99 protein-coding genes and 2 riboswitches (2 of these 101 cut by a window edge) are annotated in these 115,343 nt (G+C 67.6%); of the genes, 61 read left to right on the forward strand and 38 right to left on the reverse strand.

From position 1 onward, the window contains the following. On the reverse strand, positions 1-41 hold the start of the coding sequence (locus I4U41_RS07220; protein WP_206860481.1) for a pentapeptide repeat-containing protein. The gene continues 580 nt to the left of window position 1, outside the view; the window shows 41 of its 621 coding nt (coding positions 1-41); its start codon is at positions 39-41; its stop codon lies off the left edge, out of view. A gap of 87 nt (positions 42-128) precedes the next feature. Here I4U41_RS07220 and I4U41_RS07225 point away from each other — a divergent pair, with 87 nt between their 5' ends. Then, positions 129-572 carry an Rrf2 family transcriptional regulator gene (locus tag I4U41_RS07225; RefSeq protein WP_206860482.1) on the forward strand — a complete coding sequence of 148 codons (444 nt, stop codon included), beginning with the start codon at positions 129-131 and terminating at the stop codon, positions 570-572. Continuing rightward, positions 569-1,459 (forward strand): NAD(P)/FAD-dependent oxidoreductase, encoded by an 891-nt coding sequence (locus I4U41_RS07230; RefSeq protein ID WP_206860483.1) that lies wholly within the window; start codon positions 569-571, stop codon positions 1,457-1,459. The genes I4U41_RS07225 and I4U41_RS07230 overlap by 4 nt, the downstream gene beginning before the upstream one ends. 49 nt (positions 1,460-1,508) lie before the next feature. On the opposite strand, the gene I4U41_RS07235 is transcribed toward I4U41_RS07230, so the two are convergent. Together I4U41_RS07235 and I4U41_RS07240 are read right to left on the reverse strand one after the other, a co-directional pair. Beyond that, positions 1,509-1,931, reverse strand: a complete 423-nt coding sequence (locus I4U41_RS07235) for a universal stress protein (protein ID WP_206860484.1) — start codon at positions 1,929-1,931, stop codon at positions 1,509-1,511. Positions 1,932-2,091: 160 nt separating this feature from the next. Then, positions 2,092-3,048: an AraC family transcriptional regulator gene (locus I4U41_RS07240; protein WP_206860485.1), complete on the reverse strand. Its 957-nt coding sequence runs from the start codon at positions 3,046-3,048 to the stop codon at positions 2,092-2,094. A gap of 89 nt (positions 3,049-3,137) precedes the next feature. On the opposite strand from I4U41_RS07240, the gene I4U41_RS07245 reads away from it, so the two are divergent. The 12 genes from I4U41_RS07245 to I4U41_RS07300 all read left to right on the forward strand — a co-directional run bounded on the left by I4U41_RS07245 (position 3,138) and on the right by I4U41_RS07300 (position 19,608). Next, positions 3,138-3,971, forward strand: a complete 834-nt coding sequence (locus tag I4U41_RS07245) for an oxidoreductase (protein ID WP_206860486.1) — start codon at positions 3,138-3,140, stop codon at positions 3,969-3,971. Positions 3,972-4,246: 275 nt separating this feature from the next. Beyond that, positions 4,247-4,972 carry a TorF family putative porin gene (locus I4U41_RS07250; protein WP_242525093.1) on the forward strand — a complete coding sequence of 242 codons (726 nt, stop codon included), beginning with the start codon at positions 4,247-4,249 and terminating at the stop codon, positions 4,970-4,972. An 11-nt stretch (positions 4,973-4,983) separates the two neighbouring features. Then, positions 4,984-5,076 (forward strand): potassium-transporting ATPase subunit F, encoded by a 93-nt coding sequence (locus I4U41_RS07255; RefSeq protein ID WP_206860487.1) that lies wholly within the window; start codon positions 4,984-4,986, stop codon positions 5,074-5,076. A gap of 102 nt (positions 5,077-5,178) precedes the next feature. Then, a complete protein-coding gene (gene kdpA, locus I4U41_RS07260) occupies positions 5,179-6,927 on the forward strand; it encodes a potassium-transporting ATPase subunit KdpA (RefSeq protein ID WP_206860488.1) in 1,749 nt (582 codons plus the stop codon). 19 nt (positions 6,928-6,946) lie between these two features. Further along, positions 6,947-9,013 (forward strand): potassium-transporting ATPase subunit KdpB, encoded by a 2,067-nt coding sequence (gene kdpB, locus I4U41_RS07265; RefSeq protein ID WP_206861577.1) that lies wholly within the window; start codon positions 6,947-6,949, stop codon positions 9,011-9,013. A gap of 1 nt (position 9,014) precedes the next feature. Further along, positions 9,015-9,635 (forward strand): potassium-transporting ATPase subunit KdpC, encoded by a 621-nt coding sequence (gene kdpC / locus I4U41_RS07270; protein WP_206860489.1) that lies wholly within the window; start codon positions 9,015-9,017, stop codon positions 9,633-9,635. 124 nt (positions 9,636-9,759) lie between these two features. Continuing rightward, the gene (locus I4U41_RS07275; RefSeq protein ID WP_206860490.1) at positions 9,760-12,396 is read left to right on the forward strand and encodes a sensor histidine kinase; all 2,637 of its coding nucleotides are present in this window, start codon (positions 9,760-9,762) and stop codon (positions 12,394-12,396) included. Positions 12,397-12,407: 11 nt separating this feature from the next. After that, positions 12,408-13,136, forward strand: a complete 729-nt coding sequence (locus tag I4U41_RS07280) for a response regulator (protein WP_206860491.1) — start codon at positions 12,408-12,410, stop codon at positions 13,134-13,136. A 158-nt stretch (positions 13,137-13,294) separates the two neighbouring features. Then, positions 13,295-13,816 carry an RNA polymerase sigma factor gene (locus tag I4U41_RS07285; RefSeq protein ID WP_425492512.1) on the forward strand — a complete coding sequence of 174 codons (522 nt, stop codon included), beginning with the start codon at positions 13,295-13,297 and terminating at the stop codon, positions 13,814-13,816. 2 nt (positions 13,817-13,818) lie between these two features. Continuing rightward, positions 13,819-14,880 (forward strand): FecR family protein, encoded by a 1,062-nt coding sequence (locus tag I4U41_RS07290; protein WP_206861578.1) that lies wholly within the window; start codon positions 13,819-13,821, stop codon positions 14,878-14,880. A 184-nt stretch (positions 14,881-15,064) separates the two neighbouring features. Further along, complete coding sequence (locus I4U41_RS07295) at positions 15,065-18,109, forward strand: TonB-dependent receptor (RefSeq protein WP_206860493.1); 3,045 nt, start codon at positions 15,065-15,067, stop codon at positions 18,107-18,109. Between the two features lie 125 nt (positions 18,110-18,234). Then, a complete protein-coding gene (locus tag I4U41_RS07300; protein WP_206860494.1) occupies positions 18,235-19,608 on the forward strand; it encodes a CehA/McbA family metallohydrolase domain-containing protein in 1,374 nt (457 codons plus the stop codon). An 18-nt stretch (positions 19,609-19,626) separates the two neighbouring features. On the opposite strand, the gene I4U41_RS07305 is transcribed toward I4U41_RS07300, so the two are convergent. Next, entirely contained in the window at positions 19,627-19,971 is a 345-nt protein-coding gene (locus I4U41_RS07305) for a hypothetical protein (RefSeq protein ID WP_206860495.1), read from the reverse strand. Between the two features lie 217 nt (positions 19,972-20,188). Between I4U41_RS07305 and I4U41_RS07310 the strand changes: the two genes are divergently transcribed. The 13 genes from I4U41_RS07310 (at position 20,189) to I4U41_RS07370 (ending at position 44,433) form a co-directional block, all read left to right on the forward strand. Continuing rightward, a complete protein-coding gene (locus I4U41_RS07310) occupies positions 20,189-20,941 on the forward strand; it encodes a SapC family protein (protein ID WP_206860496.1) in 753 nt (250 codons plus the stop codon). Between the two features lie 331 nt (positions 20,942-21,272). Next, positions 21,273-21,929: an STN domain-containing protein gene (locus tag I4U41_RS07315; protein WP_206860497.1), complete on the forward strand. Its 657-nt coding sequence runs from the start codon at positions 21,273-21,275 to the stop codon at positions 21,927-21,929. After that, positions 21,926-22,426: an RNA polymerase sigma factor gene (locus I4U41_RS07320; RefSeq protein WP_206860498.1), complete on the forward strand. Its 501-nt coding sequence runs from the start codon at positions 21,926-21,928 to the stop codon at positions 22,424-22,426. Before I4U41_RS07315 ends, I4U41_RS07320 begins: the two co-directional genes overlap by 4 nt. 114 nt (positions 22,427-22,540) lie before the next feature. Beyond that, entirely contained in the window at positions 22,541-23,512 is a 972-nt protein-coding gene (locus tag I4U41_RS07325; RefSeq protein WP_206860499.1) for a FecR family protein, read from the forward strand. A 120-nt stretch (positions 23,513-23,632) separates the two neighbouring features. Beyond that, complete coding sequence (locus I4U41_RS07330) at positions 23,633-35,359, forward strand: filamentous haemagglutinin family protein (RefSeq protein ID WP_206860500.1); 11,727 nt, start codon at positions 23,633-23,635, stop codon at positions 35,357-35,359. After that, a complete protein-coding gene (locus tag I4U41_RS07335; protein ID WP_206860501.1) occupies positions 35,356-35,784 on the forward strand; it encodes an energy transducer TonB in 429 nt (142 codons plus the stop codon). Before I4U41_RS07330 ends, I4U41_RS07335 begins: the two co-directional genes overlap by 4 nt. A 112-nt stretch (positions 35,785-35,896) precedes the next feature. After that, positions 35,897-37,513, forward strand: coding sequence for a ShlB/FhaC/HecB family hemolysin secretion/activation protein (locus I4U41_RS07340; RefSeq protein ID WP_206860502.1), 1,617 nt, complete (start codon positions 35,897-35,899; stop codon positions 37,511-37,513). Positions 37,514-37,551: 38 nt separating this feature from the next. Beyond that, complete coding sequence (locus I4U41_RS07345; RefSeq protein WP_206860503.1) at positions 37,552-39,360, forward strand: DUF2341 domain-containing protein; 1,809 nt, start codon at positions 37,552-37,554, stop codon at positions 39,358-39,360. Positions 39,361-39,372: 12 nt separating this feature from the next. Then, positions 39,373-39,786: an ExbD/TolR family protein gene (locus I4U41_RS07350; protein ID WP_206860504.1), complete on the forward strand. Its 414-nt coding sequence runs from the start codon at positions 39,373-39,375 to the stop codon at positions 39,784-39,786. A gap of 3 nt (positions 39,787-39,789) precedes the next feature. Beyond that, positions 39,790-40,467, forward strand: coding sequence for a TonB family protein (locus I4U41_RS07355; protein ID WP_206860505.1), 678 nt, complete (start codon positions 39,790-39,792; stop codon positions 40,465-40,467). Positions 40,468-40,520: 53 nt separating this feature from the next. Next, a complete protein-coding gene (locus tag I4U41_RS07360) occupies positions 40,521-42,266 on the forward strand; it encodes a putative porin (protein WP_206860506.1) in 1,746 nt (581 codons plus the stop codon). Positions 42,267-42,501: 235 nt separating this feature from the next. Further along, positions 42,502-42,783 carry a type II toxin-antitoxin system Phd/YefM family antitoxin gene (locus I4U41_RS07365; protein ID WP_206860507.1) on the forward strand — a complete coding sequence of 94 codons (282 nt, stop codon included), beginning with the start codon at positions 42,502-42,504 and terminating at the stop codon, positions 42,781-42,783. 312 nt (positions 42,784-43,095) lie between these two features. Continuing rightward, positions 43,096-44,433 (forward strand): PstS family phosphate ABC transporter substrate-binding protein, encoded by a 1,338-nt coding sequence (locus I4U41_RS07370; protein WP_206860508.1) that lies wholly within the window; start codon positions 43,096-43,098, stop codon positions 44,431-44,433. Between the two features lie 94 nt (positions 44,434-44,527). Here I4U41_RS07370 and I4U41_RS07375 read toward each other — a convergent pair whose 3' ends face one another. Then, complete coding sequence (locus tag I4U41_RS07375) at positions 44,528-44,992, reverse strand: hypothetical protein (RefSeq protein WP_206860509.1); 465 nt, start codon at positions 44,990-44,992, stop codon at positions 44,528-44,530. 576 nt (positions 44,993-45,568) lie between these two features. Here I4U41_RS07375 and I4U41_RS07380 point away from each other — a divergent pair. Further along, entirely contained in the window at positions 45,569-46,381 is an 813-nt protein-coding gene (locus I4U41_RS07380) for an SDR family oxidoreductase (RefSeq protein WP_206860510.1), read from the forward strand. Positions 46,382-46,443: 62 nt separating this feature from the next. Here the strand turns inward: I4U41_RS07380 and I4U41_RS07385 are convergent, their stop codons facing one another. The 5 genes from I4U41_RS07385 to I4U41_RS07405 form a co-directional block, all read right to left on the reverse strand. After that, entirely contained in the window at positions 46,444-47,265 is an 822-nt protein-coding gene (locus tag I4U41_RS07385) for an alpha/beta fold hydrolase (protein ID WP_206860511.1), read from the reverse strand. A gap of 191 nt (positions 47,266-47,456) precedes the next feature. Then, positions 47,457-48,206, reverse strand: coding sequence for a glucose 1-dehydrogenase (locus I4U41_RS07390; protein ID WP_206860512.1), 750 nt, complete (start codon positions 48,204-48,206; stop codon positions 47,457-47,459). Positions 48,207-48,340: 134 nt separating this feature from the next. Beyond that, positions 48,341-49,237, reverse strand: coding sequence for a sigma-70 family RNA polymerase sigma factor (locus tag I4U41_RS07395; RefSeq protein ID WP_206860513.1), 897 nt, complete (start codon positions 49,235-49,237; stop codon positions 48,341-48,343). 27 nt (positions 49,238-49,264) lie between these two features. Beyond that, positions 49,265-49,684, reverse strand: coding sequence for a cupin domain-containing protein (locus I4U41_RS07400; RefSeq protein ID WP_206860514.1), 420 nt, complete (start codon positions 49,682-49,684; stop codon positions 49,265-49,267). 52 nt (positions 49,685-49,736) lie between these two features. Then, positions 49,737-50,216: a carboxymuconolactone decarboxylase family protein gene (locus I4U41_RS07405; RefSeq protein ID WP_206860515.1), complete on the reverse strand. Its 480-nt coding sequence runs from the start codon at positions 50,214-50,216 to the stop codon at positions 49,737-49,739. A gap of 164 nt (positions 50,217-50,380) precedes the next feature. Between I4U41_RS07405 and I4U41_RS07410 the strand changes: the two genes are divergently transcribed. The 4 genes from I4U41_RS07410 (at position 50,381) to I4U41_RS07425 (ending at position 53,717) form a co-directional block, all read left to right on the forward strand. Then, complete coding sequence (locus tag I4U41_RS07410; protein ID WP_206860516.1) at positions 50,381-50,638, forward strand: sigma factor-like helix-turn-helix DNA-binding protein; 258 nt, start codon at positions 50,381-50,383, stop codon at positions 50,636-50,638. Continuing rightward, a complete protein-coding gene (locus I4U41_RS07415; RefSeq protein WP_206860517.1) occupies positions 50,635-51,672 on the forward strand; it encodes a LysR family transcriptional regulator in 1,038 nt (345 codons plus the stop codon). The genes I4U41_RS07410 and I4U41_RS07415 overlap by 4 nt, the downstream gene beginning before the upstream one ends. Before the next feature lie 139 nt (positions 51,673-51,811). Continuing rightward, positions 51,812-52,582, forward strand: coding sequence for an SDR family oxidoreductase (locus I4U41_RS07420; protein WP_206860518.1), 771 nt, complete (start codon positions 51,812-51,814; stop codon positions 52,580-52,582). A gap of 127 nt (positions 52,583-52,709) precedes the next feature. Then, positions 52,710-53,717 carry a bestrophin family protein gene (locus I4U41_RS07425; protein WP_206860519.1) on the forward strand — a complete coding sequence of 336 codons (1,008 nt, stop codon included), beginning with the start codon at positions 52,710-52,712 and terminating at the stop codon, positions 53,715-53,717. A gap of 21 nt (positions 53,718-53,738) precedes the next feature. Here the strand turns inward: I4U41_RS07425 and I4U41_RS07430 are convergent, their stop codons facing one another. The 3 genes from I4U41_RS07430 to I4U41_RS07440 form a co-directional block, all read right to left on the reverse strand. Further along, positions 53,739-54,389 carry a hypothetical protein gene (locus I4U41_RS07430; RefSeq protein ID WP_206860520.1) on the reverse strand — a complete coding sequence of 217 codons (651 nt, stop codon included), beginning with the start codon at positions 54,387-54,389 and terminating at the stop codon, positions 53,739-53,741. A gap of 10 nt (positions 54,390-54,399) precedes the next feature. Further along, positions 54,400-54,660, reverse strand: coding sequence for a hypothetical protein (locus I4U41_RS07435; protein WP_206860521.1), 261 nt, complete (start codon positions 54,658-54,660; stop codon positions 54,400-54,402). Positions 54,661-54,917: 257 nt separating this feature from the next. After that, a complete protein-coding gene (locus tag I4U41_RS07440) occupies positions 54,918-55,349 on the reverse strand; it encodes a cupin domain-containing protein (protein ID WP_206860522.1) in 432 nt (143 codons plus the stop codon). Between the two features lie 555 nt (positions 55,350-55,904). On the opposite strand from I4U41_RS07440, the gene I4U41_RS07445 reads away from it, so the two are divergent. Continuing rightward, a complete protein-coding gene (locus tag I4U41_RS07445; protein WP_206860523.1) occupies positions 55,905-56,420 on the forward strand; it encodes an OsmC family protein in 516 nt (171 codons plus the stop codon). 8 nt (positions 56,421-56,428) lie between these two features. Next, complete coding sequence (locus tag I4U41_RS07450; protein WP_425492513.1) at positions 56,429-57,724, forward strand: cytochrome b; 1,296 nt, start codon at positions 56,429-56,431, stop codon at positions 57,722-57,724. Positions 57,725-57,733: 9 nt separating this feature from the next. Here I4U41_RS07450 and I4U41_RS07455 read toward each other — a convergent pair whose 3' ends face one another. Both I4U41_RS07455 and I4U41_RS07460 read right to left on the reverse strand, forming a co-directional pair. After that, entirely contained in the window at positions 57,734-58,777 is a 1,044-nt protein-coding gene (locus I4U41_RS07455) for a LysR family transcriptional regulator (RefSeq protein ID WP_206860524.1), read from the reverse strand. Between the two features lie 71 nt (positions 58,778-58,848). Next, positions 58,849-59,244 carry a hypothetical protein gene (locus I4U41_RS07460; protein WP_206860525.1) on the reverse strand — a complete coding sequence of 132 codons (396 nt, stop codon included), beginning with the start codon at positions 59,242-59,244 and terminating at the stop codon, positions 58,849-58,851. A gap of 127 nt (positions 59,245-59,371) precedes the next feature. Here I4U41_RS07460 and I4U41_RS07465 point away from each other — a divergent pair, with 127 nt between their 5' ends. Together I4U41_RS07465 and I4U41_RS07470 are read left to right on the forward strand one after the other, a co-directional pair. Beyond that, on the forward strand, positions 59,372-62,410 hold the full coding sequence (locus I4U41_RS07465; RefSeq protein ID WP_206860526.1) for a sensor histidine kinase: 3,039 nt from the start codon (positions 59,372-59,374) through the stop codon (positions 62,408-62,410). Further along, positions 62,403-63,029 (forward strand): response regulator transcription factor, encoded by a 627-nt coding sequence (locus tag I4U41_RS07470; RefSeq protein WP_206860527.1) that lies wholly within the window; start codon positions 62,403-62,405, stop codon positions 63,027-63,029. The genes I4U41_RS07465 and I4U41_RS07470 overlap by 8 nt, the downstream gene beginning before the upstream one ends. Here I4U41_RS07470 and I4U41_RS07475 read toward each other — a convergent pair. The 5 genes from I4U41_RS07475 to I4U41_RS07495 form a co-directional block, all read right to left on the reverse strand. Next, entirely contained in the window at positions 63,016-64,545 is a 1,530-nt protein-coding gene (locus I4U41_RS07475; RefSeq protein ID WP_206860528.1) for an esterase/lipase family protein, read from the reverse strand. The two genes, I4U41_RS07470 and I4U41_RS07475, sit on opposite strands and share 14 nt — an antisense overlap. A gap of 108 nt (positions 64,546-64,653) precedes the next feature. Further along, positions 64,654-66,210 (reverse strand): phospholipase D family protein, encoded by a 1,557-nt coding sequence (locus I4U41_RS07480; protein WP_320415155.1) that lies wholly within the window; start codon positions 66,208-66,210, stop codon positions 64,654-64,656. 38 nt (positions 66,211-66,248) lie between these two features. Continuing rightward, positions 66,249-67,463, reverse strand: a complete 1,215-nt coding sequence (locus tag I4U41_RS07485; protein ID WP_206860530.1) for an acyl-CoA dehydrogenase family protein — start codon at positions 67,461-67,463, stop codon at positions 66,249-66,251. Positions 67,464-67,565: 102 nt separating this feature from the next. Continuing rightward, positions 67,566-68,807, reverse strand: a complete 1,242-nt coding sequence (locus I4U41_RS18565; RefSeq protein ID WP_206860531.1) for a TetR/AcrR family transcriptional regulator C-terminal domain-containing protein — start codon at positions 68,805-68,807, stop codon at positions 67,566-67,568. 7 nt (positions 68,808-68,814) lie between these two features. Further along, the gene (locus I4U41_RS07495) at positions 68,815-69,465 is read right to left on the reverse strand and encodes a TetR/AcrR family transcriptional regulator C-terminal domain-containing protein (protein ID WP_206860532.1); all 651 of its coding nucleotides are present in this window, start codon (positions 69,463-69,465) and stop codon (positions 68,815-68,817) included. A gap of 247 nt (positions 69,466-69,712) precedes the next feature. On the opposite strand from I4U41_RS07495, the gene I4U41_RS07500 reads away from it, so the two are divergent. From I4U41_RS07500 to I4U41_RS07510, 3 genes are read left to right on the forward strand one after another with little or no spacing between them, the layout of a single operon-like run. Beyond that, entirely contained in the window at positions 69,713-70,774 is a 1,062-nt protein-coding gene (locus I4U41_RS07500; protein WP_206860533.1) for an HlyD family secretion protein, read from the forward strand. Further along, positions 70,764-71,819 (forward strand): DUF2955 domain-containing protein, encoded by a 1,056-nt coding sequence (locus tag I4U41_RS07505; RefSeq protein WP_206860534.1) that lies wholly within the window; start codon positions 70,764-70,766, stop codon positions 71,817-71,819. The genes I4U41_RS07500 and I4U41_RS07505 overlap by 11 nt, the downstream gene beginning before the upstream one ends. Positions 71,820-71,855: 36 nt before the next feature. Beyond that, positions 71,856-72,503 carry an alternative oxidase gene (locus tag I4U41_RS07510; RefSeq protein WP_206860535.1) on the forward strand — a complete coding sequence of 216 codons (648 nt, stop codon included), beginning with the start codon at positions 71,856-71,858 and terminating at the stop codon, positions 72,501-72,503. Positions 72,504-72,533: 30 nt separating this feature from the next. Here the strand turns inward: I4U41_RS07510 and I4U41_RS07515 are convergent, their stop codons facing one another. Then, positions 72,534-73,181, reverse strand: a complete 648-nt coding sequence (locus tag I4U41_RS07515; RefSeq protein WP_206860536.1) for a TetR/AcrR family transcriptional regulator C-terminal domain-containing protein — start codon at positions 73,179-73,181, stop codon at positions 72,534-72,536. A gap of 162 nt (positions 73,182-73,343) precedes the next feature. Between I4U41_RS07515 and I4U41_RS07520 the strand changes: the two genes are divergently transcribed. Beyond that, a complete protein-coding gene (locus tag I4U41_RS07520) occupies positions 73,344-74,297 on the forward strand; it encodes a LysR family transcriptional regulator (RefSeq protein WP_206860537.1) in 954 nt (317 codons plus the stop codon). A 797-nt stretch (positions 74,298-75,094) separates the two neighbouring features. After that, positions 75,095-75,364: a hypothetical protein gene (locus tag I4U41_RS07525; RefSeq protein WP_206860538.1), complete on the forward strand. Its 270-nt coding sequence runs from the start codon at positions 75,095-75,097 to the stop codon at positions 75,362-75,364. Between the two features lie 93 nt (positions 75,365-75,457). On the opposite strand, the gene I4U41_RS07530 is transcribed toward I4U41_RS07525, so the two are convergent. After that, positions 75,458-76,666: a hypothetical protein gene (locus tag I4U41_RS07530; protein ID WP_206860539.1), complete on the reverse strand. Its 1,209-nt coding sequence runs from the start codon at positions 76,664-76,666 to the stop codon at positions 75,458-75,460. Between the two features lie 868 nt (positions 76,667-77,534). On the opposite strand from I4U41_RS07530, the gene I4U41_RS07535 reads away from it, so the two are divergent. The 5 genes from I4U41_RS07535 (at position 77,535) to I4U41_RS07550 (ending at position 81,492) form a co-directional block, all read left to right on the forward strand. Beyond that, on the forward strand, positions 77,535-78,281 hold the full coding sequence (locus I4U41_RS07535; protein ID WP_206860540.1) for an abortive infection system antitoxin AbiGi family protein: 747 nt from the start codon (positions 77,535-77,537) through the stop codon (positions 78,279-78,281). Positions 78,282-78,412: 131 nt separating this feature from the next. After that, entirely contained in the window at positions 78,413-78,847 is a 435-nt protein-coding gene (locus tag I4U41_RS18625; RefSeq protein WP_425492566.1) for a DUF6869 domain-containing protein, read from the forward strand. Between the two features lie 138 nt (positions 78,848-78,985). After that, complete coding sequence (locus I4U41_RS07540) at positions 78,986-79,264, forward strand: hypothetical protein (protein WP_206860541.1); 279 nt, start codon at positions 78,986-78,988, stop codon at positions 79,262-79,264. Between the two features lie 94 nt (positions 79,265-79,358). Further along, the gene (locus I4U41_RS18330; protein WP_242525095.1) at positions 79,359-79,550 is read left to right on the forward strand and encodes a hypothetical protein; all 192 of its coding nucleotides are present in this window, start codon (positions 79,359-79,361) and stop codon (positions 79,548-79,550) included. Between the two features lie 535 nt (positions 79,551-80,085). Next, entirely contained in the window at positions 80,086-81,492 is a 1,407-nt protein-coding gene (locus I4U41_RS07550) for a choice-of-anchor Q domain-containing protein (protein WP_206860542.1), read from the forward strand. Between the two features lie 464 nt (positions 81,493-81,956). Here I4U41_RS07550 and I4U41_RS07555 read toward each other — a convergent pair whose 3' ends face one another. Together I4U41_RS07555 and I4U41_RS07560 are read right to left on the reverse strand one after the other, a co-directional pair. Next, the gene (locus I4U41_RS07555; RefSeq protein WP_206860543.1) at positions 81,957-82,190 is read right to left on the reverse strand and encodes a hypothetical protein; all 234 of its coding nucleotides are present in this window, start codon (positions 82,188-82,190) and stop codon (positions 81,957-81,959) included. Positions 82,191-82,202: 12 nt separating this feature from the next. Continuing rightward, a complete protein-coding gene (locus tag I4U41_RS07560) occupies positions 82,203-82,544 on the reverse strand; it encodes a YkgJ family cysteine cluster protein (RefSeq protein ID WP_206861580.1) in 342 nt (113 codons plus the stop codon). A 709-nt stretch (positions 82,545-83,253) separates the two neighbouring features. On the opposite strand from I4U41_RS07560, the gene I4U41_RS07565 reads away from it, so the two are divergent. Together I4U41_RS07565 and I4U41_RS07570 are read left to right on the forward strand one after the other, a co-directional pair. Beyond that, on the forward strand, positions 83,254-84,882 hold the full coding sequence (locus I4U41_RS07565) for a bifunctional AfsR/SARP family transcriptional regulator/alpha/beta hydrolase (protein WP_206860544.1): 1,629 nt from the start codon (positions 83,254-83,256) through the stop codon (positions 84,880-84,882). 33 nt (positions 84,883-84,915) lie between these two features. Continuing rightward, positions 84,916-85,773, forward strand: a complete 858-nt coding sequence (locus I4U41_RS07570; RefSeq protein ID WP_206860545.1) for an alpha/beta fold hydrolase — start codon at positions 84,916-84,918, stop codon at positions 85,771-85,773. Between the two features lie 130 nt (positions 85,774-85,903). On the opposite strand, the gene I4U41_RS07575 is transcribed toward I4U41_RS07570, so the two are convergent. Then, positions 85,904-86,659, reverse strand: coding sequence for an anti-sigma factor family protein (locus I4U41_RS07575; RefSeq protein WP_206860546.1), 756 nt, complete (start codon positions 86,657-86,659; stop codon positions 85,904-85,906). Next, positions 86,656-87,171 carry an RNA polymerase sigma factor gene (locus I4U41_RS07580; RefSeq protein ID WP_206860547.1) on the reverse strand — a complete coding sequence of 172 codons (516 nt, stop codon included), beginning with the start codon at positions 87,169-87,171 and terminating at the stop codon, positions 86,656-86,658. The genes I4U41_RS07575 and I4U41_RS07580 overlap by 4 nt, the downstream gene beginning before the upstream one ends. Positions 87,172-87,288: 117 nt before the next feature. Between I4U41_RS07580 and I4U41_RS07585 the strand changes: the two genes are divergently transcribed. Both I4U41_RS07585 and I4U41_RS07590 read left to right on the forward strand, forming a co-directional pair. Beyond that, positions 87,289-88,371, forward strand: a complete 1,083-nt coding sequence (locus I4U41_RS07585) for a catalase family peroxidase (protein WP_206860548.1) — start codon at positions 87,289-87,291, stop codon at positions 88,369-88,371. Beyond that, a complete protein-coding gene (locus tag I4U41_RS07590) occupies positions 88,368-88,895 on the forward strand; it encodes a cytochrome b (RefSeq protein WP_206860549.1) in 528 nt (175 codons plus the stop codon). The genes I4U41_RS07585 and I4U41_RS07590 overlap by 4 nt, the downstream gene beginning before the upstream one ends. Before the next feature lie 303 nt (positions 88,896-89,198). Here I4U41_RS07590 and I4U41_RS07595 read toward each other — a convergent pair whose 3' ends face one another. The 5 genes from I4U41_RS07595 to I4U41_RS07615 all read right to left on the reverse strand — a co-directional run bounded on the left by I4U41_RS07595 (position 89,199) and on the right by I4U41_RS07615 (position 92,361). Beyond that, the gene (locus I4U41_RS07595; RefSeq protein WP_206860550.1) at positions 89,199-89,972 is read right to left on the reverse strand and encodes an HvfC/BufC N-terminal domain-containing protein; all 774 of its coding nucleotides are present in this window, start codon (positions 89,970-89,972) and stop codon (positions 89,199-89,201) included. After that, complete coding sequence (bufB, locus tag I4U41_RS07600) at positions 89,969-90,799, reverse strand: MNIO family bufferin maturase (protein ID WP_206860551.1); 831 nt, start codon at positions 90,797-90,799, stop codon at positions 89,969-89,971. The genes I4U41_RS07595 and bufB overlap by 4 nt, the downstream gene beginning before the upstream one ends. A 52-nt stretch (positions 90,800-90,851) precedes the next feature. Beyond that, positions 90,852-91,118: a BufA2 family periplasmic bufferin-type metallophore gene (gene bufA2, locus I4U41_RS07605; RefSeq protein ID WP_206860552.1), complete on the reverse strand. Its 267-nt coding sequence runs from the start codon at positions 91,116-91,118 to the stop codon at positions 90,852-90,854. 65 nt (positions 91,119-91,183) lie between these two features. After that, positions 91,184-91,831 carry a DUF1109 domain-containing protein gene (locus tag I4U41_RS07610; protein WP_206860553.1) on the reverse strand — a complete coding sequence of 216 codons (648 nt, stop codon included), beginning with the start codon at positions 91,829-91,831 and terminating at the stop codon, positions 91,184-91,186. After that, positions 91,828-92,361, reverse strand: coding sequence for a sigma-70 family RNA polymerase sigma factor (locus I4U41_RS07615; RefSeq protein WP_206860554.1), 534 nt, complete (start codon positions 92,359-92,361; stop codon positions 91,828-91,830). Before I4U41_RS07615 ends, I4U41_RS07610 begins: the two co-directional genes overlap by 4 nt. 161 nt (positions 92,362-92,522) lie before the next feature. Here I4U41_RS07615 and I4U41_RS07620 point away from each other — a divergent pair, with 161 nt between their 5' ends. From I4U41_RS07620 to I4U41_RS07635, 4 genes are all read left to right on the forward strand, one after another. Then, a complete protein-coding gene (locus I4U41_RS07620; protein ID WP_206860555.1) occupies positions 92,523-92,798 on the forward strand; it encodes a BufA1 family periplasmic bufferin-type metallophore in 276 nt (91 codons plus the stop codon). A 58-nt stretch (positions 92,799-92,856) separates the two neighbouring features. Further along, positions 92,857-93,321 carry a DoxX family protein gene (locus I4U41_RS07625; RefSeq protein WP_206860556.1) on the forward strand — a complete coding sequence of 155 codons (465 nt, stop codon included), beginning with the start codon at positions 92,857-92,859 and terminating at the stop codon, positions 93,319-93,321. After that, a complete protein-coding gene (locus I4U41_RS07630) occupies positions 93,322-93,825 on the forward strand; it encodes a DoxX family protein (RefSeq protein WP_242525096.1) in 504 nt (167 codons plus the stop codon). 160 nt (positions 93,826-93,985) lie between these two features. Then, a complete protein-coding gene (locus I4U41_RS07635; RefSeq protein ID WP_206860557.1) occupies positions 93,986-94,774 on the forward strand; it encodes a nucleotidyltransferase domain-containing protein in 789 nt (262 codons plus the stop codon). A gap of 141 nt (positions 94,775-94,915) precedes the next feature. On the opposite strand, the gene I4U41_RS07640 is transcribed toward I4U41_RS07635, so the two are convergent. The 4 genes from I4U41_RS07640 to I4U41_RS07655 are packed head-to-tail and all read right to left on the reverse strand — an operon-like array spanning position 94,916 to position 97,619. Further along, a complete protein-coding gene (locus I4U41_RS07640; RefSeq protein ID WP_206860558.1) occupies positions 94,916-95,338 on the reverse strand; it encodes a DoxX family protein in 423 nt (140 codons plus the stop codon). Between the two features lie 46 nt (positions 95,339-95,384). Next, positions 95,385-95,873, reverse strand: a complete 489-nt coding sequence (locus I4U41_RS07645) for a DUF1097 domain-containing protein (protein ID WP_206860559.1) — start codon at positions 95,871-95,873, stop codon at positions 95,385-95,387. Continuing rightward, positions 95,863-96,801: an SDR family NAD(P)-dependent oxidoreductase gene (locus tag I4U41_RS07650; RefSeq protein ID WP_206860560.1), complete on the reverse strand. Its 939-nt coding sequence runs from the start codon at positions 96,799-96,801 to the stop codon at positions 95,863-95,865. The genes I4U41_RS07645 and I4U41_RS07650 overlap by 11 nt, the downstream gene beginning before the upstream one ends. Positions 96,802-96,842: 41 nt before the next feature. After that, positions 96,843-97,619, reverse strand: coding sequence for an SDR family oxidoreductase (locus tag I4U41_RS07655; RefSeq protein WP_206860561.1), 777 nt, complete (start codon positions 97,617-97,619; stop codon positions 96,843-96,845). A 123-nt stretch (positions 97,620-97,742) separates the two neighbouring features. Here I4U41_RS07655 and I4U41_RS07660 point away from each other — a divergent pair, with 123 nt between their 5' ends. Further along, positions 97,743-98,669, forward strand: coding sequence for a LysR family transcriptional regulator (locus tag I4U41_RS07660; RefSeq protein WP_206860562.1), 927 nt, complete (start codon positions 97,743-97,745; stop codon positions 98,667-98,669). Positions 98,670-99,115: 446 nt separating this feature from the next. On the opposite strand, the gene I4U41_RS07665 is transcribed toward I4U41_RS07660, so the two are convergent. Further along, positions 99,116-100,048 carry a DNA-binding protein gene (locus tag I4U41_RS07665; protein WP_206860563.1) on the reverse strand — a complete coding sequence of 311 codons (933 nt, stop codon included), beginning with the start codon at positions 100,046-100,048 and terminating at the stop codon, positions 99,116-99,118. A 388-nt stretch (positions 100,049-100,436) separates the two neighbouring features. On the opposite strand from I4U41_RS07665, the gene I4U41_RS18630 reads away from it, so the two are divergent. From I4U41_RS18630 to I4U41_RS07695, 6 genes are all read left to right on the forward strand, one after another. Continuing rightward, complete coding sequence (locus I4U41_RS18630; RefSeq protein WP_425492515.1) at positions 100,437-100,757, forward strand: helix-turn-helix domain-containing protein; 321 nt, start codon at positions 100,437-100,439, stop codon at positions 100,755-100,757. A gap of 893 nt (positions 100,758-101,650) precedes the next feature. Continuing rightward, positions 101,651-101,751, forward strand: a riboswitch (glycine riboswitch). A 1-nt stretch (position 101,752) separates the two neighbouring features. Then, positions 101,753-101,874: riboswitch (glycine riboswitch) on the forward strand. Positions 101,875-101,938: 64 nt separating this feature from the next. After that, complete coding sequence (gene gcvP / locus I4U41_RS07675) at positions 101,939-104,833, forward strand: aminomethyl-transferring glycine dehydrogenase (protein ID WP_206860565.1); 2,895 nt, start codon at positions 101,939-101,941, stop codon at positions 104,831-104,833. A gap of 183 nt (positions 104,834-105,016) precedes the next feature. Next, positions 105,017-105,340, forward strand: a complete 324-nt coding sequence (locus I4U41_RS18635) for a helix-turn-helix domain-containing protein (RefSeq protein ID WP_206860566.1) — start codon at positions 105,017-105,019, stop codon at positions 105,338-105,340. A gap of 75 nt (positions 105,341-105,415) precedes the next feature. Then, entirely contained in the window at positions 105,416-106,981 is a 1,566-nt protein-coding gene (locus I4U41_RS07685; protein ID WP_255542022.1) for a recombinase family protein, read from the forward strand. 14 nt (positions 106,982-106,995) lie between these two features. After that, entirely contained in the window at positions 106,996-107,868 is an 873-nt protein-coding gene (locus I4U41_RS07690; RefSeq protein WP_206860568.1) for a plasmid partitioning protein RepB C-terminal domain-containing protein, read from the forward strand. A 104-nt stretch (positions 107,869-107,972) separates the two neighbouring features. Next, complete coding sequence (locus I4U41_RS07695) at positions 107,973-108,791, forward strand: plasmid partitioning protein RepB C-terminal domain-containing protein (RefSeq protein ID WP_484502683.1); 819 nt, start codon at positions 107,973-107,975, stop codon at positions 108,789-108,791. Positions 108,792-109,472: 681 nt separating this feature from the next. On the opposite strand, the gene I4U41_RS07700 is transcribed toward I4U41_RS07695, so the two are convergent. Together I4U41_RS07700 and I4U41_RS18510 are read right to left on the reverse strand one after the other, a co-directional pair. Beyond that, positions 109,473-109,691: a hypothetical protein gene (locus I4U41_RS07700; RefSeq protein WP_206860570.1), complete on the reverse strand. Its 219-nt coding sequence runs from the start codon at positions 109,689-109,691 to the stop codon at positions 109,473-109,475. A gap of 634 nt (positions 109,692-110,325) precedes the next feature. After that, positions 110,326-115,343: the 3' end of an autotransporter-associated beta strand repeat-containing protein gene (locus I4U41_RS18510; protein ID WP_206860571.1), read on the reverse strand. It continues 6,484 nt past the right edge of the window; 5,018 of the gene's 11,502 nt are visible here — the last part of the coding sequence; its start codon lies off the right edge, out of view; its stop codon occupies positions 110,326-110,328.

Genomic DNA, 115,343 nt, shown 5'->3' on the forward strand with positions numbered 1-115,343 from the left:
TGCGTGCCGGCGGCCGGCTCTCCATACCTGCGTTCGGCCATCGGCGTGTCCGAGTGTTTGAGGGTCCGCATTGTAGGGCGCGATCCGTTCGGTTGACGCGCCGCTTTTTATGTAACATTATTTGTTACATGAAAAGAGACAGCCGACTTTCCGCCGTCCTCCACGCGCTGCTGCACATGAACGAGCGCGGCGCACCGATGACGTCCGAAGCACTCGCGCAGTGCCTCGGCACCAACCCCGTCGTGGTCAGGCGCACGATGGGGCTGTTGCGCGAAACGGGCCTGGTGGCCGCCGATCGCGGCCATTCGGGCGGTTGGCGGATCGTCGCCGACCTGTCCTCGGTCAACCTGCGGCAACTGCACGAAGCGCTCGGCGAGCCCGCGCTGTTCGCCATCGGCAACCGCAACGAACATCCCGAGTGCCTGGTCGAGCAGGCGGTCAACGCCGCGCTCGACGATGCCTTCGAGCAGGCCGAGGCGCTGCTCCTGGAGAAATTCGAATCCGTCACGCTGGCCGAACTGGCCGCCGATTTCGCGCGCAGGCGCAACCGCTCATTCCGGAGGAAGGCATGAAGCACGACGTCATCGTCATTGGAGGCAGCTACGCGGGCATGGCCGCGGCGTTGCAACTGGTCCGGGCGCGCCGCAGCGTCCTGGTGGTCGACGGCGGGCGACGGCGCAATCGCGCGGCGTCGCATTCGCACGGTTTCCTCGGGCAGGACGGCGTGGATCCCGCGCAGATCGCCCGCACCGCACGCACCCAGCTGGAAGCCTATCCGACGCTGTCCTGGCACGACGGCGACGTGATCGAGGCGTCGGGCGAGAAGGATGCGTTCTCCGTGACACTCGGCGATGGCGCGCAGTACCACGCGCGACGGTTGCTGCTCGCCACCGGCGTGTCCGACACGTTGCCCGACATCGAGGGCCTGTCCGAGCGCTGGGGCACGAGCGCGTTCCACTGCCCGTATTGCCATGGATACGAAATGCAGCGCGGCGAGGTCGGCGTCATCGCGTCGGGGCCGATGTCGATCCACCAGGCGCAGATGCTGCCGGAGTGGGGAAAGGTGACGTTCCTCCTCAACGGAATGCTGGAACTGGACGCCGACATGGCGAACGATCTGGCAAGCCGTGGCGTCCGCGTCGAGTCGACGGCCATCGCGCGCATCGAAGGACACGCCGACGTGGTGCTCGCCGATGACCGGCGGTTGTCCTTCGCCGGATTGTTCACCACGCCGCGCAACGCACCGGCCTCGCCGATCGGCGAACAGCTCGGTTGCGCGCTGGCGGAAACGCCGATGGGCATCCAGATCGGCACCGCCGACACGAAGGAAAGCAGCGTGCCCGGCGTGTTCGCCTGCGGCGACGTGGCGCGCATGCCGCATTCGGTGTCGCTCGCCGTCGGCGATGGTGCGTGGGCCGGCGCGCAGCTGCACCGGTCGCTGATCCTGCCGGCGATCTGATTCCGGCGCGGTGGCCCGCGCTCGCGCATTTCCGCGAGCGCGACGCCGGTCAACGCACGATCGTCACCGGCAGCGTGCCGCGCGCGATGACCTTGGTCGACACCGAACCCAGGAACATCCCGCGCAGCGGGCCGTCGCCGTGCGAACCCATCACGATCTGGTCCACGCGTCGCTTCTTCGCGATCTCCAGGATCGTGGAGGCGACATCGCCCACGCGCAGTTCCTCGTCGAACGCGAGCTTGGCGCGCGCGAGCGTGCGCCTGGCATCGCGCGTCATGATCTTCGCGTTCTCGGCGTGGAACTGCTCCACCGCCCTGGCGCCCATGGTCACCGCGACGCGCTGCAGCAGCGGCAGGTCGACGTTCACCAGCACGATGCGCGGCGGCCTGGCGAGCTGTCGCGCGAGGTTCACCACGTACTTCACGGCACGCGAGCTGACGTCGCTGCCGTCCACCGCCAACAGGATGTGCATGGTCGGGGCTCCTTGAACTATGGCCGGGCGGATGTGCGCTTCAGATGTCGCGGACCTTTGCATTCGGCGGGGTTATCTGATCGAAGAAACGTGAAGGGAACGTGAGAAGGAGACGACAGACGCCCCGTCACTCGCAGCGGAATTCCAGCGAACGCGCGAATCAGTGCGACGAAACGTACCGCGCATCCGCCGGTCGCGGCGGCATGGCGAAGCTCTCGCGCATGCGTCGCGCCTCGCGTGCGGGCGTGAGTCCGAACAGTCGCTTGAACTCGCGGTTGAACTGCGACGTGCTCTCGAACCCCACCGCATGGCACGCCGCGGCGGCCGTCATTCCTTCCTGGGTCATGAGCAGGCGCGCCTGGTGGAGGCGCGTGGATTTGAGGTACTGCATGGGCGAGGTGCAGGTCACGGCCTTGAAGTGGCTGTGGAACGACGGCGCGCTCATGCCGGCTTCGGCGGCCAGTTGCGCGACGCTCAACGGCTGGTCGTACGCGGCATGGATGCGTTGCAGCGCCCTGGCGATGTTTCCGAAGCGCCCTTCCATGGCCAGTGCCGCGCGAAGATTCGGGCCTTGCGGCCCCGTCAGGATGCGGTAGTACACCTCGCGCAGGAGTTGCGGCCCGAGGATTCCGGCTTCGACGGGATCGGCCAGGCTTTGCAGCAGGCGCAGCACCGACAGATGCATCGCGTCGTCCATCGGACTGGACATCATGCTGCGCGGCTCGGCTTCGTTCGCGCGCCGGCCGTGCCGGTCGATAGACAGCGCGAGTTCGGCCGCCAGCGGGAATTCCAGATGCAGGTACAGCGCGAGCAGCGGCTCCTGCTCGGTGGCATCGGTCTCCATGGTGAAGGGCACGGGAACGGACACGGCGAGGTACTGGTTCGCGTCGTACACGAAGGTGCGCTGGCCGAAGTATCCGCGCTTGCGGCCCTGGCACACGATCACGATGCCGGGGTCGTAGAGGACGGGCGTGCGGGCGAGGGGACGATTGGATCGCAGCAGTCGCAGGCTCGGGAGCGCCGTCAGGTTGTAGCCCTCGTCCGGCGCCAGTGCGAGGACCCGCGGCGCAAGGGGGGCGAGCCCGGACGGTCGGGCGGGGCGGTGGGGGCGGTTCATAGGAATGGGCAATCACGGAAGGCTTTCGCGCCTTATCCGGGCGGGCTGGCCTGCGTATTGTGCACCCGACCCTTCAACGGAGCCGGACGATGGCGAATCCGAAACACCTCCTCATCACCGGCGTCAGCAGCGGCTTCGGCCGCGCACTCGCGCGCGAAGCGCTGGCGACCGGCCACCACGTGGTGGGAACCGTGCGCGATGCGGCATCGGCCGAAGCGTTCCAGGCGCTGGTGCCCGGGCGGGCGCACGCGCGACTGCTCGACGTCACCGATCATGACGCCATCGAGCCGCTGGTGCGCGGGATTGAAGCAACGATCGGTCCGATCGACGTGCTGGTGAACAACGCCGGCTACGGCCACGAAGGCGTGATGGAGGAATCGCCGCTGCCGCAGATGCGCCGGCAGTTCGACGTCAACGTGTTCGGCGCGGCGGCGATGATGAAGGCGGTGCTGCCGCACATGCGCGCGCGGCGTTCCGGCCGCATCCTCAACATCACCTCGATGGGCGGCTTCATCACGATGCCGGGCATCGCCTATTACTGCGGAAGCAAGTTCGCGCTCGAAGGCATCAGCGAGGCGCTCGGCAAGGAGGTGCGGCATCTGGGCATCCACGTGACCGCCGTGGCCCCCGGCTCTTTCCGCACGGACTGGGCGGGGCGCTCGATGGTGCGCAGCCCGCGTTCGATCGGCGATTACGACGTGGTGTTCGATCCGGTTCGTCAACGACGGATGGAGGTCAGCGGGAAGCAGCTGGGCAATCCGGAAAAGGCGGCGAAGGCGATGCTCGAGATCATCGAAAGCGACGATCCGCCATCGCATCTGGTGCTGGGCAGCGATGCGCTGGCGTTGATCCGGACGAAGATCGCGGATCTGCAGGAGGAGTTGTCCCGGTGGGAAGCCCTGACGCGATCGACGGATGGCTGAAGGAGCCTCCGGGAAACAACGGAAAGACGCGTTTGTAGCCCGGGTAAGCGAAGCGCACCCGGGGGCTTTTCGCGTGAGGGACGCCGGGCGCTCCCCGGGTGCGGCCTTCGGCCTTACCCGGGCTACAAGGGCAGCTACACATGCAGCGCGGGAAGCCCGCGATTATTTATGCAGAATTTACGCATACCCCGCATAACGAAATAGAGGTTTTACCTCGACGAGTCCGAGAATTTCGCCGTGGCCGGAGATGGCCTCGTCGACTCAGGCAGGGGTACATGAAACACACGATTTTCCGTGCGCGCGAGGTGCGCACGTATCTTCCCTTCGGCGTGCTGGCGATGGTCGGCCTGCTTTCGCTGGGCGGTCATGCGGGTGCGGCGGAGTTGAGCGGAAGCGCCGCGCTGACCAGCGACTACGTCTGGCGCGGCACCACGCAGACGCAGGGCGACGCGGCGGTGCAGGCCGGTTTCAAGCTGGCGGGCGACTTCGGATTCTACGGTTCGGTGTGGGGCTCGAACGTGGAGTTCGCCCCGGACATCCACGCAAGCAGCGAACTCGACTTCACCGTCGGCTGGGCGGGGAACCTCGCCGAACACTGGGCGCTGGACGTCAACGTGCTGCGCTACCAGTACCCGTCCACGACGGTCGATCTCGACTGGGCCGAACTCAACGGCACGCTCACCTACGCAGGCAACTACTGGCTGTCGCTGGGTTATTCGCCCGAAGCGCTGGGAAGCGACGACGCCGGCGTCTACACGCAGATCGGCGCGCGCTTTCCGGTGAACGACGCGTTCCGCATCGAAGCCGCCGCCGGCCACTACTGGCTGGATGAGGTGTACGACCGGAGCTATTCGCATGCGCAACTGAGCGCGGTGTGGGCCGTGGCTGCGCCGCTGGAACTGCGGCTCACCGCGCATGCCACCGATTCCAACGCCGAAACGATCTTCGGCGACGACTTCGCCGGCGACCGCATCGAGGCGGCCGTGCAGGCGTCCTTCTGAGGAGCGACGAAATGCCTGGCTGGCTTGCCCTGGTGTGCGCCGTCGCGGTGATCCTCGCCGCGGCCTACCTGCTGTACGTGGTTCTTCGTCCCGAAGATTTCTGAGGCAACGGCCGTCATGCCGCGCGGCGGGCATCGGCGTCCTCCGGAAGCCCGGACGACGCCCGTTCCCGTGCGCCATGGCATTGACGGCGAGAGAGCACAACCATGACTGAAATCCTTCTCGTATACGCCCTCGCCATCGTGTTGGGCTGGCCGCTCGGACGGTATCTCGCGCGCGTGATGCGCGGCGATCGCAGTCGGCTGGACGCCGTGTTCGGCCCGGTCGAGCGCGTCATCTACAAAGCCATCGGCACCGATCCGCAGCGCCGCATGACCTGGCGCGGTTACGCCAGGGCGTTCGCGCTGAGCAACCTCGTGGTGGGCCTGGTGGTCTGGGTGCAGTTCATGATCCAGGCCTGGCTGCCGCTCAATCCCGACGACATCCCGAACATGCGCTGGGACACCGCGCTGCACACGATGGTGTCGTTCCTCACCAACACCAACCAGCAGCATTACTCCGGACAGGCGCAGCTGAGTTACCTGTCGCAGATGGTCGGCATCGTCGGCCTGCAGGTGGTCACGCCGATCATGGGCCTGGCGATGGTGGTGGCTACCTTGCGCGGCCTGTTCGGCGGTCGCGAGGAAATCGAACAGCGTGGTGCGAAGCCGACCGCGAACGGCCATGCGGCCTCGCGCGAGGGCGATCGCGATCTGGGCAACTACTGGGTCGACGTCACCCGTGCAGCGCTGCGATTCATGCTGCCGCTCTGCCTCGCATGGTCGCTGCTGCTGACCTGGCAGGGCGTGCCCTCGACGCTGGAAGCCGGCCCGACCATCGCGCCCGTCGATGCGTCGGTGGAGATGAAGGCGCAGAAGATCCCGCTGGGCCCGGTCGCGCCGATGGTCGCGGTCAAGCAGCTCGGTTCCAACGGTGGCGGCTGGTACGGTCCGAACAGCTCCGTGGCGCTGGAGAACCCGACGCCCTTGTCGAACCTGATCGAGGTGCTCGGCATCGTGCTGATTCCGGTCGCGATCACCTTCATGGTCGGCCCGTTCGTGCGGCGCCGGCGCCTTACCGCGATGGTGTTCGGCACGATGCTGCTGATGTCGGTCGTGTCGACCGGACTGTCGATGTGGTCGGAGGTGTACTCGCCCACGGCCAGCGATCCCGCGCTGATGGAGGGCAAGGAAGTCCGCCTGGGCGCGACGTCGTCGGCGCTATGGTCGGCGTTGACCACGCAGGTGAACAACGGGTCGGTCAATTCGATGCACGACTCGCTGGCGCCGCTCACCGGCGGCATGTCGATGGTCAACATGCTGATCAACGCGATCTGGGGCGGCATCGGCTGCGGCCTGCAGCAGTTCCTCGTGTACCTGCTGCTGAGCGTGTTCCTCGCCGGCCTCATGACCGGACGCACCCCTGAACTGTTCGGCCGCAAGATCGAAGCGCCGGAAGTGCGGCTGCTGGCCCTGCTGATCCTGCTGCAGCCCGTCGTGCTGCTGGGCTTCACCGCGGTGACGCTGGCGATTCCGTCGATCACCGGCAACTCCAATCCCGGCTTCCATGGCATCAGCCAGGTGTTCTACGAGTACGCGTCGGCCTTCGCCAACAACGGGTCCGGTTTCGAAGGCCTGGGCGATGCGACGTACTGGTGGAACCTGAGTTGTGCGGCGGTGCTGGCGCTGGGCCGCTTCCCCGCACTGATCGTGCCGCTCGCCGTGGCCGGCCTGATGGCGCGCAAGCGCGTGGCGCCGGAGAGCGGCGGCACGCTGCACGTGGAGACGCCGACTTTCGCCGTGACGCTGGTGGCCGTGGTCGTGATCCTGACCGTGCTGCAGTTCATGCCGGCGCTGGTCATGGGACCGATCGCCGATCACCTGACTTTCTACAGCGCCGCTGCGGCGGCGCCGTGAGGTAGCAAACGTGACTGACATTACACAGACCCATCTGGGCTACGCCCGCCGCCAGGCCGTGGCCGGGCTCGATGCGACGGCACTGCGTGCCGCGCTGGTCGACGCCTTCCGCAAGCTGTCGCCGCGCCAGGCGTTGAAGAGCCCCGTGATCGCCATCGTGCTGCTCGGCACGCTGCTGTCGGCGCTGATCACCGTCGCGGTGCCCGGCAACGTCGCCTTCGGTGCGGCGGTGACCGCGATCCTGTTCGTGACCGTGCTGTTCGCGAACTTCGCCGAGGCCATCGCGGAAGCGCGCGGCCGTGGACAGGCGGCTTCGCTGCGCGCCGCGCGACGCGACCTGGTGGCGCGCCGGCTCGGAGGCCGCACCCGCGTCGCCGGGGAAACCCGCGTCGCGGCGGCGAGCCTGCGGCCGGGCGACCACGTCATCGTCTCGGCCGGCGAGTTCGTGCCCGCCGACGGCGAGATCGTCGAAGGCGTGGCGACCATCAACGAGGCGGCCGTCACCGGCGAATCGGCGCCGGTGCTGCGCGAGGCCGGTACCGATCGTTCCGGCGTGATCGGCGGCACCAAGGTGCTGTCCGACGAGATCATCGTGCAGGTCAGCGCCGAGCCCGGGCACAGCTTCCTCGATCGCATGATCGCGCTGGTGGAAGGCGCGAACCGGCAGAAGACGCCGAACGAGATCGCGCTGACCATGCTGCTGGCGGCGATGACGCTGACGTTCCTCGTCGTCTGCGCGACGCTGCCGGCGCTGGCCGGCTTCGTCGGCGCGAAGCTTGATCCGCTGTTGCTGATCGCGTTGCTGGTGTGCCTGATCCCCACGACCATCGGCGGCCTGCTGCCCGCCATCGGCATCGCCGGCATGAACCGCGCGTTGGCCGCCAACGTGCTGGCGAAGTCGGGCAAGGCCGTGGAAATCGCCGGCGACGTCGATGTGCTGTTGCTGGACAAGACCGGCACCATCACCCACGGCGATCGCCAGGCGACGGCGTTCCATCCGCTCGCCGGCATCGACATGTCGCGACTGCGCGAAGCCGCGCTGCTGTCGTCGCTGGCCGATCCGACGCCGGAAGGCAAGTCGATCGTGAAGCTGGCGCGCGAGCAGGGCACGGCGTTGCAGGATCCGGAGGGCGCGCACTACGTGCAGTTCAGTGCGCAGACGCGCATGTCCGGCGTCGACCTGCGTGGTGCCGACGTGGACGGCGGCGTGCGCTCGATCCGCAAGGGCGCGGGCGACGCGATCGAGCGGCACGTGGCCGCACAGGGCGGGCTCGTGCCTGCGGAACTGAATGCGCGCGTCGAGCAGGTCGCGCGCGCCGGCGCCACGCCGCTGGTGGTCAGCGAAGGACGGCACGTGCTCGGTGTCATCGAACTCAGCGACGTGGTCAAGCACGGCGTCAAGGAGCGCTTCGCACGGTTGCGCGCCATGGGCATCAAGACCGTGATGATCACCGGCGACAACCCGCTGACCGCCGCCGCGATCGCCGCGGAAGCGGGCGTGGACGACTACATCGCGCAAGCGCGCCCGGAGGACAAGCTGGCGCGCATCCGCGCCGAGCAGGCCGGTGGCCGCCTGATCGCGATGGTCGGCGACGGAACCAACGACGCTCCCGCGCTGGCGCAGGCGGACGTCGGACTCGCGATGAATTCGGGCACGCAGGCCGCCAAGGAAGCCGGGAACATGGTCGATCTCGACAGCGATCCGGCGAAGCTGCTGGCGGTCGTCGAGGTCGGCAAGCAGCAGCTGATCACGCGCGGTGCGCTCACCACGTTCTCGCTCGCCAACGACGTGTCCAAGTACTTCGCGATCCTGCCGGCGCTGTTCGCCGCCGCGATTCCGCAGATGGCCGCGCTCGACGTCATGCATCTGTCGAGCCCGCGCAATGCGGTGCTCGCGGCGCTGGTCTTCAACGCGCTGATCATTCCCGCGCTGATCCCGCTCGCGTTGAAGGGCGTGCGCTTCAGGCCCGCCAGCTCGGTCGCGCTGCTGCGCCGGAACATGCTGGTGTATGGCGTCGGCGGCGTGCTGCTGCCTTTCGTCGGCATCAAGCTGATCGACCTCGTCCTCGTTGCCCTGGGTGTCTGACATGAACGTTTCCGCATTGCACACGAACGCCACGGCACCGGCCGTCGAGCTGGAGGACCGGACCACGCTGCGCGCGAGCCTGGTGTTGACGGTGGTGGTCCTGGCCGGCTTCGGCTTCCTGTACTCGCTGGGCGCCGCCGCGCTGGGACGCGTGGTGTTCCCGCACCAGGCCACCGGCAGCCTGGTGGTCGTCGACGGCCGGGCACGCGGCTCGGAATGGGTACCGCAGCCGTTCGCCGATGCGCGCTATTTCCATTCGCGCCCGTCGGCCGCGAACTACGATCCGATGGCGGCGGCCGGCAGCAATCTGGCGCGCAGCAATCCGGACCTGCGCACGCGCATGGACGAACTGCGGCAGGAGGTCGCGCGGCGCGAAGGCATCGCACCGGCACGGGTGCCGGCCGAACTGGTCACGCAGTCCGGCGGCGGCATGGACCCGCACCTGTCGCCGGCGGGCGTGCAGGTGCAGGTCGCCCGTGTGGCCGGAGCGCGCGGCCTCGACGTCGCGGCGGTGGAGCGACTGGTGAGCGCCAACACGGAAGAGCCGCAGTTCGGCGTCCTGGGCGCGCCGCGCGTGAATGTGCTCAAGCTCAACCTGGCGCTGGATGCGCTGGAGGAGTAGGCGAGGGCACATGGCGTTTCCAGCCCCTGCGCCGCTTCCGCCGACGGTCGTCTAAAGTGGGCGGCCGGCCTTTCGTCGTACGTTCGGGCGCCACGCGCATGCGTGGCGCCTTCCAGGTGAAGACATGACCAATCGCAGCGCCGCGCAACGTGGGGAGCAGGCCGACGCCCTGATCGGCGAACTGCAACGCCAGGGCGCGGGGCGGCTCACCATTTTCCTCGGCGCCGCGCCGGGCGTGGGCAAGACCTACACGATGCTCAGTCGCGCGCGGGAATTGCAACGGCGGGGCCTCGACGTGGTGGTCGGCATCGCCGAAACGCATGGCCGCAGCGAGACCGCCGCGCTGCTGGATGGACTCGAAGTGCTTCCGCGCCGGCGCATCGAGTACCACGGCCGATCGTTGGACGAACTGGATCTCGACGCGCTGCTGGAACGCAGACCGAAGCTGGCGCTCGTCGACGAACTCGCGCACCGCAACGTGCCCGGCAGTCGCCACGAGCGCCGGTGGCAGGACGTGATCGAGCTGCTCGATGCCGGCATCGACGTCTACTCGACCATCAACATCCAGCACCTGGAGAGCCTCAACGACGTCGTGCACCGGATCACCGGCATCCGCGTCAACGAGACCGTGCCCGACGCGGTGTTCGACCGCCTGCGCGACATCGTCCTCGTGGATCTTCCGCCGCGCGAACTGATCGAGCGGCTGCAGCAGGGCAAGGTCTATGTGCCCGAACAGGCGGCGCACGCGTTGCAGGCGTTCTTCTCGCCCAGCAACCTGACCGCGCTGCGCGAACTGGCGATGCAGACGGCGGCCGATCGCGTCGACAGCGACCTTCGCGAGGCGCAGGCGGCGCGCGGCCTGCCGGGCGTCCCGCTGCGGCGCAGGGTCATGGTCGCGATCGACGGCATGGGGCAGTCGGAATACCTGGTGCGCGTCGCGCGCCGCCTGGCGGAGCGTCGCGACGCACCGTGGAGCGTGGTCACCGTCCAGTCCGCGATCCCGACCGAGGCGCAGCAACTCGAGCTCGAACGCGCCTTCGCGTTGGCGCGGCGCCTCGGCGGCGATGCGCTGGTGCTGCATGGGAACAGCATCGTGGACGCGCTGCTCGACCAGGCCGCGCGGGCCGGCGTTAGCACCATCGTGCTCGGCCGCACGCGCGAGCGGCCCTTCGCGCGCATGTTCAACCGCACGCTGACGCAGCAGCTGCTGCAACGCGGCGCGCATTACGAGCTCACCATCATCAGCACGCCGGAAGCGCGTGCGCGATCGCGGCGTTCGTGGCGCACGCTGAAGGGGCACCTCAGCCGGAACGACGCGCTGCTCGCGTTCGCATCGGCGACCCTTGCCACGGCCATCGCCTGGCTGGCGGAGCGGTGGCTGGACCTGGACGACCTCTCGCTGATCTTCATCGTGGCGGTCGTCCTGGTGGCGGCACGCACGCGGATGGCGGCAGCCGTCATCGCCGCCGCGCTGTGCTTCCTGGCCTACAACTTCTTCTTCATCGAACCGCGCTTCACGTTGATGATCGGCGCCCGCCAGGGCGTGACGACCGTGATCCTGTTCCTCGTCGCGGCGCTGGTGGCGGGACGGCTTGCGTCGAAGCTGCGCATGCAGGTCGTGGCGCTTCGCGCGGCCAACGCGCAGGCGACCGCCTTGCAGACCCTGGGAAGGCAGCTGTCCGCCGCGGCGGATCTCGGCCAGGTGTTGCAGGCGGGCCGCGCCGCGCTGCGTCGCGCGTTCGACGTCGAGGTGATGCTGCAGGTCGGCGAGCAGACCGAACATGCCTCCGGCCTCGGCGAGAAGGATCGCGCCGCCGCGGATTGGGCGATGCGTCATCGGCAGCCGTCGGGCCGCTTCACCGACACGCTGGCCGGCGCGGACTGGTGGTTCATGCCGCTGGCGCTGGGCGAACGGCAGGCCGGTGTGATGGGCCTGCGTTTCCCGCCGCAGGTGCACCGCCTCGGTGCGGAGCAGCGACGACTCGCCGAAGCCATGGCCGACGACATCGCGCAGGCGGCGGTCCGCGCGCGACTGGTCGCGGATCTCGAGAACGCGCGCGTGAGCAACGAGACCGAGCGCCTGCGTTCGGCGCTGCTGTCGTCGGTCTCGCACGACCTGCGTTCGCCGCTGGCGTCGATCATCGGTTCCGCGAGCAGCCTGGATCATTACGGCGACGCGATGCCCGCGCGGGATCGCCACGAGCTCCTCGAAACCATCCGCATCGAAGGAGAACGGCTGGACCGCTACATCCAGAACCTGCTGGACATGACGCGCCTGGGCCATGGCGGCCTGACGCTCAAGCGCGACTGGATCGGCGTGGACGAACTGATCGGTTCCGCGGTGACGCGCCTGCAACGTTACGAACCGCAGGCGGGTTTCAGGATATCGGTCGAGCCGGACATGCCGCCGATCTGGGTGCATCCGGCGCTCGTCGAGCAGGCGCTGTTCAACGTGCTGGAGAACGCGGGGAAGTTCTCGCCACCCGGCGTGCCCATCGAGGTGGACGCGCGAACGGTCGACGGCAACCTGCGGCTCGACGTGCGCGATCGCGGCCCCGGGATCCCCGACGACGAACGCCGCCGCATCTTCGACATGTTCTACAGCGTCGAGAACGGCGATCGCGGGCGCAAGGGCACGGGCTTGGGGCTGGCGATCACGCAGGGTATGGTGGGCGCGCACGGGGGAGGGGTGGAAGCCTTGCCCGGCCCCGACGGACGCGGGACGACGATCCGCATCACCCTGCCTCGACTCGAACCCTGACCACGCGCGCCATGCGGAACTCCAGCGCAGCTCCCCGCATCCTCGTCATCGACGACGAGCCGCAGATCCGCCGGTTCCTGGACATCAGCCTGCGCGCGCAGGGCTACGAGGTGATCGCCGCCGGCACCGGCCAGTCGGGGCTGGAAGCCCTGGCGACGCAGGGCGCGGATCTGGTGATCCTCGACCTCGGGCTGCCGGATCGCGATGGCCAGGACGTGCTGCGCGACCTCCGGGAATGGTCGTCCGTGCCGGTGATCCTGCTCACGGTGCGATCGGACGAGACCGCGAAAGTCGCCGGACTCGACGGGGGCGCCAACGATTACGTGACCAAGCCCTTCGGCGCGCAGGAACTGATGGCGCGCGTGCGCGCCCTGCTGCGCACGCACGCGGTGAACATGGAATCGCCCGCGCCGGTGTACGACGACGGGTTCCTGCATGTCGACCTGGTGCGGCGCGAAGTCCATGTCGAGGGGCGGGCGGTGGTGCTCACGAGGAAGGAATTCGCGCTGCTGTCGCTGCTGCTGCGCCATGCCGACCGCGTGGTGACGCAGCCCCACATCCTGCGCGAACTCTGGGGCCCGACCCACGAGGAGGACACGCATTACCTCCGCATCCTGGTCGGCAAGCTGCGCGGCAAGCTGCATGAGGATGCGGCGCACGTCAGGTACATCGCGACCGATCCCGGCGTGGGCTACAAGTTCATCGGGCAAGTCTCGGGCACCGCTCCGGGCGACGGCTGAGAAAGCCCGCCGTTCTCGCACTCGCAACAGCCGAGGTAGTCCAGCGCGATCGAAAGCGCCAGCACGAACCCCTGCGCGCCGTAGCCACCTTTCGCGCGTAACCGGCGCGTCACACACCCCGCGTACGCTCGGCGCCCTCCAGGGGGCGGGGCAGCACATTGGCCGAGCAGGGGAAACGAGGGTTGGCGCACATGTTCGCCGAACAGGCGCCGGTCCTGCGCGGCTTCTTCGTGCGCCGGGGCGCGAACGACGAAGCGGAGGACCTCGTGCAGGAAACGTATCTGCGCCTGCTGCGCGCGCACCAGGCACAGGGCGAGGCGATCGGCAATCCCGAGGCGTACCTGTTCACCGTCGCGCTCAACCTCGCGCGCGAACAGGCCGTGCGCCGGCAGCGGCCGGTGCATTCGCTGGAGGAGATGGACCACATGACGGCGCTGCTCGCCGCGGAGGACTGCGTCGAGGACGCCGCCGACCGCACGCAACGCCGCCACCGGTTGCAGGCACTGCTGGGCACGCTGCCCGAACGCACGCGCGCGGTGCTGGTCATGCAGTACCGCGACGGACTGAGCTACCGGCAGATCGCCGAACGGCTCGGCGTTTCGTCGCACATGGTGAAGAAGCACGTGGTTCGCGGGCTGTCGATCTGCCGCCAGGCGATGGCGGCCGAACGCGGGGAATGAGCATGGAACGCACCGACACGGACGCACGCATCGCGCAGGAAGCGCTGGAATGGCACGCATTGCAGCGCCAGGGCGGCCTGGACGCCGCCGGGCAGGCGCGCTTCATGGAATGGCTGGTGACCTCGCCCGGCCATCTGCGCGAATACCTCGCCGTCGGCCGCCTCGCCGCCGAACTGGCCGATGCCATGCGCGCATGGCCGCTCGACGACGAGACATCGCGCGAGCCGCCCGCCCCGGCGAAGCGGGGCAACGTCGTGACGCTTCCGCTTCCCGCATCGCGACAGGCGCGCACGCTTGCGCAGCCAGCACGCACACGGACGCCGCGCTTCGTGAGGGCGGCGGCGGTCGCGGTGATCGCCACCGTCGCGATCGGCGTCGGCCTGCGCATGGCATGGCCGCAGTCGGCCTACTACGCGAGCGCGCACGGCGAGCCGCGCCGCATCGCGCTTCCCGACGGCACCGTCGCGCACCTCAATGCCGAAAGCGCGCTGCGCGTGCGCTTCGGGCTGCTGCGTCGGCGGATCGAACTCGAACGCGGGCAGGCGAGCTTCGTGGTCGCGCAGGACCGTCGTCCGCTGTCGGTGCACGCCGCCGGTTTGCAGGTGCAGGACATCGGCACCACGTTCGACGTGGCGCTGCAACGCGAACAGGCACGCATCGGCGTGGTGGAAGGACGCGTGGTGGTCGTCGGCGACGATGGCAACGGCCGCGAACTGGCCGATCTGGGCGCGGGGCAGAGCGCGCGCGTGAGCTACCGCGACCAGACGGTGAGCGTGAGCCAGGAGGACGCCGACACGATGACCGCGTGGTGGACGCGCCGCATCGTGTTCCGGAACGAAGCGCTGCGCGATGTCGCCGACCAGTTCAATCGTCTCAACGGAACGCGCCTGGCCGTCGACGAGGACGCGGGCGCGCTGCGGCTCACCGGCAACCTGCGCGCGGACGACGTGGCGTCGATGCGCGCGTTCCTCGACCAGCAGCCCACGCTGGTGACGCACGTGTCGGCTAATGCGATCCGCGTCAGTTCGCGCGTCGCGTCGCAGGAAAACGCCGCGCGCCACTGATGCGCGACGCCATGCGCGGCGGGCGTCGCGCGATCGCACTTGGCGCAATCCCAACGTTGCAACAAAAAATTCATCGAATAAATGGTGCCCGAATCGCGCCCGGCGCCGTCGTAGTCCAGGCATGCGCATCCGGTCGCCTCCGATCGGAACGCGGATCGAATCCAACCCCACTGGACTTTTCAAGATGCGTCGAATCCTGTTCCTCTCGATCGCCCTGGCCCTGCAGACCGCGCCCGTCGTCGCGCAGGAAACCCGGGTCGCCGTCGAGGCCATCCCCGCACAACCGCTCGACCGCGCGCTCAACTCGCTGTCGCGCCAGACCGGCCTGCAGTTCATCTACCACGCGCAGACCGCCGGCGACCTGCGCACGCCGGCCATTCCCGCCGGCCTCGCACCGGAGCAGGCGCTGCGCCAGATGCTCGCGGGCACCGGCCTGCGCCATCGCTATCTCAACGATGCGACGGTGACGATCGAAGCCGACGCCGCATCCGGCGCTACGCCCGCCGCGGCACCGTCCGCGCCGTCGAACACGACCGCACCGGCGACGCCGGCGCCGCCGCAGGCAGAATCGCAGGTGATGGAACTGGAAGGCATCGAAGTCGTCGGCACCTACAGTCGCAGCCTGGAGGAGGCGGTGGACCTGAAGCGCTGGAACATCGGCTTCTCCGATTCCATCGTCGCCACCGACGTGGCCGACTTTCCCGAGCAGAACCTCGCCGAGGCGCTGCAGCGCATGCCCGGCGTGAGCATCGAACGCAACAAGGGCCTGGGCACCCGCGTCAGTGTGCGCGGCCTGCCGGCGGACTACACGCAGGTGTCGATCAACGACCTGGCGACGGCGTCGGGCAGCGGCGGGCGTGACGTCGAGTTCGACATCTTCGCGTCCGAGATCATCCAGCAGGTCACGGTGCAGAAGTCCCCGACCGCCGCCGACGAGGAGGGCGGCATCGCCGGCAACGTTGAGATCTCCACCGCGCGTCCGTTCGACTACAGCGACCGTCGCCTGGTGCTTTCGGCCGAGGGCGCGCACAACTCCATTTCCGAGGAAATCGACCCGAAGTTCGCCTTCCTCGCCAGCGACACGTGGGGCGACTGGGGCGCGCTGGTCTCCTTCGCGAAGGCCAAGCGCACCAACCGCACCGACGCGACCTCGGGCATCAACTTCCGTCCGATGTCGCGCTTTCTCGGCGCATCCGGCACCCGCGGCGAGCAGGCGGAGGAAGTGATCGAGCGCGATACCGGCCGCATCATCGGCGATCGCGCTGACACCGACGAATCGAACCTGATCGTGTTCCAGGACAAGGTCGGCGATCGCGTCTACGTGAACGAGCAGGACAAGTGGGGCGCGACGGCTTCGCTGCAGTATCGCCCGAGCAACCGCTTCAGCCTGACGTTCGATGCGATGCTCGGCGGCTACGACACCACCGAGGACGAGTACGACGCCGCCGCGTATTCGGCGTCCAGCCGCAGCACGCTGGACACCATCCACGAGTACGACGCCGACACGCTTTCGCGCTACGGCATGCTGGTGCTGCGCGACGTGTCGTACACGGCGACGCAGCACGAGTTCCTGAGCAAGGAACGCATCAACGAAACCGACTACCAGCAGTACAGCGTCGACCTGGACTGGTCCGGCGACACCTGGCGCCTGGACGCGATGGCCGGCTACTCCGGCGCGGAGAAGACGCTCGACTACGCCAACCTCAAGCACGTCGCCTACGCGCCTTCGCGCACGCGCTGGACCGGCCGCAGCGGCGAGACCATTCCGAGCGCGGCATCCGGCAGCTTCGACATGTACGACTCGCCGGAAAGCTACCTGTTCGAGGCGTACGAGACCACGCTGGAGAAGATCACCGACGACAAGTACGCCGCGCAGGTCGACTACAACAAGACGCTCGATCTCGCCTTCGCCCCGGCGCTGCGCAGCGTGCAGTTCGGCGCGCGTTACACCGACAAATCGAAGGAACGCAGCTACGGCGAGCTGAAGATCACCGGCCCGGAAGCCGGCAGCACCGAGTGGGTGAACACGCGCACGCTCGCCGACAGCCCGCTGCAGTGGATCGGCGACATCGTGCCGGGCGGCGGCTACAGCGTGAAGGACCTGGCGTGGCAGCAGGTCTCCAACGAGTACGCACGCGACACGTTCCGCTACGCCGGCTTCAGCACGCCGTTCGACGACGGTCAGTATTACCGCGTGGACGAGGAAGTCACCGCGCTCTACGCGATGGCCGACTTCGCGTTCGACATCGGCCACGTGCCGGTGAACATCAACGCCGGCGCGCGCTACGTCGACACCTCGGTGCTGTCCTTCGGCTACCACCCGGTGCAGAACGCCGACGGCAGCACCGGCTACACCGACACGCCGGTCTCGCAGAAGGGCAGCTACGACGACGTGCTGCCGAGCTTCAACCTGACCGCCGAACTGACGCAGGACCTGCTGCTGCGCGCCGCCGCGTCGGAAACGATGATGCGTCCGGCGCTCACCGACGTGGCGTACAAGCGCACCGCGAGCTGGAGCTCGTTCCGCTTCACCGACGGCAATCCGAACCTGCAGCCGACCTACGCGAAGCAGTGGGAAATCGGCCTGGAGAAGTACTTCGACAACGGCGGCCTGCTGGCCGGTTCGTACTTCCGCAAGAAGATCGACGGCGTGGTGATCAACGCCTTCACCGGCATCGTGCCGGACGTCGCGGTGTACAACGCCAACGGCACGCTCAACGGCATCTACGATTTCGACGTGTACCAGCCGGTCAACGCCGATGGTTCGTACGAGGTGGACGGCGTGGAGCTGAACGCGCAGGTGCCGTTCAGCGCGGTCCATCCGTCGCTCGAAGGCTTCGGCGTGGCGGCGAACTACACCTGGCTGGACAGCTCGCTGGCGGGCGAATCGAGCCTTGGCATCCTCACCCCGATGCCCGGCCTGGCGGAGAAGACGTACAACGTGACCTTCTACTACGACAACGACCGCTTCGACGCGCGCGTGTCGTACAACCACAAGGGCGAGTACGTCGAGTCGATCGGCTACGACATGTACCCGATCTGGCGCGATGCCTACGGCCAGGTGGATTTCTCCATCGGCTACCGCATCAACGACCACCTGAAGATCAGCCTCAAGGGCATCAACATGACCAACGAGGCGACAACGGGTTACACGATGGATCCGTCGTTCCCGACGATGTACGAGATGTCCGGCCGCCGCATCAGCCTGGGCCTTCGCGCGGACTTCTGACCGGCGCCGCATGCGGGCGGCGTGCGGCGCCGCCCGCGATTCAGGCGCGCCGGTGGCGTAATGTCACCGGCGACGCCGTCCTTCCCACGATCCGCTCCGGCGGATCCACCGACACCGGACCTGCCATGCGTCTTTCCTGCCTGCTGCCCGTCGCGGCGCTGCTGTGCGTTTCATCTGTTGCCCACGCGGACGACGACGGACGCATGTGGCTTGCCGGCGATCACCACGTCCACAGCGAATGGAGCGTGGACTGGGACCGTTCGACCACGCCGCCGACGCCGATCCGCGGCGGCGATTCGAAGTACACGCGCACGCGCAACGCGCAGGTCGCGTACGCGAACGGCCTGCGCTGGATGGTGCATACCGATCACGGCGGGCCGGGGCATTCGCGCGTGACGCGCGACCTCGCATGGCCCGCGCTGGAAGAGGCCCGGCGCGACGTGCCGGGATTGATCCAGTTCCACGGCATGGAGTTCGACGTGCCCGGAGGCGAGCATGCGTCGTTGATCGTCGCGCCCGGCGCGGGCGAGCGCGAGCAGCAGTTCGGGATCGAGCGCGACTACAGCCGCAACGAACCGCTGGAAGACGGTACGCGCGACAGCGGCGCGGTGATGCTCGACGCGCTCGCGCACATGCGCGCGATGTCGCCGCTGCCGCTCATGTTCATCAACCATCCCTCGCGTACGGCGAAGGGCGTGGGTCGATGGGGCAAGGTCGAACCGGCCGAACTGCGCGCGTGGCACGACGCCGCGCCGCGCGTTCTGGTCGGCATGGAAGGCGCGCCCGGACACCAGGCCACGCCGGTGAATCGCGGCCTGTACCGCAATGCCGGCGCGCCGACGTTCGGCGGCTTCGACCAGATGACCGCGCAGGTCGGCGGCGTGTGGGATTCGCTGCTGGCGAGCGGGCGCCGGTTCTGGATCACCGCCACCTCCGACTCGCACGTGAACCTGCGCGACGGTGGCCGCGATTTCGATCCAGGCGAGTACAGCAGGACCTATGTCCGGGCGCGGCCGGAATCCGCCGACATCCTCGACGGGCTGCGCGAAGGCCGCGTGTTCGCGGTGACGGGCGACCTGATCGACGCGCTCGAGTTCGGCGTGAGTGCGGTGGACGATCCGGAAAACATGTCAACGATGGGCGGCACGCTGAAGACCAGGCCCGGCGCGCCGTTGCGCGTGGAAGTGCGCGTACGCCAGCCGGAGCACGCCAGTGCGAAGCGTCAGCCGCCGCCGCTGCACCACGTCGACGTCATCGTCGGCGAAGCCGCTGGCGACGGCGCACCGCGCATGACCGTGCGGCGTTTCGAATCCGGCGAATGGAAGCTCGACGGTCGCTGGATGACGATGCGATGGGAGTTTCCCGCGCCGGCGAACGGCGGCTTCGTGCGCGTGCGCGGCAGCAACACCGCCGAAGCCACGCCGTCCGCCGACGTCGATGGCGAGGACCCGTGGCGGGACCTGTGGTTCTACGGCAATCCGGTGTTCCTCGCGCGGTAACGCTTCGTTCCCCGGCGCTCACGGGCGCGGCGGAATCACCGGCGGCTTCTCCGGTGGTCGCTGCGGATGCACCGACGTGCCGAACGTGTTGCCCATGCGTTGGCGCGTCGCTTCCTGGTTGAACAGGAACAGCTGGTTCGATGGCCGGCGCGCGATGTCTTCGGAAGGCATCGTCGTCGCAGGCGGGCGAGCGTCCGGTTTTGCCGGCGTCATCAGGCGGGACAGGCAGTCGTAGTCGCGAACGCGTTCGCCATTGACCTCGACGTCGATGCACGGCGATGGCGCGTCGGCCGTTGCGTCTGTCTGCGCGAACGCCGGCAGCGTGGCGATGAAGAGGAGCGATGGAAGCAGGGCGGTGCGCATGCGGCGATCCTCCGTGCGTGCGAGTTTCGCACGAAGCGCGTGACGGTCAGCGAACGTCCGGATGCACGCGCACGTTGCGGTGTTCGCCCGCGGCATGCGTCTGTCCAGCGAGGTCCGATCAGCAACCTCCGCACGCGGCACACGGCTGACATGGTCCTGCGGCATTCTGGCCGGCCACGCCATTCCACTCATCCACGATCACACGGACCCACCCGCAATGACTTCCCAAACCACCGACCCCGCACGCGACGCTTCCGGCCTGGACAGCGGGCGCTCGTGGCCGCTGTTCTATCGCGACCCGAAGGTGCTTTCCTCGGTCGAACACGCCGCCTGGCGCGTGCGTCCTTCCGGCGTGGCGTTCGCCCGGACGAGCAACTCGGTGCCGGTGATGGTGGGTGAGTTCGCGTCCGCCGCGCGCTCGTATCCGCTGGTGTTCGCCGGTGCGGACCACACGCCGCTCGCGGTGCTGGGCCTGGAACAGGGCCGCAACCGCTTCATCGACGGCGACGCCTGGCGCGAGGACGCCTACGTGCCGGCCTACGTGCGCCGCTATCCGTTCGTGTTCGTGCAGACGACGAATCCGGACGGCTACGTGCTCGCGATCGACGCCGGTGCCGACATGGTGGTCGAGTTGGGCGAGGAGGGCGCGCCGCTGTTCGAGGACGGCAAGCCGAGCGCGTTGACCCGACAGGCGCTGCAGTTCTGCGATGCCTTCACCCGTGAGGATCGCGCCACGCGGCAGTTCGGCGCCGCGCTCGCCGAGCACGAGCTGCTGGTCGAGCGCACCGCCAGCATCGCCTTTCCGGACGGGCGCAAGGCCAACATCGAGGGCTTCCGGATCGTGGACGCGGAGAAGTTCGCCGCACTTCCCGAAGCCGTCGTCGTCGAATGGCATCGCAAGGGCTGGCTCGCGCTGGTGCATTTCCACATGGCGTCGATGGGGCGCTTCACCGACCTGCTGGCGCCCTGACGCACGCGGTCGGAACGAGCGCGCGGCCCGGCGCGACGCGGGCCGCGCCAGCGGCCTGCGGCGGCCTTCCAGTGCGGGCGCCGGCTGTAATCGCCCGATCACGCATGGTCCGGGCGGCATTGGTGTCACCTGATTGACACACGCCCTCCACAAGATCTGGGAGGCAGGGCACGCGCCCGGCGGACCGGTGTCTCCACGAAGGCAGGCTGCAATGAGCGCATCAGGACGCGCCCGCTCGTGGCTGTGCTGGGCGGTCGCCGCTCTTGCGGTGGCGAAGGGGGCGCCGGCGATCGCCGCGTCGCCGGCATCTCATCCGACATCGGACGCAGCCATGGCCACAGGGATCGGACAATCGCGGGTTGCGCAGTCTCCGGCGATCGCGCGCACCGGGCCGGAGACGGTCGCGTTCGACATTCCCGCGCAGCCGCTCGACGCCGCGCTGGATGCGTACGCGAGTTCGACCGGGCAGTCCGTCCTCTATGACAGCCACCTCACCGAAGGCCGCACGTCGAAGCCGCTGCACGGCGCGTACACGCCGCTGGCCGCGCTGGCCGCGATGCTCGAAGGCTCCGGCCTGAAGGTGCGTTACACCTCGGCGCGCGCACTGGTGCTGGTGCGCGACGCCGCGCCGTCCCCGGCGCCGGTCGATGCGGCTTCGTTGCAGCGGTATCGCGGGCTGCTGCAGTCGCGCGTGGGCGATGCGTTCTGCGCCGATCCGCTGCTCGCCGCCGGCGATCGCCGCATCGCGCTGCGCGTGTGGATCGCCCCGCGCGGTGCGATCGAACGCGCCGACCTGCTCGACACCACCGGCGACGACGACGTGGATGCGGCGGTGATCGCCGCGCTCGAAGGCCTGTCGCTGGGCGAAGCGCTTCCGGCCGGCGCGGCGCAGCCGTTCACCCTGTTGATCATGCCGCGCTCCTCCGGCCAGTCCTGGCGTTGCCCGGAGCCGGTCGCGCACCGCACGCAAGGAAGGAACCCGACATGAGCACGAGCGCGACGCTGGGCCTGCTGGAACTGTTGACGCTGCGCTACGACGATCTGCGGCGGCGCCTGACGCGACGCCTCGGAAACGCCGAGCTCGCCAGCGACGCGTTGCAGGACACCTGGCTGCGCCTGCAGGGCAAGCAGATCGAGGGCGCGGAAAGTCCGGGGGCCTACCTGTTCCGCATGGCGTTCAACGTGGCCATCGACCGGCAGCGCTCGGAAAGCCGCTACCTCACCGGGGCCGAAGTCGAGGACCTGCTCGGCATGGCCGACCCCGCGCCGGGCCCGGCCGATACGGCGCAGAGCCGCTCCGAACTGGAGTTGCTGATCGAGGCGATGGAGGAACTGCCCGAGCGCCGCCGCGCGATCCTGCTGGCCGTCCGCGTCGAAGGCCTGACCCAGCCGGAAACCGCGCGTCGCTTCGGCGTGTCGCTGCGTCTGGTGGAACTGGAACTCCAGCGCGCCCAGGAATTCTGCGCCGCCCGACTCGGACGCTGATCACCGCGCGCGCTTTGCGCGAGTGTTTGCGGGATTGCCCCGCCGGCTCCGTCCAAGCCATGGAGGGCCGCATAATCGGCGGCCTTCGCCCGCGTTCATTCGAGCCTGCCCGCCATGGCGCCATCCCAGCACGACACGCCACCCGACGAGGTCGCGCGCCAGGCCCACGCCTGGGTGCGCCGGCTCGCCTCGGGCCAGGCGACCGTCGCCGATGCGCAGGCGCTGCGCCGCTGGTGCGAGGCCGATCCGGCGCATGCCGCCGCGTTCGCGCGTGCGCGCAAGCTGTGGCGCGACTTCGATCCGGCCGGACGCGAAGTGCTGCAACGCGGACGCGTGCCGACGATGGCGCGGCGTCGCATCAACCGTCGCGCGTTCCTCGGCGGCGCGCTCACCGCGACCGCGGCGGTCGCGGCCGTCGCCGCGCTGCATCCGCCGCTGGGCCTGTGGGCGCCGGCTTCGCAATGGGGCGCCGATTTCCGCACCGCGACCGGCGAACAGAAGCGCGTGCGCGTGTCCGACGATGTGTGGCTCGCACTGAACACGCAGACCCGCGTCGCGCTGCAATCCGGCACGCAACCGGGCATCCGCCTGCTGGCCGGCGAAGCGGAAGTCGAACGGCGCGCCGTCGCGGGCCTGCCGCTGAGCGTGATCGCCGGCGACGGCCGCACGCTCGCGCGCGGACAGGCGCGTTTCGACGTGCGCAACGACGACGGCGAAGTCTGCGTGACGTGCCTGGCCGGCGAAGTCGAAGTGGAGCAGGGCGCGCGACGGCAGGTGCTGCATCGCAACGAGCGCGTGATCTACGACGCGAACGGGCTGCGTGCGCCGCTCGCGGTCGACCCGTCGACGGTGTCGGCCTGGCGCGAGGGCGCGGTGGTGTTCCGGCGCACGCCGCTGTCGGACGCGGTGGCCGAGATCAACCGGTACCGGCCCGGCCGCGTGGTGCTGCTGGATCGCGAACTCGGCCGCAACGTCGTCAGCGGGCGTTTCCGCATCGGCGACATGGACCAGGTCATCGCGCAGATCCGCGCGGCGTTCGGCGTGCGCGTGCGGCATCTGCCGGGGAACGTGGTGCTGCTGGGCTGACCGGCGCGGCAGGCGCGCCTCGCGCGTGCGATTGCGGGGTCCTCCGGGCCACGACGTCTAAGGGGTAACGGGCGCCGAACGGCGCCATCGCAACCCTTTGCCGCGTCCAAGAGAACCGTCATGCCGAGCCGCACGACCGCGCACGTCCCCACGCCCGACACACGCGACCTGCGCGCGAGAACCGGCATCGCGCGCCATCCGCTGGCGCATGCGGTGGCGATGCTGCTGCTGGCGACCAACGCGCAGGCGCAGCAGGCCTTCAGTCCGGCGTGGTTCGCCAACAAGGGCGCGGTGCAGAACGCGGCGGCGGCGACCGGCCAGCTGCCGAACGGCGTGCCGGCGGCATCGCTGACAGGGCCGAGGCAGCAATCGCAGGCGGCGCGCGAACGGCTGAAGCAGTCGATCGACAACCTCGCCACGTCCGCGCAGGCCATCGCCGCGCAGCAGGCGCTGCAACGCAATGCGCGCGCGGCGGCGGCCGGAAGCGGCGTGCCGGACGGCCTGGGCGAAGGCGGCCTGGAGGTTGACGACAACGCGCTCACGCGCGGCTGGCTCAATGCGCGCGCGCCGACGCAGGGCATCGCCAACGGCACGACCACCGTCACCATCGAGCAGACCGGCGCGAAGGCCGTCCTCAACTGGGAAACCTTCAACGTCGGGCGCAACACCCTCGTCGATTTCAACCAGCAGGCCGACTGGGCGGCGCTCAACCGCGTCAACGATCCGCTCGCCCGGCCGTCGCAGATCCACGGCCGGATCAGCGCTGAAGGCACGGTGCTGATCGTCAACCGCAACGGCGTGATGTTCGGCGGCACCAGCCAGGTCAACACGCGCAACCTCGTCGCCGCGGCGGCGGAATTCAGTGACGAACAGTTCCTCCAGCGCGGCCTGTATTCGGCACCGCAGAACACCGCGCCGGCCGCGAGCTTCACCGACGCCGCGGGCAAGGTGATCGTCGAAGCCGGTGCGCGCATCGAAACCGCCGCATCGAACGACGTGCGCCAGGGCGGCGGCTACGTGCTGCTGCTTGGGTCGGAAGTGCACAACGCGGGCAACATCACGACCTCGCGCGGGCAGACGCTGCTCGCCGCCGGCGACGACTTCGTCATCCGCAAGGGCGTGGGCACCGAGGCGAACACGTTCTCGACCACGCGCGGCAACGAAGTGCTCGCGCGCCGCGACGAGGACAGCGCCGCCGGCGAGGTGCGCAACACCGGCCTGATCACCGCGCGCGAAGGCGACATCACGCTCACCGGCCATCGCGTGCGGCAGGACGGCGTCGCCGTGTCCACGACCACGGTGAACCAGCGCGGCACGATCCACCTATCGACCCCTGCGAGCGATGCGGAAGGCGAAGTCGTCCTCGGCGCGGATGCGGTGACCGCCGTGCTGATCGAGGACGACGGAAGGACCACCGCGCTCGACAGCCAGCGCGACGCGCTGATCGCCGAGTCGCAGAAGCAGGATGCATTGCGCTTCGTCGCCGGCCAGGCGGGCATGGGCGGGTTCGACAACCTGTCCTCGCTGTCCGACCGGCGCGACCAGTCGCGTGTCGAGATCGTCAGCGGCGGAGACGTGCGTTTCGAGGCGGATTCGCTGACGGTGGCCACCGGAGGGCAGATCGCCGTCAGCGCCAAGGACCGCGTCTTCGCCGCCGACAAGGCCACGCTGGACGTCGCCGGAGCGGTCGGCGTGCAGGTCGCGATGGAATCCAACAACGTGCAGGTGAACGTGCAGGGCAACGAGCTGCGCGATTCGCCGGTCAATCGCGACAGCGGCGACCTGTTCAACCAGAACGTGTGGATCGACCGGCGCGACCTGGTCCACGTTCCCGCCGGCACCGGCGGTTACGACGGCGACCGCTGGTACGCGGCCGGCGGCCTGCTCGAAGTGGGCGGCTGGCTCAGCAACCAGGGCCACGGCATCGGCGAATGGGCGGCGCAGGGCGGGAGCATCGTGCTGGGCGGCAACGAAGTCGTCACCCAGCGTGGTTCGTCGATCAACCTGTCCGGCGGCGCGCTCGACGTGCAGACCGGCCACGCGTACCAGACCTGGCTGCGCGGCGCGGACGGCCGCCTGTACAGCCTCGACGACGCCTCGGCCAACATGCGCTTCGCCGGCGTCTACAACGGCTTCGAGGACACGCACGAGCGCTGGGGCGAAAACCTCACCGGCTATTACTACAACCCGCTGATCGCACCGCAGCGCCGGCTCGAGAACGGCTACACCGTGGGGCGCGACGCGGGCCGGCTGACGGTCTCCGCGCCGACCGCTGTACTGGAAGGCGGGATCGTCGCGACGGTCTTCGACGGCGAGCAGCAGGGCCGCGTGCGCGACGACATCGCCGACGGCTACCGCCAGGCGCAGACCGCCGTGGCGAAGGCGGGCACGCTCGTCTACGGGCGCGCGAACGCGGTGGGCACCGGCGCGTTCGACACGCACGTGTCCATCGGCGAGGTCGCCAACATCGCCGACGCATGGACGGGCGCGGAAGACCTCATTCCCGAAGAACGCATCGGCACGCTGCACCTCGACGCCGCGCGCCTGGGCGGGGCCGAACTCGGCGGACTGGACATCACCACCTCGGCCAACATCGTCATCGACGGCGCGCTGCGCCTGGCCGACGGCGGCGAACTCCGCCTGAACGCCGCGGACACACGCATCGACGCCGACGTGACCGCGCGCGGCGGCGCGATCAGGATCGGAAACACCGCGCCGGTGCGCACCGTGACCGGCGGCGCGCTCGAAGACCACATCCTGCTGGATGGCGACGGCACCGCGTCGTTCGCGCTGGGCGAAGGCGCGACGCTCGATCTGCGCGGCATCTGGACCAACGACGTGCCCGACGCCAATCCGTGGGCGTCCACGGCGCACGTCGATGGCGGCGACCTGACCGTGCGGATGTTCCAGGGCTCGATCGCGCTCGCATCGGGCAGCGTGGTCGATGTGTCGTCGGGTGCGACGCTCGCGGCGAGCGGCGATCTCCTCGGCGGACGCGGCGGCGACGTGCGCCTGCTGGCCGGCATGGAACGCTCGACGCTGCTGCGCAATCCCGACGGCGTGCGCCTGCAACTCGACGGCGAACTGCGCGCGCAGGGCGTGCTCGGCGGCGGAACGCTGGAACTGCAGTCGCCGCAGGACATCGCGTTCGGCCACGCGACGCCGGACGACGACAGCACGGCGATGCAACTCGACGCGGCACTGCTGCGCAGCGGCTTCTCGGCGTATTCGATCACCAGCCTCGGCAAGGTGAGCGTCGCCGGCACGGAGCTGCGCGCGGACATGCCGGTGCTGCACCTGCCCGCCAACGCGACGCCGCCGGAGACCGGCGCCGATCCGCGCGTCGCGCTGGAAAGCTGGACGCCGCCGCTGTACCAGGAGGATCCGGTAAACGCCCGCATGTCGCAGCGCGAAGGCGCGAGCGTGACGCTGCGCGGTGCGGCGATCGAGGTGGATGCCGACAGCCGCATCGAAGTCGATCCCGGCCAGCGCGTACGCCTGGCCGCGTCGGGCCAGATCACGGTCGATGGCGACATCGCCGCGCCCGGCGGCGACATCGCCATCCTCAGCGAGCCGGTGGGTTTCGACGTGCCCGAGATGACCGGCACGTCGTTGTGGATCGGCGCCGACGCCGTGCTCGATGCGGCGGGCCGCGCGCAGGTCGCGCTCGACCAGAACGGCCGCCGCTACGGCGTCGTGCAGGACGGCGGCTCGATCCGCATCGGCCTGGAAGGCTACGACCGTCGCACCAACGACAGGCTCGACGCGACCAACGCGTTCGTGGTGATCCGCGAAGGCGCGAAGCTCGATGCGTCGGGTGCGGCGGCGGATCTCGACGTGTACGCGGGGCAGGGACCGTTCCATGCGTCGCGCGTGGTGAACGTTGCGGGAGACGGCGGCCTGATCCGGCTGGGCTCCACGCGCGGCATCCTCAACGACGGCGACCTGCGCGCCGCCGCCGGTGGCGCCGGTGCATCGGGCGGCGAGCTCGGCGTCGTGCTGGAGAACGCGCCGGGCCTGGACGGGCCCATGAACACGTTGACCGTCACCCAGCAGCGCGTGGCCAGCGGCCTGGCGGCCGGGCTCGAAGCGGGCGTAAGCGATCCGACGCTGGCGGACAGCCAGGCGCGCATCAGCGCCGGTGAAATCGCCGCCGGCGGCTTCGACACGCTCGACCTGTGGAGCCGCGACGTCATCGCGTTCGACGGCGACGTGAACCTGCAACTCGGCCGGGCGCTGCACCTGCGGCGCGCCGCGATCGGCGTGGCCGACGGCGATCCGGACGCGCGGGTCCGCCTGTCCGCGCCGTACGTGCTGCTCGAAGGCAAGAGCAACGTGCCGCTCACGTCCTCCGGCCTCTTCACGCCGTCCGGCATGCTGGTGCCGAGCAACGGCAATGCGTTCGAGATGCTCGCCACGGCCAGCCGCAACACCGGTTCGCTGGACATCGACGCCGACCTGATCGACGTGCGCGACTTCGTCAGCTTCGGCGCCAGCGGCACGGTCTACGAAACGCAGGCCACCTCGTCCGCGCGGCCGGTCGAACTGATCGGCTTCGACAGCATCGACCTCACCAGCCGTGGCGACATGCGCTTCCTCGGCGCCCGCGTCGCCGGCAGCAACCGCGACCTCGGCAGCCGCCTCAACACCGGCGGCGACATGACGATCACCGCCGCGCAGCTGTATCCGGGCACGCATGCGTCCGGCACGGTCCAGGTCGGACGCAAGCCCGACGGCACCTACGACATGGAGCGCACGCTCACCATCCGCGGCTACGGAAGCACGCCCGCGATGCCGCAGTCGGTGTTCGGCGCGCTCACGCTGGCGGCGCCGAACATCGACCAGGGCGGCGTCGTGCGCGCGCCGCTGGGCCGCATCACCTTCAACCAGCAGCCCTTCATCGACGGCTTCCGCCAGGAAGAGGTGTACGACGTCACGCTGCGCGCGGGCAGCATCACCTCGACCAGCGCCGCCGGCCTGACCATGCCCTACGGCGGCACCGTCGATGGCTTGCGTTACCTGTACGACGGCCAGGAAGTGACGTTCCGCGAACAGGCCGACATCGCCGGCGGCGACCTGCAGGACGGCATCGTCTTCGGCCATGCGCGGCTGACGGCCGAATCGGGTGCGCTGATCGACGTTTCCGGCGGCGGCGAACTGCTCGGCGCGGGGTTCGTCAGCGGTCGCGGCGGTTCGGTCGACGTGTTGCGCACGCCGCTCGCCAACGCCAATCCGGCGAACGCGTTCAGTTCCGCCGACGCGCAGGTGTACGCGATCGTGCCCGGCATGCACAACGCACCGGCGCCGGTGTCGCCCGACGCGGGCGCGGGCCAGCCGGGCATCGGCCGGCAGATCACGCTGACCGAAGCGGTGGGCGATCTCGCGCCCGGCACCTACACGCTGATGCCATCGAACTACGCGCTGTTGCCCGGCGCGTACCGGGTCGAACTGGGTTCGACGATGTCCGGCCTCGTGCCGCCGGCCGTCGGCCTGCCGGCGGGTTCGATCAGCGCCAGCGGTTATCTGGGCGTCGCGAACACCGATATCCGCGACGCGCTGCCGACGTCGATCACGCTGACCAGCGGCGAGGCCGTCCGCAGCCATTCGCAGTACAACGAAACCCGCTACGCGAAGTTCGCCATCGACGACGCCAAGCGCTTCGGCGCGCTGCGCCCGCGCCTGGAACGCGACGCGCAGTCGGTGCAGATCGACTTCGGCAAGGCGACCGGCGACGTGCTCGACTTCGAGGGCCTCGCGAACCTGCAGGGCGCCGAAGGCGGGTTGTCGGGCAACCTGTTCGTGACGGGCGGGCAGGACATCGAGATCAAGGCGCGCGGCGCGCAGGCCACCGACGGCATGGCCTCGTTCGATGCGGAGGATCTGTCCGCGTTCGGCGCCGGCGCGATGGTGGTCGGCGGCCTCTTCGGCCTCGTGCAGGGCCAGGACCCGGACGACGGCAACGCGCCGAACGGACCGCGCATCCTGTTCCGCGCCGATCCCAACGACATCGTGGTGCGCGACGGCGCCACGCTGAAGGCGGGCCAGCTGTTCCTGACCGGCAAGGACGTCGTCGTGCAGTCCGGCGCCGTGCTCGACACGACCGCGCACGCTGCCGACAGCGTCATCGATTCCTCGCTCGGCCTGCTGTTCCATGCCACCCGCGACGATCGGACGTCGAGGACCGGCGCGATCCTCGCCGTGTCCGACGGCTTCCTCGATTTCGCCGCGCCGCTGCGCGATGCCGCGCGTCCGAACTCGATCACCGTCGAGGACGGCGCCACGCTGCGCACCGACGGCACGATCGCCTTCGCGTCCGGCGGCGAGGTGACGGTCGGCGAAGCGGACCTGGTCGCGCGCGACCTGCAGCTGGCCGCGCCGCGGGTGAACATCGGCACCACGGAATCCTTCGCGGCGGCCGATGCGGCGAGCGCGATAGGCGCGGGCGTGCGCCTGAGCCAGTCGACGCTGGAGCGCCTGCTCGGCGCCAGCGAACCGGGCTCGATCGCGATCGAACGCCTGCGCCTGACGGTCGGCGAATCGCTGAACTTCTTCGGCAACGTCGATTTCAACCTGCGCGAGGCCGGCGGCGATGCCGGCGCGCAGCTGGTGCTCAACAGCCCGGCGATCTACGGCTGGGGCGGCGCCGACGACGTCGCGCGCATCACCGCCGACACGCTGGTGTGGAGCGGCCTGGGGCGCGGGCGCGGTACCGCCGGATCGCCGTACGAGAACACGCCGCCCGGCGCGGTGATGCCCGGTGGCGCCGGCACCGGTGCGGGCAGGCTGGAAGTGGACGCGCGCGAGATCGTGTTCGGCTACGACGAACTCGCGCGCCCGCAGGACCAGGTCGAACTCGACCGCCTCGCGCTCGGCTTCGCCAGCGTCGATCTCAACGCCAGCGAGCGCATCGCCGCCAACCAGCGCGGCAGCCTGTCGGTCTATCGCAGCGGCACCGACGAAGCCTCGTACACGGGCGGCGCGCTGAACCTGTCCACGCCGTTGCTCACCGGCGACGCGGGCTCGTCCATGCGCTACGCGACCGGCGGCGCACTCACGGTATCGTCGCCGACCAGCGCCGCCATCGACACGCGCGCCACCGACGCGCTCGGCGCGGAAGTCCGCCTCGACGGCGCGACCGTCTCGGTGGACACGGCCGTCGTATTGCCCAGCGGTCGCCTCGTCGTCGACGCCGACGACGGCATCGTGCTCGGCGACCGCGCGAACCTCGACCTGTCCGGCCGCACGCTGCGCTTCTTCGACGTCACGCGCACCAGCTGGGGCGGCGACGTGGTGATGGAAACGGCGAACGGCGCGATCGTGCAGGACGCCGGCTCGCGCATCGACGTGTCGGCGACCGGCAACGACGCCGGTTCGATCCAGGCCACCGCGACCGGCGCCGGCGGCGACGTCGCGTTCGGCGGCACACTGCTGGGCCGCGCGGACGCGGGCTTCGACAGCGGCGCGTTCGACGTCCGCGCGACGCGACTGGACGACTTCGCCGGCCTCAACGCGAAGCTCGATGCCGGCGGTTTCTTCCACGCGCGCGGCTTCGTCATCAAGACCGGCGACCTGGTCGTACGCGACGACGTCCGCGCGAACGAGGTGAGCATCTCGATCGACGGCGGCTCGCTCACGGTCGACGGCACCATCGACGCGAGCGGCGCGGAGGTTGGTCGCATCCGGCTGGCCGCGCGCGACACGCTCGCGCTCACCGGCAACGCGGTGCTCGACGTGCACGGCACGCAGCTTGTCACCGACGCGTACGGCCAGGCGATCGATGCGTCGAACCGCGGCGCGATCGAACTGACCTCGCGCGACGGCAACGTCTCGCTCGCATCAAGCGCGCGGCTGGACCTGCGTTCGGCCGACGGCGTGGCGCGCGGGCACGTGGACATCAACGCGCCGCGCATCGGCGGCAACGACGTCGCGGTGGACGCCGCGAACGGCATCGCGATCGACGGCGCGGCGAGCATCGCGGTGAACGCGTTCGCGCGCTACACGCCGGCCGACGGCATCGTGAGCCAGACCTGGCTCGACGCGATCCACCTCGACAGCGTCGCGTTCATCGACGCCGCCGGTGCGAACGCGGCGGTCGATGCGCGCCTGTCCGGGCTCAAGAGCTACGGCGCCGCGTTCCACCTGCGGCCGGGCGTGGAGATCGTCAGCGATGGGGACCTCACCGTGCGCGCCGACCTCGATCTGTCCGGCTACCGCTACGGACCGGACGCCGACGGTGCCGTGCCCGGTTCCGGCGAACCGGGTGTGCTGACGATCCGCGCCGGTGGCGATCTCGACATCAACGGCAGCATCAGCGACGGCTTCGCGCCGCCGCCGGCGACGCCCGACGACAACGCCTGGCAGGTCCGTACCGAGCTGCTCAACGGCCAGGCCGCGCCCGCCGGGATGGTCTTCGACATTCCGTTCAATCCGGAGTGGGGCGACCAGTTCTACGCGTTCCCGAACCTCGCCGAAGTGCAGGTGGTGTCGGGTTCGGTCACCGACTGGTTCGGCAGCTATTTCCCCGGCGACATCATCCCGGGCCTGCTGTACGGGCAGGTGATCATCGAGGCCGGCACGGTGCTGACCTCGGCCAATCCGTCCGACGCGGACATCGTGATCTCCACGCCGCGTCCGGAACCGGGACGCTTGTGGGCGGCGGCGCCGATGCTCGATCCGGGCATGCAGTCGTGGTCGATGCGACTGGTCGGCGGTGCCGACACGCAGTCCGCCGACAGTCGCTCGCTCGCGGCGGCGTCGCGATTGAACGGTTCCGGCAACGTCGTGCTGAAGGACGAACACAAGATGGGACCGGACGCGGATCGCGTCGGCCTGTCGGTGGTGCGCACCGGCACCGGCAGCCTCGAGGTGCTGGCCGGCGGCGACTATCGCCAGGAAACGCTTTACGGCGTCTACACCGCCGGCACGCAGGTGGCCGACGGCGCCAAGTGGAACGCGCCGCGCGCCACGCGCGCCGACGGCACGGTGCTCGGCGCGGAGAACGCCGGGTACGAAGCCTCGCTCGGCGCGCAGCGCATGTTCTTCGCCGACGGCGGCGGCGATCTCCTGCTGGCCGCGCAGGGCGACGTGCGCGGCCTCAACGAGTCGTTCGGCGGCAACGCCGCGACCGACGACATCGGCCGCTGGCTGTGGCGCCAGGGCGGCGACGAACTCGACCAGCGCACCGCGTGGGGCATCAATTTCGGCCAGTACCGCTGGTGGGAGGAACGCGGCACCGTCGAACTCGTCGGCTTCAGCGGCATCGGCACGCTCGGCGGCGGCAACGTGACGGTGCGCGCGGGCGGCGATGCCGGTGCGTCGGTGCGGACCGACATCTCCACGCTCACCAACCAGTACACCGTCGACACGCTCAATCTCGTGGTCGCCGGCAGCGGCCGGGTCGATGCCGACGGACGCCTCGTGCAGACCGGCGGCGGCTCGCTCGACGTCGACGTCGGCGGTCGCATGAACACGCGACTGAACGACACCGACACCGGCAACGACCGGCCGAACGGCGGCCTCGTGCTCAACCTGCGCGGCGACATCGACGTGCGCGCCGGCAGCATCGGCCGGACGATGGAGAGCGGCTATGGTCTGATCGCGGCGGATGACCCGCGCGCGAGCGACCTGCGCGAGCCGCTCAACCGCATCGCGTACTCGCCGCTGGACGTGGTGGTCGGCGATGGCGTCGCGTCGCTGCGCAGTCGCGGCGACCTGAACATCGGCAGCGGCACCGACGCGGGCCGTGTCACGGTGAACGGCGGCGCGACGCAGGCCGAGGCCGGCGGTCTTTCGGGCAGCGCGATCGCCTCGTTCTCGCTGTGGACCGACCGCAGCGCGATCGACCTGTTCGCCACCGGTGGCGACGTCCACCAGACGCCGAAGCCCGGCAGCGGCCTGTTCGCGGTGTACGACCCGGCGCGCTTCACCGCCGTGGCGGCCAACGGTTCGATCGTGCTCGACGGCCTCACGCTGGCGCCGTCGGCGAGCGGCGACCTGCAGCTGTTCGCGCGCGACCACGTGCTCGGCAGCGCGTCGATGTCGGGCGCCACGCCGACGTCCACCAACGCGCCGCTGCGCGTGTTCTGGGGCCTGGCCGAAACGCCGGAAAGCGAGACGTTCCTCGCCAGCAACGCGATCCTGGTGGGCGACACGTACTTCCGCAGCGAAGGCGCGGGACTGTTCACGTTCGGGCTCGACACCGCGTCGAACCTGCACGCCGGCGCGGGTCAGCCGGCGCGCATCTACGCGCTGGAAGGCGACGTGCGCGCCCGCACCGGCGGCGTGGGCACCGCCACGGTCAATGGCGACGAAACGCGCCCGGTGTACCTGGGCGCGACCTCGATGGCGATCCGCGCCGGACGCGACGTCCTCGCCAGCGGCCTGATCGTCAACAACGATGCCGACGACGTCTCCGTCGTGCAGGCCGGCCGCGACATCCTCAACACCTCGATCGACGTCGCCGGCCCGGGCCTGCTGGAAGTCACCGCCGGCCGCAACGTCTACCAGGCGCTCGACGGCACCACCGACGGCACCGACAGCGCGATCAACAGCCTCGGCGCGATCGTGGCCGGCGACACGCGCCCCGGCGCGGGCATCGTGCTCAGCGCGGGCATGGGGCAGGGCGGTCCGGACTACGCGGCGTTCGCGGCGCTGTACCTGGATCCGGCCAACCTAGCCGATCCGGAACAGCGCCTCGCCGACCAGCCGGGCAAGGTCGCGAAGACCTACGAGAAGGAACTGGCCGACTGGCTCGCCGAACGTTTCGCTTACGCCGGCGACCACGCGCTCGCGTACTTCGACACGCTGCCGACGACGCAGCAGGGCGTGTTCCTGCGCGAGGTCTACTTCGCCGAACTGCGCCTGAGCGGACGCGAGTTCAACGATCCCGACAGCCGCCGCTTCGAAAGCTACCTGCGCGGGCGCAACGCGATCGCCGCGCTGTTCCCGGAGAAGGACGCGAACGGCAACGTCATCGCGCGCGAAGGGTCGATCTCGTTCCAGGGCGCGGCCGGGGTGCACACGCGCTTCGGCGGCGACCTGCAGGTGCTGGCGCCGGGCGGCGCGCTCACGCTGGGCGTGGACGGCGTCGCGCCGCCGCCGGGCACCGGCCTGGTCACGCTGGGCGAAGGCGACATCGACATCTTCACCGGGGACGACGTGCTGCTCGGCCTGTCGCGCATCATGACCACGCTGGGCGGCGGCATCACCGCGTGGTCGGTGGAAGGCGACATCAACGCCGGTCGCGGTTCCAAGACCGCGCTGGTCTACACCCCGCCGCGCATGGTGTACGACGATGTCGGCAACCTGTCGCTGTCGCCGAACGTGCCGTCCACCGGCGCGGGCATCGCGACGCTCGATCCGATTCCAGGCACGGAGCCGGGCGACGTCGATCTGATCGCGCCGCTGGGCACGATCGACGTGGGCGAGGCGGGCATCCGCGTGTCGGGCAACGTCAACTTCGCCGCGCTGCAGGTGGTCAACGCCGCCAACGTGCAGGTGAAGGGCGAGGCGACCGGCCTGCCGCCGACGACCGTGGTGAACACCGCCGCGCTCACCTCGGCCAGCGCCGCCGCCAACAGCGCCACGCAGGCCGTGCAGGACATGACGCGCCAGCAGCAGGACGCCGCGCGCCGCGCGCAGCCGTCGATCATCAGCGTGCAGGTGCTGGGCTTCGGTCCGGAAAGCAGCCGCGTCGATGCGCCGCAATCGGGCACCCTCCGGGCCGCGCGACCGGCCGGCTACGACGCGTCCAGCGCGTTCCAGGTGCTCGGCAACGGCGAGCTCACCGCCGAGCAGCAGTCGCGCCTGACCACCGCCGAACGCCGCCGCCTGCAGGAGCCGGAATGAGCCCGCGTTCGCGATGGTTCGGCGCCGCCCTCGCATTGCTGGGCGCGGGCCAGGCGATGGCCGCGCCGCCCGTGCCGCAGCACTGGCTCGATTACGCCGGTGCCGCCGGTGCGCAGTTCCAGGCGCGTTTGCGCGACGGCGCGAACGAACGCGCACAACGCCTGCACGCATGGCTGGAGCAACGCGAAACGAACGACCGGCTGATGGGCGTGTCGGCGCTGGTGGTCGTGCAGGTGTGGATCGCACCCGATGGCGCCGTGCGGCGGCTTGAATTCGCCTCGCTCGGGCAACCCCAGGCCGACGAGGACCTGCGCGCGGTGCTGTCCGCGCGCCTGCCCGCGCCGCCGACGGACATGCGCCAGCCTCTGGTGCTGGGCGTGTCGCTGGATCCGGTGCGCCCGGATGCGACCGGCGACACCTTGTGACCGCGCGGTAACGAATTCTTCTTGCGGGATCGAACACCGGCAAGCGTCACAAGGAAAGGGACGGCAAGACGCACGCGCGGGCCGCCAACGACTTCAGGGAACGGGTTCGACCATGCTCGATTTCGACACGATGCGCTCGCCGCGACGACGATGTGCGTTGCTGCTGGCCATCCTCGCCGCCGTCGCACCGCCGGCCGCGCTGGCGCAGGCGCCGGGCGACGACGACGCCACGGACGGGCGACGCGTCGACGTCAACGAATACATCGTGCGCGGCAACACCGTGCTGGACACGCGGGCGATCGAACGCGCGGTGACGCCGTTCCTTGGCCCGGACCGCACGATGAAGGACATCGAGGCCGCGCGCGACGCGCTGCAGGCCGCATACCAGAAGCAGGGTTTCCAGTCGGTCTACGTCGACCTGCCGGCGCAGCAGGTAACCGGCGGCATCGTGTTCCTGCAGGTGAACGAGACGAAAGTCGGCACGCTTCGCGTGGTCGGCGCGCAGCACAACTCGCCCGAGGTCCTGCGCGAGCAGGTGCCCGCGTTGCGCGAGGGCGCCGTACCCGATTTCAACCGCGCGCAGGCACAGCTGACCGAGCTCAATCGCACCGGCAAACGGCAGGTCGTGCCGCTGGTGCGTGAAGGCGAACAGCCCGGCACGATGGACGTGGACCTGAAGGTCGACGACCAGTCGCCGTGGCGCTTCAGCGCCGCGCTCAACAACGACCACAGCGCCGACACCGAGGACCTGCGCGCGACGCTGAGCGTCGGTCACGACAACCTGTGGCAGAAGGGCCACAGCGCGACGCTGACCTTCTTCGGCGCGCCGCAGGACCTGGACCAGGCGAGCGTGTGGTCGGCGTCCTACGTCGCGCCGTTCCGCGGCACGCCGTGGAGCCTGGAAGGCAACGCGTACACCTCCGACAGCAACGTCGTCACCACCGGCGACACCAACGTGCTCGGCAAGGGCCACGCCGTCGGGCTCAAGCTCAACTACACCGTGCCGGACAGCGGCGCGTGGTTCCACGTGTTCTCGTTCGGCGTGGACTTCAAGGATTCCGACGAAGCGCTGACGTTGAACGGGCAGGGCGATTCGGTGCCGCTGGAATACGCGCCGCTGACGCTGTCCTACACCGGCTTCCGCCAGGGCGAGCGCGACCAGTTCGCCGTCAACGCCAGCGCGGTGGTCGGCGTGAGCAGCTTCCTCGGCTACGGCAGCGACTGGAGCGACTTCGACCGCAAGCGCTACCAGGCCAGCCCGGGCTTCCTCGTGCTGAAGGCCGACGCCAACCACACCCACACCTTCGACAACGGCTGGCAGTGGTACGCGCGCCTGGCCGGGCAGACCTCCGATTCGCCGCTGGTGTCGGGCGAGCAGTTCGCCGCCGGCGGCATGTACAGCGTGCGCGGTTACCTGTCGGCGGAGGCCATCGGCGATGCGGGCGTGCTCGGCACGCTGGAATGGCGCACCGCGCCGCTGCCGTGGTGGTCGGGCGTGCTGCGCGACTGGCGCTGGTACGCGTTCGTCGACGCCGCGCGCCTTGGCCTGCGCGAACCGCTGCCCGAACAGGACGACCGCTTCTCGCTGGCCTCGGTCGGCATCGGCAGCAACGTGAAGTTCGGCGAGCACGTGTTCCTGCGCCTGGACTACGCGCTGCCGCTGAAGGAAGGCCCCAACACCGACAACGACGCGCCGAACCTGCACTTCAACCTTGGCGCGAGCTTCTGATGTCCCTCATTCGATACGCCTTCGCGGAGATCCGAAACATGCATCGCTTCCTACTGCTGGCGCTCGTGTGGCTGAGCGCGTTCTCCGGCACGGCGCAGGCCGCCTCGTGGTGGCAGCCCGAATGGGCCTACCGCAAGCCGATCACGCTCGATGCCAGCCCGCAGGGCGGCAACGTCGGCGGCGAGATCGGCCGCGCGCCGGTGCTGGTGCGCCTGCATTCGGGCGCCTTCGGTTTCGATGGCGTCAAGCCGGACGGCTCGGACCTGCGCTTCGTCGCCGCCGACGACAGGACCGTGCTGAACCACCAGATCGAACGCTTCGATCCGCAGTCGGGCATCGCGCTGGTGTGGGTCGACGTGCCGGGGCTGAGCGGCACATCGCCGCCGACCACGATCTGGATGTACTACGGCAATCCGAAGGCGCCGGCATCGGGCAACGGGCAGCTGACCTTCGATCCGGATTACACGCTGGTCTACCACTTCGCCGAGAACGCGACGCCCCCGCGCGACACCACCGCGTACGGCAACCACGCGCAGGCCACGGTCACGTCGCTGGACGGCACGGTCATCGGCAAGGGCGCGCAGTTCAACGGCACCGCGCTGACGCTGCCGGCGACGCCGTCGCTGGCGGTGCAGGCCGGCGGCGCGCAGACGGTGTCGATGTGGGTGCGTCCGGACCGCTTCGCGCCGCGGCAGATCGTGTATGCGCGTCGCGATGGCGCGGGCAGCGTGCTGCTCGGGCTGGACGAAGGCGTTCCGTTCGTCGAGATCGACGGCCAGCGCACCCCGCCCGCGCAGCCGGTGCAGGCGGGGCAGTGGTCGCATCTCGCCTTCGCCGCCGACGCCGGCAACGTCACGCTGTACGTGAACGGCCGCGCCGCCGGCACCCTCGCTGTGACGCTGCCCGCGCTCGACACGCCGGCGAACGTCGGCGCGGATGTCGCCACCGACGCGAGTGCGAACGCGAACACGGCCTTCATCGGCGCCATCGACGAACTGCGCATCTCGCGCCTGGCGCGACCGGCGCCGGCGCTGCTCGCCGACACCGTCGCGCAGGGCGCCGATTCGCGCCTCACCGCGTTCGGCCCCGACGAACAACAGGCCGGCAAGAGCCATTTCGGCTTCATCCTCGATTCGATGCCGGTGGATGCGTGGGTCGTGGTGTCGCTGCTGGGCCTGATGTTCATCGGCTCGTGGCTGATCATGATCGGCAAGGGCCGCTACTTCGGCCGCGTGTCGCGCGCGAACGCGGCCTTCGCCGAACAGTTCCACAAGGTGGCCGGCAAGCCGCTGGGCACGCTGGCCGATCTCGACCGCCAGCGCCTGATCGAGCCCGACATCAAGGAGAACTCCACCTTGTGGCGCCTGTACCAGGTGGCCATCGAGGAAATGCGCCAGCGCCACACGCGCGACGGCCACGGCTACCTGTCGGCGGCGACGATCGGCGCGATCCGCGCGTCGATGGACGGCGCCGCCGTGCGCGAGAACGAGCGCATGGGCAGGCAGATGAACTGGCTGTCGACCACGATCGAAGGCGCGCCGTACGTGGGCCTGTTCGGCACCGTCATCGGCATCATGCTGGTGTTCGCGGTGGCGGCGATGGCCGGCGCGGTGGACATCAACTCGGTCGCGCCGGGCATGGCCGCCGCGCTGCTGTGCACGGCGGCGGGCCTCGGCGTCGCGATCCCCGCGCTGTTCGGCTACAACTGGCTGGCCGCGCGTTCGGAAGCGATCAGCGCCGACATGACGGTGTTCGTCGACGAGTTCGCCGCGCGCCTGGCCGAAGAGCACGACAACCTGGCCGAGCCGCTCCTGGCTTCCGTCGCCGCTTCCGCGCAGCACGCATAAGGGACGGCGACCATGGCCAAGGCCGCATCCTTCGGAAGCAAGAAACGCGTGGGCGGCATCAATATCACGCCGTTCGTCGACGTGCTGCTGGTGGTGCTGGTGATCTTCATCCTGACCAGCAACGCCAGCATTCCCGGCATCCAGGTCAACCTGCCCAAGGCCAGCTCGACGGTCGCGCTGGAGAAGCCGCAGACCAAGGCCATCACCGTCGACAACAACGGCCAGGTGTTCCTCGACGCGTATCCGGTGAGCCTGGCCGAGCTGGAGGAACGGCTGCGCGCGCAGAAGGCGCTGACCCCGGACTTTCCGGTGATCGTGCGCGGCGATGCGCAGGTGCAGTACGCGAAGGTCGTGGAGGTGCTCGACCTGCTGCGTCGCATCGAGCTCAACCAGATCGGCCTGGTCACCGGCAAGGCGCAGGGCTGACCGATGACACGCCCGCCTTCCGGACATCGCCCGGGATTCCTGCGCAGGCACGGCGGCACGCTGGTCGCGATCGCCGCGGTGCTGGCCGCGCTCGCGGCGCTGTTCTGGTACCTGGTGAGCGACACCGCGAGCACGAAGCGGCCCGTCGCCGACGTGCCGATGATCATGCTGCCGCCGCCGCCGCCTCCGCCGCCGGAACCGGAAAAAACGCCGGAGCCCGAGGAGCCGGAGGAAGTCGTCCAGGAGCCCGAGCCGATCGAGCCGCTCAAACCCACCGAGGCGCCGGCGCCGGACACCAGCGACCCGGTGACGATGGACGCCGACGGCCAGGCCGGCAACGACAGCTTCGGCATCCAGGCGGGGCGGGGCGGCGGCATGTCGGGCGTCGGTGCGGCGGGCGGCAACGCGTCGTACGGGCGCTATCTGGGCTACGTGCTGCAACAGGCGATCGCGCGCGACGAGAAGGCGCGACGCCTCGCATTCCGCATGCAGGTCGACATCTGGCTGAGCCCGGCGGGCGAGATCGACCGCGTCGAACTGGTGCGCGGCAGCGGCAACGACGAAGCCGACGACGCCGTGCTGGCGGCGCTGCGCGCGGTCGGCCGCATCGACGAAAAGCCGCCGGGTTCGCTCGAATTCCCGGCGCGCGTGCTGATCCAGGGACGCCGGCCTTCGGGCTGAGCGTCGCCTTCGGGATTGCCCAAACCCTCTTCAAACCCCGCGAGCAACGACCCATGAACCACGCTTCCCTTCATCGCCGACGGTCCTGCAAGGCGCGCCGGCTCGCACTCGCCTCGGCGGTCGCGCTGCTGCTCGCCGCCGGTGCCGCCAATGCGCAGCAGCCGCAGGAAACCACGATGATCAAGCTGATCCGCGGCCTGATGGACAGCGGCGCGCTGAAGCCGGACGTGGGCGAGGCGCTGCTCGCGCAGGCCCGCGCCGAAGCGATGGCGGCCGATGCCGCGCAATCGACGGCACCGCGCGCGACCGCGCAGGCCGCGCAGCCGCAACTGCAGCCGGGCGACGTGCGCGTGCCGTACATCCCCGAAACCGTGCGCGACCAGATCCGCGAGGACGTCAGCAACGACGTGATGGCGCGCGCGCAGGCCGAACGCTGGGCCACGCCGTACGAAGTGCCGGAATGGACGCAGCGGCTCAAGCTGTACGGCGACGTGCGCGTGCGCAACGAGTCGCGCATGTTCGCCGGCGACAACAGCGACATCGAGGTCGACTGGGCCGCGATCAACGAAGGCGACGGCTTCGACGTCAATCCGAACACGAACCTCAGCCTGCCGCCGCTGCGCAACACGCGCCAGGATCGCAGGAACTCCTGGCGCATCCGCGCGCGGCTGGGCGTGCTCGCCGAGATTTCCGAGCAGGCGCAGGCGGGCATCCGCCTGGCGACCGGCAACGACGACAATCCGGTGTCGATGACGACCACGCTCGGCGGCGGCATGGAGAAGAAGGACCTGTGGCTCGACCAGGCCTGGCTTTCGTACCGGTTCGGCACGTGGTTCCAGGCCACCGGCGGCCGTTTCGCCAATCCGTACTGGTCGACCGAAACGCTGTTCTCGAACGATCTTTCCTTCGACGGCCTCGCGTTCGATTACCGCCAGCCGTTCGAAGGCGACTGGACGCTGTTCGCCACGCTGGGGTTGAGCCCGATCGAATATTCCTCCGACAGCTTCCCCAGCAACAGCCAGCAGAAGGAAAAGAGCCACGACAAGTGGCTCAACGGCCTGCAGGTCGGCTCGTCGTGGCGCTTCGCCAGCGACAACGAACTGCGCGGCGCGCTGGGGTATTACGACTTCCGCAACATCAACGGCGCGCTCTCGGAACCGTGCGAGCTCTACGCCGGCGCCGAAGCGTGCAGCACCGACTGGTCGCGCCCCGCGTTCATGCAGAAGGGCAACACGCTGATGCTGCTGCGCGATATCGCGCTGAACCCGCTGGACCCGGCGAACACGCCGATGCCGCAGTACGTCGGGCTTGCGTCCGAATTCGAAGTGCTCGACGTGAACCTGCGCTGGGACACGCGGGTCGCCGGACGCTACGGCCTGCGCCTGGAAGCCGACTACCTGCGCAATCTCGCCTACGACGAGAACAAAATGTGGACGCGTGCCGAAGGCGGCATCGTCAACAACTTCGGCGACGGCGGCACGACCGACCAGGCGAACTTCGAAAGCGGCGATACCGCGTACCAGGTGCAGGCGACGCTGGGCAACTTCGACCTGAAGGCGCCGGGCCAGTGGAACATGCTGCTGGGCTATCGCCGCGTCGAACCAGACGCCGTGCCCGATGCCTTCAACGACAGCGATTTCCACCTTGGCGGCACCAATGCGCGGGGCTACTTCGTCGAAGGCTCGTACGCGTTCGCGCGAAACACCTTCCTGACCGCCCGTTGGTTCGCGGCGAAGGAAGTGTTCGGCCCGCCGCTGTCGATCGACGTGCTGCAGCTGGAAGTCAACGCGGGGTTCTGAGGCGCACCGCGTGCGGCTCGACGACGCTTCGCGGAAACACCGGTACGCATCCGGACAGGAGGTCTTGCATGCATACGACACACCCGGTTTCCAACCCTCGCAGCGGCCTGCACCGCCCCGGGAGGCGAGGGCGACGCAGGACGTTTCGCGGCTGCACGTCGGCCGTTCGAACCCAGGCCGGATGCGTCGTCGCGCACGACGTCCCGCGGGCTTGTGAAACACTGCGAGGTGATGCGTGAGCGAGCCTTTCGTCAACATCCACGATTTCCGCAAGAAGCTCGAGGAGTACCTGCTCTACGCGGAACAGCCCGTGGTGATCACGCGGCGCCAGATGCCGGTGGGCTACTTCATTCCCGCCAAGGTCTGGTACGGACGCGGCAACGCGGAGCAACTGCGGCGCCTCGTCTCGGTGACGCTGGAAGCCGCCGGCTACAGCGAGCAGGACGTGGATGAGTCCATCGAGGAATTCATCCAGGTGAGCGCGGAAAACATCCGCAAGCGGCTCGAACACGACTGAACGCCCGCGCCGCGGTGCGCCTGCGCTGACGGCCGACGGATGCCGATCCCGCAACGCGCACGCCGCGAACTGCGTGCGCGATCACGTCGTGTTGCGGACTTCTCAAGCGTCTGCGCGTTGCAACACGCACGAAACGCGGCGTCGCATCGATCCGGATGCACGCGTGTTGGATTGATGACACCCGCATAAGAAAAGCGACTCGAAACCTTCCCGGAAAGTGCATACAACGCGCGCATCGTGAAGCGGCGTCGAAAGGAGTTTCGGCGCTTCGTTCGCATCACATGTCATCCCAACCTCGTGAGGAGATACATCGTGTATAGCAAGCTCATCGTGCGCTCCCTCGCCGCTGCCGCCGTCATGATGACGGCCGGCTCGGCCATGGCCGTCGACCTGTACGGCGGCGGCGCGACGTTCCCCGCCGTTCCGTACGTCGGCGATTCCTACCTCGATCCGGCGACCGACGCGCGTCTGTCGACCAACGCCGCCAACAGCCTGCTGGCCGCTCCGGCCGGCGTGTATCCGGCCGGTCATCCGTCCGCCGGTGCGGCGGCTTCGTGGGCCGGCCTGGGCGAATCCTCCCCCGGCCTGAACTCGGTGTTCCTGGGCTATTCCAACGCGTCGGGCAACAAGGTGTCGTACTGCCAGACCGGCAGCGGCTTCGGCAAGCAGATGCTCAACAGCAACGGTGCGGGCGGCAGCTGCCTGGACTTCAGCGCGTCGCCGGCGGGCCTCAGCGGCGCGTCGACCACGCCGGACTTCATCGGCACCGATTCGCCGTACAGCACCGGCGACTACAACACCTTCCTCGGCGGCCCGAACGCCGCGGCGAAGCAGGGCATCACCCAGCTTCCGACGATGGTCGGCGCCATCGCCCTGACCTATGACGGCAACGGCACCGCGCTGCTGCCGCTGACCACCGCGCAGGTCTGCCAGATCTACGCCGGCCAGATCACCAACTGGGCGAACATCCCGGGCAGCGGCCTGAGCGGCCCGATCAAGATCGTCTACCGCAGCGACAACAGCGGCACGACGTTCGCCTTCACCAGCTTCCTCGCCAGCAAGTGCGGTGGCGTGGTCGCGGTGACGCCGAACCAGGGCTTCGTCGCCGCCTTCGGTGGCAGCCTGCCGGCTTACGCCGCCACGGCCGCGGTCAGCGGCAACAACAACGTGGTGAACACCGCCAAGGCCGCCGGTGGCCTGGGCCTGGGCTACGCCGACTTCGGCGAAGTCGCCAACCAGGGCTCGAAGTTCGCGCGCGTCGACACCTTCAGCCCGGCCGCCTTCGGCGACACCAACGCCGACGGCGTCACCGACCGCATCTCGCTGGCCGGTACGGACCTGGTGCGCGGCCAGGTGCTGAACGGCGCGACGCTGGCCGCCGTGCCGACGGTGCCGACGGCGATCGCGAACTGCACCTTCGTGGTGCGCCCAACGGCGACGATCTCCAACCGCTACCCGATCGCCGCGGTGACCTACGTGGCGACCTACGCGCGCGGCAATGCGCAGTCGGCGGCGGTGAAGGGCCTGCTCAACGCGTTCCTGGCGCATCCGAACCTGCCGGTCGGCTTCGCCTACATGGACGGCAACGCCACGCACTTCACGCTGATCAACAACGCCGTGAACGGCACCACCAACAACTGCGTGCAGTAATCGCGGACCGGGTTGGTCGAACCCGTTTCGTCGCGGAAAAAAAAATCCCCCGGCCTCGCCGGGGGATTCTTCGTTGGGGCAGGGGCGGCTTCGATCAGTCGCAGAAGCAGGTGGCGTTGGCGACGGTCTTGCCGGCGCCGGCACTGAGCGCCAGCAGCGAGCATTCGTTCTCCACCACGTTGCCCTGGCCGACCTGCGCGCTGGCTTCGGACTGGCACACGCCGGCGCCGACGCCGTGCTTGTTGGCAAGCGTCGTGTCGCAGCTGGCGACGGCGACGTCGTTGCTCTGCGTCCGGCCGGTGGCGCCGGCCGCCACGACCGTGCCCGCCTGGCCCACGCCGGCACCGAAGACTTCCACCTTCGTCGCGCGGCTCGGACACGCGCTCACGGCCGAGCAAAGCGCTTCGTCGCCTTCGCCCTGCACGGTGGCGAACAGCTGCACGACGCCCGGGAAATGCTGCACGGTCTTGCAACTGCCGGCCTGCGCCGCGCTGGGCAGCAGCGCGGAGGAGGCGAGCAGGGCGGCGACCGCGATGGTCCTGATCGTATTGCTGGGCATGACGTCTCTCCTTGGTTGGGTTCGCGCGAACGCGCGCGGCGGAGGAGTGCCGGCATCCCGGCGATGCACGTCCCGGAACGACCGACGTCGGGCACCTGCGGTGCATCCGGTTCGACGCCTGCATCGCGGCATTCCCCGAACGTGTTCTACCGGCGGCGCGTGTCGCGACGGCGAACCGGGGGAAACGTGTTGGTCACAAACCAACGCGATATGTCCAGAATGGCGCCGCCCCAGGTCTCTCATCGCCGCGCTGCTGTGCGCGCTCACCGCATTGGCGATCTTCATCCGCATGGGCAGACCGAAGGGCGCCGCCACGCCGCCGCCGACGCGAGGATGCGCGCGCGAGAGAAGGCGGCCAGCGATGTGCACGACACGCTGCTGCAGCGCGTCAAGGTCTGCTTGTGCCGACAGCGACACCGTGAGCGCGCCGTCGGTTGGAGGCGGGTCGCCATGCTGCCTGGTCGAGGCGTACCGGTCGATTGTTGCCGCGCAGGCAACGCCGGGTATCCGGGCAGGTCCTTTCCGCGTTTCCGGCGCGCTTCCATGATGTGCGCAGGCTTGCGTCGGACAGCACTCATGAAGATCGTCGTGGCGGGTGGAAGCGGGCTGGTCGGAACCCGGCTCATCGAGCGCCTGCGGACGGCAGGTCACGAAGCCGTGTCCGCATCGCGTCGATCGGGCGTCGATACGCTCACCGGCGAGGGACTGGACGACGCGTTGCGCGGCGCGCACACGGTGATCGACGTGACCAATGCGCCGTCGTTCGATCCGCCCGGCGTCGGCGAGTTCTTCGCGCGTTCCACCGCCAACCTGCTGACCGCCGGCGAACGGGCAGGCGTGTCGCACCACATCGCGCTGTCGGTGGTGGGCACGCCGCACCTGCGCAGCAGCGCGTACTTCGAGGCCAAGCAGCGGCAGGAAACGCTGGTGGCCGCCACGCGCGTACCGCACACGCTGGTGCGCGCGACGCAGTTCTACGAGTTCATGGCGAACGTGATCCCGCCCGGCAGCGGCACGGGGCCCGTGCACCTGCCGCCGGCGCGCGTGCAGCCGGCGTCGGCGGACGACGTGGCCGCCGAACTCGCCGCGCTGGTCGACGTGGCGCCGTCGGATGACGTCGTCGAAATCGCCGGTCCGGAAACCCATCGCCTGTGCGAGCTCGTGCAATGGGTGATGTACGCCTACCTCGACGATCGCGCCGTCATCGCCGATCCGCAGGCCGAGTACTACGGCGCGGTGCTCGACGACCGCACGCTGGTGCCCGAAGGCGAAGCGCGCCTGACCACCACGCGTTTCGGCGACTGGCTGCAGGAACGCGTGACGGCCGGGCGCGAGATCCCGCACGTGCACCATCCCGATCCGCTGGTGCGTTCGCGCGCGCGGGCCTGACCGCGCATTCCCCTTGGACAACCGCATGCGCCGACGGCCTCGCCGCCGGCGCACGCGTCGCGTCATCCGCGGATGAACTCGAGCAGGTCGCGGTTGATGACGTCGGCATGGGTCGTGCACATGCCGTGCGGGTAGCCCGGATACACCTTCAGCGTCGCGTTGCGCAGCAGCCTGGCCGACAGGCGTGCGGCTTCGTCGACCGGCACGATCTGGTCGTCGTCGCCGTGCAGCACCAGCGTGGGCACCTCGATGCGCTTGAGATCGTCGGTGAAGTCGGTTTCCGACAACGCCGCGATGCAGTCGTACTGCGGCTTCGCGCCGCCCATCATCGCCTGGCGCCACCAGTTCTGGCGCACGGCTTCCGACAGCGTCGCGCCGTCGCGGTTGTAGCCGTAGAACGGGATCGGGAAGGTCCAGTAGAAGCCGGCGCGATCGGCCGCCAGGTCGCGGCGCAGCCCGTCGAACACGTCCTTCGGAATGCCCGCCGCGTGGGCGGCCGTCTTGACCAGCAGCGGCGGCACCGCGCCGATCAGCACCAGCTTCGCCACGCGGCCCTTGCCGTGGTTGGCCACGTAGCGCGCCGCTTCGCCGCCGCCGGTGGAATGCCCGATGTGGATCGCATCGCGCAGGTCCAGGTGCGCGACGAGCGTGGCGACGTCGGCGGCGTAGGTGTCCATCCCGTTGCCGGTGGCGGTCTGCGTCGAACGGCCGTGGCCGCGTCGATCGTGCGCGATCACGCGATAGCCCTGTTCGAGGAAGAACAGCATCTGCGCGTCCCAGTCGTCGCTGGACAGCGGCCAGCCGTGGTGGAACACGATCGGCTGCCCGGTGCCCCAATCCTTGTAGAAGATCCGGGTGCCATCGGAGGTGGTGATGTGGTTCATGGGAAGGTCTCGCTCAACGGTGGGGGGAAGGTCCGGGGCCGGCGCTTTCGCGCGCGCGACGGGACAGGGGAGAGCACGCCCGCCGCGAGCCTGCGACGCGTGCGGAGGAGGGCGTCTCCGTCGCGGACAGGGGGAGGGGAGCGGGCGTTCGACGACGGGCGAGCTCGTAACGGAAGTGGCGGGCGCGCGCGTCACAGCAGCGACATGCCGCCGTCCACGCGCAGGTTGATGCCGGTGATGAAACTGCTCGCGTCCGACGCGAGGAACAACGCCGCGTCGCCCAGTTCGCCGGGTTCGCCGAGGCGGCCCAGCGGAATCGCTCCGGCCACGTTCTTCTCCAGCAACGCGCGGCTTTCCGCCGACAGGCCGAGCTTGTCGAGGATCGGCGTATCGACCGGGCCGGGACTGAGCACGTTGACGCGGATGCGGCGGCCCTTCAGCTCGATCGCCCAACTGCGCGCGAACGCGAGCAGCGCCGCCTTCGTGCCGGCGTAGACGGCGTGGCCGTCCATGTAGCGATCGCTCGCGATCGATCCGGTCAGGACCACCGACGCGCCCTCGCGCAGGATCGGCGCGATGCGCTGCATCCCGAAGAACACGCCGCGCGTGTTGATCGCGAACTGCTCGTCGAATTCCTGTTCGGTCACCTGCGCCGAATGCGTGATCGTGTTGACGCCGGCGTTGGCCATGTAGATGTCCAGCCCGCCGAAGGCCTGCGTCAGCGCGTGCGCGACCTCCTCGTGGTGCGCGATCCGCGCGACGTCGCCGACCATGCCGATCGCGCCGTTGCCGATGTGCGCCAGCGCCTCGTCGACGACGGCCTTGCGTCGTCCGGTGATCACCACCTGTGCGCCTTCGTCGGCGAAACGCTTCGCGGCCGCCAGGCCGATGCCGCTGCTGCCGCCGGTGACCAGCGCCACCTTGCCCGATAGATCGTCCACGTATGCATTCTCCTGTCGGCGCTCGACGGTGTGCGCCGCGTGGCAGGCACAGTAGGTGGACGCTCCCGCGCGCGGTAGACACGCGCGGGTGTGCACGGCGTTGACCGCGCGGAATCAATGCGCGTTGCGTGGGGTTACCGCAGGTGCGCGACGCGACGCCGCGCGATGCGTTGCAGTTTCGCGGGATTGAGCTGCACGTGGACGCGCTGGATGCGGTCGCCGTCGATGTCGAACGATTGCGCCGATTCCAGGCGTCCACCGACGAAACGCAGCAGGCCTGGCTTTGCGTTGAGCATCGCCAGTTCCAGGCGCAGGTCGTGCTTGTAGCGCAGCGTGGCGGCGAACAGCAGCGCCGCGATGCGGTCGCCGCCGTGCATCGGTTCGGGCACGCTGGTGACGACGCCACCGCCGTCGCCGAGCAGCGTCGCCGATTCGGACATCAGCGCCTTCATGCCTTCCAGGTCGCCGCGCGCGAGGCGGTCGACGAAGCCCTGCAGGATATGGCGATGCGCCTCGCCGGACACCGCGTACACCGGTCGCGGTTCGCGCAGCTGCTTCTTCGCGCGATGGACGATCTGTCGCGTCGCGGCTTCCGACTTGCCCAGCACGTCCGCGATCTGCGGATACCCAGCTTCCAGGACCTCATGCAGCAGGAACGCGGCGCGCGCGTCGGGCGATAGGCGTTCGAGCACGGTGAGGAAGGCGATGGACAGGTCGCCGGCGGCTTCGTGCAACTGCTCGGGCGTGGAAGGCGCGTCGGCGCCGTCGGTGAGCACGGGCTCGGGAAGCCAGATGCCGACGTATTCCTCGCGCGCGCGACGCGCCAGGCGCAGGTGGTCGATCGCGCAACGCATCGTCGCCGAGACCAGCCAGGCCTCGGCGTTGTCCACCTTGCCCACGTCGGTATCGTGCCACCGCAACCAGACGTCCTGCACGACGTCCTCGGCTTCGCTGAGCGAGCCGAGCATGCGGTAGGCCATGCCCAGCATGCGCGGCTGGAGGCGGACGAAGATGGCGGAAGCGTCTTCCATCCGGCGTCGCGACCGAGGCGCTGGATCTTATGTCCCCGGCGGCAGAAGCGCCGGCGTGCCGACGTCCTTCAGCAGGAACACGACGAACCTCGCCGGTTCCGTGCTGCTGGTGTTGCGGCCGACGGTGTGGATGTCGTCCGGGCCTTCGTGGAAGGCCTCGCCGGGCTTGAGCGTCACTTCCTTGCCGCCCTTCACGCCCATCACGATGCTGCCTTCCAGCACGTACACGACGCCGTGCGCATCATGGCGATGCACCGGATCAGCGCCGCCCGGCGGGTATTCGACTTCCAGCACCAGCACCTCCTTGCCCGGGTAATCAGGCAGCGCCCTGGTCATCACCGGCTTCACGATCGGCTCGGGTGCCTTGGCCTGCGGCCCGGCGGCGGACGCGATGCCGGCGGCCACCAGGCCCGCGAGCAGCAACGATGGAACGAATGCCTTGCGCATGACGAACTCCTGTCGGTCGGGTGGGACGCGCCCGATGTGTCGGGCGCGCGGCTCAGCCGAGGTTGGCCTTGTCCAGGCCCCAGGCCTTGTCGAGCGATCCGGGCAGCGACTGGAACGCCACGTTGATGCGGTTCCAGCCGTTGATCGCCATGATCGAATACGTCAGCTCGGTGATTTCCTTCTCCGACAGCTGCGTGCGCACGCGCTCGTAGACGTCGTCCGGAACGCCGTGCGGCGGAAGCTGGGTCAGCACTTCGGTCCACGCCAGCGCCGCGCGCTCGCGCGGCGAGAACAGCGGCGATTCGCGCCACGCGGCCAGATGGTGCAGGCGCAGCGGACGTTCGCCGTGGATGGTCGCCTGCTTGACGTGCATGTCCACGCAGAACGCGCAGCCGTTGATCTGCGAGGCGCGGACCGACACCAGGTCCACGATGGCTTCCTCGATCGCGCCCTTCTTCAACGACATATTGAACTCGACGAACTTCTTGAACAGTTCGGGCGATTGCTGCTGGTAATCCAGGCGCTGCGTCATCTCATGGGTCCTTGTCGTGGGGATATCGGCGATGGCCGCCGTCGCGACGAAGGCTAGGTCGCGTCTGACGGCCGGGGAAGCCATCGGCCGGGACGCACGGTGTTGCGCGTCGCGCACCAATGTCGGCGCGTCACAGGCGCGCCCGCCCAAACGTCTACAGGGGTATGAAAGACGAGAACCCGCCGCCGCCCGGCGCGCCCCTGCCCACGCCGCCGGAGCGCGTGTGGTCGCAGTTCCAGGCGTTCCTGGACGAACTGCCCGGCCCGATGCGGGCCGCGTTCCTGCTGCACGACGTGTTCGGTGTGCCCCATGTGGACATCGCCTTCGTGCTGGGCATCCCGCAGGAGGAGTGCCGCGTCCACGTCGAACGCGCGCGCGAACACGCCCGGGCGCGACGCCTCGATTTCGGAGGGTCATCATGAACGCGCCGGTCGAAACCGCGCCGGCGGTGCGCGACGCGCTGGGCGAGTGCTTCTCGGCGAGCTATCCCGGCGTGGTCGCCTTCATCGCCGTGGCGAACGAAGGCAGCTTCGCGCGTGCCGCCGACCGGCTCGGGATCGGGCGGTCGGCCGTCAGCCGCAGCGTGCAGAAGCTGGAGAAACAGCTCGGCGCGCGGCTGTTCTCGCGCACCACGCGTGCCACCTCGCTCACCAGCGAAGGCCGGTTGTTCTACCAAGCGTGCCGCCCCGGCGTGGAGCGCATCACCCAGGCGCTTGAGGAAATGCGCGACCTGCGCGAAGGGCCGCCGCGCGGGGAGCTTCGCATCGTCGCGGGCCACGCGTTCGGCCGCAAGGTTGTCGCACCGCTGCTCAGCGGCTTCCGCGCCTGCCATCCCGACGTCGCGGTGGAGCTGCTGCTTGACGATGGCGTTCCCGACCTGGCCGCCGACCGCATCGACGTCGCCTTCCGCGAGGGCGCGCTGGAGGACAGCGACGTCATCGCGCGCCAGCTGGTCCCGATGCGGCTGCTGGTCTGCGCGTCGCCCGATTACGTGCGTCGACAGGGCCTGCCGCACGACGTCGACGCGCTCGCCTCGCATGCCTGCATCGCATTGCGCCTGCCCAACGGTCGGCTGCGCGCGTGGGATTTCCGCGTCGATGGCCAATCGCGCAGCCTCGTGCCCGCGTCGGCGCTGATCTTCAGCGACGCCGAGCTGGCCTTGCAGGCGGCGCAGGACGGCCACGGGCTGGTGCAGCTGCCCGAGTACCTGGTGCGCGATGCGCTGCGTTCCGGCGCGCTGGTCGATTGCCTGCGTGGCCGCGCGCCGGGCGATCGCGGCCATTACCTGTGCTACCTGAGCCGGCGCCACCAGCCCAAGCGCATCCGCGCCTTCATCGACTACATAACCACGCACATCCGCGGCCTGGACCTGGACGTCACCGGCCACTGGGCGAAGACCGCGCAGGCGGCGAATGCCGGGGAGCACGCGCACGGCGCGGTTCCCGTCGCGGCGTGATCGCCATTGGTGCGCGCAGGGCAACAACCTGCGTCCGTGCGAAGGGCTACTGCGCCCGCGCCGGCGTTCCTAGCATCGCAGTCCCAGTCCTTCGCCGCGCAACGCCATCGCGAAGGCAGTCCCCCCAGGAGATTCGCACATGAAGATCGTCGTCATCGGTGGTACCGGACTTATCGGCAGCAAGGTCGTCGAACGACTGCGCGCCGCGGGTCATGAAGCGATCGCCGCGGCGCCGGCCACCGGCGTGGACATCCTGAGCGGCGCGGGACTCGACGAGGCGATGGCCGGCACGTCGGTGGTGGTGGACCTCGCCAACTCGCCCGCGTTCGATGCGAAGACCGCGCTGGAGTTCTTCGAAACCGCCGGCCGCAACGTGCTGGGTGCCGAGGCGCGCGCGGGCGTGGGCCACCACGTCGCGTTGTCGGTGGTCGGCACCGAGAAGCTGTCGGCCAGCGGCTACTTCGTCGGCAAGGCGGCGCAGGAAAAGCTGATCCGCGAATCGGGCATCCCGTACACCATCGTGCATTCCACGCAGTTCCTCGAATTCCTGCCCGGCATCATCCAGTCGGGTACCGAAGGCGACACGGTGCGGCTGCCGACCGCGCTCGTGCAGCCGATCGCCGCCGACAACGTGGCCGAAGCGGTCGCGCGCCACGCGCTCGGCGCGCCGGCCAACGCGGTGGTCGACATCGCCGGCCCCGAACGCGACTCCATGGCGGCGTTCGCCCAGCGCTACATGAGCGCGACGGGCGACGGGCGCGCCGTCGTCGGCGACGTGCACGCGCGCTACTTCGGCGTCGAACTGGCTTCCGACGCGCTCGTGCCCGCCGGCGCGGCGTGGCAGGGCGACATCGGCCTGGATCGCTGGCTGGAGGAATCGGCCACCGCGCGGCAGCCCGCGCGCGCCTGACTGCCGACGGACGCGGCCCACGCATCGCGCACGCACGGCGCGATGACGCGGCCGGCGTCGTGCGCATGCATCGCGCCACCGCGCGAGCCGCGTCCGCAATCCCATCCGCCACTGCCGGAGAGCCCCCATGCATACCGGAAAATCCTATCGATTGCCGGAGTTCATCAACTGGACCCGACGTTCGATCTACATACTGCTCGTGTTGTGCACCGTTCCCGTCGTGCTGTACCAGGTGGTGGGATGGCACTGGCTCGCGATTCCGTGGGGCGTGGTGTTCCTGCTCGGCGCCACGGTGGCGCTGTCGTCGGGATTCAAGAACGTGCAGACCTACAACCGGCTGCAGCAGGCGCAGCAGGTGTGGGCGTCGATCGGCAGCAGCAGCCGGATCTGGGGCGCGATGTGCCGCGACCTGGTCGCATCGCCGGAGCAGGGCCGCGTGCTCGCGTACCGGCACCTGGCGTGGCTCACGGCGCTGCGTTACGAGATGCGCCGTGCGATGCCGTGGGAGACGGCCGACAAGTCGTACAACGCCGAATACCGCCGCGACTACGCCATTCCCGAACGCGAGGAACGGCTGGAGCGCGAGCTGCTCAAGTACCTGCCGCCGGGCGAGGTCTCGCAGGTGCTCGCATCGGGCAACCGCGCCTTGCAGGTCATGTCGCTGCAGGGCAGGGCGACCGCATCGCTCCTCGCCGCGGGCGGCCTGACCATGGGCGCCTTCAACGACATGCAGAAGCTGATCCGCGACCTGCAGGTCCTGCAGTGCGGCAGCGAGCAGATCAAGAACTTCCCGTTCCCGCGGCAGTACGCGTTCATCAACTCGCTGTTCGTGTGGATCATGTGCGTGCTGTTGCCGTTCGGCATGATCAGCGAGTTCGAACAGCTCGGCGCCCGGCTCGGAACCGCGGGCGGGATCGACACGGTCTGGCTGGCGGTGCCGCTCAGCCTGCTCATCGGCTGGATGTACCTGGCGCTCAACCAGGTGGTGGAAGCCAGCGAGAATCCGTTCGAGGGCGGCGCGAACGACGTCCCGATCTCGCGCATCTGCCAGGACATCGAGTTCGACCTGCGCGAGATGCTCGGGGAAGCCGACGTGCCTTCGCCGGCGCGCCAGGCGAGCGACATCGCGCTTTGACCTTCCCGTGCGCCTGGGCGCCTACCGCTCCCAGGCCACCATCTTGAAGCGCTCCCGCTCGATGCCGAAGTAGTCGCACTTCCACGCGCTCTGCGCCTCGAAGTCGAGGTCGATCCATTCCTCGCGCCGGGCCAGCACGCCTTTCGCGCGTTCGTCCCAGTCCACAGACATGAACAGTCGCGAATACCGGTCGACGCGCGCCTGGATCTCCTCGCAGGCGAACGCGTCGTACTCGAAGTGCAGGATCTCGAGGACGTTGCCGTCGCGGTCGGCATAGTCCATCGAGAAATCCAGGCCCCATTTCGGCCGGAGCTTCACCAGCTTGTAGAGGAGCGGATTGACGCGCGCCCATCGGTGCAACTGTTCGAGCGCCTCGCCGGCGAAGCCTTTGCGCTCGAGCAGCAGGGCATGGTTGAGGACCGCGCCTTCGTTCTTCGATGGCGGCGACGCGAGCCAGGTCGTGCGGATCGCGTGGCGATGCTCGCGATGCGCACCGAAGCGCTGGCGATTGGCCGCCGCGTAGCGTTTTTCCAGCGGACTGAGGTCGTATCCGGCCTGGTCGAACAGGGCGACGTCCTCCGGGCCGGGAACGCGATCGCCGACGTCCGCGATCGGGTCGCGGTAGAACGGGTTCGGATCCAGCCGGCTGGCGACGAGCGTGAGATCGTTCATCGGCGATGGGCTAGTCCATGCTGTCGCCGGTCAGCCGCAGGTCGCGCAGGATGGCGCCCAGTTCGCTGTTGACCGATTCCAGCAGATCCGGTGGCGAGCGCGACACGATGTCGCGGGCCAGCCCGGCGAACGTTTCGACCACCTGCGCGGTGCCGGGCGTTTCCTGCAGCATCCGTTCGACGGTTCCGCGCAATGCGTCGAGTTGCGCCTGCAGTTCGGGCCATCCCGGCTCGGGCGGTGCCGACGGATGCGGATCTGGATCGTTCGACATGGCGGTTCTCGTGTGATGGTTGCCTGCCGGCGAGGTTCGCGCGCGCACGTCCGTGGCCCATCGCCCGAAGCGTAGCGCCGCACGGTGCCGGTCGGAAGGCGTACGGGCATCGACCGGTCGAGGCCCGCGACGCACGGCTCTTCACATTGCTGCATGGGCCGGCGGATTGCTTCTGCTTCGTCGCCTGGCCTGGCCGGCGCAGCTGATCGGGATCCGGCTCGTCGCGAAGGCATGACGCCTCGCGCCGTTGGCGCTGCTCATTCGCCCGGGATCACCGCGGGCTTGCCGGCATCCTTGAGGAAGAACACGACGAACTTCGCCGGCGCGGTCTGGCTGGCGTTGCGGCCGACCGTGTGGATGTCCTGCGGGCCTTCGTACCAGCTGTCGCCGGGCGAGAGGTTCACCTCCGGGCTGCCCTTGAGCCCCATCACCAGCGCGCCTTCGAGCACGTGGACGAACACGTGCGCATCGTGGTGGTGCAGCTGCGCGACGGCGCCGGGCGGGTACTCGATGATCGCCATCTGCGCTTCCTTGCCGGGGAACTCCGGCAGCGTTTTCGTCATGACCGGCGTCGCGATCGGCGTTGGGGGCTTCTGCGTCGGGGCGGCGGCCTGCGCATGCGAGGCCTGTGCGCAGAGGTTGCCCGACCACATCGCGGCGGCCAGGGCGAGGACGAGGGTGATGCGCATCGTGACGACTCCTGCTGGCGATGGGCCAGCATTCACGCGGCATCGTGGGCATGCGGGTCCGCATCGGGTAGGCGTTCGCGCGGCAACAGCCTGTTGACCGTGGCGATGCTGCTTCGTCGCGTGCTCGTGACGCAACGACTCGCGCCATCCACGCGACACCCCACGACACCACACCGGCATTGTTGCGCGAGGGGCAACGCGCGGTATCCCTGCGCACGGCTTCCGATGCACCGGGCGCGCTCCTATCGTGCTGCCGGAGAGGAAGGGAACGGCGCGGTCGAAGGCTGTCGTCGTTCCGGCCTCGTGCGGTGCGCAACGGATCGCGTCGAATGCTTCCTGTCCGCTGTGACGGAGATGACGGATGTCAGCTTGTCGAGGATGCTGTAACGGGGCGCGCACTTTCCATCCGTTCGTGCACGGGACGAACCCACGTCGGCGCGGCGTCTCCGCGAAGGCCGATCAGCGACACGACGGGACGACGGACAGGAAGCACCGCCACGGGTGGCCGGCACGCGCGGACGCCACCGGCACATTCCATCGACAGGACGCCATGCCATGGGCTCGCTGAAACCTCCTTCGGCCGCATGGCTCGACCGCTACACCGGTCGCGACGAGCAGGCGATGTACACCGGACGCGTTCGTGTCACCGGCGGCGAGGCGCAGCACGGGCGCGCGTCCGGCGTCGTGCGTTCGGACGACGGTTCGCTTGCGATCGACCTGCGCCTGCCGGAACCGCTGGGAGGCGAGGGCGGCGGCAGCAATCCCGAGCAGCTGCTGGCTGCGGCCTACGCCTCCTGTTTCCACGGTGCGATGACGCTGCTCGCGTTGCGCGCCGGCGTGACGCTGGTGGATGCGCAGCTCGACGTGGCGGTGACCTTCTCGCGCGATCCGGTCGACGGGCTGTTCCTGCTGTCGGCGCGCATCGAAGTGCAGCTGCCCGGGATCGACCGCGCGTTCGCGGCCGAACTCATCCGCAACACCGAGCGCATCTGCCCCTACGCGAAGATGTTCCGCCAGGGGATCGACCACGTGGTGACGCTCGCGGCAGAACCGCTGCCCGCCAGCGACTGAGGACTCCCATGGCACTCAAGATCGTCCGCGTGCATCCGAAGAACCGCGTGCTGGCGTGGATCGAGGATCGCCTGCCGGTGATGTCGTTCCTGTCGGCGCACACGGTCACCTACTACGCGCCGAAGAACTTCAACTTCTGGTACTACTTCGGCGTGCTGGCCTCGGTGGTGCTGGTCAACCAGCTGGTCACCGGGATCTTCCTGGCGATGCACTTCAAGCCGTCCGCGGCCGAGGCGTTCTCCTCCGTCGAATACATCATGCGCGACGTGGAGTGGGGCTGGCTGATCCGCTACATGCACTCCACCGGTGCATCGCTGTTCTTCGTGGTCATCTACTTCCACATGTTCCGCGCGCTCCTGTACGGATCGTTCAAGCGCCCGCGCGAACTGGTGTGGGTGCTGGGCATGCTGATCTACCTCACGCTGATGGCCGAAGCCTTCATGGGCTACGTGCTGCCGTGGGGCCAGATGTCGTTCTGGGGCGCGAAGGTGATCATCTCGCTGTTCGGCGCGGTGCCGGTGATCGGCAACGGGCTGACCGAATGGATCATGGGCGACTACCTGCCGGGCGATGCCACGCTCAACCGCTTCTTCGCGCTGCACGTGATCGCGCTGCCGCTGGTGCTCCTGCTGCTGGTCACCCTGCACATCCTGGCGCTGCACGAAGTCGGTTCGAACAACCCCGACGGCGTGGAGATCTCCGAGCGCCCCGACCGCGACGGGAACCCCGTCGACGGCATTCCGTTCCATCCGTACTACACGGTGGAGGACACGCTGAGCACGGTCGTGTTCCTGCTGGTGGCGGCGTTCCTGGTGTTCTTCACGCCGACCGTGGGCGGGTTGTTCCTCGAACACGACAACTTCGTCGAAGCCGATCCGCTGGTCACGCCCGAGCACATCCGGCCGGTGTGGTACTTCACGCCGTTCTACGCGATGTTGCGCGTGATCCCGCACAAGCTCAGCGGCGTGATCGTCATGTTCGCGGCGATCGGCGCGCTGTTCCTGCTGCCGTGGCTGGATCGCGGCAAGGTGCGCTCGATCCGCTATCGTGGCCTGGGTTACCGCATCGCGCTGTTTGCGTTCGCGACGGCATTCATCGTGCTCGGCTTCGTCGGCATGGGCACGACCACGTCGCTGATCGAAGGCGTCGTCGGCGAGGACGGCAACGTCAACGCGATCGACAACTGGATCGGCCGCGCGATGGTCGCGGTCTACTTCGGCTTCTTCGCCTTCCTGTGGATCTACACCTTCTTCGGGCTGGAGCGCACGCGACCGGTGCCGGAACGCGTGACCTCGCACGGTTGACCGGAAGGATCAGGCGATCGCGTCCGAACGCGCATCCGCGCCGGAGGCATGCGCGTAGGCGTCGCCGGCCTTCAGGCCCACCATCGTGCAATCGATGTCCATGGCGCGGATGCGATCGCTCATGAAGTCGATGAACACCCGGATGCGCTTGGGCAACTGATGGCGGCTCAGGTAGCACAGGTAGTGGCCGCGATCGTCGGGCGCCAGCGTGTTGAGGCAGCTCACCAGGCGCCCCGCGTGCAGGTCCTCGCAGACCTGGTACGCCGCCAGCTGCGCGATGCCCTGGCCGTCGAGCACGGCCTGCATCGCCAGCGAAGGATCGTTGACGACGATGTCGCCTGCCGGCGTGAGGACGTGGCGCTGTCCGTCGACGCGGAATTCCCACGCGAGCAGGCGGCCGTTGGGCAGGCGCTGGTTGATGCAGTCGTGGGCGTCCAGTTCGACGATCGAGGTCGGCAGGCCGCGGCGACGCGCATAGTCCGGCGAGGCGCACACGAGCATCTGCATCGGGATCAGCCGCTTGGCGACGACCTGGCTGTCTTCCAGCCGGCCGTCGCGGAAGGCGACGTCGATGCGTTCGGCGGCCAGGTCGACCATGCGGTCCTCCAGCGACAGTTCCAGGCCGACCGCGGGATAGGCTTCGCGGAAATGCGCGAGCAGCGGCGCGACGACCTTGCGGCCGAAGCCGAGCGAGGCGCTGATCTTCAACATGCCCTGCGGCGGACCGTCGCGCAGGTCGCGCATGTCTTCCAGCGCCTGCAGCAGCTTTTCCACGCCGGGACGGCAGTTCTCGTAGAACTGCTCGCCTTCGCGGGTCGTCGTGGTGCTGCGCGTCGTGCGCGAGAGCAGGCGTGCGCCGAGTTGCGCTTCGAGCTTCTGCACGCTGCGGCTCACCGCGGACCGGCCGATGCCCAGGCGTTCCGCGGCGCGCGAGAAGCTGCCTTCGTTGGCGACGGTGAGGAAGGCGACCACGCCCGCGTAGCTCGCCGAAAGGCTGGATGCGAGCGAGTCGCGATGGTCGGACGAGGAGTGGTGCAGCGAAACGTGCGACATGGCGCTTCCTCCGGACCGGGTTCATCCTTGAGCGTGCCAGCGGCACGCGGCGCGCGACATCCCCGGACAGGTCAATCCGTGCCCCCCCGATCCGGGGGGCGGGTCTGCAGGTGGATGACGCGGTGGCCGTGGCGGCGGGCATCGAGCGAGTAGGCGCCGGCCCCCAGCATCGCCATCGCGGCGCAGCCGCCGACGTGCGCGGCGAGCAGCGCCTGCTGGATCGGGGCGGAGAAGGGCAGCATCGCAAGGATCGCCGCGCCCAGCACGAGTGCCGCCACGCGCGTGGCGAAGCCGCTCAGCAGCAGCACCGCGACCACGCCGGCGAGAAGGCGCAGCACGGTCGTTCCGATCGTCAACGGCGGCAGTATCGCGGCGATGCCGAAGGGAACCGGCGCGTAGCACGCGCGAAGCACGAGCAAACCAAGTCCCGCAGCGCCATCGGGAAAGCGGCATAGGTAATTGGTCATGCCCCGACGGTATCGCCGATCCGGCGCTACGCTAGGCTCGACCGGGGGCCTTTTCGATCCCCTGATCGGGGGTAATATCGAACGCCAAAGCCGGCACCCATGGACGATGCCCCACACGGGAACGGCCATGCGGCTACTCGGGATCCTCCTGTTCGCCCTCCTGGCGGCCACGTCGCACGCGATGTCCGCGGCCGGGTCCCGTCCGCTTGAGCGCTACGTCCACCAGCGCTGGATCGAGGGAAGCGAAGTCCCGGTGCCGGTCGTCGCGATGGCGCAGGGCCACTACGGATTCCTGTGGCTCGCGACCGGCGACGGACTGTTCCGTTTCGACGGACTGCGTTTCGAGCCCATCACGGCCGAACCCGACGACCGCAAGCACGAATCGCCCAGCGCGCTGCTGGTGACGGCGAAGGGCGAGGTCTGGACCAGTTTCGAAAGTTCGCGGCAGTTCGCGGTGTACCGCGACGGCGCATTGCGCATCCTCGCCGGCGCGCCCGCGCCGAGCCGCATCGTGCAGATGGTCGAAGGCACGGACGGCTCGATCTGGGCGCTCACGGCCGACTACAACGCGGAAGTGCTGCGCTATCGCAACGGCGACTGGCGAACCTACGACGCCGCCGACGGCCTGCCGAAGAGCAACGCGGCGAACCTGCTCGTCGCGCGCGATGGCGCGCTGTGGGTCGCCTGCACCACGGGCATCGCGCGCCTGGCGCCGGGCGCGTCGCGGTTCGAAATCGTGCGGCCTGCCGTGCGGGCGAAGCTCTCGCAGGACGAACTCGGCCGGATCTGGCTCTTCGACGCCGGCGGCATGCGCGCGATCACGGGCGCGGGCGGACGTGGCGAGCCGCCGGCACCGCATGCGTCGGGCAATGCGCGCGAACTTCCGGCGCGCGGCACGCCGCTGTTCGACCGCGGCGGGAACATCTGGATCGCCACGCGCTACGACGGCGTGCAACGCATCGCGGCGCCGATCGGCGCGCCGGGCGATGCGGCGGTCGAATCGTTCACGGCACGCGACGGCTTGTCTTCCGACGTGACCAACCAGGTCCTGGAAGATCGCGAAGGCAACGTGTGGATCGGCACGCAGGGCGGCCTGGATCGCTTCCGGCCCGCGACGCTGATCGCGCAGCCCGGGCTGTCGTCGCCCGCCGCGTACGGCGACAAGCTGTTGGCCGCGTCCGACGGCAGCGTCTACATCGGACAGGCGCAGACGCTGTATCGCGCGCGACCACACGGAGCGCCCGAACCGGTGCTTCGCGACATGCCCGAGCCCGAAAGCCTCTGTGAAGCGCCCGATGGCGCGATCTGGATCGGGACGCGGACGCACATCCTGGTCTGGGCGGACGGGCGGATCGCGCGGCGGATCGAACGACCCGACCGCCAGGCCGCGCACAACGTCATCTACGACTGCGCGTTCGACGCGCAGGGCGACTACTGGATCTCGGCGGCGGGCAGCGGCGTGCATCGACTGCGGCGAGGGGAGTGGACGACGCAACTCCAGCCCGGCACGCGCATCGACTTCTATCCGACGACGATGGAGCGTTCGCCTTCGGGTGGCGTGGTCGTGCAGGTGGGCGACCGGCTCGCATGGTTCGGCGGGCCGGAGGTGAAGTACAGCCCGCTGGACTTCGGCGGCGGCGACATCAAGGTGCTGACGCTGTACACGGCCGGGCGCGACGTCTACACCGCCGGAGCGTTCGGCCTCTCCCGCCATCGCAATGGCAAGGTCGAAACCGCGCGCGCTCCCGGGATGTCGCCGCGCAGCCGCATCAACGGCGTCGTGCGTACGCCGGAGGGCGACACATGGCTCGCGTATCCGCGATCGCTGGTGCGGCTGACGCAGCGCGAGCTGGACGCGGCACTCGCGAAGGGCGAACTGCCGGGGCAGGCGCTCTCGCTCGGTCCGGGCGATGGACTGGGCAGCCGCGCGCATTCGCATTCGCAACGTTCGCTGGTGCTCGGCGGCGACGGCCGGCTGTGGCTCGCCACGGAAACCGGCACGCTGTCCATGGATCCCGCGCGGATCCTCTCCAACCGCGTGCCGCCAGGGGTGTTCATCCGTTCGATCGACGTGGACGGCCGGGCGTATCGCGATCCGCGCAGCGTCAGGCTGCACACCGGCGCGTCGAAGATCCAGATCGATTTCGCCATCCTGAGCTTCGCCGACCAGCAGCGCGTGCACGTGCGATACAAGCTCGAAGGTTTCGATCGGGAATGGGTCGATCCCGGCCTGCGGCGCCAGGCGTTCTACACGAACCTGCCGCCGGGCCATTACACGTTCCGCGTCATCGCCGCGAACAACGACGGCGTGTGGAACCGCACTGGCGCGACGCTCGATTTCGAGATACCGCCAACGTTCGTGCAGTCGGTCTGGTTCCCGGTCCTGTGCGCGGGCGTGGCGCTGGTGCTGCTCATCGCGCTGTACCGGCTGCGCATCGCGCAGGTCGCCGCGCGCATCCGGGCGCGGCTGGAGGAACGCACGGAAGAGCGCGAACGCATCGCGCGCGAGTTGCACGACACGCTGCTGCAGGGCGTGCAGGGCCTGATCCTGCGCTTCCAGGCCGTCGCCGACCGCATCGCGCCGGACGACGGGTCGAAGTCGCAGCTCGATTCGGCGCTGGCGGCGGCGGACGACGTGGTGGCCGACGCACGCAACCGCGTCCGCGACCTTCGCGGTACCGGCGATGCGGGCGACCTGACGCGCGTGATCGAACACCTGGTCGAGGACACGCCGTTCGATCCGCCCGTCCCGGTGCGCATCGTGATCGAGGGCCGGCCGGTGCCGGTGCATCCGCTGGTCGTGGCGGAAGTCAGCAAGATCCTGCGCGAGGCGCTGCTCAACGTGTCGCATCACGCGCAGGCGTCGTCGGTGGAGATCGGCATCGGCTACGACAGCCGCCAACTGGCCGTGCGCGTTCGCGACGACGGCGTGGGCATTCCCTCGCACGTGGTGTTGAACGGCCACAAGGAAGGCCATTACGGCATGCTTGGCATGCGCGAGCGCGCGGAGAAGATCGGCGGCAAGCTCACCGTGACGAGCATTCACCACGGCGGCTCGGAAGTTACACTTTCCCTTCCGGGCCGGCTGGCGTTCGCGCGGCGTGCATCGCACAGGCGCCACCGGTGGCTGTCGCGGCTGTTCGGCATGAGGTCCGCAGATGAATGATCCCAAGATCCGCGTCCTGGTCGTCGACGACCACCCGGTGCTGCGCGACGGCGTGGCCGCGCTGCTGGCGAACCATACCGACATGATGCTGGTCGGGGAGGCGAACAACGGCAGCGAAGCGCTGCAGCGCTACCTCGAACTGCGCCCGGACGTAACGCTGATGGACCTGCAGATGCCCGGGATGAACGGCGTCGAGGCGATCGGCGCGATCCACGCCGAGAATCCGCACGCGCGCATCGTCGTGCTGACCACCTACGCCGGCGATGCGCAGGCGGTGCGCGCCCTGCGCGCGGGCGCGGCGGGCTACCTGCTCAAGAGCAGCCTGCGCACCGAGCTGGTCGACGCGATCCGCGACGTGCATCGCGGCCAGCGCCACGTGCATCGCGACGTGGCGGGCGAGATCGCCAAGCATGTCGCCGACGAGCCTTTGAGCGAACGCGAGGTCGCGATCCTGCGGCTGGTGTCGGTCGGCCATGCGAACAAGCAGATCGCCGCGCGGTTGCGCCTGTCGGAAGAAACCGTGAAGGGACACCTGAAGAGCATTTTCGCCAAGCTCGACGTCGCCGACCGCACGCATGCCGTCACGGTCGCGGCACGGCGCGGCATCATCGAACTGTGAGCGGCTCCTGCCGTGCGTGCTCGCGCAGGATGCGCACGATTTCCGCCACCGCGGCCGGGCGCTCGTGCACGCGGTGGCCGGATTCGACGACCAGCGACGAGGCGGCGCCCGGCAGCATCGCGCTTTCCAGCGGCACGACGCCGTCGGATGGCCGATGACGTCCCGGCTGCACGCCGGCGATCGTGTGGTAGGGAAAACCCGGAGGCGGCATCAGCGATTCAGCCGCGCGACGCACGGGTTGTTCGGATCGCAGCGTGGTGATGCTGTTGATCCAGCCTTCGAGGAACACCGGCAGCAGTTCGGGACGGATCGCGTGCGGATTGCGCCCGGCGATGCGACGCAGGGCGTGTACCTCGTTCGTGCGGCGGCCGACGACGTCGCCGGTGAGACGCCCCAGTACGCCCGCCGCGCTCGGGCTGCCCCGGTGCGGTGCCGCGAGGAAGATGGCGCGCGCGATACCCGCGTAGGGCACGAAGTGGAAGATGCGGTCGATGAGTGCCCGGTCCTCGTCGTCGGCATCGAGCATCGCCGACGGAACGAGGAACGCCGCGTTCCACAGCGCGTCGCCGCTGTCCGCGCATAACAGCCGCGCGACGACACCGCCGAGGCTGTGGCCGAGCAGCACGGTTCGCGAGGACGCCCTGGCATCGCCATCGGGATCGAGCAGGGCCCATGCATCGTCGAGGTAACGCTGCACGTGCAGTCGCGCGACCAGCAACGGCACGTCGGTCCGGTAGACGACCTGCCAGACCTGGAAGCGCTCGCGCAGGTCCGTTTCGCCCCACACGGCATTGGACACGCGCGACCAGATCAGCGGATTGCTGCCGAGCCCGTGGATCATCACCAGCGGGCATTTGCGCGCGTCGTAGTCTTCGAGCAGGTACAGGCCGGCGCGGCGTCCGATCTCCTTTCCGCCCACCAGCCCCCACAGTCCACGACGTTCGAGTTTCGATACCTCCATCGCCCACGCATACGCGGCGGAAGTGTCGCGGGCGAGCGGCAGGCGGTGCGCTCCGATGACGACCTCGTCCAGCGGCCCGGGATCGGCCAGCACCAGCGTCGGCGTCGTGTCCTGCGATTGCGCATCCGGCTCGATCCAGGCGGTGAGGTTCCGGAAGGCGCCGGAATGCGGCAGCAATCGCGACGCCGTCGAAGCCGCGTTCAACGACGCCAGCGCCGCCAGCGCGACGCCGAACCCGGGCCGGCTGTAGCGGCGGCCGTCGAAGGCGTCCATCGGAACGTCGCGGGCGAGCCGCATGCGCAGGGGAGGGGGCAAGGTCGTCGACACATTGCGGAACTCGACCTGCACGTCGACGCCGTCCATATGCAGCCGGCCGACGCACCAGCCGCCGGCATGCCGGCGCAGCAACAGGGCGATCGCCTCGTTCGCGGCGCGGTTCGCCAATGCGACGGTGGCCTCGACGTCATCGCCGCGGCCGATGGCGAGGGCGCGCCAGGCCTCGACCGCGCAGTGCAGCCACGCGCGCAACGGCTCGTCGGCTCCGGGTGCCTGCATCGCCCATGCACGGGCGGAATCCAGCGCGTGGGCGGACGCGGGCTGCGGCGTCGATGCGCCTTTCGAGTCCCCGGATCGCGGCGGCGTGGTCACGGCATGCGAGGCCGACTACAGGTGCGGCTCGACCGGCAACCAGCCGACCATCCGAACCACCGCGCGCGGCCAGGGGCCCACGTCGGGTTCGTGCGTCATCACCACCGGTGGCGTGTGCGTGCCATCCAGCCAGCGGAGCGCGCCGTCCTTGTTCCGGTAGACCCGGTAGCTGAGCGAGGGCGTCGTCAGGCGCAGATACTCCGAGCGCAGTTGCGCGGCGAGCACCGGATCGTCGAACAGCACGCCCATTTCCGTGTTGAGGTCCTTCGACCGCGGATCGACGTTGAACGAGCCGACGAAGCCGCGCGTGTCGTCCAGCACGAAGGCCTTGGTGTGGAGGCTCGCGCCTTCGCGATGCGTCTGCGCGCCCGGTTTCGTCATCGCGTACGGACGCAGCTCGTGCAGCCGCACACCGTGTTCGAGCAGGCGAGGCCGGTACTTCGCGTATCCGCTGTGGACCGCATGCACATCGGTGGCGGCAAGCGAGTTGGTGACCACGCCGACGTGGACGCCGCGCCGCGTCAGTTCGGCGAGCCGTGCGGTGCCGTCCTCGCCGGGAATGAAGTAGGGGGAGATCACCAGCGCCTTCGTGCGCGCGCCGGAGATCATCGGCGCCAGGCGCCCGACCAGCCACTGCCGGCGATCGCCGCTCCATTTGAGCGGTGGATCGGCGACGACCTCGATGCGCGGCGTCCAGTGCGGGGCGATCGCGTCGCGGTAGTAGTTGCCGATCAGCTGCGACGCGGCGACACGGTCGAGGTAGGCCCTGGCCGGCTCGCCCCTGGCGTCGTCGCGCACGCGTGCCAGCACCGCGCGCAGCGCGTCCGGCGCCCGCTTGCCGAGGAAGGAGATCGGCACTGCCGCGTCGCTGTTCCAATAGCGATCGAACACGCCGCTGGCCTGCTGCGCGGCAGGTCCGAACAGCAGCAGGTCCAGGTCGCGGAAGTTCGTCTGCGCGCCCGCCTCGAAATACCGGTCGCCGATGTTGCGTCCGCCGACGATTGCGATGCGGCCGTCGGCGATCCATGCCTTGTTGTGCATCCGGTGATTGATGCGTACCAGCCGGCGCAGGAATTCGAGCGCCCGCGCCACGCCATCGCGATGGCTGAACGGGTTGTACACGCGCAGCTCGATGTTCGGATGTGCATCCATCGCGAGCAGATGCGGGTCGAGCCCGTAGGCGTTCATGTCGTCGAGCAGGATGCGCACGCGCACGCCGCGTTCGGCCGCGCCGAGCACCTCGCTCGCCAGGAGCCGCCCGGTGAGGTCGTTGTGCCAGATGAAGTACTGAAGGTCGAGGCTGCGTCCGGCCCGTCGCGCGGAAATCGTGCGGGCGGCGAAGGCGTCGAGGCCGTCGGTCAGGAACACCGCGCCCGTGCTGCCCGGATTCGCCGCAAGCAGCGGAGCGAGTTCGCGATCGATCTCCGTCTGGTCGGGCTGCAGGGGCATGGCGTACTTGGGAATGCCGGACGGGGGCGGGGCAGGGCGGTTCGTCATCAGCACGGCGAGGGCGAACGCGGCGAGCAGCAGGGCGATGCCCGCCAGCAGCCCGACGACGATCCGCTTCGCCACGCGCCGCATCGCAACCTCGATGGCCGCGCGAACGTCGCCTAGACGAAAGCGCTGAAGCCCGTGATCGCCCGGCCCACGATGAGCGCGTTCATCTCGCGCGTGCCCTCGTAGGAGTACAGCGCTTCGGCGTCGGCGACGAAACGGCCCACCTGCTGGTCGAGCAGGATGCCGTTACCGCCCAGCAGTTCGCGCGCCCAGCCCACGGTCTCGCGCATGCGCACGGTGCACACGCCCTTGGCGAGCGCGGCGTGTTCGTCGCGCATCAGGCCCTGGTCCTGCATCTGCGACAGGCGTACGCAGACCGCCTGCGTGGAAGTGATGTTGCACAGCATGCGGAACAGGAGGTCCTGCACGAGCTGGAAGCTCGCGATCGGCTTGCCGAACTGCATGCGACGCTGCGCGTAGCGCAGCGCGTATTCGTAGGCGCCGCGTGCGCAGCCCACCGATTCCCAGGCGACGCCGGCACGCGTCGCGGCCAGCACGCGCGCGGTGTCCCTGAACGAATGCGCTTCCTGCAGGCGGTTGGACTCCGGCACGCGGCAATCCTCCAGCGTGATCAGCCCGTTCTGCACGACCCGCAACGCCATCTTGTGCAGGATCTTCTCGACGTGGAAGCCGGGCGAGCGGTTCTCGACGATGAAACCTTTCACCTGTCCGTCGTCGAGGTCGCGCGCCCACACGATCGTGATGTCGCCCCACGTCGCGTTGCCGATCCACTTCTTCTGGCCGTTGAGGACCCAGGTGTCGCCGTCGCGCCGCGCCGTGGTGGTGAGCCCGCCGGCCGCGCCGGAACCGACCTCGGGTTCGGTCAGCCCGAACGATCCGATGGTCTCCATCCGCGCCATCGGCGGCAGCCATCGCTCTTTCTGCTCGTGCGAGCCGCACAGGTAGATGGAGCCCATCGCCAGGCCGCTGTGCACGCCGAAGAAGGTCGCGATGGACGAATCCACGCGTGCGATCTCCATCGTGACGAAGCCCAGCGATGTCGTCGTGCCGCCGGGGCAGCCGTAGCCCTGGTAGGGAATCCCGCTGATGCGCAGCGCCTTCAGTCCGGGCAGCAGCTGGAACGGAAACTCGTCGCGCTCCCAGAAGTCGGAAATCACCGGCTGGACGTCCTGTTCCATGAACGCCCGTACCTTCAGGCGCAGCGCGTTCTCCTCTTCCGACAACAGGCCGGAGAACCCGTAGAAGTCGCCGTCCGCCTCTGGCAGTCGGACCTGCGTGGCAAGCGCCGGAGCGTCGTGGCGATTCATCGGATGTCCTCCTGTTTCCCGTGCAGCTGCACCGCACACCTGCGATCGCTGCATTGAGGCGATGCTAGTCGTGCGATGAAACGCGAAGTAGCGGCGCGATCGTCAACAGCCTGTTTCCCTGCATGCCCCAAAACGAGGCGGCTCGCGCATGCGCTCCCCGGCCGCGGCGTGACTACCGGCGGGGCTGGACTCCCAGGCGTGGCGAATACGCCCGGAGGCCTGCTCCCAGGTGAGTCCGGTGCAGCCTGCGTAGTCGCTCCAGAGCGTTTCGGCCAGGCCCGCGACGGCTTCCCAGTCGTCACCGCGCGCGAGTTCACGCACCGAGGCGCCGATCTCACGGATCAGGCCCCGCGCGGGCAGGTCGGCCGGGTCGGGCGCTTGCGTCGGCGGGGGCGTGCCTGCCATGGGTGTCGGGCGATGAACGCCGTGGAGGAACGCGTCGACGACGCACGCGACGTGATCGCGGATCTCGCTGTGGGACGGAGACTCGCGCAGGCCGAGCACGACTTCCAGATGCAGGTCCCCCCTGAGCATCGCGATGAACCGTCGAGCCGCGAGTGCGCAATCGTCCACGTCGATCTCGCCGCGCCATCTTGCGGCAGCCAGCAGCTTGCGCGTTTTCTCGATCGCCTGTTCCGGCGCCGCCGACCGGTACGCTCCCGCGACGCCGGGATCGCGCACGCCTTCGGCGATGGCTGCTCGATGGAGCCCGATGCCGGATCGCGACGTCATCGTGGCGACGACCGCGGTTCCAAGGTGCAGCAGCGTGTCCCGCAGCGTGGCCCCGCGCAGCTTCGGCATCCAGGCCAGTGCGGTGCGCGAATGCCGCTGCGATTCCGACGACACGTGCCGACGCAGGAATCCCGCCACATCGACCCGCTCGACGTCCGGCTCGCTCGACAGCCGCCGGTAGAGGCCGTTGGGCGTCCACGTCCTGTATGGGCGGCCCAGCATGTAGGACACCAGCACGCTGCAGTTGGCCCAACCGCGCATCTGGCTACCGCGCCCGGGAATCCACTCGCGCACCTTGAGGACGTCGCCCATCCCGCCCCAGCGGAGGAACTTGATCGCCTGCTCCAGCGTCAGCACGTTGACCATCATCCGCGTCCACCACGGCTCCATCAGCAGCCAGGTGCCGTCCTCGTGCGGACGAAGCGCGAACACGTGCTTGTGCCGGCGGTCGGCGAATGTGTGCCACCACTGCCGGCGCAAGCCGGGCACGAAGCAGATGAACCAGTTGGCCGGCTCGATGGTGATGGGCGATCCGTTGGCATCGATGGCGATCGATGAAGGCTCCGGCGTCTTGGCCGAGAACGGGTTGAAGATGGATCGGAACGCATTCACGGCGCGATCAGTCCAGTGCGTGGCAAGTGGGGAACGCATCGTCGGAACGTGTCTTGATACCCGAAAGAAACACCTCGACCATCCAGTCGAGGTCGTCGTCGATGCGGGCCTGGCCGTTTGCCAGGGACGCGTCGGCAACATCCCAGTACGTACGCAGCAGTGAAAGGAAATGTCCCGCCGCGCGCCGGCAATCCATGTCGGCTGCGAAACCCTGCGACCTGGCGAAGGACATGAACCGGGCGAGATCGTCGCGGACGCGTGCAGGACCGTGCCGGTAAAAGTCCGCGCGGATGGCGGGCGCGCCGAAATCGCCCGTCACCGCGATGCGATACAGGTTGCCCAGCTGCAAGCCCGAGTATTCGTCCGTCGCCTGCCGCGCGAACGCGACCAGCTGCGCGTGGAAGCTGGCGCCGGTCGGGCGTTCCGCCAGCGGCGCAAGCATCCGGTCGGCAATCGCGGTCACGACGGCGATGAATAGCGCGCCATCGTGATCGAAGGCCGCGACGACCGCCGATCGCGGTATGCCTGCCATCTGCAGGACGGCACCGAGCGTATCGGCGTGCCTCGAGTGGAGGGCATCGGCGACCTTCCGAACGAGCTCGGCGCGAAGCGACTCGCGTGATCCCTCCGGATGGGTGTGTGCAGCGGCGAACATCATCGTCGTCCGTGGTGCCTGGAGCGGCGGGATTCTAGGAGCGCACGACGGGAGCCTGTAGCCACGCGGCGGGACCCGGGCCGTTTACCTCGGAGAAACAGTCCGCACCGCCGTGTGGCCGGGAATTGGTGCCTGGGGAGCAACATGCTGTGCGCCGGCGGATGGCTTCCGCCCGCGGGTGCGCGCGCCTAGATATCCCGATATCGATGGCCGAACCGTGGGAATCCTGCGGGATCCGAGGAGAGTTCGCATGAGTCCCGACGCACGCTTTCGCGCCTGGATGTCCGGTTCGCTGGCCCTGACCGGACTGGCGTTCGTCTACTTCCTCATCGCCGACGTGCATATGCCGGTATCGCCCGAAGCGCGGCTGACCTACCACGTCACGCAGGTCGCGCCAGACGTGAGCGGGCGCGTGGTCGATGTGCTCGTGCAAAACAACGAACAGGTCGTGCCGGGCCAGCCGCTGTTCCGCATCGATCCTGACTCCTATCGCACCGCCGTCCACGACGCCGAACTGCTCGTGGAGCAGGCCATGCAGGACAACTCACAGCTCGACGCGAACATCATCGCGGCCACGGCGGAAGTCCGGCGGATGCGGACGCAGGTCGATGACGCCGAGCGCGAACTGAAACGCTTCCGCGAACTGGTCGGCGAGCGCTACGTATCTCGATCGGCGCTCGACCAGGCGCAGGCGCGTCGCGATGCGTCGCAGGCCGCGCTGCAGTCGGCACGGGCAGCGCTCAACGCCGTGCGCGTCCAACGCGGCAACGACGGTGACCGAAGCCTGCGCCTGCGCCGGGCGCGCAATGCGCTGGACAACGCCCAGCTCAACCTGCGCCGCACGGAAGTGGTCGCACTGGCGTCGGGAATCGTCAGCAACATGCGTCTTCAGGTCGGTGCCTACGCGCAGGCCGGCGCGCCCAAACTCGTCCTGATCAGCGAAATGCCGAACCTGCAGGCGGATTTCCGCGAGAAGGCGCTGATCAACGTCGCGCGCGGCACGCGGGCGCAGGTCGCGTTCGACGCTTTACCCGGGCGCTTGTTCGACGCGGAAGTGACTTCGCTGGACGCGGGCGTCGCGCAGGGCCAGATCGATCCGGACGGCCGCCTGGCCGCGCCGACGCAGAACGATCGCTGGGTGCGCGATGCCGAACGCGTACGCGTGAACCTCCGCCTGCTGGAAGCGCCATCGCGCCCGTTGATGACGGGTGCCCGCGCGACGGTGCAACTGCACCCACGCCCCGACGGACTGCGCTACTGGCTGGGAAACCTGCAGATCCAGCTGATCACGCTGCTCCACTATGTCTACTGACGCGCTACCGGCATCCGCGCCTGTACACCCGGCGCTGGGCGAACACGCATGGCGTCAGGCGTGCCGCATCGCGATCGGCAGCACGTTCGGACTGATGGTGGTGAAACTGGCCGACTGGCCATTCGGTGTGTTCTTCGGCCTGTATCCGGTGCTGTTGCTTGGCCTGGTGCCGGTCTTCAAACTGCCCATCGCGCTGCAATTCATCGCCAGCAGCGTGGCTAGCATTGCGATGGTCAACCTGCTGTTGCTGCTGGGCAATGCGTCGCCGATCCTTGCGGTGGCAGTGTTCTTCGCGTTCTCGCTGCTGTGCTTTCGACTGATGGCGAACGGACCGCTGTTCCTGTTCGGCGCGCTGTCGATGGTCGCGACGTCGGTGCTCGTGCACCTTGCCAGCTATCCGCACGTGCCGAAGAGCGATCTGTTCAACGCACAGTTCATCGCCACCTTGCTGGCCGTCTTCATCGCGGCGCTCGTGCATGCACTCCTCCCGGAAAAGCGCAACATCCCGCGTCCAGCCGGCGCGAAGCCGCTCGGCGTGGTCCGTCACCAGATGCTGCTCGGCGCCGTGTGCGCCAGCGCGTCGTTCATCGCGTTCCAGCTGCTGGACCTGAGCGATTCGCTCTCCGCGCAGGCCGCGACCGTGCTGATCCTGTTTCCGATGTCGCTGGCAGGCGGGCGCAGTGCCGCGTGGACGCGCGTCGCCGGCACGTTGCTCGGCACGGTTTACGCGCTCGTGCTGCAACTCATCCTCTACACGCATGTCTCCCAGGTGGTTTTCATCGTCGCGCTGTACGGAATCGGCATGTTGCTGTTCGCGGTCATGCACGTGCGAGAGAACGCGGGCCCCGCGGTCGGATTGAGCGGCGCGACGGCCCTGGCCGTGCTGATCGGCCAGTTGTCCCCGACGGGCGACCTGTACGGCGTGTCGCTCTACCGTTTCAGCTCCGTGGCCGTGGCGGTCCTGGCGATGCTGTTGTGCATCTTCGCGTTCGACTGGTTCCTGCGCTGGTATCTCGCGGACCGTGCGGTCGTCGCCGCAAGGTGATGCCCTGCGTACCTTCCTTTGTATCGAGCCAGCCGGATGAACGCCGAGACCCAACACTTCGTCGAACTTCACCATCCCGTCCGCACCGTGTCCGACCGCATCGCCCATGGCATCACCAGGGCCTTGCGCCTCTTCGCCGACACATTGTTCGCCAAGCGATATGGCAACCGCGCGATCGTTCTGGAGACCGTCGCCGCCGTGCCAGGCATGGTCGGCGGTGCGTTGCTGCACCTTCGCTGCCTGCGCTGGATGCGCCACGATCGGGGATGGATCCGCACGCTGCTCGACGAAGCCGACAACGAGCGCATGCACCTGATGACTTTCATGGAGATCGCACGGCCGAGCGCTTTCGAACGCATGATGGTGCTCGTCGCCCAGGCCCTGTTCTTCACGTTCTACCTGCTTCTCTACCTGGCGTCCTCCCGCACCGCGCATCGGCTGGTCGGCTACTTCGAGGAAGAAGCGGTGGTGAGCTACACGCGCTACCTGGAGGAGATCGACGCGGGGCGGATCGACAACGTTCCAGCGCCGGCGATCGCCATCGACTATTGGCAATTGCCGCCCGATGCACGCCTGCGCGAGGTCGTCATCGCGGTCCGGCAGGACGAAGCGGGGCACCGCGACGTCAATCACGCGATAGCCGCGCAGCACGCGCGCACGGTACCTGTCACCGACGCCCTGTAACGGATTCCCCCGGGGCAACATGGCACCGACTCAGCGCACGCGCGTGGCGGTGCCTTGCAGGAAGATGTCGACGGCGCGGATCACCCGCGGCTTCCAGGCGCGTTCGCTCAAAGGCGGCCGGACGCCGAGCAGGACCTCAAGGTAGGTATCGTCGCGCAACATGCCGATGAAGTGTTCCGCCGTCGCGGTGGGATTGCCGATGGCCAGTGAACCCGCCTCGGCATGCCGCGAAAGCAGTTGCGCCAGCCCCGTCACGGCGCGACGCGGGCCGCTTCGCAGGAAGATCCCGGCAAGCTCCGGCCTGCGCGCGCCTTCGGCAATCACGAGGCGGTAAAGGGCCACGGTCCGCGGGTCCATCAGTGCGCGCATGACCGCGCCCGCGAACTGGATCAGCGAAGCACGCACGTCGTCGCCGATGACATCGCCGGCGTCCGGAAGCGTGCGCAGCACCTCTTCGGAAATGCCCGTGAGCATCGCTGCGAGCAGATCGTCCTTGCCGCCGAAGTGACTGTAGATCGCCCGCTTGGAACCACCGACGCGCTCGATCACCGCGTCGATGCTGGTGTTGGCGTAGCCGTCGCGCAGGAACAGTTCGCCAGCGGCCTCGAGGATCTGCTGGCGCAGATCGTCTGGGCTGCGACGGGTGCGGCGGGACGAAGAATCGGTGGAGTAGGGCACGGGACGTTCCTGCCGGTTGACAACTTAAGGTACTCGTCGGTACCTTTTCTTTCAAGGGTACTGTCCAGTACCCAGGAGCCGCGCTGCATCGACCCGAAGGACGCGGGCGCGATCGCGTCCAGCCATTTCCCGCGCGGCGGCTTCCATGAACTGCGCCCACCCATGTCGACTCCCTGCCTGCCCAACACGCTGACGTCGAGCCCGCTGTCGGCGCGGTTCCCGACGAATTTCACCCACGTCGTCGCCTTCATCTCGGTCGTGCGGGAGGGAAGCTTCGCGCGCGCCGCGGATCGCCTGGGAGTAGGGCGCTCGGCAGTGAGTCGCAGTGTCCGCAAGCTGGAAGACCATGTCGGCGCCCGGCTGCTGAGCCGAACGACGCGCAGCGTGTCGCTTACGAACGAAGGCCGCACGTTCTATGACGCGTGCTGGCCTGGGGTGGAGAGAATCGTGCTGGCGATGGAGGAATTGCAGGAACTGCGCGCCGGGCCACCGACGGGCGAATTGCGGATCGCGGCACCGCAAAGCTTCGGGAGACAGGTCGTCGCGCCGCTGCTGGCGGAGTTCCAGGCGCTGTTTCCCGAGCTGTCGCTGGAATTGCTGTTGGGCGAAGGCGCGGTGGATTTCGCCGCCGACCGGATCGATGTCGCCTTCCGCGATGGCGACCTGGAGGACAGCCGCGTCCACGCCAGGCTCCTCGCGCCGATGCAGCTACGCGTTCACGCCTCAAGCGACTATGCGCGTCGGCATGGGCTGCCAGCATCCGTCGAAGACCTGTCCCGACACGCGTGCATCAACCTCCGCCTGCCCAACGGGCGTTTGCAGGAATGGCATTTCAGGCGCGAAGAGCGTATGCACGCGGTGACGCCCGATGCGCGGCTCGTGTTCAACGACCCCTCGCTGGTCCTGCAGGCTTCGCTGGACGGAATGGGGCTGGCGCAGTTGCCGGCGTGCATCGGCCGCGATGCGGTAACGACCGGCAGGCTGCTGGTTTGCCTGGATCACATGGCACCTGACAACCGGAGCCATTACATCTGCTACCTGAGCCGCCGGCAGCAACCTGCACGCATACGGGCGTTCGTCGACTTCATGACCAGCAGGATCCGGGGGGCGGCGTGAATGCAGCGGCGTTTGGGAGGGCCGGGATTCATGCTGTCTAAGGTCCGCGTCCGAACAGCGCGCACCTCACAAGAACAGTGGCAAGGCTGAGTTGAGTGCAAACGTCCGCTTCTGGCCGATAGCGGACTCCTGCTCGGGCGAGCTCGCCTTGACGGTGCTAATGTCCGCTTCCGACCCAAAGCGGACGTTCAATCGGTGGCTGTCGGCTAAGGAGGTGGCTTTGCTGCGTGGAACTCTGCACGAACGCGCTGGACCGCTGATGCTGACGCTAGCGGTGCTATGCGGGTGTAACGACTCAACATCGTCCTCCATTTCGGCGCAGTTCTCGGCGTCAAACGGACAACGCGTGGGCCTTCAGGCTGCCGCTGACGGCAAGTGGGATCGGGTGTGCGTCTTGGGGCCCTGTTCGCCTGACGCTGACGCCGCTCAGGCGTTGGGAGTCAGTTGGCCTGCAGAAGCTCGGACAGACATTGCCCAGAACGATGGCATCTCGCTACTGATATTTGCGCAGGGAGAATCGGTGCTTAAGTTTGTCGAGCATCCGCGAAACGCTGGTGACTTCAGCAACCTGGGGCGGCGTTGCTTCCCGCGCACTAGGGCGAAGTTCGTGCAGCAGGACACCCCGCCAGAGGCGGGCCTGGTCTATTCCCGGCAGAAGACAGGTAATCCTTGCGATGTCCGCTTCTGGCCGATAGCGGGCATTGGCCGTACGAGTCGCTTTAACGATGCTAATGTCCGCTGTCGACCCAAGCGAACATTGTTCGCTAAGGTGACCGTAGCGCAACCAGGAGGCGACGATGGACTGCGATGACAAAGTCGGGGACGACAGGGGGCTCGTCATCTGCCTTCGCGACATGGGAAACGGTACAAGTCGCCTGTTCCTCGATGACGTGATCGCCGATCGTCATGCGAATCCGATCAACTGGTCGTATGGCAGCTTCTATACGGTCACACCTGAGTTCGATAATGCCCGCATTGAAGACATGGCGTTGAGCCCAGAGGACTTTGAACGCATCGGCGTCTCTGTCGTCGCCAGACTTCTCGCATCGGCGAAGCGGGCACGCTAGCCTTTGGGGATGCGTCTGCTTCTGGCCGATGGCGGACATTCCCCGGGCGCCTTCAGCCAGCGCTATGGGCGTGTCTGCCGAAGCGATGAATGACTAGTCATCCAACGCGTCACGCTCTTCGTTGAACTGCTCCCACTCCTCCAATCGTTCTGGTGATTGCGCAATCGGAACGGTCGGGTCGATCTGCACCAGCACCGCACCGGATGACGACAACGCAGCCCGTGCAGGCACGAAGTGCGCATCATCCATCGCCAGGTACACGCGCGTCTCCGGCAGCGCGACGGCCGGCACGCGCCTGGCCTCCACCTCGATGCGCTCGAGCAACGCATCCTGGGAGGGCGACGCGATCAGGAGCGCGCCTACACGATCCTTTTGGCGCAAGGCTTCGCCCAACGCCTCGGCTGACGTGGCGTAGTTGCTCGCCGTCGGTGCCTGCAGGACCTCGGTGTCGGGAAACTCATCCTTCGAGGACGGATCGAGGCGGTAGAAGGCTTCCCTGAGATATTGGTGCCACTCGTACTCCTTGGCGGAGACGGTCGGCGGCTCCAGTGGTTGGATGAAGCGCCGGTACTCCGCTTCCTCGCGGGCGCGCTGCTTCACGCGGGCCGCTCGCGCCTGCTCCTGCGCACGCTGCCAGTCTGCGCCGCTGGGTAGTTCGACCCGGCCGAGTTCGAGATCGAAGACCACGGGCACGAACTGCGCGTGATCCTCGCCCTCCCACTCATCGGCGTCCTGTGGCGGGACGAGGACGGGAACGGAAACACGCATTCCGCCGGACAACACCGTCGGTTCCCGGCGCCAATGGATCGAACTGACAGAGCGCGGCAACGCCAGTACGTACTCGCGTGGCAGGAAGTCGGTCAGCCTGTAGGAGGCCATAACCGTGCCCCGGGTGTCGTAGAGCACGACGGTGTCCTGGCCGATGCCCATCTGGTGCCAGTTGTCTAGCGTCATCGCCGCGCCGCCGGGCAAGGCTATCGCGTTGACCGGGGCCACGTCGTTGCGCAGTGGGCGCTGCCATACCTGCTGCCAGTGTTTGCCGACCCGCCGCTCCATGATGCCCATCGCGCTGGGCAGCGCACTACCGGGAGGGCGGCCAGGCGTGCTCTTGCCATCTGCCGCGTCTTTGAAATAGTCGGCCTGGCTGGTGACGGGGCGCGGCTCGACCGTGAGGCGCCAGTCGCCATCGGCGGAGACGTACTGTTCCGTGGTTGCCAAGCGCCAGCTATCTGCAAATGCGGCGTTGGCAAGGAAAACGCCGATGAAAACGACCGACCATCTCGAATTTCGGTTGATTGCCATGTCATTCCCCTGTGGTTACGGGACGATAGCGCGTTCCGGCTCGCGGCGGGCTGCTCGAATTGGAGGAGCAAGGTGGAATAGAGAGGTCGACGATGACTTCTCCTGCGGGGGGGCAGGAGATCATGCCGGTGCGACCGCCACCCGCTCTTTGTCCGGGCTGGCGATGTCCGCTTCTGGCCGATAGCGGACGTTCGGGCAACACGGCCGGTGGTCGGGCTGCTAATGTCCGCTTTCGACCCTTTACCGTCATTCGAGAGCAATGATCGTCAGCCTTTGCCAACTCCGGCTTATACGCGGGTTGTTACGCTGACTCAGCTTGCATAAGCTGAATGCGAATCCGGAATACATCCCGTGCAGTGGGCTGGGGCAGGGGATGTATACCGGACCCACGGGTGCGTCTGATCCGTAGTTAGGGGGCTTGATGGCGGTCTTCGAGTGCAGCAATTGCAATTTTTCCTGGCCAATGGCTCATGTGACCGAACAGCCTGCCTGTCCAGAATGCGGGAGCACGCAACTCCGAGGCCACGAGACTATCAGCATCGACATCGGATCCCCGCGTGTTCTAGGGGCAAAGCTAAGGGACCGGTCGAAGAAACGACCAATATTTGAGTACAAGTTCAAGCTTGGAATTTACCGAAAGACTGGCGAGTGGAGCGCAGTTGAGCGCACCTTTTACAGAAACATCAACTTATACGTTGAACTCATCACCAATTGGCGAACCGGAGAGGTCATACGGTACGTCAGCGAGCCACTTTCCCAGCACATCGGCCACGGAAGTGCGCGAAGACCCGGTGCCGCCCCCTAACAATTCATTCAAGCCGAAGCCGTTACGCGGCTCGGGATAACCCAGCGCGGGCATTTAATCTGCATGATCACCGAAAGAAACTACATCAACGATTCGCTTGTTCATTGGACCGGCCGAGGCAAGGATCAAGACGCAGCTTTCTCGATCCTAGAAACAATCTGCGACGAGCGGATTCTTCGCTTGTCATATTGCCCTACATATGTCCAGCCAGAGCTACAGCCGCGCATCGCCATGGTTTGCTTCACCGATATACCACTGGAGCACAGTCATGAGCACTGTTCTAAGTTCGGGAGTTTCGGACTGGCCTTCAAGAAAAGTTCAATGATTGCCTATGGGGCAAACCCAGTTCTCTATACGACCGGAAGGCACTTGGAGCGAATTCGTCATGTATCTGGACTCATCCATCGAATGAAGGATCTGGAGAAAGACCGAGAGTGGCGCAGCGAACTTGAGCCCTACTCGTTCAGTGAGGACGAGCTAGTTGCGCTCCTTGAGGTGCTTGGCCTTCTCCAGGAATATTCGTACAAGAACCAAGATGGGAGCGACTACCTGACCTACTATCAGAGAGAGTGGCGTCTCACATTTGACATTCTGCCTTTTGCGAGCGGCACCTCCGAGCATGCTCCAGGCAAGAGCTGCTTCTACATTAGGGATGGCAGGAGCTATCCAGTATTCAAGTTCAAAGATGCGGACGTTGACTATCTTGTTGTTCCAAGGAACTACAAAGCACGCGCACTCAAGTTTGCCGAGGCTCTAGCGTGCGAGGTGAAGATATACGAGGACGTCGTACTTGCCCAACAACCCATCTGAGCCGAAGCCGCGTCGCGGCTCGGGTAAGTGGCGAATGACCGCTTTTGGCCGTTAGCGGACATCAGGGCAGAGCGGACGGGTGGCAAATGCTGATGTCCTCTTTCGACCCGAAGCGGACACGCGAGAGCTCCATGCCGGAACGCCAAGGGCCAGTTAATGAGGTTGCGGCCGCGTATATCGCCGCGCTTGCGTCCGGCGATGAAGACGCACAGGCGCGTTCTATTCCGATAGATTACTGGCTCGACAGTCGGTGGGATGATATTTGGCTCTTGCTTCAAGCAATCTCTGAGTTGCCCGGCGAGATAGATAACCTCACGCTTGCCACCGTTGCTGCGGGACCACTTGAGGACCTGCTTTCAAAGGCTCCCGCGAGCTATGCGGATCAGGTGCTTACCGCCGCATACCGCTCGCCCAGGATGGCCAGGATGCTTACTGGCGTCTGGCGCAGTTCCATCGCGCCGGAGACTTGGGAGAGGGTTGTGGAATTCTGTCGCAAGGTTCCCGAGCCGATCGACGGAACGTATCGGTATAGGTCCGGCCAAGTGTGCCAGAATCGACCTCGCTAGAGTCCGGCTACTTCCAATGCTTGAACGTCCGCTCCTGGCCAGTAGCCGACATTCGGCCGGGCGAAGCGAGCTCGGCGATGCTAATGTCCGCTTTCGACCCATAGCCGTCATTCGCGTTTTCGATTTTCCGGAGGGGGTATGGCACAGAAGGATCTGGCTACGGCAGGCTATCTGCTCTTCGCAGAAGTGGCCGGTGGAACCGTGGTGATGTTCGCACTTGGACAGTTGGGGTTCGATGCGACGGACATCGTGTTTCTGGCAGTACTCGGAATCAACTTGGTAACCGCGGTTCTCCTGGCGCGAGCTGCTCGCGCTCAAGGAAGGAATTCTTTGCTGTACGGCCTGTGCTCGATCCTTCCGCCGGGCGCGCTTTGTGTGTTCTGGCGACTGCGTGAGAGGGAACTCTGGGGAGCCTAACGATATCCGCTCGTGGCCGATAGCGGACGTTCGGCAGCCGGGCTGCTAATGTCCGCTTTCGACCCATAGCGGACATGGGCGCAGGAATAAACTGATGGCCGTGCAACGACTATCGCCGGTGAATACGTGGAGGCAGTCGGGGCGCGTTTCCCTGTGGCGATACACCGAGAATGAGCGCAACTATCCGGGCTGGAACCTCAATGCCGATGCGGCCGGTTGCAGATCGCTGCTGGAGTTGCTCGACGCATTGACGATCACTGGGCCGGCGGCCGTATGGTCACTGTGACCCAACCCACGTCCGAGCAGCTCCGAGTGCCCAGCAATCGAGGTGGCGCTGCCGCTTGGCTCGCGCCGGAAAAATGGAACGTCTCGCTCGCATCCGATCCCGCGGCCTGGAATTTTCCTCCAGACACGCAACCTGCCGTGCTGGCGCTCGGCTCGAACTGGCTTGCGCCACTAAGGGCAGGAACAGCAGGCACTCAGGCTAGCGCCGGAGATCACTCGATCGGTGATCGCAAACGCGGACTTGCACTCTGGTTCTGGTGGTGAGCCGTTACGTCGTGCGGTTGTGGCCGACAGCGGACGAATCGGGTTGCCCATGGGTAGCGCGCGAGCGACGTGGTTCTCGCCCGCGTTTACCGATGAGTCCGCATACCGCGCGACCGTTCGTCGCATGAATCGCGAACGCTGAATCGCTGTCGCATCTGAATGCGTCTGCGCGGGCACCGCACGCAACGGGCTTCACCTGGCGCGTACGGCATCGGCGTAAACAGCGAACTGACCGCGCCGCCGTACCGCGGTGCATCGAGGGGGGGACCGTCATGGTTCGCCTTGCACATTCCGGGTCGTTCATCGGGGCGCTTGTTCTTTTGGCTGGCGTCGGTATTCCATCGGGTGCGGCCCATGCCGCGACTCGCGTCGTCACCAACTGCAATGACAGCGGCGTGGGAAGCCTGCGCGCGGCCGTCGGCGCGGCTGGGAGCGGCGATATCGTAGACCTGCGCTCGCTCGGCTGCAGCGCGATCGTGCTCACGAGTGGTTCCATCGCCGTACCGCAGGCGAACCTCACGATCCGTGGCCGGACGCGTTATGCGCTCACCATCGACGGAAACCGCAACGACCGCGTGTTCCTGCATGGCGGCACGGGGACGTTGCGGATCGAATACGTGTCGGTGGCCAATGGCCGCCGCATCGCCGACCAGGAGAACCAGATCTCCGAGTACGGTGGCTGCATCCGGTCGGAGGGCAACGTCGCGCTGCACCAGGCGTGGGTACGCGGATGCAGTGCGGAGGCATTCGGCTTCATCGACGGGCCAGGCACCTGGGGCGGCGGGATCAGCGCGATGGGTAACGTCGATGTGACCTGGAGCGCGGTGTTCGACAACCGCGCCTCCGAAAACAGCCACGGCGGCGGCATCTACGCGAAGGGACGCGTGACGCTGTACCACGCGCAGGTTTACCAGAACCAGAGCTACGTCGGCGGCGGCTTCATGGCAGAAGGCGGCGCCAGCGTCACGTACTCGCGCATCTACCGCAATCAGGCCGGGGTGTTTGGCGGCGGCCTGTACCTGAGCTCCCTCACCGGACCTTCGGACCTCATCATCAACAAGTCCACGCTGTCCAACAACCTGGTGCGCGACGACTGGAGGGGCACCCTCTACGGCTCAGGAGGCGGCTTCGCCGTCGGTGAGTCGCGGCCGGGCGGTACGCACCTCATCGTCGACAGCACGATATCGAACAATCGTGCGCATTCGAACAGCGCCGGTTATGCGCTGGGCACGCTCGACATCTACAACAGCACCATCGCCTACAACGCGGAGATCACCAACCAGAACAGCGGGGAAGGGGAGGATCCGCTGATGCCCTGCGAAAGACGCGGCGCACTGGAGGCCGACGTGCTGCACCTGGAAAGCACCATCGTCGCGCGCAACAGCTGCGTCGCAGGCCCCGTCGGTTACGGCATAAGCGCGAGCACCGACTCGGTGGTGGGCACCAACAACCTCGTTGAATACCCGCTGGTGCCGGTGCCGGCAGACACCTTGTCGCTCGATCCGCGACTTGCACCGCTAGCCGATAACGGCGGTTACTCGGCCACGCACCTGCCGCTGCCAGACAGCCCCGTGCTGGGGCAAGGCAGCAACCAGCTCGATCGCATGTACGACCAGCGCGGCCCGGGCTTCCCAAGGGTGAAAGGCGGAGCGCCGGATATCGGCAGCACCGAGCGGTGAAAGACGTCCCCGACGATTGTCCCGCAACCCCGCTCGCGGGATTCACCTGGCAGGCGTGCGTTCCGAGGATGGGCAAATGCGAGCTTCAGTCTCATCGTCCCGTGCCAGCTGCGCCATACGGCAAAGCCAGTCGGCATCCATGCGGAAGGCACGCGCAGGCAACACCGATGAACGCGCCACTCTTTCCACCGGCATTGCTCGCCCGGATTCAGCAGGACTGATCGACATGCCGCGGCGCGCCTCCCCTGGAGTGCACTCTCATGAGTCGCGCAGGGAGGTCGGACTCGTGGCCGGATCAGGCCTCGACTCCTCGCGAGCAGCCCGCTTCCTGGACTGTTTCGCGTCCTTTTCCTTCTTCTTTGCGATCTCACGCTGGCGTTTTTCGAATGCGTAGTTGGGCTTTGCCATGTGTTCGAGGTGCCTCTTGTGGTCAAGAACGATTTCAGGGATGCAGCCGTTTAGCGTTAGCCTCCTTCGCCCTTTGACGGTGCGTGAGGCGGAGCGGGCTTGCTTTGCGCTTCATCCTTCGCAGGCTTTCGCCGGAGCGGGGTAGTGCCAAGTACTTCGATCTTGCCACCTGCCTTGTCGAAGGCGGCCATCTGCGCGGCCAGTCGCTCACGTGTGACTTCCTTGTCATGTAGCGCCTGGAAGCCCGGCGGGCGCTGCGGGAAATGACCTTGTTTGCGGGCGGTGGTCATGGCGGTTTCTCCTCATAACAGGTTCAAGTCGATCGCGCGCGTGCGCTCTTGCGCGTACTCTTCGCGGACGGCATGGCAATAGGGGCCGTTCATGACGAAGCGGCGACACACGCTGGGTCGCGTCTCGTATATGCCGCAGTTCATGCGCGCACCGTCCATGGCGACGCACCAGCCCTCCTCGTCATGTGCCATGACGAGGAGCTTCGCAGCGGTGCGCGTGGTCAGGTGCGGGGGGACTCTGTCCTCGGGCTGCAGTACAACGGTCAGACGACAGCAGACGGCGTCACACTGCGCGCAGTTGGCAACACAAGCCTCTTGCTTGCGCTCCGGCCTCAAGTGCAGCACGCAGGCGATTTCAAACGGCCCCGTCGAAGTTCAGACGCCGAAGCGAACCGCATGGTCCTCAATGCAGCACGGCCAGAATGAAAAGCAGTGTCATGACGCTCCAAGGATGGCCCTTTCCATAGTGGAAAGGTTTACTCGCGAAGAGAGCATCCGCGCAGAGAGCGCGAAGCGGGAGCAGCGCCTTGAGGCGATGCCTTGCAAGTATCCTACACGAGCGCCCGTAGCCGTGCCTCGCTCACGCTGGGCGTTCTAGGCGTTCTATCCGGTCCATCTGGCCGTGCTGGCGCTCCTGCGGTGGCGGGTGTGGGCGCAGCCCACGGATAACCGCATGGCTTCGCTCCATTCCCTGCAACCCGCTTTTCGAGCGGGGCCCTGTGGCCCCGTTCATGCATCCGGGCCTCACGGAAATAAGCCTGTCGAGCGTGGTGCGATCCAGTCGCCATGCGGAGACACCGCGCCCGCCATCCGCCAGAAGGCCCGCGGGCCGTATAGCGGCATGCAGTTGTAGGCGATCCCCCGGTGCATCCGCGCAGCGCAGGAATTCGGGCAACATTCGCCCGTCCGCCAGCATGGCGGTCGAAGGTCCGTCGTCGTTGAATCCCCCTAGCCATCACTTGCACGAAATCGAATCGAATTACCCCACGAAAGTGGGTCGGAAGGGGCAGAGCCGTAAGCGCTGATTCTGTGAGCACAACGCCCATCTCAAGCCTCTGGTCTAATGTCGATCGAGATGAGTGAACCCGTGGGCCACCTGAAGCTGCGAATGCTCGGCGTCCCGGTCGTCGAAGCCGGTGCGATCCGCGTGCCGATCCAGCGCGTCGGCTGCACGCTCCTGGCCTCGCTCGCATTCGCGCGCGGCGCGCTGTCGCGGCGGACGCTCGCCATGATGCTCTGGCCCGACGCGGATACGACGACCGGCCTGGCACGGCTGCGGCGCCTCCTGTATCGCCTCGAACAGGCCCTCCCGGCGGGAGCGCTCTCGGCGACGCCCGAGGCGGTCGCATTGTCGACGCAGGCGTGGAGCACCGATGTCGACGAGGCGTTCGCGATCGTCCATCGAATGCCGGCGCCGCATGACATGCCTGCATTCGACGCGGCGCGATGTTGTGCAGGTGAACTCGCCTTGCCGCTGCTGGACGGGATCGCATCGCCTTCGGAAACCTTTGAGGATGCCCGCCGAGCGTTGCAACTCGACATAGAGCGGATGCGGCTCCGGCTGCTCGCGCATCTCGCGGGTGCGCTGGCGGATGCCAACCGCGTGGACGAGGCGATCGAATGGGCCGCGCGTCTGGTCGAGGCCGATGACCTGCGCGAGACCTCGCACGTGCTGCTGATGCGCCTTCATGCGCAGGCAGGCGATCTGGCCTCGGTCGAGGCGGCCTATGCGCGCTGTGCGGCCCGTTTGCGCGAGGAATTCGGCGTGCGTCCATCCGCGGCGACCGAAAGGGCATGGCAGGCGATATCCGATGGACTGAGCCAGTCGCACATTCGACGTCACGCTCCGCCGGAAGTGCGCTTCGCCTTCGATGCCAAGGGAGCCATCGCCTATCGCGAGGTGGGCGAGGGCGAGGATGTGCTGGTGCTTGCGCCGGGATTCGTCTCCCACATCGAGATCGGCATGGAGTGGTCGGGCGTTGCCCGCTTCATTGGCGAACTCGCCAAGGGCCGACGCGTCCTGCTGTTCGACCGTCGGGGCATGGGGCTCTCGGAACGCCTCACTGGCGGCAGCACGGTCGATCTGCTGGCGGCGGACCTGCGGACCGTGCTCGATGCGGCGAACGTTCGCGACGCGTGGATCTTCGGCGCATCCGAAGGCGCGCTCGGCGCGGTGCGTTTCGCGGCCAGCAACCCCACGCGCGTGCGCGGGCTGGTGCTCTTCGGGGCATTGGCGAAGGGCTCGGCCTCCAAGGACTTCCCACATGCATTGCCGGCGCCGGCTTTCGACGCCTGGCTGGAGCGCATCCTCGCGGACTGGGGCGGTCCGGCCGGGATCGAGACCTTCGCGCCTTCGGCGGTGGACGACATGCCGCTGCGCGCCTGGTGGGCGCGGCTGCTGCGGCATGCCATCACTCCGGCGGGAATCGCGGCCGTGCTCCGTGGCTTCCGCGATGCGGATGTGCGGGTCGACGCCGCCGCGTTGCGCTGTCCTGCGCTGGTGCTGCACCGCGTGGACGATCGCGCGGTGCGCTTCGAGGGTGGACGCGATCTTGCCGCGCGGATCCGGGGAGCCTGCTTCGTCGCGCTGGACGGCGACGATCACTGGTGGTGGCGAGGCGACCAGGACGCAGTGCTCTCGGCGGTGGAGCGCTTCATGGCCTCGGGGGACGGGCAGGGGACGGGCGCCTGAAAGGATCGGAACCTCCCCTCCGAGGCTTCAGGCGTGAACATCCCCGCATCGACGCCCATCTTCCTGTGCCTGCCCGCGATGGGCGTGGAGGCACGCTTCTATCGCGGTTTCGCCCGATCGCTGCAGGAACGCACGGGCGCGATCGCAATGACCTGCGATCTGCTCAGCCGCGGCGGTGCGCGCAAGCAGGCCGGAAACTTCGGCTACCGCGAAATCGTGGAGGAGCAGATTCCCAGGCTGGTTGCGGACGCACGGCGGCGCCACCCGGGGCCGATCATCCTTTGCGGCCACAGCCTCGGCGGCCAACTCGCGCTGCTGGCTGCCGGCCTCATGCACGAGCCGCCCGATGCGCTGGTGCTGCTGGCGGCCGGCACTGCGCATTACGCGGCGTGGCCCGCATCCGAACGCCGCCGGGCGCGCGCGTTCGTCAATCTGGTCGCGTCGGCCGCACGGATCCTGCCATGGTACCCGGGCGATCTGCTCGGTTTCGGCGGCGACCAGCCGAGGCGGCTGATGCGCGACTGGGCATTCAACGCCAGGACCGGTCGCTACAGGATGGAAGGCAGCGCGCACGACCAGGAGGCGATCGCATCGCAAGTGGCGATGCTGCGCCTGCCGCTGCTGTCGATCGGCCTGATGGGCGACCGGGTCGCGCCGGAGGGCGCCCAGGAAGAACTCCTCGCGCACGCGAACGCCGCCGACGTGGTACGCGTGCATATCGACGACCGCATGCTGGGAAGCCCGTGGCGAAGGCACTTCCAGTGGGCACGAGAGCCGGCCAGGGTCGTGGAGACGATCGCGCAATGGTTGCCCACCGTGATGCCGTGCGAAGGCGCGAACCGCCGGCCTTCGCAAGCGCTACGCGCGCGTGCGGTGGCGTTCGCGTCATGACGACCGGGAGGATCGCCGTCGCCCCACTGGCGGCGCTAACAAGTGCGAGGGCACGGTGCGACGGAGCATCCCTGCACTTACGCGTACAGGTTGATTTCGTCGAGCCCGCCTTCGCGAGCGGAAAGGCGCTTCAGATCGCTTGTCGCAGTGCTCGCGCGACGACCTGTCGGGCCGGCCCATCGGCGCGACTGACCATCGCGTAGTTGTAGCCCGGCCCGGACCAGTACTGCGCCATCAGCCCATTTTCCATTCGTTGGCCCGCGGGAAGCAGGCGGTTCCGTGGGCCTGGGGGGCGCACGTAGAAGCTGATCGCGTGGCCGGCCGCATCCCGATAGAGCACCATTGCGGCAGGGCCCTGGTCCGTGGCGAACAGGCGGCCGCCGACGGCGCGAAAGCCGGCGCTGCTGAGGTCGGGCAGGCGAGTGGCGCGCTGGAAACGTTCGTCCAGCCACGCCTGCATTTCGTCATCGTTGCGCGGCACCACGTCGGGGCGCGCGGTGGCGTCCGTCGCGACGAGACGATACGCGGCCATTGCATCGGCCATGGGCGCCGCGGCGCTCTCCATGCGCATACCGCGAGCCTGCCAACCGCCAAGCCCGCCGACGCCGAGGCAAAGGACCATGGCGGCGGCGAGCGAGCGCCATTGCATCTGCCGTTGCCGCTGTCGCTGGCGAATCGCCGAGGGGTGCAAGGCCGGGTTATCCGCCCACGCCTGCGTACCACCGAATACTGCGCGCAGCCGCTGGGCATCGCGTTGCCAAGCCTGCACTTCGGCTGCGCGATCGGGGTTCTGCGCGAGATAACGCTCGACGGCAGCCCGCCGTTCGCCGTCGAGGCGGCCGTCGACGTACGCGTGGATGTCCTGTTCGCTGGGGATCATGGTCATTTGAGGAGTCGCAGGGATGGGGCGGGTTGTTCGCCATCGCCGTGGCGCCGCATGGCCTGGCGCGCGCGGGAAAGACGGGACATGACGGTGCCTATCGGGACATCGAGTATCTCGGCCACCTGCTGGTAGCTCAGTCCCTCCACCGTCACCCACAGCAGGAGGTTGCGTTGCTCGGATGTGAGCTGCGCGAAGGCGGACAGCGCGGACTGCGCCAGCGCTTCGCGCTCCGCCGATGGCCATTGGGCTTCGTCTTCTTCGCGCAAGCGGCCGAGCAGCCATGCGTAACGCTGCGAACGGCGCCGCGCGTCGAGGAACTGGCGGTACAGGATGCGGAACAGCCAGGCGCGCAGGTCGCCTTCCTCGCGCTTGCCTGCCCGGGTGGACAGGGCCCGCTCCAGCGTGGACTGCACCAGGTCGTCGGCACTGTGCGGGTCGCGCGCCAGCCACAGCGCGAAGCGCCGCAGGCGCGGCAACAGTTCGGTCAACCGATCATCGAAGGCGTGGACGGACATGGACCGGATCGCGGTGGGTTCATGCGAAGGACGCCGCAGCGCGGAAATTATTCCATCGCATGGGAATAAAGCGCCGCGAGTGGCGTCTGGCAGTGTGAACCCGCCACGGAGCAGCACATGCACGACCCCGATACGTCATCCCGTCCGTCCGGCAACGGTGCGCGCTGGGCCCTCATCGGCACGGCTGTCGCCGTCGCCGCTGGAGCCTACGCGTACGTCGGCGGCTGGCTTTCGCCCCAGCGACTCACGCCCGACCGCCTCGTCGACGATTTCCAGCAGGCGGCGGGCGACCATCCCGGATTCCGCCGCAATCATGCCAAGGGCGTTTGCGTCACGGGCTACTTCGAAGGCAACGGCAACGCGACCGCCTTTTCCACGGCGCCCGTGTTCGCGGCGGGTCGCACGCCCGTGGTCGGCCGTTTCGCCATCCCCGGCGGCAATCCCTATGCACCCGACAGCAGCGTGCCCATCCGCAGCATGGCCTTGCGATTCAGCCTCGCGAACGGACAGCAATGGCGCACCGGCATGAACAGCATGCCCGTGTTCCCGGTAGCCACGCCGCAGGCATTCCAGGCGCAGATGGACGCCAATCGCAAGGACCCCGAGACCGGCAAGCCGGATCCGGCGAAGCTGGCGGCGTTCTTCGCCGCGCATCCGGAAACCGCGGCATTCCGCGCTTGGGCGAAGACCGCACGGCCTTCCGCCAGCTTCGTTACCGAACGCTACTACGGCCTTAACGCGTTCCACTTCATCGACGCCGACGGAGCGCGGCACGCGGTGCGTTGGCGAATGGTGCCGGAGGCGTCCGACGCCGGGGCGGCGCCGGCCAACGACAACTATCTGATCGGCGATCTGCACCGACGCCTCGCGCAGGCACCTGCGCGCTGGCGGCTGCTGGTGACGCTTGCCGATCCGGGCGATCCCACCGACGACGCCACGCGGACGTGGCCGGCCAACCGCAGGACGATCGATGCGGGCGTGCTGGTGCTCGAACACGAACAGCCGCAGGACAGCGGTCCGTGCCGCGACGTCAATTTCGACCCGACCGTCCTTCCGGCCGGGATCGCCATCTCCGACGACCCGCTGCTGGCAGCGCGATCCGCGGTGTACGCCGACTCGCACCTGCGCCGCACCCGGGAAGAAGCGCGGGTGCCAGGCGCCGCGAGCACCGCCGATGCCGGAATGGAGAGCGCACGATGAATCCGACGAATCGGTCCTTCACCCTGGCCGCGCGCGTGTTGCACTGGACGATGGCCGTGCTGATCCTGGCGATGCTGTTCATCGGCGTGGGAATGGTCGCGACGGTGAGCGCGAAGTACCCGGTACTGCTGGCGATCCACAAGCCGCTGGGCATCGCCATCCTCGTGCTGGCGATCGCGCGGCTGATGGTGCGCCTGCGCAATCCGCCGCCGTTGCCGTCTGACGTGCCGCGCCTGCAGCGCATGGCAGCGCATGCGTCGCACTGGTTGCTCTACGCGTTGATGATCGCGATGCCGCTGATCGGCTGGGCGATGCTGTCGGCCGGAGGGTATCCGGTGATGGTGGGGGCGGACCTGCGGCTTCCGGCGATCCTGCCGGAGAATGCGCTGGTGTTCGCCTGGCTGCGCACGGCGCACAGGGCGCTGGCGTATCTGTTGATCCTCACGTTCCTCGGCCACATGGGGGCGGCGCTGTACCACGCACTGATCCGCCGCGACGGCGTGCTGCGCAGCATGATCCGCTGACGGCCGTCATCGCCGCCGTGCAGTTGCACGGCGCCCTCTATCACCGGATCGACAGGCACGGAGGTGACACGAGACGACCAGGCGCGCCACGTCCTCCTTCGACTGAAAGTGGCCAAACGAGGAGGGGCGCGTCGCACACCTCCTGTCATGCGACGCGCCGTCGGCAACGCCGATGGCTGCTTCGAAATGCCTCGTGGGATCGTCGCGACCATCGCGTTCCTGTTCTACGACGGCACGCCTTGCATGACCGGACACACACGCCATGTGGAGGCGGGGTCCCCGGATGCCGCGCTTCTGACCGGCTCACCGGACGCTACGCTGCCCGGTGTCCGGGTGAACCCCGAGGACTGTTTCATCCGCCAGCCATTGGGCCAGCATCCGGCCTGCCACGCCGGGACCTTCGGCTTCGCCCTCGTGCTTCGCGATGACGTCGCAGATGTCGCCGAAGGTGCGTCCACGAATCGCCATGGCGAGGACCTCCGCTTCGAGCGGCTCGAGCGTCCGGAACAAGGGCCTGAAGTCGCGCCGCCACACCGCTACCCGGGCGGCATGTGGCAGCGCCGTGGCAGCCGGCGGTGGTGTGCCATCGACGAGGGCCGAGAGGATGGCGACGGCATTCGTGGTGACGGGGACAAGCGTGAGCGTGGGCGCGATCACGAATACGGCGTGCGTCCAGTCGACGTGTTCCAGTGATGCCGGGTCGGCCTTCGTACCATCGGCGGCGACGAAGGCCAGCCCCAGCGCCAGTTCGAGTCGGGCCAGTTCGGCGACTTCGGGATCGTCCGGATGGGCGACCGCGAGCGAGGCAGGGAAGCCGCGCGCGTAGTCGTCGATCGTCCAGCCTTCCGGATGCACCGCATCGACATGGCGCGCCGCCGCGCCGAGGAACGCACTGTCGCCCAGCCATGCGCGAACGACGGGATAGCTGTCGGCCAGGGTCGCCATGAGCTGGCTGCGGTAGTTGTTGAGATGGACGGACAGCCCTGGCGCCGCGGCGTCGCCGAAACACGCGGCGGCCTCCGCGTCCTCGCCGGTCAACCATTCGCGGAACTGCCGTTGCAGTACGGAAAGGTTCATGCCGCCTGCTTCGTTCCCCGGGCCGCGATGCGTCGCGCGATGTCCAACTCCGCCAGCAGTTCGGGAAGCGGCGGGATTTCATCGTCGCGCTCGATCATGATCGCCGTCGGCCCCAGGCGTGCGACCAGGTGTTCATAGAGCGCCCACACGGAATCCGGCACCGGCCGGTCGTGCGTATCGATCAGGAGTTCGCGCCCCTGGCTGTGGCCTGCGAGGTGGACCTGCCGGACACTCCGGAGCGGAACGCCCGCCAGGTAGGCGAACGGATCGAAGCCGTGGTTGCTGGCGCTGACGAAGATGTTGTTGACGTCCAGCAACAACCCGCAACCCGTGCGCTGGCATACCGCGGCCAGGAATTCCCATTCGGTCATGTCGCCGTGGAAGGCGATGTAGCTGGACGGGTTCTCCACGAGGATGGTTCTCCCGAGCGACGACTGCGCGCGGTCGACGTTGGCGCACACGATGTCCAGCGCCTCGCGCGTGTAGGGCAGGGGAAGCAGATCGTGGGAGTTGAACCCTTCGATGCGCGACCAGCTCAGGTGGTCGGACACGAACAGCGGGTCGACCGCATCGACGAGGGCGCGCAGCCTGTGCAGGTAGTCCGCGCGCAGTCCGTCCGACGAGCCGAGCGACATGGACACCCCGTGCAGGGCAACCGGGTGGCGTTCGCGCACGCGCCTGAGGATGTCCAGCGGCCTGCCGCCATCGACCATGTAGTTCTCCGAAATGACTTCGACGAAATCGACGGCGATGGGCTCGTCGCGATCGAGGAAATCGCCGTAGTGCGGCCTGCGGAGTCCCAGGCCGAATCTGTGCTCGCGTGGCATGCGGAAACCCGATGCAGGTCGGCCCGTTGCGGGCCGACCGTGATGGAGACGGTTACGCGCCGGCCTCGGTGAGGCGGCCGCCCTGGGCCTTGCACGCCTGCGCGGTGAGTTCCTTGAAGCCGTGGCCCTTGCAGTCGTTCTGGCCCCGACAGTCGTTCCTGGCGGTCTTGCAGTCCGAACTGCCCTTGCAGGCGTTCACGCCGTAGCAGTGGACGAGCTTCGCGTCATCCGCCTTCTGGGCGAACGCGGTGGAGGGAACGCTGGAGGACAGGGCGATCAGGGCGGCGACTGCGGCGAATCCGACGGTGTTCTTGGTCATGGTCATATCCTTGTTTGCCGATGTGGCCTCTGACCTACGTTCGCGCGCGCGATCCGGTTACGCCTCTACCACCGCAGCAGCCGCGGACCCACCAGGGCGCCGAGGCCCGTTGCCAGCGCGATGCCCAGGCTGTACCAGGTCAGCACGAACAGCGCCGAGCTTTCCGGGCAGTGCAGTCCGTACGCGATCGCTGCGAGCGCTCCGGATGCGAGGCCCGCGGCGGCGCCGGCCATGCGCAGGCGCGTCGGCGCGAGCGTCCTGAAGGACCACAGCAGCCCGAGGAACACGGGCAGGGAGAGCATCAGCAGCAGCCATGGGCAGATCGCCCAACTGCTTCCCATCCATGCGTCGAGTCGTTGGCCGGGTGGCGTTCGCGCGAGTTCGATCGCAGCCAGCGACACCAGCGCAAGAATGGGCACCGCCAGGAGCCACAGGAAACGCAACGAGTGGGTCTCCGGACGCGCGAGTCGCCCGACCGCGATGACCGCGACCGCAGCCAGCGATGCCGCGTAGACCCACTTCATCCACAGCGTGAAGCCGCCCATCGCGATGTCCAGATCCGGGCGGACGGTGAGCAGCAGCGCCACCATCGCCACGGAACAAAGTCCGCCGGCAAGCAGTCCGAACGCGAGGCGGCCCGCCATGGCATGCCTCGCCACGCGCGGGACGTCGCGACTCAATGCTTCGACCAGCTGGTCGGTACGTAGCGTCATGGCTTCCTCAACTTTGCGGCCAATGCCTTCAGGCCGCGGTGCACCGATACCTTCACGTCCGATTCGCCGATGCCGGCCGCGCTTGCCGCCTCGGCCACGCTCATTCCGCACAGGTGCGTGTCGCGGATCGCGCGCGCCTGTTTCGGCGTCAGCGACGCAAGCAGGCCATCCACGTCCAGGCGGGCGCCTATCGCATCCTCGAATCCTTCGGTCATCAGGATCGAGTCGACATCGTCGATCGACACAGTGGCACGGTTGCGCCGGGCAAGGTCGATCAGGCGGTGGCGCGCGATCGCGTACAGCCATGCAGTGAACGGCCGGTCGCGATCGTAAGTGCAACGGCGCGCATGCACCGCGATCAGGGTCTCCTGCACCAGATCCTCCGCATCGTCGTCCGCCCCGTTGAGCCGGCGCCGGAAGAACGAGCGGAGCAGGGGGACGAGCGCGCGCAGCAACGCGGCATGGGCGGCGCCATCGCCGTCCAGGCTCATCGTCATCCACGCTCTCAGCTGTTCCTCGCTCTCGTTCATCGGCACTCCTACGGTAGGACGTACGGAGCCGGGTGCTTGCCGGTTACAGGCTCACGCGGAAAGGTCGATGTAACCGGACCTCGCGGCATGGCGTAGTCATGTCTGACGCCCGGGATCGTGATCCGGGCGATTCATCCCTCGTCACAGGAACAGGAATCCCCATGAAGCAGTCTACCGCGTCGCTCGCCGTCACCCTCGCGCTTGCCGTCCTCGGGACTGGCGCCGCCCAGGCCCAGGACCCGGCCAAGCCGGCAATGGAAAAGTGCTACGGCATCGCCAAGGCCGGCCAGAACGATTGCAAGGCCGGGGCGGGCACGAGCTGCGCAGGCACCTCGAAGGTGGATTACCAGGGCGACGCATGGAAGCTCGTCAAGGCCGGCACCTGCACCACCATCAAGACGCCCAAGGGGCACGGCACCCTGACCCCGCAGGCCTGAGCCATGCGGCCGGCGCCATCGCGCCGGCCGTTCCCTCGCATTTCCGGATCGCCGCCTGATGAGCACTCCCCTGGAAATCTACCGCCATGCCGGCACGACGGCCGAGCGCCTGCTGCCGAAGAGCGTGCTGCTGCTCATGGCGCGGCTCGGCATCGCCTCCGTCTTCTTCATGTCCGGACGCACCAAGGTCGAAGGACTGCTGACGATCAGCGACTCGACCTATGAGCTGTTCCGGTACGAGTACATGCTGCCGGTCGTCCCGCCGGACGTGGCCGCGCGCGCGGCCACGTATGCGGAGCACGCATTGCCGGTGTTGCTGGCGCTGGGGCTGTTCACGCGTCCCGCGGCCGTGGCGTTGCTGTGCATGACGGCGGTGATCGAGATATTCGTGTATCCCGATGCCTGGCCCACGCATCTGAGCTGGGCCGCGCTGCTGCTTCTGCTGGTCGCATGCGGAGGCGGTCGCCTTTCGCTCGACCGACTGCTCGGGCTGGAGGCGTTCCGCTCAAGGGGAAAGTCCTAGATGCGTATGCCATCCCCAGGAACGTTTTCCATCTCCGCGCTGCCGATTCCGGACGACTGGCACGCGATCCCGCTCCGCCTGATCGTGGGCTACGGGTTCTTCGTGCATGGATACGCGAAGCTGGCGCGCGGCCCCGATCATTTCGCGGGCATACTCCATGCGATGGGGCTGCCGCATGCAGAGTTGCTGAGCTGGGCGACCATCATCGTGGAGGTGATCGGTGGACTGATGATCGCCCTGGGCGTATGGGTGCCTCTCGTCGCGGTGCCGATGATCATCGTCCTCCTGGTCGCGATGTTCACGGTGCATCTGCCCAACGGCTTCAGCTCCATCAAGCTCCTGTCGTTCGACGCGAAAGGTGCCCATTTCGGCCAGCCCGGCTTCGAAACCGACCTGCTCTACATGGCGTGCCTGGTGAGCTTGTCGATCACCGGCGCCGGGCCGCTCTCGTTCGCCCGCCTCATGGAGCGACGCCGCAAGCGGCTCGATACCGCCCCTTGGTGAGGCGACGACACCGGGGGGCAGCCACGTTCCGACCGGTCCATCGCGCGCGACAGGCGCATGGTGGAGAGCACCCGGTCGTCATCGTTTCATGCTGCAGGAGTGCGCTTGCGCACCGAGCCCGCGCTTGAGTAACCTGAGCTGCTGGCTTGGAGAACCGATTATGCCCAGCACACTACCTGCGTTACATCTGGAGTTCATCGAGCGCGTCCGCAACGAGGTGCAGCACGACCGGCGGCTGACTGCATTACTGGCCGGCGGTTCCTATATCCACGGCGGATTCGACGAACATTCCGATCTGGATTTCGTCGTTGTCGTCGCGGATGAAAGCTACAGCGAGGTGATGGCCTCGCGGAACGAGTTCGCGCAACGCGTCGGCGACCTGCTCGCCGCATTCACCGGCGAACACGTCGGAGAGCCGAGACTCCTGATCTGCCTCTACGGGCCGCCGCTCATACACGTCGACCTGAAGTTCGTGACGGCATCGGACCTCGGCCGGCTCGTCGAGCGGCCGGCCGTGGTATTCGCTCGCACGCCGGAACAGGTCGAGAAGTGGCTCGATTCGGCCACGATCGCATGGCCAAACGCATCCCCGGAATGGTTCGAGCAAAGGGCCTGGATCTGGCTGCATTACGGGGCGACGAAGCTGGCACGCGGCGAGCTGTTCGAGGCGATCGGCATGCTCGCCTTCTTCCGCGACCAGGTGCTGGGGCCGATGCTGCATCGCCGGGCAGGGCGTCCGCAGCGCGGTGTACGCCGGATCGAAGCATTCGGCGGCGCGTCGGTTGGACGACTGGCGGACACGATGGCGACGCTTGATCCGGAATCCGTCCGTCGCGCGTTTCGGCGAGCGGTGGACATGTATGTCGACCTTCGTGCCGACGAGCCTCCGCACCATCCCACCCCGTGCATGCCCGAAGCGATCTTCGATTACCTCGATGCGCATGCCTGACATGTAGCGGCATCGGCGGCCTGGGCCATGCATGGCCCAGGCCGTTGCGCGCGGTACGCCATCAGATCCCGCGACCGACCGCGCGGTCTACCGACCAATCGCCGCCTCCCTTGGCGGCGACGAACAGTGCGAGGAACATCATCAGGAACGGAAATCGATCCCGCGGTCGATCCACGGCCACGTCGGACCGAGCGCCAGGCAAATCGCGAGCATCTGCACGACGACCATCGCTGCGATCAGGCGAGTGCCAAACCCGATGGCCAGCAGGACGCCGCCTGCGCCTTCCAGCAGAGCGACGAACATCGCCAGCACCGGAGCGGCGGGCAGGTGCAGCACGTTCTCGATGAGGTTGATCGAACCCGCCATCGGGTCGGCCATCGAACCGTGCGACGTTCGCAACAGCTTGGGCATGCCGTGGGTCACGAGCACCACCCCGAGCACGGCGCGCAGCGAAGCGTACGTCAGCGGTTCGGCGTGCGCATAAAAGCGATGCAGAAAAGGGAAGGCCAGTCGTTGCGTCGTCTCGGATCGGCGTTTGTCGCGAGACTGGATGGGAAGCTGCATGAGTCTCCTCCGGGGAGGTTGGCGAGCAGTCGAATTAAGGCGCGGCTTAGGCCCGCGCGGCGGCACGCCGCTGGAGCACGACCGCGATCCACGCGGCTCCCGTGCCGACGGCTGCGGCCAAGCCAAGTTCGGCGAAGGCAGCCCACGACGGTGCCTGCTCCGAGGCGAAATACGCCACCAGGCCGAGGAAGAACCCGAGCAGGTTGTTGAACACCGGTATGTGCCGCAACGACAGCACGACGACAGCGACGCCAAACACCACGGCCGTGAGTGCGGCCGGTCCGAGCTTCGGGGTGAGCACATGGGTGGCGGCGCCCGCCGCGAGTCCGATCCCGACTCCAGTCAGAACGCAGGCGAGATTGATCAAACCATCGCGGAGATTGACGCCGCGGGTGAAGTACGAGATCCAGCCGACGAACATCGCCCAGACCGGTACCTCCAGCACCAGGGCGCTAACCGTCGCCGCGATCGTGGCGACGGCCGACTCGCCCAACGTGATCTTCAACTCCGTGGCGATGCTGGCGTCATGCGACATGGGACACCTCGGTCGACGTCGGGTTGCCGCGCGGCGACAGCAGATCACCAAGCTGGATCCGGCGCAGGAACTCGGCACGGATCCGGTCGGCAACCGCGTTGACGACTTCGCAGCCGTCGTCGGACGGATCGACGTGTACGCGGAACGGGCGCGCACCGAACGGTGCATCGACGACATCGACGACCGCCTGCGCCACCGAACCGACATCCGCATCCGGCGGCTCGCAGCCTGCGAGTCCGGTGAGGATTTCCTCTTTCAGGCCCTGGTTCGCGCCGGCGTCGTACTCGGCGAGGCGATCCGTGTCGGCAGGCGTTCCCGAGTGGGCGAAATGATTCGTGCCCTTGGTGAACGCGCCAGGCACCACGATCGAGGTTTCGACGCCCCATCGCGCCAGTTCGCCGGCATAACTGACGGCGAGCGCGTCCATCGCCGCCTTCGCCGCGAAGTAGGGCGCCAGGTACGGCGGTGTCCCGCCGCGGTGGCTGCTGCTGCCGATCCACAGCACCAGGCCGCGGCCCTGCTTGCGCAACTGCGGCAGCGCTGCGCGGTTGACGCGCTGCGTGCCCAACACGTTGACGTCGTAGAGCTGCGCGTACTGCTCCGGCGTGAACGCCTCGGCCGGGCCGAACACCATGTGTCCGGCGTTGTGCATGACCACGTCGAGGCGGCCGTGCTCGGCGACGATGCGCGCGAGGGCTTCGTCGGCGGATGCCTGCGACTGCACGTCGAGCTCGATCGTGCGAAGGTCGGCGCCGTGTTCGCTTGCGTAATCGCGTGCGGCCTGCACCTGCGGTGCGTTACGGCCGTTGGTCTCGCGCATGCTGGCGTACACCGTGTGGCCTGCGCGGGCGAGCGCCCGCGCCGACATGGCACCGAATCCGCTGGAGGCGCCGGTGACCAGGATCACGTGCTTCGCTTTCGTGTTCATGGGGAAACTCCGTGCGTATGTTTGCGGGGGAGGGCGCGGAATCAGGCGTAACCGCCGTTGACGCGAAGGACCTGGGCGTTGACCCAGCCACCGTCCGGGCCGGCCAGGAAGGCGACGGCCGCCGCGATTTCCTCCGGCGTTCCGAGGCGTTCAAGCGGCGCGAGCCTGCTGAGCTGAGCGATCTGTTCGGGGGTCTTGCCGTTGAGGAACAGCTCGGTGCCGACCGGGCCCGGGGCGATCGCGTTGACGGTGATGCCGCGGCCACGCAGCTCGTTGGCGAGTACGGGCACGAGGCCTTCGACACCGGCCTTGGAGGCGATGTACGGGCCGTAGCCTGGGAACGACTTGGCGATCACGCTGGTGGACAGCGCGATGATCCGGCCGCCTTCGCCCAGATGCTTCGCAGCCTGCGCCAGCACCAGGAAGGTGCCGCGCAGATTGGTGGCGATGGCGCGATCGAAATCGGCAAGGCTGGACTCGGCGATCGACGCCATCGGCATGATGCCGGCGCTGTTGACCACCACGTCGATGCGACCGAACGCCTCCTGCGTGGCCGTGAAGAGATGGGCGACGTCTTCGGCGCGACTGACGTCGCCCTGGACGGCCAGCGCCTTGCCACCGCTGGCGCGGATGCCTTCGGCGACGGTCTCGGCCGCCGCGGCATTGCCGGCGTAATTGATGACGACCGCGAGGCCGTCGTTCGCCAGGCGGCGCGCGATCGCTTCGCCGATGCCGCGCGATCCGCCCGTCACGACGGCCACGCGGGCGGCGGTGCCGGGGGAGGGGAGTGCATGCGAGGGGGAGGGCGTGCTGTTCATTCCATGCTCCGGTGGGTGGCGCGCAGGAGTGCGCGGGGTACGGGAGCATTCTTCTGGTTGCTCCAGGCTGGATAAACCAGCCCGGACTGGCAATTGAATTCAAGAATCCACAACAATCCAGGCATGGACCGTTTCGATTCCTTCCAGCTGTTCACCCGGATCGTCGAGCTGGGCAGCTTTACCCGCGCGGCGGGCGCGCTCGGCATCCCGCGCGCCACGGCCACCCACGCGATGAAGGAACTCGAGGCGCGGCTTGGGACACGCCTGCTCGAACGGACGACGCGCCAGGTGCGTCCCACGCTCGACGGCCAGGCGTTCTACGAGCGCTGCGTCCATCTGCTCGCGGACCTGGACGACGCCGAATCCTCGCTGCGCATGGTCGCCGCGAATCCACGCGGCACGCTGCGCCTGGACCTGCATGGCACGCACGCCACGCGGATCGTGTTGCCGCGCATCGACGAGTTCCGCGGCCGTTACCCGGACATCGACCTGGTGATCAGCAGCGGCGATCGCCTGGTCGATCTCGTCCGCGAAGGCATCGACTGCGTGGTGCGCGCCGGCACGCCAAAGGACTCATCGCTGGTGGCGCGACGCCTGGCGGTCATGCCCGAAGTGATATGCGCCAGTCCCGGGTACCTGCAGCGCTGCGGCGTGCCCCGGCATCCCGATGAACTGCCTTCGCACCAGGCCGTTGGATTCTTCGCCAGCAATCACGACCGCACTTATCCGTTCGAGCTCGTAGTTGACGGCCAGGTCCGCGAGTTCGCGCTGGGCGGCTGGATATCGGTCAACGACGCGGAAAGCTACGTGACGTGCGCATTGCGCGGCTGCGGTCTGATCCAGCTACCGCGTTACCACGTGGAGGACGAGCTGCGCGACGGCCGCCTCGTCGAGGTCCTGGGCGAGTGGTCGAGCACGGGGCTTCCGGTGTCGGCGATGTACCCCGCGCACCGCCAGCTGTCGCCGCGCGTGAGGGTTTTCATCGACTGGATCGCGAAGCTGTATGAAGAGCGCTTTCCCAGCCAACCTTTAGGTTCGCAGGATGGCTGAGGTCTCGCGTCACCAGGCTGGCCAGAGGGCAAAGCGGCAGAAAGCGACACTTCGCATAATGCATATTATGTTAATCGCCGCCGGGGCGTTGGCCTACATGGCTATGCGGGCTTGTCGGGATGAATTCTTTAATGGCGAAATGGACAGGATTGCGCCACTCGTTGAATCAGAACGACTTTTTTGCCGTGTGAACAGCAAGAAATGGCACTGGTTCGGTTCGACTTGCTAAACGCCGGGATGCGCGGGAGGTCCAGAACTCGCGCGCGACTCCAGGCCGCAGCCGGAATCCTTCCACAAATGCTCCCCGCCGACGGCACGGAAAGCCCCGTCCTTCCGGATTGGCGAGCAGGAACTCCATCCGGTAGCCGGAATCCTTCCACAATGCTTCCGGTGATGGATTGGTAATTGTGCGAGCGCGCCCGCAACTGCTGCGTGCGCAGTCCACTCTACTTGCGTCCGCCGCGTTTCGCGCGTGCCCGCGGCGCGGCCAGCGTGACGGCAGTGTTCGGTCGGGCCCGATTCAAGGTGGCTTCCAGTTGCGCCGGCAGGTCTGCGAACCGGGCCAATTGTTGTTCCAGCGCGTCGGCGCGCGCCCGTTGCACATCGCCTTCGCGCTGCGTTCCCTGTAGCTCACGTTTTAGGGCATCGTTGTCCTGCCTAGCAGCGGCAAGGTCTGCTTGTTGCTGGCCCGCCTGGGCTTTCGCCTCGGCCTGCAGCCGCTTACTGGTTTGCCTCGCGCGATCAATTTCCATTGCGGCACGTTCTTCGTTGCCGCGCAATTGTTGTAGTAGCGTGTCACGTTCGATCGCGAATGCAGTGGCTGCCGCGTCGCCTTGGGCGCGGATACGCGCCACCTCGGCCTCGAGGGCGGCCAAGCGTGTTTGGGCTTCGCCACGCTCGTTCTGTAGATCCCGTATCCGTGCGGCTTGTTGTTCGAGCAAGCGCTGCAGATCGGCAAGTCGCATCTCGGAGGCTTTCAGCGCCTCCTGGGCCTGCGACTGCTCCTCGAATGCCGCCTGCACCTGCATTTGGGCAATGGATTCCCTCTCCGTAATGGCTGCGTAGGCACCCTGCAGCGCGATGCGTTCGTCGCCCAGGCGGGCCTCGGCGTTGGCATCGGCGCGCAGCAATGCCAGTTCCCACAGCCGGCTGGCCGCGACGGCGACGTCGCTTGGCGCCCCCGGCCAAGTAAGGCGTTCTTGCTGCGCTGCCAGCCGCCCGCCAATCGCGCGCCACCACGTTTCTAGCCAGCGAGTGACTGTGTTTGGTGAGCCCGTTCCTAGGTGCGCGCGGATGCGTTCGACCGTGGGGCGATCGCCGCCGGCGAGGATCGCATCAGCGGCTGCGTGCACGTCGTTCTCGGTAACGCCCTTGGCCATCTGATCCTCCTACTTCACGACGACTGGCAACCGGTGTGTACTCGCGATAAATCCCTCTAATCCCTACTCCACTCGGTTTCCGACAGCCGACGCAATCCGGCCGCGGCATGCGAGCATGGGCCGAACGATTGAAAGGCCACACCATGTCCGACGACGAATCCATGCTAGAGCTCTTCGGGGCGCTCACCAACTGCCTGTCTCGTGCGATCGCCCAGATGACGCTTCGCCAGCTAGATGTGTACGAGGCTGAGGTACTTGAGATGCTCCGCTCGCGTGACGATGAGTCCCCCGCTGCCAATGCGTTCCGGTCGGTACTCCGAGACATTGCGAGCCGCCGAGCGCACCACTTTCTCCAGTAGGTGCCAACATCGTCCGGGGGATATCGGCAATGCGTGTCAAGCCCCAAGCGGAAAAGGCGTCGTGCGTGAATGACTTCCTGGACCTGGCGCGTGTCCGACAAGGCATGAGGTCAGACAGGGAGCTCGCGGAGGCTCTTCAGGTCGGATCGCCGTCGGTGTCTGGTTGGCGCAGCGGGAAGATACATCCGAGTCCATTGACCTGCATGAAGCTCGCGCAATTGGCTGAGCTTCCCCTCGGGCTTGTCCTCGGAACGATCTGTGAGGCGAATGCGCCAGATGAAGAGGAAGCGGCGGTTTGGCGCAAGCTCGCGGAAGAGTCTTTGGCACCCCGGGCTGGCAGTCGTTGCTGAGGCCACTGCCATCGCTGCATCCTCAAGCCGGCGTTGATCCGGCCTTGTGCGATGGCGCGACCTCCAACACCCAACGCGGCTCTTCCCGCCAGCGTCCGGACCTGACGCTGTGACCGGCTGAGTCCTCGAATCGACCGGAACGGCCTGGCGAATGGTGTCGGACATCAGGATCAGTTTGCTCCATCCGTCCCTGTAACCGCTCAGCCAGCAGGACCGACGAAGACATCGCTGCCAAACGAAACCTGAAACTGCTCTCCTCGAGCAATGAGTTCCGCGCGCGCATCTAGCGATGCGGCCCGCCTAGCTCCGAAACCTTCCAGATTGAAATCATGGCGTTGGACTACTCGAAATGTCCGCTTCGGGTCGAACGCGGACATTGCCAGCCGTCGGCCCCTCCGTCCTGCCCGAACGTCCGCTATCGGCCAGAAGCGGACTCTCGGGATCTCAACTTCTTTCGTCCAAGTCAGCCTCGGGCCGATGCCGGCGCGTCCGGAACCTGGTCCTCTGCCGACGCGGCCAAGTCGAGATGCCGCCGATGAGTGAGTACGCCGACGTCCGCAATGGCCATTGCCCTAGCCGAGTTGGCGAAGCTTCCCCTAGAACTGAGTCTAGGGAGGGTCCGCGCAGCTTACGCACCCAATGAGGAAGAGACTGCTGTCTGGCGCAAGTCGGCTGAGAGGCTGGCGGGGAGGCGGCCCTTGGAAGTCGTGGATGAAAGAGTGCCGCTCGTGCCAGCGTAGAGGGGGCGCATCGCGGGGAAGCGGACCTTTTGGAACTAGGCGTTGATCAGTTGGCCCCTGCCAAGTCAGGTAACCGCCCTGCGCGTTGCCACGACGGCCTCCTACATGGAAATCCGGGCCCCGCGCGGACAGCCCGGGTATAATTCCCACCGCAAGTAGACGGTGGGAGAAGCGGTCTCGGCCTGAATGGCCCGGATCGCTGCCGAAGGCGCAAACGCCCGGAATCGCTCAGGCCCCATTACCGCCGTCGGCTCACACTCTGGAGAGACCGCCCGCGCCCGAGGCATTCGGCCGGAACCGGCGCCGAAGGGGCAAGAAGCCAGCGGGGTCTCCTCCCCGCCCCGCGCTTTGAAACTCTCAGGCAAAAGGACAGAGGGGCACTCCACGTGCGCGACCGCGCACGCCCCGGCTTTCGAGCCAAACCTGGATGCCCCTCGTCACATGAGCCAGAACACCTCCCTGCGCGCCCTCGAGCACCACGACGCCTTCCTCGAACGCCACATCGGACCCAACGACGCCGAAATCGCGCAGATGCTAAGCGTGGTCGGGTTCGACTCGCTGGACGCGATGACCGATGCCATCGTCCCGGCGTCGATCAAGTCCCCGAAGCCGCTGGACCTGCCGGCGCCGATCACCGAAGTCGAGGCCATCGCCGAGATCCGCGCGATCGCCGACAAGAACCAGGTCTTCAAGAGCTTCATCGGCCAGGGCTACTACGGCACGCACACGCCGAACGTCATCCTGCGCAACATCCTGGAGAACCCCGCGTGGTACACGGCCTACACGCCGTACCAGGCCGAGATCTCGCAGGGCCGCATGGAAGCGCTCATCAACTTCCAGACGATGTGCGCCGAACTGACCGGCATGGAGATCGCCAACGCGTCCCTGCTCGACGAAGCCACCGCCGCGGCCGAAGCGATGACCCTGGCCAAGCGTTCGGCCAAGTCGAAGTCCAACACCTTCTTCGTGTCCTCCGGCGTGCACCCGCAGACGCTGGAAGTGCTGCGCACGCGCGCCGAACCGCTGGAGATCGAGCTGGTCGTCGCCGACGACGCCGAGGCCGCCAGCATCGACAGCTTCGGCGTGCTGCTGCAGTACCCGAACACCTTCGGCCAGATCCACGACTACAAGGCGCTCAGCGATGCCGTGCACGCGCGCGGCGGCCTCGTCGCCGTGGCCACCGACCTGCTCGCGCTGACGCTGATCGCAGCGCCGGGCGAATGGGGCGCGGACATCGTCGTGGGCAACACGCAGCGCTTCGGCGTGCCGTTCGGTTTCGGCGGCCCGCACGCGGCGTTCATGGCGTGCCGCGATGCGTACAAGCGCTCGATGCCGGGTCGCCTGATCGGCGTCTCCATCGACGCCGAAGGCAAGGCCGCGTACCGCCTCACGCTGCAGACGCGCGAACAGCACATCCGCCGCGAGAAGGCGACGTCGAACATCTGCACCGCGCAGGTGCTGCTGGCGGTGATGGCGTCGATGTACGCCGTCTACCACGGCCCGGACGGCCTTGCGCGCATCGCGCGCCGCACGCACCGCCTGGCGTCGATCCTCGCCACTGCGCTCCGTAACGCCGGCATCACCGTCGGCCCGGACTTCTTCGACACGCTGCACGTGGTCGACGTCGATGCTGACGCGATCCACGCCAAGGCCGTTGACGCCCGCATCAATCTGCGCCGCATCGACGGCCGCAGCCTCGGCATCTCGCTGGATGAAACCACCACGCGCGCGGACGTCGTCGCGCTGGCCGCGCTGTTCGGCGCCAAGGTCGACGTCGATGCGCTGGATGCCAGCGTCGAGGACGCGCTGCCGAACGGCCTGCTGCGCACCAGCGCGTTCCTGACGCACCCGGTATTCAACACGCACCACAGCGAGCACGAACTGCTGCGCTACATGCGCTCGCTGGCCGACAAGGACCTGGCGATGGATCGCACGATGATCCCGCTGGGTTCGTGCACGATGAAGCTCAACGCCACGGCCGAGATGATCCCGGTGACGTGGCCGGAGTTCGCCAACCTGCATCCGCTCGCGCCCGCTGCACAGGCCGCCGGCTACCAGCAGCTGATCAGCGAGCTGGAAGCGATGCTGGTCGAATGCACCGGCTACGACGCCGTCAGCCTGCAGCCGAACTCCGGCGCGCAGGGCGAATACGCCGGCCTGCTGGCGATCCGCGCCTACCACCGTGCCAACGGCGAAGCGCACCGCGACATCTGCCTGATCCCGGATTCGGCGCACGGCACCAACCCGGCGTCGGCGCAGATGTGCGGCATGCAGGTCGTGGTGACCAAGACCGATGGCAACGGCAACGTCGATGTCGAGGACATCCGCCGCAACGCCGAGAAGTACGGCAATCGTCTTGCCGCGATCATGATGACCTACCCGTCCACGCACGGCGTGTTCGAGGAGGAGGTCGTGGAAATCTGCGAGATCATCCACAAGCACGGCGGCCAGGTGTACACCGACGGCGCGAACATGAACGCCCTCGTCGGCCTCGCCAAGCCGGGCAAGTGGGGTTCGGACGTTTCGCATCTCAACCTGCACAAAACCTTCTGCATTCCGCACGGCGGCGGCGGCCCGGGCGTCGGCCCGTGCGCGGTGAAGTCGCACCTAGCGCCGTTCCTGCCCGGCGCGCTGAACGCCGATGGCGTGAAGACTGACGGTGTCGGCAACGGCGACGTAGGCATGGTGTCGGCGGCGAGCTTCGGTTCGGCCTCGATCCTGCCGATCAGCTGGATGTACGTGACGATGATGGGCGCCGCCGGCCTGCGCCGCGCGACGCAGGTCGCGCTGCTCAACGCGAACTACATCGCCCGCCGCCTGGCGCCGCATTACGAGACGCTCTACACCGGCCGCAACGACCTGGTCGCGCACGAGTGCATCCTCGACCTGCGTCCGCTGAAGGACTCGACCGGCGTGTCGGCCGAGGACGTCGCCAAGCGCCTGATCGACTTCGGCTTCCACGCGCCGACGCTGAGCTTCCCGGTGGCCGGCACGCTGATGGTCGAGCCGACCGAGTCCGAGTCGCTGCATGAACTCGACCGCTTCATCGACGCGATGATCCAGATCCGCGACGAGATCCGCGCCGTGGAGGAAGGCAAGCTCGATCGCGAGGACAACCCGCTCAAGAACGCGCCGCACACCGCGACCGCCGTGTCGGCGAGCGAGTGGACGCATGCGTATCCGCGCGAATTGGCGGCGTTCCCGCTGCCGAGCCTGCGCCTGCAGAAGTACTGGCCGCCGGTGGCGCGCGTGGACAATGTCTACGGCGACAAGAACGTCATGTGCGCGTGCATCCCGATGGGCGCGTACAAGGACGACGAGGAAGTGGAGGCGTAAGCCTCTTCGACCTCAGCTTGAACGATGGAATGCAGACGCCCCGTTTTAGCGGGGCGTTTGTTTTGTGGGATCGGGCCCTGATGCAGCGTCGGAGTGCAAGGAAGTCTCTGTCATTCCGTAAGCCGGAACGCTCCGACGAATGTCTCTGTTAAGGTCTGTCGATCTAGTCAACAAGCGACTCGAGTGATTAACCGGATCAAAGCTTTGCGGGAGGCCCGAGGCCTGTCCTTGGAGGCGCTGGCAGTGCTCGTCGGCACAACAAACCAGCAGATCAGCCACTTGGAGTCAGGGAAGCGGCGCCTGACTGTCGATTGGCTGAATCGGCTCGGGGCGGCGCTCTCGTGCCATCCCTGGACGCTCGTCAGTGAAGACCACTTGTCGGGAACCGCGGAGGGTTCGGTTCCCGCCGACGAAAGGCTGCTCCTAGAGGCGTTCCGGAAGCTAAATAAGGACCAGCGGCGGGCGGTCCTGACCCTTCTCGCGATACACAAGACCGAGTCGGCTTAGCGATCAAACGAAATAGTTGACTTAATCCAACGCATTGTGTGAACCTCAACGCCCCCACCCGCGGAACCCGTGGAAATGGGCGTATGGCGTACTCGGTCAAAGCGCAGGCCCGATGGCGCAATCGCTGTCGCGCAATACGTGCGCATGTCGACGGATCATCAGCGCTACTCGACTGAGAACCAACGGGACGCCATCCAGCAGTACGCCGTGCAGCACGGCATGGCTATCGTTAAGACCTATGCCGACGAGGGCAAAAGTGGGCTCAACCTCGAGCATCGCGAGGGCCTGAAGCAGCTCATTCAGGACGTCGAGTCGGGCGAGACGGACTTCGAAGCCATCCTCGTGTACGACATCAGCCGGTGGGGGCGCTTCCAGGACGCGGATGAGAGCGCCTACTACGAATACCTCTGCCGGCGTGCCGGGATTCGAGTCCACTACTGCGCGGAGCCATTTGAGAACGACGGCAGCCCGATGACCGTCGTTATCAAGAGCGTGAAACGAGTAATGGCGGCCGAATACAGCCGCGAGCTCTCCACCAAGGTCTTCATGGGGCAGTGCCGTCTCATCGAGCTCGGCTTCCGACAGGGTGGCCCCGCGGGCTTCGGGCTGCGCCGAATGCTTATGGACGAAAGGGGATCGTCAAAGGGCGAGCTGCGAATGGGCGAGCGCAAAAGCCTACAAACCGACCGCGTCATTTTGACGCCGGGGCCGGCCCAAGAAACAGCGATTGTCCGGCAGATCTACGAACGATTCGCCCTGCAGCGGCGATCGGAACGTGAAATCGCCGAAGAGCTCAATGCTGCGGGTATATGCACAGACCGCGACCGTAAGTGGACCCGAGGCACCGTTCATCAGCTACTGATCAACGAGAAGTATGTTGGCAACAACATCTACAACCGCGTCTCCTTCAAGCTCAAGGAAAAGCGGGTTCGAAACCCACCGGAGATGTGGGTCCGAGCTAACGGCGCGTTCGAACCAGTCGTTCCTCTTGATCTGTTTTCTCGAGCCAACGCGCTGATCGCGGCCAGATCCGAGCACATCGATGACGAAAGCATGCTCGAGAGGCTTCGAAAGCTGCTCGACCGCACTGGGGCGCTGTCCGGCCTGCTGATCGACGAACAAGACGATATGCCTTCGAGTAGCAGCTACCGCCAACGGTTCGGCGGCCTCGTACGTGCTTACTCCTTGATCGGCTTCGAGCCAGAACGTGACTTCGCGTACATCGAGGTCAACCGAAGTCTCCGCGCTAGAAGACCAGATCTCATTGCTGAAATCAGCGAAGGACTCATCCGAGCGGGAGGTCGCGTTGATCAGAACCCCATCAGCGAAATGCTGACCGTCAATGGCGAGTTCACCATCTCGATCGTCCTAGCTCGATGCTTGAGGACACACGGGAATGCCTATCGTTGGCACATTCGCTTCGACACAAGCCAACATCCAGACATCACGGTTGCGATCCGACTCGCGGAAGATCAGGAGACGATCCTCGACTACTACCTATTCCCACGAATCGATATCCCGCCCCGCAGGGTTCGCCTTGCCGAGGAGAATAATGGATTCATCCTCGACGCATACCGGTTCGAGTCGCTGGAACCGCTATACGGGCTCGCAGAGAGAGTGCCTTTCCAGCTCGCTGCCTGAGCAAGTAAGCAGCTATGCGCCAGATTGTTCTCATCCCTACCGATCAGATCCGGATCCTAAATCCACGGAGACGGAACCGCGCGCATCATAAGGAGATCATCGACAACATAGCCTCCATAGGCCTCAAAAGGCCGATCACGGTCACTCGGCTCAGTACGAAAGATGGCGGCATAGGCTACGCGCTGGTGTGTGGCCAGGGGCGACTCGAAGCATTCCGGGAGCTGGGCATTCCGGAAATACCGGCCGTAGTCGCAGATGCCGACGAAGCTGAAAGCATGGTGATGAGCCTGGTCGAGAACGTGGCCCGCCGCCATCATCCTGCAATTGAGAGCATGCACGAGATAGGAGCTCTCCGTAAGCATGGCTACAACCATGAAGAGATCGCCGCGAAGATTGGCGCCACCAGTTCGTGGGTGGGCATGATTCTCTTGCTGCTTGAGAAGGGCGAAGAACGGCTGGTCGCCGCAGTCGAGACAGGACTCATACCAATCACCTTAGCGATCGACATTGCGCGTAGCGATGATGCAGGCACGCAGCACCTACTCACCGAGGCCTATACAAACGGCATGCTTCGTGGTCGTAAGCTGGGTGTGGTTCGAAGACTGCTGCAAAGGCGAGCGCATGGTGGAAAAGCGCCGAAGCCTGGCAACTCTGGGCCGCACGTCCGCGGGCGGACCCTCAAGGCGGAGCAACTTAAGCGCGTCTACGAGAAGGAGGTCGAGAAGCAGCAGCTTCTCGTGAAGAAGGCTGACATTACGCAAGCCCGCCTCATGTTCCTAATCAGGGCGCTGAAGGATCTTCGATCCGACCGCCAATTTTCGCAGCTACTGAAGAGCGAAGGCATGGAGACTTTGCCCAAGGTCCTGGCTGAGCGGATGCTGGGGTAGTCGCCATGAGGCAACAAGCGCAACCTCGAGATGCCCGCTTTGAGCTAAAGAGTCGCATCATCTCTATAAGCGCGATACGCTCTCTCAGGCCACTCGGTTCGCACGTGAAGCAGACCCAGAAGTACCGACAGATTGCCGCGTCAGTTCAAGCGGTAGGTCTTGTCGAGCTTCCGGTTGTGGTGCCTGCTGCGGAAGCGCCGAACTCGTACTACCTACTCGATGGGCAACTTCGGATCGAGGCGCTACGGGACCTTGGCGCAACAGAAGTCGAGTGCATTATCTCGCTCGATGACGAGGCATACACCTTCAACAAGAGGATCAGCCGCCTTGCGGCTGTGCAAGAACATCACATGATCGCCCGTGCCGTCGAGCGCGGTGTGCCCGAAGAGCGTATTGCGGCCGCGCTTAACCTCAGCGTGTCAACGATCAGGCAGCGATTCCGGATGCTCGACGGCATCTGTCCGGAAGCTGTGTCGCTGCTCTCCGATAAGCCTTGTCCAACGATCGTCTTCAATATTTTGAAGCGTATGAAGCCTCTGCGACAGATTCAGGCGGCTGAACTGCTCGTCGGCCAGAACAACTACTCCTCCGGTTTTGCCAAATCCATACTCGCGGCCACTCACCACGACCAACTACTTGCTCCCAAAGCGGCTGACCAAGACCGAGACGGAGCTAGGGAGCAGATTGCGCGACTGGAGAGAGAACTAGAGGCTACACAGAAGCGCACTCGCTTCGTGGAGGACACGTATGGCGACGACAACCTATGTCTCACTGTCGCCCAGACGTACTTGAATCGGTTACTTGCCAAGCCCCGACTGGTCCAGTGGTTGTCCGCCAACCATGCTGACTATCTCGTGGAGTTCCAGTCGATCGCTGGGCTGACCTCCCTTTCGCCAGAAGTGAACGCGCGTGGCGAGCGGTAGTGTCAAGCGCACGCATTGGGCATGCACGTTCCGCTCGGACTGGATTTTTATCGTCTTCAGATTCCCAAAGAAGCATTACCGCAACCAGGTACGCTCGTCTGGCTCTCAATGTCTCGTACGAGCGGCGCACTTAGCAGTATTTGGCTCGTCTTCATCAGGAAACTAGGTGCCCCCAAAGAACTAGGTTCGGGCAGCCCAGTTCGTCAAGGTCGAGGACGCAGCACGCCGTAGCGGGTCCGACGCTGGCACGAAGTCGCGAAGGCGTTTGGTTGTTGGAGGATTGCGCCCTCGCGCAACGACTCACCAACGCCGGCTAGGAGTTCGATAGCCGAAGCGCCGCGGCCACCGCTTTGGCGGCCAGGGACTCCTCCGCGAGCTTGCGCCAAACCGCCGCCTCCTCTTCATTGGGGGCATGCACTTCACAGATCGTGCCAAGGACTAGGCCGAGGGGGGAGCTCCGCCAGTTCCGCAAGCTTCATGCAGGTCATCGGGCTCACATTGCTCTTGCCATGCCGCCAGTTCGACACAGCGGGCGACCCGACGTGAAGAGCTACCGCGAGCTGCTTGTCTGATCTCATGCCGTGCCGGGCTCGCGCCAAGTCAAGGAAATCATTGATACGCGACTGTTGTTCCGTATGTGGCTTGACTCGCATAGCGGATATGCCGGCTGACGTTGGATATCTACTGAAGGAAAAGATGCGCTCGGCGGCTCGCGATATCGAGTATGGCGGAACGGAACGCATTGGCAGCAGGGGACTCGTCGTCACACGAACGAAGCATCTCAAGAACCTCAGCCTCGTACGAATCAAGCTGGCGAATCGTCATCTGGGCGATCGCACGGGAGAGACAGTTGGTGAGCGCCCCGAAGAGCTCCAGCATCGATTCGCCTTCGTCGAACATGGGTGTAGCCTCTACCGGAAGTTGCGCCCGCTAACGGCCAGGAGCGGTCAGTCTGTCGAGGCGGATGCCAAAGGGCGCCACGCTCCGTACGTAGCGAGCATGTGTGCCTCGAAGGATTCCGGTCCGACTACTTCCCAGAAAGACGAATCGACGGCCACTAGCTCAAATAGCTGCTCCCCATTGCGCAGACCGATAAAGCGTCCATCGATGGTCTGGCGAACTCCGGAATAGATCGAACGAAAATCGGCGTCTGCCATGAAGCAACCCGACTCCGTCAGTTGCTCGATCTCAGCCGCGCGCTTTCCGACACACCAGTCAACCGCAACGTGCCAGGTCTCCGGCGGGACGAACCCTATCGATGTCTGCTAGAAAGCGGGCAACCTCGAACAGCTCGCTGTTGCTTCCATGCTGTCGGATTCTGACCATATCGTGTGGCCTTGCTTGAAATGTCCGCATTGGGTCGAAAAGCGGACATTAGCACCGCCGACGCGCGTCTACTCAGCCCTTAGCCAGACAGCCTCGAAGCTCCACCCTTCCCTACCCCCGATAAACAGGCCTAATCCGGAACGTGAGTCGACGTGGGTTGGCGATGTGAGCGGGATACATCCCCGCTCATGCAGGTTCGAAGACTGCACTACCAGCGCACCCTCACGCCGAGGTTGGCCTCGCGCTGCTCGTAATCCGATCCGTCCAGCTCCGTACCCACGGACAGCACGCCGAACAGGCTCACGCGCTCGCTGACCGTCGCCTCCACGCCCACATCCAGCGTGGCCGAAGCACCCAAGTCGTGGTTCGGGAACGCCTGGGTGCTGGTGACCACGCCTGGGGTCATCAGGCTGACACTGGTGTCGCTCGCGCCTGTCGACTTCTGCACGCTCAGGGTCGCCCACGGCCGGATCACGGCACCGTCATCACGAAGGATCTCCTTCTCCACCCGCAGCGCGGCGCGTGCAGTGCCGACCAGTTCGTCGTCGAACGTGACCTGCTTGCCCGACTCGTCTATCAGGTCACCCCAACTCACCGCGGTGGCCGCCAGTTGCAATTGCGGTTCCAGCGACCAGCCGTCGTCCAGGCGGTACTCCCGTCCGACCCGGGTGCTGAAGGTCAGGGCATTGCCGGCGAGGCTCTCGAGGAAGCCATCGGGGGTGGATACATCGGCATCGGTGACCTGGCCGGTCAGGACCAGATTGACGTAGCGGCCGGTGTCCCAGGTGTGGCTCATGTACATGCCGCCGATCACGGTATCGGTTCCGACCTTGGCCGGCCCGGAACCGGGCAGCCCGGTGGAGTTGGCGCCGGTGGTCCAGTAGTTGCCGTGGCGATAGGCCAGGTAAAGGCCGCCACGCAGGGTCCGGTTCCCGCGATCGAAGGCGCTGTCGACGCCGACATAGAGTCCGACGTCGTCGCCGGATACCTCAAAGCCCGGGTCAGCCCCCAGCTCCAGTTCGCTACCCGTGGCCGCGACCCAGAAACCGCGGCAGTCGTCGATCACCCCCGTCCCCGCCCGTTCGACCGGCCACTCGGGGGTGGTACCGCACAGCGGTAACTCGCGGCCGCGGACGCCGGCCAGCCGTTGGTGGATCAGGTTGTCGCTGTTCTGCACGGCCAGCAGCCCGAAGCTCTGCAGCACGCCGTATGCGGGCACTTCCGGCAGTACGCCGGCCTCGGCGCTCAGGTACCAGTTGTGGTCCGCCTGCTGCCCGAAGCTCCAGGGCAGGATGCTGCCGTGCAGCCGGATCACCTCGTCGGCCGCGGTGAAGCCGCCGGCCGTCGCCGCGCTGTCATTCGGGCTGGACACGACCAGGATCGAGACCTCGCCGCCGCCGGTGAAGTCGCTGCCGTCGCCGGCAAACGCCACCCGCGTGGTGCCGGTCACGTCGCCATCGATGTCGAGCCCGCCGGCGCTCAAGGTGCCGGGCGAAACCGTGACCTGCAGCAGGCCGTTCCTGCCGATGTAGTCGCCGCCGATCGCCAGACGGTTCGCGCCGGCATCGATCAGGCCGGCGTTCTCGACGCTGCCGGTGATCGCCGCTCCGGCGTTAGCGAACACCTGCGAGGTCGGGTCAATCGCCAGCAGGCCGCCGGCAAGGTCGAGCGGACTGGCCAGTGTCAGCGAACTGCCGTCCAGCAGCTCCACGCGCTCCCAGGCGGTCAGCGTGGGCACCGTCTCGTCGCTCAGGGTCAGGCCGCTAAAGCCGAGCCGGTCGGTGCCACTGCCGCCGTCCAGCGCGGTGACGCCGCTCGGATCGCCGCCGATGAAGTCGACCTGATCGTTGCCGTCGCCGAAGGCGAACGCGCCGCGCACGGTGCCCATCGAAGTGAAGCGGTCGTCGCCGGCGGTGCCGATGTAACGGCCGAGGACATCGAGTGTCGCGCCACTGGCCACGGTCGTGTTCTGCGCCGCGACACTGCCGCCCGCGGTCACGTCCAGCGTGCCGCCGAGCACGTTGACGGTGGTGAAGTCGGAACTCATCGGACCGTTGACGTTGAGCTCGCCCGCGCCGGTCTTGCTCAGCGTCTCGAAGTCCTGCACCGCGCCCAGGTCGGCGACGGTGCCGATGTCGGCGTTGAAGGTGTCGTTGCCCGTGCCCGCAACCACCGTGCCGATGATCGCGGTGTCGTCGTGGATCGTCAGCGTATCGTCGCCGGCGCCAAGCACGAACGTGCCACCGGCGGTATCGAGCGTGCCGCTCACGTCGAGCACGTCATTGCCGTCGCCCAGGTCACCGGTCGCCAGCAGGGTGCCGCCCTCGCCCACCCTCACGGTGTTGGTGCCGGCACTGCCGGTGATCACCGCCGCTGTGCTGCCGCCCGCGTCCAGCGTGCCGTCGATCTTGAGTACGGTGACGTCGGCCACCGCCACGGTCGGCGTTTCCAGTCGCCCGGCCACGCTCAGGGTGCCGCCGTTGAGCGTGGTGCCGCCGGTGAAGCTCTGCGCCCCAACCAGCGTCGCCTCGCCGGTGTTGTCCTTCTGCAGGTGCTCGAAGTTGATCGTGTTGGCTGCATCGAAGCTCAGCGCGTTGGCGTTGTTGAGGATGACCGTATCGCTGGCGGTCGGGTCATTGCCGTCGATCACGGTCGCCAGCACCGCACCGTCGTTGAGGATCAGGGTGTCGTCGCCGGTGCACAGGTCGATCGTGCCGCTGCCCGACACGGTGCCGGACACGGTCATCATGTCGGCACCGGCGCCGCAGCCATAGCGGCCTTCGACGTTGAGGGTCGCACCGGCACCGACCACGGTGTTCAACGGGCCGCCGGCGATCGCGACTACGCTGCCGGCCGGTCCGATGTCCAGGGTGCCGCCGAGTACCTGCACCTCCTGCAGGTCGGTCGCACTCGGACCGTTGATGTTGAGCGTGCCGGTGCCGGTCTTGGTCACGCCTTCGAAGTTCCCCAGCGCGCCGATATCGGCGATGAGGTTGATGTCGTAGGTGCGCGTGTCGAGGCCGGCGCCGCCGTCGACGGTGCCGAGCACCACGGTGCCGTCGTGCACGACGAAGTTGTCGTCGCCGTCGCCCAAGGTGAAGGCGCCGCCGCCCAGGTCGAGGGTGCCCGCCACGTCCAGGAGATCCGCATCCGCCGTGCCGGAGAAGCTGCCGTCGACAGCGAGCGTCGCGCCGGCAGCCACGGTGGTGTTCCGGGCAACGACGCTGCCGCCCGCAGTCACGTCCAGCATGCCTTCCAGGACGTTCACTTCGACGAAATCCGACTGCCCGGGCCCGTTGATGTTGAGCACGCCGATGCCGGTCTTGGTCAGGATCTCGAAGTTGTTCAGTGCGCCGAGGTCGGCGCTGGTGTCGATGTCGGGATTGAAGGTATCCAGCCCTGCGCCGCCGTCCACGGTGCCCAGCACCACGGTGCCGTCGTGGATGGTGAAGGCGTCGTCGCCATCGCCCAGTGCGAACACACCGCCGTCGGTGTCGAGCGTGCCGGCCACGTCCAGCACGTCGCTGCCCGCGCCCAGATCGCCGTTGGCCAGGAGCATGCCGCCCACGCCCACTGCGACCGTGTTGTCGCCGGCGCTGCCGCTGATCGAGGCGGCGGTGCCGGCACCGCCATCGACCGCACCGTCCACGTTCAGCGTGGCGCCGTCGGCCAGCGTGACACTCGGCGTCTGCAGCGCACCGTCCACGTCCAGCGTGCCGCCGGTGATCGCCGTGCCGCCGATGAAGCTCTGGCTGCTGGTCAGGGTGCCGGTGCCGGTGTTGTCCTTGCGCAGCCGCTCGAAGTCGGCCGTGTTGCCGGCGTCCAACGTGAGCGCACTGGCGCTGTCGAGCACCAGCGTGTCGCCGCTGCCCTGTCCGCCACTAATGGCGTTCGCCAGCACCACCCCGTCCTGCAGGGTCAGCGTGTCGTCGCCGTCGCACAGGTCGATCGTGCCGCTACCCGCCACCGTGCCGGCCACGGTCATCGTGTCGTTGGCGGCGCCGCAGCCGTAGCTGCCGTCGACGTTCAGCGTGGCGCCGCTCGTCACGGTGGTGGTCAATGTGTTGCCGGGCGCGGGCACGACTACGCCGGCCGCGGTCACGTCGAGGACACCCTCGCGCACTTCAACCGCGATGAAGTCCGAGCTCATCGGCCCGTTGATGTTCAACTCGCCGCTGCCGGTCTTGCGCAGGATCTGGAAGCCCTGCACCGCGCCCAGATCGGCAACGGTGTCGATATGGGTGTTGAAGGTGTTGGTGCCCGCCCCCGCCGACACGGTGCCGACGATGTTCGTGCTCTCGTGGATGGTCAGGGTGTCGTCGCCGTCGCCGAGCGCGAGCACGCCGCCGTCGGTGTCGAGCGTGCCGGCCACATCCAGCACGTCGTTGCCGTCGCCCAGGTCGCCGGCCGCCAGCAGCGTGCCGCCAGCACCGATGCTCACGGTGTTGGCGCCAGCATCGCCGGCGATGCTGGTCGCGGTGCCGCCGGCGTCCAGCAAGCCGTCCACGTTGAGCGTGGTGCCGCTGGCGAGGGCGACGGTCGGCGTCGCCAGCGTGCCGTCCACGTCCAGCGTGCCGCCGGTGATCGTGGTGCCGCCGGTGAAGGCTTGCGTGCCGGTGAGGGTCGCCGTGCCCGCGTTGTCCTTTCGCAGCAGTTCGAAGCCGGACGTGTTGCCGGCGTCGAACGTCAGCGCGGCGGCGCTGTCGAGCACAATCGTATCGCCAGTGCCGAGGCCGCCGCTGATAACGTTGCTGAGCACTACCCCGTCCTGCAGCGCCAGCACGTCGGCGCCATCGCACAGGTCGATGGTGCCGCTGCCCGACACGGTGCCGGCCACGGTCATCGTGTCGTCGTCGGCACCGCAGCCGTAGCTGCCGTCGACGTTAAGCGTGGCGCCGCTCGTCACGGTGGTGGTCAATGTGTTGCCGGGCGCGGGAATGACTTCGCCGGCCCCGGTCACGTCGAGAACACCCTCGAGCACTTCGACCGCGAGGAAGTCCGAGCTCAGCGGCCCGTTGATGTTCAACTCGCCGCTGCCGGTCTTGCTCAGCGTCTCGAAGCCCTGCACCGCGCCCAGGTCGGCGACGGTGTCGATATGGGTGTCGAAGGTGTCGTTGCCGGCGCCCGCCGAAACGGTGCCGACGATGTTCGTGCTCTCGTGGATGGTCAGGGTGTCGTCGCCGTCCCCGAGCGCGAGCACGCCGCCGGCGGTGTCGAGCGTGCCGG

This window comes from Lysobacter changpingensis (assembly GCF_017308985.1).
In the GTDB taxonomy this organism is placed as follows: domain Bacteria; phylum Pseudomonadota; class Gammaproteobacteria; order Xanthomonadales; family Xanthomonadaceae; genus Lysobacter_J; species Lysobacter_J changpingensis.

Bases quoted from the DNA above. Each gene is read 5' to 3' on its own strand.
- I4U41_RS07225 (WP_206860482.1), top strand. From the start codon at position 129: ATGAAAAGAGACAGCCGACTTTCCGCCGTCCTCCACGCGCTGCTGCAC.
- I4U41_RS07230 (WP_206860483.1), top strand. From the start codon at position 569: ATGAAGCACGACGTCATCGTCATTGGAGGCAGCTACGCGGGCATGGCC.
- I4U41_RS07235 (WP_206860484.1), bottom strand. From the start codon at position 1,931: ATGCACATCCTGTTGGCGGTGGACGGCAGCGACGTCAGCTCGCGTGCC.
- I4U41_RS07240 (WP_206860485.1), bottom strand. From the start codon at position 3,048: ATGAACCGCCCCCACCGCCCCGCCCGACCGTCCGGGCTCGCCCCCCTT.
- I4U41_RS07245 (WP_206860486.1), top strand. From the start codon at position 3,138: ATGGCGAATCCGAAACACCTCCTCATCACCGGCGTCAGCAGCGGCTTC.
- I4U41_RS07250 (WP_242525093.1), top strand. From the start codon at position 4,247: ATGAAACACACGATTTTCCGTGCGCGCGAGGTGCGCACGTATCTTCCC.
- I4U41_RS07255 (WP_206860487.1), top strand. From the start codon at position 4,984: ATGCCTGGCTGGCTTGCCCTGGTGTGCGCCGTCGCGGTGATCCTCGCC.
- kdpA (WP_206860488.1), top strand. From the start codon at position 5,179: ATGACTGAAATCCTTCTCGTATACGCCCTCGCCATCGTGTTGGGCTGG.
- kdpC (WP_206860489.1), top strand. From the start codon at position 9,015: ATGAACGTTTCCGCATTGCACACGAACGCCACGGCACCGGCCGTCGAG.
- I4U41_RS07275 (WP_206860490.1), top strand. From the start codon at position 9,760: ATGACCAATCGCAGCGCCGCGCAACGTGGGGAGCAGGCCGACGCCCTG.
- I4U41_RS07280 (WP_206860491.1), top strand. From the start codon at position 12,408: ATGCGGAACTCCAGCGCAGCTCCCCGCATCCTCGTCATCGACGACGAG.
- I4U41_RS07290 (WP_206861578.1), top strand. From the start codon at position 13,819: ATGGAACGCACCGACACGGACGCACGCATCGCGCAGGAAGCGCTGGAA.
- I4U41_RS07295 (WP_206860493.1), top strand. From the start codon at position 15,065: ATGCGTCGAATCCTGTTCCTCTCGATCGCCCTGGCCCTGCAGACCGCG.
- I4U41_RS07300 (WP_206860494.1), top strand. From the start codon at position 18,235: ATGCGTCTTTCCTGCCTGCTGCCCGTCGCGGCGCTGCTGTGCGTTTCA.
- I4U41_RS07305 (WP_206860495.1), bottom strand. From the start codon at position 19,971: ATGCGCACCGCCCTGCTTCCATCGCTCCTCTTCATCGCCACGCTGCCG.
- I4U41_RS07310 (WP_206860496.1), top strand. From the start codon at position 20,189: ATGACTTCCCAAACCACCGACCCCGCACGCGACGCTTCCGGCCTGGAC.
- I4U41_RS07315 (WP_206860497.1), top strand. From the start codon at position 21,273: ATGGCCACAGGGATCGGACAATCGCGGGTTGCGCAGTCTCCGGCGATC.
- I4U41_RS07320 (WP_206860498.1), top strand. From the start codon at position 21,926: ATGAGCACGAGCGCGACGCTGGGCCTGCTGGAACTGTTGACGCTGCGC.
- I4U41_RS07325 (WP_206860499.1), top strand. From the start codon at position 22,541: ATGGCGCCATCCCAGCACGACACGCCACCCGACGAGGTCGCGCGCCAG.
- I4U41_RS07330 (WP_206860500.1), top strand. From the start codon at position 23,633: ATGCCGAGCCGCACGACCGCGCACGTCCCCACGCCCGACACACGCGAC.
- I4U41_RS07335 (WP_206860501.1), top strand. From the start codon at position 35,356: ATGAGCCCGCGTTCGCGATGGTTCGGCGCCGCCCTCGCATTGCTGGGC.
- I4U41_RS07340 (WP_206860502.1), top strand. From the start codon at position 35,897: ATGCTCGATTTCGACACGATGCGCTCGCCGCGACGACGATGTGCGTTG.
- I4U41_RS07345 (WP_206860503.1), top strand. From the start codon at position 37,552: ATGCATCGCTTCCTACTGCTGGCGCTCGTGTGGCTGAGCGCGTTCTCC.
- I4U41_RS07350 (WP_206860504.1), top strand. From the start codon at position 39,373: ATGGCCAAGGCCGCATCCTTCGGAAGCAAGAAACGCGTGGGCGGCATC.
- I4U41_RS07355 (WP_206860505.1), top strand. From the start codon at position 39,790: ATGACACGCCCGCCTTCCGGACATCGCCCGGGATTCCTGCGCAGGCAC.
- I4U41_RS07360 (WP_206860506.1), top strand. From the start codon at position 40,521: ATGAACCACGCTTCCCTTCATCGCCGACGGTCCTGCAAGGCGCGCCGG.
- I4U41_RS07375 (WP_206860509.1), bottom strand. From the start codon at position 44,992: ATGCCCAGCAATACGATCAGGACCATCGCGGTCGCCGCCCTGCTCGCC.
- I4U41_RS07380 (WP_206860510.1), top strand. From the start codon at position 45,569: ATGAAGATCGTCGTGGCGGGTGGAAGCGGGCTGGTCGGAACCCGGCTC.
- I4U41_RS07385 (WP_206860511.1), bottom strand. From the start codon at position 47,265: ATGAACCACATCACCACCTCCGATGGCACCCGGATCTTCTACAAGGAT.
- I4U41_RS07395 (WP_206860513.1), bottom strand. From the start codon at position 49,237: ATGGAAGACGCTTCCGCCATCTTCGTCCGCCTCCAGCCGCGCATGCTG.
- I4U41_RS07400 (WP_206860514.1), bottom strand. From the start codon at position 49,684: ATGCGCAAGGCATTCGTTCCATCGTTGCTGCTCGCGGGCCTGGTGGCC.
- I4U41_RS07405 (WP_206860515.1), bottom strand. From the start codon at position 50,216: ATGACGCAGCGCCTGGATTACCAGCAGCAATCGCCCGAACTGTTCAAG.
- I4U41_RS07410 (WP_206860516.1), top strand. From the start codon at position 50,381: ATGAAAGACGAGAACCCGCCGCCGCCCGGCGCGCCCCTGCCCACGCCG.
- I4U41_RS07415 (WP_206860517.1), top strand. From the start codon at position 50,635: ATGAACGCGCCGGTCGAAACCGCGCCGGCGGTGCGCGACGCGCTGGGC.
- I4U41_RS07420 (WP_206860518.1), top strand. From the start codon at position 51,812: ATGAAGATCGTCGTCATCGGTGGTACCGGACTTATCGGCAGCAAGGTC.
- I4U41_RS07425 (WP_206860519.1), top strand. From the start codon at position 52,710: ATGCATACCGGAAAATCCTATCGATTGCCGGAGTTCATCAACTGGACC.
- I4U41_RS07430 (WP_206860520.1), bottom strand. From the start codon at position 54,389: ATGAACGATCTCACGCTCGTCGCCAGCCGGCTGGATCCGAACCCGTTC.
- I4U41_RS07435 (WP_206860521.1), bottom strand. From the start codon at position 54,660: ATGTCGAACGATCCAGATCCGCATCCGTCGGCACCGCCCGAGCCGGGA.
- I4U41_RS07440 (WP_206860522.1), bottom strand. From the start codon at position 55,349: ATGCGCATCACCCTCGTCCTCGCCCTGGCCGCCGCGATGTGGTCGGGC.
- I4U41_RS07445 (WP_206860523.1), top strand. From the start codon at position 55,905: ATGGGCTCGCTGAAACCTCCTTCGGCCGCATGGCTCGACCGCTACACC.
- I4U41_RS07450 (WP_425492513.1), top strand. From the start codon at position 56,429: ATGGCACTCAAGATCGTCCGCGTGCATCCGAAGAACCGCGTGCTGGCG.
- I4U41_RS07455 (WP_206860524.1), bottom strand. From the start codon at position 58,777: ATGTCGCACGTTTCGCTGCACCACTCCTCGTCCGACCATCGCGACTCG.
- I4U41_RS07460 (WP_206860525.1), bottom strand. From the start codon at position 59,244: ATGACCAATTACCTATGCCGCTTTCCCGATGGCGCTGCGGGACTTGGT.
- I4U41_RS07465 (WP_206860526.1), top strand. From the start codon at position 59,372: ATGCGGCTACTCGGGATCCTCCTGTTCGCCCTCCTGGCGGCCACGTCG.
- I4U41_RS07470 (WP_206860527.1), top strand. From the start codon at position 62,403: ATGAATGATCCCAAGATCCGCGTCCTGGTCGTCGACGACCACCCGGTG.
- I4U41_RS07475 (WP_206860528.1), bottom strand. From the start codon at position 64,545: ATGCAGGCACCCGGAGCCGACGAGCCGTTGCGCGCGTGGCTGCACTGC.
- I4U41_RS07485 (WP_206860530.1), bottom strand. From the start codon at position 67,463: ATGAATCGCCACGACGCTCCGGCGCTTGCCACGCAGGTCCGACTGCCA.
- I4U41_RS07495 (WP_206860532.1), bottom strand. From the start codon at position 69,465: ATGATGTTCGCCGCTGCACACACCCATCCGGAGGGATCACGCGAGTCG.
- I4U41_RS07500 (WP_206860533.1), top strand. From the start codon at position 69,713: ATGAGTCCCGACGCACGCTTTCGCGCCTGGATGTCCGGTTCGCTGGCC.
- I4U41_RS07505 (WP_206860534.1), top strand. From the start codon at position 70,764: ATGTCTACTGACGCGCTACCGGCATCCGCGCCTGTACACCCGGCGCTG.
- I4U41_RS07510 (WP_206860535.1), top strand. From the start codon at position 71,856: ATGAACGCCGAGACCCAACACTTCGTCGAACTTCACCATCCCGTCCGC.
- I4U41_RS07520 (WP_206860537.1), top strand. From the start codon at position 73,344: ATGTCGACTCCCTGCCTGCCCAACACGCTGACGTCGAGCCCGCTGTCG.
- I4U41_RS07525 (WP_206860538.1), top strand. From the start codon at position 75,095: ATGGACTGCGATGACAAAGTCGGGGACGACAGGGGGCTCGTCATCTGC.
- I4U41_RS07530 (WP_206860539.1), bottom strand. From the start codon at position 76,666: ATGGCAATCAACCGAAATTCGAGATGGTCGGTCGTTTTCATCGGCGTT.
- I4U41_RS07535 (WP_206860540.1), top strand. From the start codon at position 77,535: ATGATCACCGAAAGAAACTACATCAACGATTCGCTTGTTCATTGGACC.
- I4U41_RS18625 (WP_425492566.1), top strand. From the start codon at position 78,413: ATGCCGGAACGCCAAGGGCCAGTTAATGAGGTTGCGGCCGCGTATATC.
- I4U41_RS07540 (WP_206860541.1), top strand. From the start codon at position 78,986: ATGGCACAGAAGGATCTGGCTACGGCAGGCTATCTGCTCTTCGCAGAA.
- I4U41_RS18330 (WP_242525095.1), top strand. From the start codon at position 79,359: ATGGCCGTGCAACGACTATCGCCGGTGAATACGTGGAGGCAGTCGGGG.
- I4U41_RS07550 (WP_206860542.1), top strand. From the start codon at position 80,086: ATGGTTCGCCTTGCACATTCCGGGTCGTTCATCGGGGCGCTTGTTCTT.
- I4U41_RS07555 (WP_206860543.1), bottom strand. From the start codon at position 82,190: ATGACCACCGCCCGCAAACAAGGTCATTTCCCGCAGCGCCCGCCGGGC.
- I4U41_RS07565 (WP_206860544.1), top strand. From the start codon at position 83,254: ATGTCGATCGAGATGAGTGAACCCGTGGGCCACCTGAAGCTGCGAATG.
- I4U41_RS07575 (WP_206860546.1), bottom strand. From the start codon at position 86,659: ATGACCATGATCCCCAGCGAACAGGACATCCACGCGTACGTCGACGGC.
- I4U41_RS07580 (WP_206860547.1), bottom strand. From the start codon at position 87,171: ATGTCCGTCCACGCCTTCGATGATCGGTTGACCGAACTGTTGCCGCGC.
- I4U41_RS07585 (WP_206860548.1), top strand. From the start codon at position 87,289: ATGCACGACCCCGATACGTCATCCCGTCCGTCCGGCAACGGTGCGCGC.
- I4U41_RS07590 (WP_206860549.1), top strand. From the start codon at position 88,368: ATGAATCCGACGAATCGGTCCTTCACCCTGGCCGCGCGCGTGTTGCAC.
- I4U41_RS07595 (WP_206860550.1), bottom strand. From the start codon at position 89,972: ATGAACCTTTCCGTACTGCAACGGCAGTTCCGCGAATGGTTGACCGGC.
- bufB (WP_206860551.1), bottom strand. From the start codon at position 90,799: ATGCCACGCGAGCACAGATTCGGCCTGGGACTCCGCAGGCCGCACTAC.
- bufA2 (WP_206860552.1), bottom strand. From the start codon at position 91,118: ATGACCAAGAACACCGTCGGATTCGCCGCAGTCGCCGCCCTGATCGCC.
- I4U41_RS07610 (WP_206860553.1), bottom strand. From the start codon at position 91,831: ATGACGCTACGTACCGACCAGCTGGTCGAAGCATTGAGTCGCGACGTC.
- I4U41_RS07615 (WP_206860554.1), bottom strand. From the start codon at position 92,361: ATGAACGAGAGCGAGGAACAGCTGAGAGCGTGGATGACGATGAGCCTG.
- I4U41_RS07620 (WP_206860555.1), top strand. From the start codon at position 92,523: ATGAAGCAGTCTACCGCGTCGCTCGCCGTCACCCTCGCGCTTGCCGTC.
- I4U41_RS07625 (WP_206860556.1), top strand. From the start codon at position 92,857: ATGAGCACTCCCCTGGAAATCTACCGCCATGCCGGCACGACGGCCGAG.
- I4U41_RS07630 (WP_242525096.1), top strand. From the start codon at position 93,322: ATGCGTATGCCATCCCCAGGAACGTTTTCCATCTCCGCGCTGCCGATT.
- I4U41_RS07635 (WP_206860557.1), top strand. From the start codon at position 93,986: ATGCCCAGCACACTACCTGCGTTACATCTGGAGTTCATCGAGCGCGTC.
- I4U41_RS07640 (WP_206860558.1), bottom strand. From the start codon at position 95,338: ATGCAGCTTCCCATCCAGTCTCGCGACAAACGCCGATCCGAGACGACG.
- I4U41_RS07645 (WP_206860559.1), bottom strand. From the start codon at position 95,873: ATGTCGCATGACGCCAGCATCGCCACGGAGTTGAAGATCACGTTGGGC.
- I4U41_RS07650 (WP_206860560.1), bottom strand. From the start codon at position 96,801: ATGAACACGAAAGCGAAGCACGTGATCCTGGTCACCGGCGCCTCCAGC.
- I4U41_RS07655 (WP_206860561.1), bottom strand. From the start codon at position 97,619: ATGAACAGCACGCCCTCCCCCTCGCATGCACTCCCCTCCCCCGGCACC.
- I4U41_RS07660 (WP_206860562.1), top strand. From the start codon at position 97,743: ATGGACCGTTTCGATTCCTTCCAGCTGTTCACCCGGATCGTCGAGCTG.
- I4U41_RS07665 (WP_206860563.1), bottom strand. From the start codon at position 100,048: ATGGCCAAGGGCGTTACCGAGAACGACGTGCACGCAGCCGCTGATGCG.
- I4U41_RS18630 (WP_425492515.1), top strand. From the start codon at position 100,437: ATGCGTGTCAAGCCCCAAGCGGAAAAGGCGTCGTGCGTGAATGACTTC.
- gcvP (WP_206860565.1), top strand. From the start codon at position 101,939: ATGAGCCAGAACACCTCCCTGCGCGCCCTCGAGCACCACGACGCCTTC.
- I4U41_RS07685 (WP_255542022.1), top strand. From the start codon at position 105,416: ATGGGCGTATGGCGTACTCGGTCAAAGCGCAGGCCCGATGGCGCAATC.
- I4U41_RS07690 (WP_206860568.1), top strand. From the start codon at position 106,996: ATGCGCCAGATTGTTCTCATCCCTACCGATCAGATCCGGATCCTAAAT.
- I4U41_RS07700 (WP_206860570.1), bottom strand. From the start codon at position 109,691: ATGTTCGACGAAGGCGAATCGATGCTGGAGCTCTTCGGGGCGCTCACC.